Consider the following 101,425-nt stretch of genomic DNA (forward strand, 5'->3'; position numbering starts at 1 on the left):
GCAGTTTGGGATCCGGAAACGAAGACCTTTAATATTTTTGATAAAAGAGACGGATTACAGGGCAATGAGTTTAATGCAGGGGCTGCTTTTACCTCCTCATCGGGAGAAATTTATATGGGAGGCACAAACGGTTTCAATAAATTTTCCCCTTCCGATCTCACGGGCAACCCCCATCCTCCACCTGTGGTAATAACTGATTTTCAATTATATAATGAATCAGTACCTATCAGGGAAAGCATTGAAGAAGATGGGGAAAGTCGGAAACTTTTGGATAAATCCATCACCTATACCGATACACTAACGCTTTCTCATTCTGATAATGTTATTTCATTCGAATTTGCTGCCTTGAACTATACCATTCCGGAAAAAAATCAATATGCCTATAAACTGGTGGGATTTGACGAGGAATGGAATTATATAGGCGATCGAAATTTTATTACATACACAGAGTTGCCGCCCGGAGAGTATACTTTCAGGGTTAAAGCATCAAATAATGACGGGGTCTGGAATGAAGAGGGTACTTCTTTAGCTATGGTAATTACCCCGCCTTTCTGGCGTACTACTTGGTTTTATCTGTTTGCGGCGCTTTTTATTACAGGTGTTATAGTTACCGGTTATCGGATAAGGGTACGCGGGATCAAAGAATACAGCAAACGACTTGAAAAAGAAGTTGCCGATCGAACTGATGAGCTGAACAAGAAAAATAAAGACTTGAAAAGCACATTGAAGGAACTTGAAGAAACTAAGGATGAGCTTGTTGAAAAGGCTCATAAAGCAGGTATGGCCGATATAGCCACAGGAGTATTGCACAATGTGGGAAATATATTGAACAGTGTTAATACATCTGCTACAGTGATTGAGGATACCGTTAGGCAATCCAAAGTGGAAGGACTCTCACAGGCGAATAAATTGTTAAGAGAGAATATCGATCGGATTGAAGAATTTATTGCTGAGAATCCAAAAGGCAAACAGTTGCTTAAGTATTATCTAAAGCTGGAAGAGCCTATTAAGAAGGAACAGCAAAAAATGTTGAAGCAGTCACAACGACTTTCAGAAAAGGTGGATTTGATCAGTGAGGTAATAGCAGCTCAGCAAAGTTACGCCGGGGCCAGCATTGATGCGGATAAGGCTTCTCTTGATGAAATGGTCAACGACGCATTGACTTTACAGTCAGGTTCTATTGAACGTCATGGTTTAACAATTAAAAAAGATTTAGAGCCTATTGATTCCATAACTGCCCATCGGACACAATTAATTCATATTCTGGTCAATATTTTTAAAAATGCAAAAGAAGCAATGGTAGCAAATGAACCGGAAGAGAAGGTTATCCGTATTAAAACTTGGCAGGAAGATGACAAAGTGCATCTGTCCATTTCTGATAATGGTCATGGGATAAAAGAAAAAAATATTGATAAAATATTTACACAGGGTTTTACAACCAAGAATGATGGACATGGCTTCGGTCTTCACAGTAGTGCCAATTATATGCAAAGCATGGGCGGAAAAATACAAGTAGAGAGCAATGGGGAAGGAAAGGGAGCTACTTTTATATTAATTTTCCCGAGTAATTCTAAAAATAATAGCAGTTAAAAAGGAAACTTAAAATTAGGTATTTGAAAGTTAATAGGCTTTTTAGCAAAGCTGATTCTACAACATTTTTAAAGGGTTGTTGTAAAAGAAAATTGCAGATAATACCGGTTGGTAACCGAATCTTCTTTTAAGGTAAACTTTTATAGGTGTTATAGCATGTTGTTAAATTTTAGCCAATTTGAATTGGCCGATCCCCATCGTTTAGCTCGGTCCAACTATGTGCCTCGTATAATCGGGTTTTTATTTTCTTTCTTGGTCATTTCATTGCTCGTTTTTGAAAAAGGTTGGTCATATTGGTACTTCGCTTTTATGATCCCTTACTTTTTGATTTATCCGCACTTAGTTATGCTGGCATCAAAATTAGCACCGGATAAAAAAAGTATCGAAGTAGGGGCAATGATGTTTGATGCATTTGTTCTTGGTATCTGGACAGCCAATATTCATTTTTTCATGTGGTTGTCATTCGCTTTTCTAACTTCCACAGTTCTGAATCATACGATGGTCGGCGGTTACCGAAAACTGTTAAAAGCCATACCTTTGTTTATTATTGGTGCCATTATTGGTGGTTTTATGACGGGTTTCCAATTGGAATTAGAAGCTGCCTATTATATAGAATTCATGGCAATGGCTGCTCTGTTAATCTATATTGTAGGTGCTGCCGGAACTTTTTATAGGCAGGCTCGTCGATTGGCAGAAATTAAAATGGAATTAGAAGAAAAAAACCAACAATTAAATGATGCTATTCAGACACTTCATGATACTAAAGATGAGTTAGTAGAGAAGGCTCACCAAGCAGGGATGGCAGAATTGGCAACAGGGGTATTGCATAATGTAGGAAATATTCTAAACAGCGTGAATATATCTGCAGATATTATTAGGGAAACTGTTCAGGATACCAAATTGGAAAAATTTAAAAAAGCAAATAGACTTCTTGAAGAGCATAAAGATAACTTTGAAGATTTTATAATAAATAACCCTAAGGGAAAGAATCTGCTCAATTATTATTTAAAGCTGGAAGAACCCTTGGACAAAGAATTTGAGAAGCTGGAAGAGCAAACCTCACGCTTAGTGGATAAAGTACAGCTGATAAAAGAAGTGATTGAATCGCAGCAGGATTATGCTAAGGTCGGGCTTGTTAACGAAAAGGTGCAAATTGAGGAAATTGTGGAAGATACCTTAAAGTTGCAATCAGGCAGTATAGAACGACATGGTCTCCATATTGAAAAAGATTTTGATAATACCGAGAGTGTGGTTGTTCAAAAAAGTAAACTTATCCATATCCTGATTAATTTATTTAAAAATGCGAAAGAATCGATGGAAGAATTACCATCGGAGGAGAAAAAACTTACCATTAGTACATGGCAGGATTCAGAAGAGGTATATCTATCTGTTTCGGATAAAGGGGAAGGTATTGCCGAAGAAGAAAAAGGGAAAGTTTTTAAGCATGGTTTTACAACCAAGGAAAAAGGTAATGGCTTTGGCTTGCATACCTGTGCTAATTATATGTCAGAAATGGGTGGCGATATTACTGTCGATAGTGAAGGTACAGGGAAGGGGGCTACATTTACTATTTGTTTACCGAAAGAGGAAGAACATAAGTGACTATAAATGATAGATAGTTTGATATTGCTCGGTAGCGGCTACGGATCAGAGTGGAATACTGTTATCGACCTTTCGAACATCAATTTTTAGCTCTAATAGTCATAGGTCTGATTATCAGCGTCCAGAGATAACAGCTTGATATAGAGAAAAAAGCTCTGTGAAATATTAGGGTTCATCGGAAATGTTGGGAATTTGTTAGATTGTATGCTTGAAATTGCTCATCTTTTTGGATTATTTCTTGCTCGTTTTAATTGGCAGGATTACTGATCACTAAAAACTATAGGAATGAAATTTATTGGAGCCCACGTTAGCGCTGCAGGAGGAGTCGAGAATGCACCCAAACGAGCTCATGATATTGGGGCTAAAGCTTTTTCTTTATTTACGAAGAATCAGCGCAGGTGGGAGGGGCCACCGCTTACCGAAGAAAATATTGATGGTTTTAAGGCTAAGTGTGAAGAGTTTGGGTATTCCATGGATTATGTGATGCCGCATGATAGCTATCTCATTAACCTCGGACATCCCGAACAAGAACAGCTTGAAAAATCGCGCAAAGCCTTTCTCGATGAAATACAGCGCTGCGAGCAGTTAGGTATCAAGCTTCTCAATTTTCATCCCGGGAATCACTTGAACAAAATAAGTGTGGAAGAATGCCTGGATCGGAACGCCGAATCATTGAATTGGGCTTTGGATAAAACCAAAGGCGTAACGGCTGTTATTGAAAATACGGCTGGCCAGGGTACGAGTGTGGGATATAAATTTGAGTATTTGGCTCGGATTATTGATGGAGTTAAAGACAAAAGCAGAATTGGGGTTTGCATCGATACCTGTCATGCTTTTGCGGCCGGATATGATTTATCAACCGAAAAGGGGTTTAAGGCCATGTGCGAAAAGTTTGATAAAACAGTTGGATTTGAATATCTGAAGGGCATACATCTCAATGATTCACAAAAAGAACTCGGCAGCCGCGTAGATCGCCACGATAATATTGGAGGAGGGAATATTGGGCTCAAAGGTTTTGAGCTGTTGATGAATGACGAACGTTTTGATGATATCCCCATGATTCTGGAAACGCCCAATACCGAACGCTGGCCGGAGGAGATTAAACTGCTGTACAGTTTGGTTGATTAATTCTCTTTCTTTTGATTAACCTAACTTACCCAGTCTCATAAAAATAGGGAAGGTTACCTCAAATTTATTCGGATTTGAAAGTAGCTTTTCAAGTTTAATGATTGTTTCATCAGCTGGATTATATCCCTTTTCTGATTTGATACGCTGAATGGCCGACCACGAATTAAAATATCCCTCAAGCTGATCTAATGACCAGATATAGCGGTTTTCGAAAGCGGGTGAGGGAATCTCATCAAAGGGAAAGGGGATATTATGATAGTGATTATCTAAATACTTTCGATTTTCGTTAAAGTATTCGCTGAATGCTGTTTCGTAGAGATCGTCGATAATAGTATTACTTTGCTTATCTATGCGAACCATACCGTAGCCTATTACCGCCAACAGGGCGTTTTTACGAGCAGTTCTGCGCACCTCATTATAAAATTTTTCAAAACCGAGCCAGTGAATGGCTTGTGCTATAGTGATTAGATCAAAGGTATTTTGGGGCAATCCAGAATGTTCTGCAGGTGTATTCAGATAGGTGATATTTGCTTTCTCAGGGGTATTGCTAAGCTGCTCTTCGCTGATATCGTTGGCAAAGACCTGATCAAAATGATTGGCTAAGTAGCCGGCTACCTGACCCGAGCCGGTAGCGCAATCCCAAGCTATTTTCTGTTGATCAAGATGCTTAAAAATAAAATTATATAGTTCATCCGGATAGTCAGGACGATATTTGGCATAGAGATCGGCTTGATTGGAAAAACGTTTTTCTGATTTTGACATATTAATACGTTTGGGCGTCTTCAAACATTTTTTCTCCGGCTGTAATAGCTATGGGTAACCGGTTTTGGGACGGAGGTATTGGGCAGGTGGCAAATTCGGTAAATACGCAGGGAGGATTATATGATTTATTGAAGTCGATATAGGTAATATTATTCTCATTTGGCGTTGGAATATAGATATATCGCCCGCCTCCGTAAGTCGATTCTCCATTGGTTTTATCCCCCAAAATAATGAAAAACTTATCATCTTTCTCAGGATGATTTAGCGGTGCCAGACTGTACTTTTTCCCATCAATAGAAAATTCAAGCATTCCATAAAGCGTATCCGTCATGCCTTCATTTAGGACATCGGGGACAGTGATAGGCTTGGGTTTACCAAACGGCTTAAACTCCGCTTTTATCTTCCACTTTTTGTTGATCGGGAAGCGTGCTATACCGTCAAAAGCTGCAAGATTGGGGTGTTGCTCATCTGCCAGACGGATGTAATAATCCCCTCTGCGATCAAGGAGATACCAAACAAGGGGACCGTGTTTTAATACCGTGCCCGATCTGGCATTGCCGGGAATCATGGCAATTTCTGAGACCGTATCCTGATTATGAGTAACTAAGACATCGTCATTTATTTGCACGGTAATGGAGGTATCGTCTTTGGTAATGGTCCCAATTGTTGGGGGAGCTTTGGGAGGAAATACCATATCATTTGTAGTATCGGAACCGAAGCTCTGTTGTCCTTCTTCCAACTTATATAAACCAGCAAGCTTTAGCCAATCCTCGGGGCCTAACAGGTTGTCGATGCGTACTTGGTGCCAATCGTTTACTTGTTTGGCATATTCGGCCTTAGTTTGCTTTTGATTGGAACTACAACCGATAATTGTCATAGATAAAACAAAAATTGCAATGAGGGATATCTGAGAATATTGCCAGTTGATCATGGTTGAATCAGGTTAAAAGATTAAGTTCAAACCCTAAACAGTAAATGTACCGTTAGCGTTTTATGGATACGGCATCTTTGTCCTGTTTAATCCAACGATAGATCGAGATCTACCTGTTTATGCTTTTGATAAAGTAGGGGGATTGCAAGTGCCATGAGGTAGCAAAGAATCGCAATCACAATAAAAGCAATACCTATGGTAAAATCGTATTCCAGTGCATCCATCCGGACCAGCAAATTATACCAGTCGTGAGATTCTTTTCCCAGTCCGCCGATAAGAGGTAACTGTCGGGCACTGCCATCAGCGGCATAAGTAGCAACATCCAGCGAGCTAAAACCAAGCAGCAGGTAAGAAAATTGTAGTCCAATATATTTTCGATTGATCCAGCAAAAACCGAGAATCGCCAGCGGTATCAGTATCTGAAGAAGGGAGCCTCCGATAATGGTGAGAAAGCGAAAACCAAGCAATCCAAAGAAAGTATGTCCGGCTTCATGGACGATCAGTAGAAAGGTATCAACAAACAGGTAGACAATATCGAGGGGAAAAGGATAGCTGTAATTTACCGCAAAGAAAATGTTGTAGTTAAGGGCCCAATATACCTGGTGGAGGGAGTAGATCAAGAATGGCAGCATTAGGAGAGAGGCCCACCATCTTTTCAAAAAAGCAATAGCTTGTTCTTTGATTTGATTGGAATCCATCACCGGCTAAATATTTCACTGAATTTTTGTTTGCCCTTAATAAAGTACTCCCACACGATTGATTTTTCGAGCATCACAGGTGGATTGTCCTTGATCTTTTGTTGCTGTTGTAAAAGGTAACGCTTTTGATAGGTGTTGTGGAATTCTTTCCAGAAATCGCGATGAGCTTGATATATTGCTTTAAATGATTCCCTGTCTCCATCCACAAGTGTTTTAAAGGCCGCTGCGATATCGAGCAGGTAACGCCCGATAAATTGCCAGGCAATAGAAGGGGCACTGCTGTTTTTCCAGATCATCTTGAGGTTATTGCGGTAATTATAGTAGAGTTTGCGTGGTGAGTCCATAGGCAGTGATCCGCCTCCCAGATGATAAACAGTACTTTTGGGACAGTATCGAACACGGTAGCCCATATTCCAGAAGCGCCAGCAAAGATCTATTTCCTCCATGTGAAACTCAAAGTCCTCATCAAAGGGACCGACCTCCTTAAACAGTTCCTTGCGTACGGCCAAAGCAGCGCCACTGGCCCAGAAGATATCCGATTCATAATCATATTGTCCCTGGTCTTTTTCCAGCGTATCAAAAATGCGTCCGCGGCAAAAAGGATACCCGAACTGATCCAAAAATCCGCCCGCAGCTCCGGCGTACTCAAAATACTCGCGATCCTTATCCCAAAGCATTTTAGGCTGTACCGCGGCAATATCATCATCTTTTTGAAAACAGTCTGCGAGTCCGCTAAGCCAATCTGGCTCTACCTGCACGTCGTTATTGAGAAAAATGAGAATGTCTCCCTCCGCGTGGGATACGGCTCTGTTATTCCCACCACAGTATCCATGATTTTTGTCGAATGCAGCGATTTTGACGTCAGGATAATGCTCTTTTATCCACTGCTTAGATCCATCTGTAGAAGCATTATCGGCCAATATAATTTCGTAATTTGGATAGTCGGTAGCAGCTACGCTCGGAAAATATGTTTTAAGATGATGTAACGCATTCCACGAAACAATAATGATGCTAAAAAAGGGCATATTCGATTTTTAATGACCAAGAAATTGTTTTTCTTAATGTTTTCTTGCAATCATAAAAAGGCAAGAAAAAAGTTATTACGGAGCTGAAGATGATAAAGAATCAACTATGATCAAAGTTGGATTAATTTCGGATACCCATTCGTATCTTGACCCACAGGTGTTGGAATATTTTGAAGATCGGGATGAAATTTGGCACGCGGGTGATTTTGGTACCATTGAGATTGCTGATACCCTAAGCGAAATTGCTCCACTAACCGGTGTGTATGGCAATATCGATGGACAGGATATTCGCCAGGAATATCCGCTGCACCAGCGATTTTCGCGCGATGGGATCGATTTCTGGATAACCCATATCGGGGGTACATTGGGACGGTATTGTATTCCGATTAGGGAGGAGATAGAGAAAAATCCGCCGGATGTTTTTATCTGTGGTCATTCACATATCCTTAAAATCGGTCGTGATCAGGAAAAAGATAAGATGCTTTTTATTAATCCCGGTGCTGCCGGACGTTATGGTTTCCAGGTGTATCGCACCTGTGTTCGCTTTTCTATTGATGAGGGGAAGATCCAGGATGTTGAAGTGATCAATCTTGGTCAGAAGGGAGAAGGGTAGCCTATTTTTCAAATCGATTGATCAGTTCTACGGCGTGAAATGCCGAGAGCGTAACCAGCGGTATTCCACCTCCGGGATGTGTGCTTCCTCCCACCAGATATAAGCCCTCTACCGACCGACTTTTATTTTTGGGACGCATAAAAGCAGCCAGCTTACCGTTCGATGAAGTGCCGTAAATACTACCCTTGTTGCTGCGATATTTGTGATAGAAATCTTTGGGTGTAATTGTATTCGAATATTGGATATGATCACGCAGATCTGTTAATCCGTGCTCCTGCAGCTTTCGGATGATCTGTTCTTTGCACCAGTTTTTCTCGCTTGACCAATCAACATTATCATTCAGATAAGGGGCATTTACTAAAATAAACAGGTTGGATCCTCCCTCAGGAGCGTGATCGGAATTTGTATGCGAGGTATTGGCAATATAGATAGTGGGATCTTCGGGCATTACCTTATCCTCAAAAATTTGCCTGAACTCCCGTTTGTAGTCTTCCGAAAAGAAGATATTATGATGCGATAGCGCATTGTATATTTTATCAATGCCCAACATAAGTACAAAGCCCGAGCATGAGGGCTCTACATTCGTAACCTTTTTTCGTTTTAGTAAGGAAATATCATCTTTGTTTACCAGATCAAGATAGGTCTCGGAGGCATCCGAGTTAGAAACGACGATATCAGCTTTGTGGAAATTGCCCGCAATATCAGTGACGCCTGTAATTCTTTTATCAGCGGTATTTATTTTCGTTATCTCGGTATCATATTGGATCCGTACACCCTTGCTTTCTGCAAGCGAAGTAAGAGCTTTAATAAGAGAGTACATACCTCCATCGAGGTAATATCCGCCCAGGGAAAGTTCAACGTATGGAATAACGTTGAGGGTAGCCGGAGCCTTATAAGGCGAAGAACCGTTGTAAGTTGTAAAGCGCTTAAAAAATTGCTGTAATTCCTCCGATTCAAATTGTTTATCTATACGATCGGCTACCGTTCGAAAAGCATCAATTTTAAAGAAATCTATGAAGTTGAGGTCATCCAGATCTGAAAGCCCATACAAAGGATTATAGAGAAAAGCATCTTTCGTGCGTTCGAAAAGCTTCTCTGCGTACGTTATAAATTGTTTATAAGCATGAACATCATCCGGGGCAAATTGTTGAATCTGGGCGGTATTGAGACACGAATCCTGATAACAATCAAACTGTAAACCATTGGGATAAAAATATCGGCAAATGGGATCTACCGGCTGAATGTCCAGAAAATTATTTATTTCTGTATCACAATACTCAAACAGCTTTTCGAGGATAAATGGCATGGTAAGCAGGGAGGGACCAGTATCAAAACGAAAGCCTTGTGCTGATAGCTGGTTTATTTTCCCGCCCGGTGAGCTGTTCTTTTCTAAGATTGTTACATCATGGCCGTTATGGGCCAACAGACAAGAGGCCGCAAGTCCACCGAGACCAGCACCGATGATTTTAATATCCATATCCCTTGATTATAAGAATTCTATGGGCAATTGTAACTATAGATTCTTTTTTAATTAAATAATTACAGTCTGAAAGGAGATTTAACAATCTTTCACGTTTTAATAAGGTTTAATATTTGAATCTGTTTAATTGAAAACTATTTTATGGACTGATGAATTTAAACCTGTACTAAAATTTTTCAATATGCAACGCATTAATAATATAGACAGCTATTATTCAATACTGATACTTGTTTTCTTATTTATGGGGATAGCTGATTCTACAGAAGGGCAATCTGTAGAGGCTCCTACTGATACCACTATTACTACACAGCACGAGCAAACGATAAGCGGACAAGATGTTCGTTACACAGCTACGGTTGGAAATCAGCCGGTATGGAATGACAACGGCAAGCCGATTGCCACTCTTTTTTATACCTATTACGAACGAACGGATGTAAATGATGACGAACGTCGCCCCCTTGTTATCTCCTTTAATGGTGGGCCGGGTTCTGCATCGGTTTGGATGCATATTGGATATACCGGTCCTAAGAAGGTGAAAATTAGTGATGAGGGATTTCCCGTACAGCCTTATGGGGTAGAGGATAATCCGCATTCTATACTGGATGTAGCCGATATTTTGTATGTAAATCCTGTAAATACGGGCTTTTCGCGGATCTTGGATGAAGAAGTAGAAAGAGAAAAGTTTTTTGGTGTAAATTCAGATGTTGAATACCTGGCCGACTGGATTGATACTTTTATTTCACGAAATGATCGGTGGAAGTCTCCTAAGTTTTTAATTGGGGAAAGTTATGGCACTACGCGTGTTTCCGGATTAGCCAATGAATTGCAATCTTCGCAGTGGATGTTCCTGAATGGGGTTATCTTGGTTTCGCCTACAGGTTTGGGTATTGACCGTGATGGACCGGTAGATGATGCGCTCACACTGCCATATTTTACGGCAACAGCCTGGTATCATAATGCATTACCGGAGAAATTACAGCAGCAAGATTTGAGTGATATTTTGCCAAAGATCGAAAATTATACGGTTGATACCTATATCCCCGCTCTTACCCGTGGCGGAACGTTAAGTGATTCTTTAAAGCAGCGTATAGCTGAGAAAGTATCCTACTATTCCGGGATTGATGAGGAGAAGATTTTGGATCGTAATTTGCGGATGTCTACGTCATTTTTCTGGAAGGAGTTGCTGCGGGATGAGAAAGAGCTTACCGTGGGACGCTTGGATTCAAGATATAGGGGACAAGACCGAAAAAATGCCGGAAATCGCTATGATTATGATCCGGCCCTGACAGCATGGAACCACGCCTTTACGCCTGCAATAAATGATTATTTGCGCAACAGTTTAGGATATGATACCGATCTGCAATACTGGATGTTTGGTCCGGTGCACCCGTGGGATCGCGATAGAAATAATACTGGAGAAAACCTGCGATCAGCCATGGCCGAAAATCCATATCTCAACGTCATGGTGCAGTCAGGTTATTACGATGGTGGTACGCCGTATTTTGATGCAAAATATACGATATGGAATATGGATCCCAGCGGTAAGCTGCAAGACCGTATCTCGTTTAAAGGATACCGCAGTGGACACATGATGTATTTGCGGAAACAAGATCTAAGTACTTCTAACGATGATATCCGGCAGTTTATTCGCGAGTCTATCCCAGAAGAGGGAACTCCTGCCAAATATTAGAAAAGGTCTTTGAGATAAGATTGCAGAAAAGCGTCGAAAGAAGACTTTAGCCCACAGGTTGTTCTGTGGGCTAAATGTTTGGGCTATGCCGTTAATTCTTTAAACGAAGCTTGGCGACGGTTTCGATATGATAGGTTTGGGGAAACATATCGACCGGTTGCACTTGCTGAATATCGTACACTTCATTGAGCTCTTTGAAATCACGAGCCATCGTTGAGCTGTTACAGCTTACGTATACCAGTTTGGGAACCTTTAATTTCTTGAGTCGTTCTACTACGTCGGGATGCATACCGGCACGCGGGGGATCAGTGATAAGACAATCGGGTGTACCGTACTCATTTGTAACTTCTTCAGTAAATACATCCTTCATATCACCTTCAATGAAAGAGACATTCGATACCTCATTCTCTTGAGCGTTTTTCCTGGCATTGTTAATAGTTACTTCTTCTAACTCAATGCCAACAACATACTTACAGTATTCACTTAGAAAAAGACTAAGTGTTCCTACGCCACAGTAAAGGTCATAGAGAATGTCATCTTTATTGATATCGGCAAATGATTTGGCAACTTCATAAAGTTGCTCAGCCTGGGCTGTATTTGTTTGAAAAAAAGCATTCGCATCAATGGTAAAATGATAGGGGCCAATGTGATCGGTGATATAACCTGGGCCATGAAGAACTTTTTCATAGCGCCCCTCGGCTGTAGGGGTGCGGGTGTCATTCACATTGTTGATGATGGTAGTAATTTCTGGGAACTCATTGAGCAGGGCATGGGCAAGAGCTTCAACAACATCCTGATCGTCTTTGTAGGTTACCACATTAACCATAAGATCATCGGTATAATGGGCCTTACGGATAACTAAATTGCGCATAAATCCTTCGCGATCAACGCGATTATAGGGGGCGATATTATGCTCGACACACCAAGAACGAACGAAATCTAAAATCTTGTATGAGATAGGATCTTGCAGATGACACTCGTTGAGATTCAGAATCTTGTCAAAACGTCCGGGCGCATGTAATCCCGCCGCAAAACAGCGGTCATTTACAAACTCATCGCGGTTGATTTCTTCTTGGCTTAACCAGCGTTTATGACCCATTGAATATTCCATCTTGTTGCGATAGTAAAACTCTTGATCACAACCGATTGTGGGGCTTACCTTAATATCTGTCAATCCACCAATACGATGCATATGGTCTTCAACCTGATCCCGCTTAAATTTCAGCTGCTTTTCGTAGGAGACATGCTGCCAGTTGCATCCGCCACAGTTTTTAGCGTGCTGACATTTAGGTTCAATACGATTCGGACCGGGCTCAATAACCTCAAGTAGCTTGGCCTCACGGTAACTCTTTTTCTTTTTGATGATTCGAGCTTTAACCCGGTCTCCGGGAGCCGTATTTGGTACAAAAATCGCTAATCCATCAATTTTGCCAATTCCCTTACCTTTATAAGCTGCCGAGTCGATAGTAAGCTCAACGTCATCACCTTTTTTTATGGCCATGTTATAACACCAACGTAGTCAAAAATTAATTTTTTTCTTGTTTAGATTCCAAATAAGTCTCGAATTGCAGTGAAAATGCATGCTCGGCTGAACTTGCCTTTTTGAGTTCCTTGGTCGTGATTTCAAGCTGTTTCATAGCAATCATTGCAAGTGTTTCCATAAACTTAACGGCGATGGTAGGGTGTCGTTTTTTGAGCGTTTCGAAATCCGGTTTAAAGAATCCAAGAAGGGTACAGTCTGTTAGACATTTAGCACTCGAAATTCGACGTAGCTCATAGCCAATAGAAAGGGCTCCAAAACTTTCAGGCGACTCAATAACATAGCTATGGGGTTCTTCATCCTGAGTGCCGGGTTCTGGTTCAATAATAAGCTCGACTTTACCATCCTCAACAAAGTACATTCCGGTACCGGGATCACCCTGGTAATAAATATATTCGTTCTCCTTGTATTGTCTTCGATGACAATACTGTAAAAACTCCGATCTCTCAAGCATCGTTAGGTTTTTCAAAAAACGAGACTTGAAGATAAGATCACTCTTATTTTTCATATTGTTGAATTGCTTGGAGCCAAACATACGATAAGAATTTGTTTATAGGTTGACCGAACCATAATCTACTAAGCTATACGGATGGTAACAATTGATATTGTTAAAAAGAATGGCCGATCCCAAAGGTAAAATAGGGTGTTTTATCTTTAAACCATCCTCGTTGCAGATCGTGGATTCGGAATGCAAAATCAAACCGGACAATCACATATTCCCAGTCCAATCGCAGCCCTAAGCCCGAACCCACCGCAATTTGTTTATAGAAATTATCAAAATGGAACTTCCCTAATTCTAATAATTGTTCCCTGTCATTTTCAGAGATTTGTTGCTGTTGTCCTCCATTTATAGGATCACGTGAGAATAATTTAGTTCTCGGGCCATACCATACATTACCGGCATCCGTAAACCAGGCCGCAATCCAATCTGCAGATAAAAAGTTCCCAATAATTTGTTGCCGAATTTCCATCTGTGAAAGCAATTTTATTTGCCCTCCGTTGATGGTTACGTCATCCAAGGGGATACTACCCGGACCTAAACTGTAAATATCCCAACCTCTAATATCGTTAGCCCCACCGGCATAAAAACGTTGATTTAACGGAATGCTATTACTTTGTCCATAGGGGAGAGCTAATCCCAAAAACCCTCGATATCCTAAAACGGCATTATTGGATAATGGAATATATCGGCGATAATCGGCTGTACCTTTTACAAACCTGCTGTAGGCCAAACTGTTTTGACTCCCAGGGAAAATAGCTGGCAAATTGCCCTCAAGGGTATCTGGGGTTACAATTAAGCGATCTGTCAGATAGGGGATATTTCCCCCGGAAGCAATGGAGTATTCACTAAAATAGCCGCGATCCCTTTTAATTAAATCGGTTCTTTGGCTACGAAATGTATATCTGAGAATTGAGGAAACTTGGGGGCGAAAATCTTCTTCAATTTGTCGTAGCTGAAAAGAGTTTTCTCCAAAACGATTGCGGAGTGCTGCACTAAATTCTGGTGAGGGATCGGTATCAAGTAAATCAAGTTCGATGAGATCTAAAAAGCTGGAATAGCGCTGATTGTGCTGTACCTCGTAACGAAGGTTAAATCTAATGTCAGAGTTGATATCAAAAAGCAGCTGATTGGAGCGTGAAAAAGAGAGCGAATATCTGGTACGTCCGTTTGAGAAGAATATATTATCATCAAGTGAAGAAAAAGGGAAAAGTAGTCGAGGCAGAGAATACTCTACACGGGTTTCAAAACTTTGAAAGAACCGTCCATCAAATGATTGTGAACTGGTATCCGCCTCCGAGGCAATATCACGCATAGTTTGTGATCGTACATATTCGAAACTACCGTTGACACCAATTTGAAAGTTTTCAGCTTTACCAAAAAGATTGTTATTGGTATATGTTATGCCCGCACCGGAACCAAATCCATATCTTTTCATCCCAAATAGGTTTAAATTCACCGAATGTCTGGGAAGGGTTTGCAGCGAAAACATAACGGGGATTTCATCCTTGGAGTAGTCTGGGAGAGAACCGTCTTCGCTTAACCCAAACTGACGAATATTGAGCATTCCCAGATTCTGAAACTCATTGACTGTACGAATATAAAGTGATTGATTAAAGACATCACCGGGCTTAAATAATATTTGATTGGTTAATAGGTCAAATTTTGTTTGGGCAGACTCTCCCTTTTTAAAAAAAATAGATTTGTTGTTAATAGTAAAAGGGGATTGCTGAAGGGTATCGTGCTGGTTGTAATGCAAGGTATCACCCGGACCACTGAGGCTTATATAGAGATCCCCAAATCGATATTGCTTTCCGGGATTTATTGTGAACAGGGCATCAAGCTGGTTAGGTTTGGTTGTATCCCTTTTAACCAGCAGATTTACCGAATCACGTTGGACGGCAGCATAACCATTATTTTTCAAAAAATTTATAAGCCTATTTCGTTCTATATTGAGCTGATTCTCGGAGTATCGTTGATTAACAGTAAATGTAGAGTCGTTTAACTGTTCATTAGTTAGCGGGCTTTCATGTAAAAATTGGTTTACCTTTTTGGATTCCTCGAATTTAGGTAGTCCGGTATAACCTATTGTTTGAATGGTAAATGCTGGGCCTTCTTCAATCAGAAAAGAAACCTCGACCCTGTCTTTCTTAAATTCAACGATGTTGGTATCTACCGTGGCTTCTAAAAAGCCAACTGTTTTGTAATATTGCTTGATCCGCTCAATATCGTTGGCTACCGTTGCACGATTTAGATACGATGGTGATTCTCCCCAACTATTTGTGAGTTGCCAAATGAAATACCAGGGCGTAAACCGCGGTATCCCTAAAAATTCCCGGTTTGTCTGGGTTCGGATTAATGTTTCAAGGGTATTGTCTTTTATGTTATCGTTGCCGACAAAACGGACAATACGAACAACATTATCGGTAGTGTCACTCTCGATAGTCAGATTCTGAGATATACCTTTCTCTATACAGACCAGTGAAAAACTGCTGAGTAGTAGTAAACCTATTAGAGCGCGCGAGAAAAAAGCTTTCAAGAAATTTCGGGGATTATATCATTCAAAAAAAACGGTTGCATGAGAAAATTCATGCAACCGCAAAAATACGTTCTTATTAGATCAATTTTTTAAACATTATCGTAATCGAAGCCTTCGTCATCTTCATTGTGGAAGAAATCTTCCTTTCCGATATAGTCTGGCCAAATATCTTCTATGCCTTCATATACTACATCTTCACCTTGTTCAATTTCTTCGAGTTCATATAAGTTATCGAGCACTTGCTGAGGACTCCCATTACGTTCGGCCCACTCAATGAGCTCATCACGCGTTGCGGGGAAAGGTGCCTCATCTAAAACGGCTGCTAATTCAACAGTCCAAATCATAAAAATATATTTCAGTTTTGTTTTTTAAAGTTCAAATAGAATCTTACCTATCTATAAAAAGGTTCGACACATTAAATTCAAGTCAATTTTTAAGGAAAATGCAATTATTTTTTCCTTTTTACGACTCAAAGGTCTAATAAATTATTGTTATCTTTTAGAGTCACAATTGTAAACATTTAAAACAGAAAATTATTATGGGAAGTTTCGGCGGAATGGAGGTTTTAATTATTGGCTTGGCTATTCTCCTTTTTTTTGGTGCCAAACGGATTCCAGAACTGGCCCGTGGACTCGGACAGGGGATGAAAGAATTCAAAAAAGCATCCAATGAAATAAAAAAGGAGCTGGAAGAGGGCCAAAAAGAGGGTATGGATTCCGACTCCAACTCTGAAGAAAATACACAGAAAAAGCAGCAAGATTAACCAAATCCATTTCTAATCCATTGAGTTTTACAAATTTTAGCCAGATTCAACGTTCAATTCAGTCTGGTGATATTTTACTTTCTGATATTGTACAGTCTTACATCGATAATATTGAACAGAAAAATGACGAAATTAATGCGGTAATCAGTATTGACAAGGAGGGAGCCCTTGAAAGAGCTGATGAGATACAGCAACGTATTGAAAATGGCTCAGCCGGTAAATTAGCCGGAATGGTTATCGGGATTAAAGATCTCATCTGTGAAAAGGATAAACAAACAACATGTGCATCAAATATACTTTCTGATTTTGAAAGCGTATACGATGCAACGGTTATAGAACGATTACGTAATGAAGATGCTATTATAATGGGGCGCTTGAACATGGATGAATTTGCCATGGGGTCCTCCACGGAAAATTCCATCTATGGTCCCGCCAAAAATCCTTTGGACACTTCCAAGGTTCCGGGGGGGTCTTCGGGGGGTAGTGCAGCAGCAGTAGCGGCCGAATTCTGTACAGCTTCACTTGGTTCCGATACAGGAGGGTCGATCCGTCAGCCGGCTTCCTATTGCGGTGTTGTAGGATTAAAACCTACTTACGGTCGAGTTTCGCGCCATGGATTGGTTGCTTTTGCTTCTTCTTTTGACTGCATCGGGCCGCTTACAAATTCTGTTGCTGATGCCGCACGCATCCTTGAAACTATTGCCGGGCCGGATCCTAATGATAACACCTCGTCAAGCCGAACGGTACCAAATTATACAAAGTTTACTAAAGATCTGGACTCTAATATCAAAATTGGAGTTCCAGAAGAATATTTTGGTGAGGGACTGGACGATGAGATCCGTGAAGGGATCAAAAGTAAGCTCAGTGAGCTCGAAGAATCTGGTGCCGAGCTGGTTCCTATCCACTTGCCGCACATGAAATACAGCATTGCCACGTATTACATATTGGCTACGGCTGAGGCTTCAAGCAACCTGGCTCGTTACGATGGCATCCGCTACGGTCATCGGGCTGATATTGAAGATGTGGAAAAGGATCTTAAAGAAGAACAAGAGGCGTTAGAAAAACAGATTAAGCAAGCTGAGGGAGATGCCAAGCAGGAATTGGTCAATCAGCTTAATGAGATGGATTCGTCACTGATCAGGCTATATAAGAAAAGCCGTACCGAGGGGTTTGGTCCAGAAGTTAAACGTAGAATTATGCTGGGTACGTATGTGCTTAGTGCCGGTTATTATGATGAATACTATGCAAAAGCACAGAAAGTCCGTCGCTTGATTAAACAGGATTTTACTGATGCTTTTGAGGATGTTGATGTCATTGTATCCCCAACAGCACCAACAACAGCATTTGATTTGGGTTCCAACCAAGATAATCCGGTACAGATGTATCTCAATGATATTTACACTACTTCGGCCAATCTGGCTGGTATTTGCGGTATCAACGTTCCGGCGGGCACGCATTCCAATGGCCTGCCGTACGGTATGCAACTGATGGCCAATGCCTTCGAAGAGGGTAAATTGTTTAATGCGGCTAAATTAGTTGAAGATCTTGATTAACTTTTAAGAACATTATTACATGCAGAATCGTATTGAAGGAAAATGGACGTTTATTACAGGTGCCACAGCCGGAATAGGAAAAGCCATAGCGAAAATATTCGCTGAATCGGGCAGTCATCTTGTATTAAATGGGCGCCGTAAAAACCGTCTCGAGAAGTTAAAGGAACAGTTAGAGAAGCATTATGATATTGAAGTTGTTTTGGCCCCTTTTGATGTAAGAGATCGTGAAGCGGCACAACAGTTTTTAAATAGCTTCTCGGAGCCTATTGATATTTTAGTTAATAATGCCGGGCTTGCCAAAGGAGTTGATGCTGTTTTTGATGCTAATCACGATGACTGGGACACGATGGTGGACACCAATATCAAAGGGGTTCTTAATATGACTCGCTTGTTATCACCGCAGATGAAAGAACGCAATCGTGGGTATATTATAAATATTGGATCTATTGCTGGCCACGAAAGCTATCCGGGCGGCTCGGTATATTGTGCTACCAAACACGCTGTTAAGGGATTCACAGAAGCTACAAAAAAAGATCTGCATGGTACCAACGTGCGAGTAAGCATGGTATCTCCGGGACTGGTGGAAACAGAATTCAGTGAAGTGCGTTTCAAGGGAGATAAAGATCGGGCGGATGAAGTCTATGAGGATATAAAGCCGCTTGTCGCTGAAGATATTGCTGAAATCGTCCATTTCATGGCTAATAGACCGCCTCATGTAAATATTATGGATACGATCATTTTTCCCGTTGCCCAATCATCATCAACGATGGTTCATCGCGATAATGATTAATTTTCGTTTTTTATTATTAATTCTTGGTGCTGCATTCATCTTTTTATCGTGTAGTGAAGGGGAAGAGGATCGGTTGAACTTTAAAGAACAAGGACGCGAAGTCCCGGAATTTAATGCCGATAGTGCCTATCATTTTATAGAACGCCAGTTGGATTTTGGGCCCCGGAATCCCAATTCAAAAGGACATCAACAAGCCAAGGAATATCTTTTAAATACCTTACAGCAATATGCCGGGGCTCGATACGTGTATGCTCAAAATTTTACTGCCAAGGGATATGATGGGGATACGCTGTCTCTCTCAAATATCATTGCTTCGTTTAATCCTCAGAGCAGTGATCGAATTATGCTTTGCGCCCACTGGGATACGCGTCCACGTGCTGATAAAGACTCTGTCAACCAAGACAAGCCTATACTTGGAGCTGATGACGGTGCCAGCGGTGTGGCAGTGTTGCTGGAATTTGCGCGTTTGTTTAAAGAAAATCCGCCGCCTATTGGCGTAGATATTGTATTATTTGACGGTGAGGATTATGGTAAAGAAGGAGAGTTGTCAAAATACTTTTTAGGGTCGCGTTATTGGGCTAATAATCCACCTGTTGCAGGATATTCACCTCGATTTAGTATTTTGCTCGATATGGTAGGAGGTCAAAATGCCCGGTTCCCCAAGGAGGGGTATTCAATGCAGTTTGCCCCGGCGCTGGTAAATGAAGTTTGGGCTATTGCTGATGAAAAGGGCTTTGATGAGCTGTTTATACCCGAGATAGGAAATAAAATTTCTGATGATCATGTCGTAATTAATCGCATTCTCGGTATCCCGTCCATTGATATTATTCGTCATAATTCGAGCTCAACCAATTCTCAATTCGCTCCTTACTGGCATACTCACAATGATAACTTGTCTATCATCAGTAAAAACACATTGAATGGAGTAGGGGAAACAGTGCTGGAGTTAATATATAATCGTGTTAATGTTTCTGATTAAATTTCACAGAATCTCATAAAATGAAGTACTTAAAACTGGTCATACAAATTGCTGATGAGTATCAAGAGCCCCTGATTGCCGAGCTTTTTGATATGGGGTTTGACGGATTTGAACAACGAGATGACCAGATTATTACTTATATCCAAAAAGAATATTTTGGGATTAGTGACCGAGAGCGCATTGATATGTTACTTGCTGCTTATCCCGACGGTGGATTTATCGAATCCGAAGAAGTGGTAGCTGATCAAAATTGGAATCAGCAGTGGGAAGAAACGATTAAGGCGCAAACGGTCGGTAACTTTTTTATCAAGCCGACCTGGTCTCAAGAATCAGTTCCTAAACATAAAATTTTGCTTGAGATCGATCCCAAGATGTCATTCGGCACGGGGTATCATGAAACTACACGCCTGATTTTAAATTTGCTACCCAATGTTATTACTGAAAACGACTTTGTGATAGATGCGGGTACGGGAACGGGAATTCTGTCCATTGCAGCTATCAAGCTCGGGGCCCGGCACGCTTTTGCTTTTGATATTGATGAATGGAGTATATCCAACACAAAAGAGAATATTCTACTTAATGGAGTAGATGAAAATATCGACGTAGAGAAAGGTTCTTCTGAAGTCCTTTCAAAACAGAATCAAGCAGATGTGGTTTTAGCAAATATTGAACGGAATACCATTCTTGAGATTTTTTCTGATCTGGATGCTGCGCTTAAAAAAGGAGGGAGGCTGGTGCTTTCAGGTCTGCTTGAAAAGGATAAATCATCTATTCTGTCTGCTCTGGAAGACAATTATCAAATTGTTGATATCCCAAAAGAAAACGAGTGGATCGCCATCCAAGCTAAAAAGACGGTCTCGTGAAAGCCTCAATAGATATTGGTACAAATACGGTGCTACTTTTGGTTGCAGAAACTAATGGAAGTAACCTAATAGTTTTTGAAGAGCAACAGCGAGTTCCGCGTTTGGGGGCCGGTGTTGATGAGAGTAATGAGCTTTCAAAAGAAGCCATGCAGCGAGTTTTAGAAGCACTAAAGGAATTCCTGGAGATCATTAATACCAACTATCCTGAGGTGGATGATATTTTTGTGACCGCAACCAGCGCAGTCCGTGATGCGAGTAACAAAGCTGTTTTCTTAGATCGGGTAGAGCAGGAAACGGGATTGCAAATCCGGGTATTAAGTGGAGTTGAGGAAGCGGAATATACGTTTATGGGGGCGCAAAGCGTGCTGAATAACATTGACGGTCAGCAAATGATTATCGACATAGGCGGTGGAAGTACCGAGATTGCATATGGAGAGAAACAACTGCAAGATCGTTATTCATATGATATGGGATGTGTCCGTTTTACTGATCGATTCTTGAAAAGTAATCCGCCCACAGACTTGCAAATGCAGAACTGTCGGGATGAAATTAAAAAAGTCCTGGCCGAGTACCAATTCAATATGTCAGATCAAACAACACTGGTTGGGGTTGCTGGAACCGTAACTTCGCTGGCTTTTATTGACTTGGAATTAAGCTCTTATGATTCCGAAGTGTTATCGGGACATACTATTACAAAGGATGGGCTTAAAGAGTATATTAAAAGATTTGGGGGCTATACATCTAATACACTTGAACAAAAATATCCGGCAGTAATGAAGGGGAGGGCCGATATTTTCTTAGCGGGTCTTCTTATACTGGATGAATTTATGGACAAGTACGGTTTTGACCGACTTGTTACTTCAACTGGTGGGATACGACACGGCACGATCTTGGTAAACAGAGATGAATAAAAAAAGAGCGTCCCTCATAAGGAACGCCCTTTTAATATAATGAGTGATGAAATCAAACAATTATAGTCCGAATCTTACACCGGCGCCAATAACAAATTGATCGGCATCGCCTCCTAAATTCCCTAATTTTACTTCACCAAAGATAGTTCCAAAATCCATTCCATAGTCCAAGCCGCCACCCAAATTGAGTCCAGCTTCTGAATTTGAATTGGATTGAGAACTTCCACCACCTTCTGATTCTGTTGACAATCCGGTGATGTTTATTCCACCTAATCCATAAATTGACAGATTATCTTCATCGTAAAAAATATAGTGGCCATTTAGATTTAGTTCCCAAACTGTTGATGTAGTTTCTATAGTAGTTCCGCCAAAAGTAGTTTGTTCCACAGATTTAGGAAGGTAAAAGGTGAAATCGCCACCGATTCTTATTTCAGGTGTTATACCATAATATCCATCAACACGTAATCCCAAGTCATTATCTAAGTCACCAGAATAGCCGACTCCAGATCCAAATGCTAAACCAGCTCCAACTTTAAAATCTTGGGCGTGAACACTTGTGCTGTAAGCAAAGATTAATCCGAAAAGTACTAATGCTAATTTAATTGTTCTCTTCATAGTATTATTATTTGATTATTTTGATTTATGATTAAGATCCCTTTTTTGGGTTGCCTATTATATACGTAATCCCTCTGTAATTTGTATCAAAAAAAAATTGAAACAAATTTACTATAGCAAATTTGTTTGTCATATGATGGTATCAAATCCGGTGTTTACCGTGAAAAGTTTTGGATATATAGCTCTGTGTATTTACCGTTTTAATATAGGTGTGTATTAAGCCAACAAGTGTTTATCCTATAACCAGTTCTGATATGTTTAATGTTTACTTATAAAAGTTTACCGTTATTGTAAATAATGAAATCTAAAAAACTTATTTATATGACCATTACTTTCAGTGATCCTTACAACATATATGCGATAAAATATTTTAAATGGGTTCATTTTTTCAAACAAAATTATTTTGGTGCAAATATATATCAAGTTTTACTAAGAGGGATTAATTATGTTTAAAGGAGTTGATCCCAATATTTTATAATTGTCATGTGGTTTACACTTGAATAATTCAATGATAAGAATGGGAATAAAGGAACACTTTTACTAAGTTTGAACCGAAATTAAACAAGCACAAATTTTCCTGTCTTAAGTAGGAATGTCCGATTCAAACGCTTCGAACTCACAAACATCCGATTCGCCTCGAGAAAATGCATCCGAGAGCAGTCTTGAGGACGATGTACTTGTCAAAAAAGCCAAAGGAGGAGATGAAAAAGCCTACAAGAAGCTTGTTGACAAGTACCAACGTGCCCTCTATTTCCATATCCTAAAGATGGTCAAAGATCGTGAACAGGTTGAAGATCTGGTGCAAGAAGCGTTTGTAAAGGCATTTGATAACTTGAATACCTACAGTACCAACTACGCTTTTTCAACGTGGCTATACCGTATTGCTACTAACAATACGATTGATTACCTGCGGAAGAAAAAGCTAAATACGCTTTCCATCGATAAGCCGATGAAAACCAAGGACGGGGAAATGGAGATGCAGCTGCCTGACGAGTCAGCCAGCACCGATCGGGATATCATCAAAAAACAGCGCAAAGAAATTGTACAGAATGCTATTGATGATCTTCCCAAGAAATATCGGAAGGTGATTGAATTACGGCATATGGAGGAGAAGAGCTATAAAGAAATATCAGATATCCTTGATAAGCCATTGGGCACAGTAAAGGCACATATATTCAGAGCCCGTGAACTGTTATATAAGGCTCTTAAAGATAAGCGGCACCGCTTTTAATTATTACTGTTCTTGTTGCAGACTTTGTGCCGCTGCTGCTACATTGTCTTTGTATTTCTCAAATTTAGCACGCCTGATAGCACTTCCTTCAAAAAGAGCATCGTATTGGGGAATATCCAACTCTTCCCAATAATTGATATCATGATCCAATATTTTTTCCCGGGGAAACAGGTCTTCCATCTCACCGTATTTGGCATCACGGTTCCAGGGACAAACATCCTGGCAGATATCACAGCCAAACATCCATCCTTCGAGATCATCGCGATGCTCTTCCGGAATTTCTTCTTTTAGTTCGATGGTCAGATAGGAGATACACTTGGTAGCATCTACTCTGTACGGCTCATATATGGCGTTGGTGGGGCAGGCGTCGATACAGCGGGTGCAACTACCACAGTGGTCGGTTACGGGCGTATCATAGTTGAATTCGGCGTCGACAATCATTTCCCCGATAAAAAAGAAAGAGCCCAGATTCTTGTTAAGGATGTTCGAGTTTTTACCCATCCATCCCAGCCCGGACTTTACTGCCCAGGCCTTGTCTAAAACAGGAGCTGAATCCACAAAAACGCGGCCTTCGAGTCCGCCCAGAAGTTCTCTGGTTTGTGCAAAAAGTTTCTTCAGTTTTTTCTTGTACACTTTGTGATAATCACGCCCCTGGGCATACTTGGCAATTTTTGGCATATCACTTTTTTTCATTTGGCGTTCATGATCGGGATGAAAATAACTGCCAATAACAGAAATAACAGATTTTGATCCCGGAACAAGCTTTGTCGGGTCTACTCTTTTTTCGAAGTGATTTTCTATCCAGCCCATCGTTCCATGCCGACCTTGGTTCAGCCACTCTCTCAGGCGCCGTTCTTCCTTTTCGAGCCGACCGGCTTTGGAAAATCCGCAAGCGTTAAACCCCAATCGAAGGGCATATTCTCGTACTTTTTGTGTCCGCTCACGAAGATTCATTTCGAAAAAAAAGGTTTGATGCAGTTAATCCGCTGAAATGTAACGTATTTACAAAGAAATATTTAACAGTTTTAGCGTAGGATAATGGAAATCTTGGATTTCCGGATCAACAAAATTTATGATTCGTTTTTTGGTATACTCAATTAATAAAACTGCTTATTTCTAATCACTTTCTTAAACTATCAGTAGCATTAACATATTGATAAGCCGTTATTACAGCTTCTCAGTGGATATATCATTGATCTTTCCGTCGTCCAATTTCAATGTACGATAGGGGTATTGTTTAACCGTATCATAGTCGTGGGTTACCATGAGCACAGCCATGCCTCGGTTATTGATCTGCTTGAGAAGCTCCATAATGGAAGCAGATGCTTCGGGATCAAGATTGCCGGTAGGTTCGTCAGCCAGCATAATACGTGGCTCGTTGGCTAAGGCCCGGGCAATAACTACACGTTGTTTTTCACCGCCCGAAAGATCATGGGGCATATTTTTACGCTTGTGGCTTAGTCCCACCATTCCCAACACTTCAACTACTCGTTGTTTAATATAACTTTTCTTTTCCCCGGTTACCTGCAGCGAAAAAGCCACATTATCGTATACCGATCGGTCGGGCAAGAGCTGAAAATCCTGGAATACGATACCAAGCCTGCGCCGTAAATAGGGTACTTTTTTATCGGGAAGGGAAGTGACATCCAGATCGGCCACACGAACGCGGCCGGAATCAGGTAGCAAATCTCGATAAATTAATCGCAAAAATGAGCTTTTACCTGCTCCGGTTTGTCCTATTAAATAGGTGAACGCACCGTTTTCAAGCGAAAAGTTAATATTGTCGAGCACCGGTTGGTGATCGAACGATACTGTTACATTCGAAAATTCAATTACTGATTGCTGGGACATTGTAATACCATTGTGATTCGTAAACTATGATCATCGGCTTCCTCAAAGTCGAAACCGCTGTATTTTGCTCGTATGTTATACGCTGTTTGATCGATAATATCAAGCATTTGTTGCAGGCTGTAAATTCGCTGTTGATGAACTTCGTTGAATTCCTGCAGGACCGTTTCCTGATCGTCGGCAAGTTTTTCTATGCGGAATGTATTCTCGTGTAGCTGGTGGTCGGCATCATAACTACTTTTTCGAAAATAGCGGTAGTTATCTTGGGTGTATCCCTCTTCGTTATTTAGATATTCAATAGCCTGTATAGAGTTTTTGGGCGTAGTAAAATCAAAGATAAGAAGACCGCCGGGTCGCAGGACTGATTTTGCCTCATTTAGAAAGGTAAGTACTTCATCGCCATTTTGCAGATAGTTGACACTGTCAAAAACACTAAATACGACATCAAAGGTACGATCAAGCTGCAGATCAAGGAAATCCATAACCTCGAACTGCACGTTACAGAGCATTTCTTTATTTTTTTGATGGGCTTTTTGTATCATCTGCGATGATTTATCGGTTCCTACCACGTTGTAGCATTCCAACTCATCCAGAAAAAGGGAAACAGAACCCGTGCCACATGCCAGCTCAAGAATATCGACGGGATTGGGATGGTGTTCGAGCATGAGGGCATCGATAAAATCCGCCCATAGCTCGTAATCAACATCCTCCATCACAGCATCATAAATATCGGCCAGCTTAGAGTATTGCGGATGTTGTTCGGTGTTATTGGTGCTCATCCTTTTACTACCTGTTTATTTCGATGTTCAATAAGTTCTACAGCGAGTTTAAAAGCTTCGATAAATGATGAAGGATTTGCCTTGTTTTGTCCGGCAATATCGAAGGCCGTGCCGTGGTCTGGTGAGGTGCGAATAATTGGAAGTCCGGCAGTAAAATTAACGCCCCCGCCAAAAGAAAGGGTTTTAAATGGAATCAGTCCCTGATCGTGATACATCGCTAAGATGCCATCGTATTGTTCATATTTTCTGTTTCCGAAAAAACCGTCAGCGGGATGAGGACCCGAAACCGATAGTCCTTGGGATCGGATATCTTTTATAGCCGGATTAATAATATTTTGTTCTTCGTCGCCGATGATGCCGCCGTCACCGGCATGGGGATTAAGTCCGAGAACTGCGATATTGGGCGATTGAATATCAAAATCATTTTGCAAAGCATTATGCATTACCCGAATATATTTTTTGATCGAATCGGTCGAGAGGGCAGAAGCAACTTTAGAAATAGGGATATGTCCCGTCACAAGTCCCACGCGTAAACCTTTGTGCACCAACATCATCATGAAGTCGGACGTGTCGGTTTTCTCAGCCAGAAATTCGGTATGTCCGGGTATATGATACCCCGCAATATTTACGGCCTCTTTTGATATGGGAGCGGTGACCAAGGCATCGGCTTGTTGCGATTTACACAAATCAATTCCCTTTTCAACCGACAGCATAGCACATTTTCCTGATTTCTTGGAAAAATCACCGGGTGTAACTGAAATATCTTGGTCAGCATAGGTTTGGAGAAGATTAACCTGTTGTTCAGCAATCTCATCAATAGATTGCGCATAATGGTAATCCAGCGATTCGGAAAGATTATTCAGCCAGAAATCCAATACTTCTTTTGAGCTCAGAATTATGGGAGTCCTGTCTGCTAATGATAGTTCACGCAACGATTTTATAACTACTTCTGGCCCAATTCCGTTTATGTCTCCTATACTCATGGCGATACGTTTCTGCATACAATGATTTTGCGCAATTATTTTGATTGTTTGGAAACAAGTTTAAAATCCCCAAAGCCCGTTGTTGCTTTAAAAATAAACTGCCTGTCAGAGTAAGTCCATATTTCAGTGGTGGCTCCGTCTTTGGGAAACTTGCGGGTAACATCTTTTGGTTCACCGTATTTGATATACACTTCACCTCGGTCGCTATTGTAGCCTACGGTGTTTTCGGTCGAGAAATTTTCATAGGCATGATCGATTCGTTGGTAATATTCAGCCATCAGTTCATTAAACTCGGTATCCGGGGTAGGATCGCGCTCTTTCCAGAATGAGTGAAATTTTTTCTCGCGTTCTGCAGGGGTACCACTGTTAATTTTTCTAATAGTTTGCTTGCCGGCAATAAATCGAAGCATCTCTATGGCGGTACCCAGATTTAATAAGCTTGTTGGCATGTCTTTCCATTTGGAACGAAATTTATCCCGGGCAACAATATTTCCCGCACTATTTTTTACGGTAACCTGATATAGTGAATTTTCGAATTCACTGTTAGGTACATCAACGATGGCATAGGTGTACCCATTATCCGTAACGTTGAGATTCAGATAGGGCTTTCCTTCTGCATATAGCAACTGGGGGCGGACATCTGTTTTGATATTTTTATCTGTCAGCGTTTTAGAAAATACCTTACTTTGTTTGGTCGTATCCTCTTCTAAAGCACTGAGTTTAACGATATCCATTGTGTAAGACTCCTCTTTCTGATACTGCGGCAGATAAGCAATAGCATAAAAATCTTTAGCATATTCAACGGTATTTCCCGTTGTGTTTAGGATAAAACGGGAAGATTTGAGCTTTTCATTAAATGTGGGGCTGACAAGAATATCTCCTTCCTTCTTTTCACTGTAAGAAGTTATGTTGATTTTCTGTGCCCGTGAAACCCGGCTATCGGTCTGATCTCCCCGCTTTATTTGCAGTACATAGTTATATGAGCCCGGATTAAGATTCACTTTGATATAACCGCTTAAAAATTTGTCATCGGACTGACTGCTTTCATAATCTTTTGCATAAACGGTATCGGCCCAGAAAGCACGTCCTGCGGGTTCCAAGCCCTCAACAGAAATGTCTTCTTTTTTCATTTTATCGATATCTGCTTCGTCTGATTTGAAAACTTCCAGCATCAAGTCCATAGTGCTGAAATATTTATCACGGGAAGAACGATCTTGGTTTTTCTTAAAAGGCAACGAGCTGTAGGGGATATGAAAGGTAACGACAAATTGTACAGCTCCGTTATTATTTCCGGGCAGGGTCAGGTAGTCGAATGACGCCTGCTGTTGCCGCATAACCAGATCTTGATAGCTGACATTACGCTGTCCGTATAACTCGGCAACCGTTATAATTGAGAATATTATGACGAACAGGGTTGCCAGGAACTTTTTAGAAGTTTTCACAAGGTGATAAGTTTTTTTAATGGGTTATAAATCTCAAAAAATAAACTAAAGAACTTTTAATGGAATAGATAGAATCAATACTTTCGAGATTGCTAAATTTCGTTATTTTTGAAACGCTTTAATGAATCCAACTATTATCCAAAATAATAAATCACATCTATGAGTTCCCAAGATTCAGCTGGTACATCTCCAAAGGATTTAAAATCACTTATTCAAGAGATCAATGAAACCGAGGAGGAGATTAAAAAGGGAGGTGGCGAAAAACGAATAAAAAAACAGCATAACAAAGGAAAGCTTACCGCCCGCGAACGCATAGATATGCTTATTGATGATGAAACGCGCCTCTATGAGCTCGGGTTGTGGGCTGGCTATGAGATGTACGAAGATGAGGGCGGCTGTCCTTCTGGCGGCGTTGTAACAGGTATTGGAACGGTATCCGGACGCGATTGCGTGATTGTAGCCAATGATGCTACCGTGAAAGCGGGGGCTTGGTTTCCCATCACCGCGAAAAAGAATTTGCGAGCCCAGGAAATAGCGCTCGAAAATAACCTGCCCATTCTCTATTTGGTGGATTCCGCTGGTGTTTATCTGCCCATGCAGGACGAAATTTTTCCTGATAAGGAACACTTCGGACGTATTTTTCGAAACAACGCTCGGTTAAGTGCAGAAGGGATTCCCCAGATAGCCGCGATTATGGGTAGCTGTGTTGCCGGTGGGGCTTATCTGCCTATCATGAGTGATGAGGCGCTTATTGTTGATGGAACCGGCAGTGTCTTTTTAGCAGGTAGTTATCTGGTGAAAGCAGCTATTGGTGAAGAGGTGGATAATGAAACTCTGGGCGGTGCAACCACGCATACAGAAATAAGCGGTGTAACGGATTATAAAATGGAAGATGATGAGGAATGCCTTTCCACGGTTCGTGATCTTGTTGATAAGCTGGGACCGTTTGATAAAGCTGGATTTAACCGAAAAGATCCCGTTGAGCCGGCTCGTGATGTGACTGAAATCTTTGATGTTTTCCCGGACGATCGCACCAAGCCGTACGATATGAATAAGGTTCTGGAATGCATTGTGGATGAGGATTCATTTACCGAGTTCAAAAAGGGATATGGGCAAACATTGATTACCGGTTTTGCCCGTGTAGATGGTTGGAGTGTGGGAATTGTAGCGAACCAGCGTAAAGTTACGCGGACTAAACAGGGCGAAATGCAGGTGGGCGGTGTTATCTATTCTGATTCCGCCGATAAAGCAGCCCGGTTTATCATGAATTGCAATCAAAAGAAAATCCCGATTGTCTTTTTGCAGGATGTCTCCGGATTTATGATTGGAAAACGAGCAGAACACGGGGGCATTATTAAAGACGGTGCCAAGATGGTGAATGCCGTATCCAACAGTACGGTGCCTAAAATAACTATTGTGGTTGGCAACAGCTATGGTGCGGGCAACTATGCTATGTGCGGGCGTGCTTATGATCCTCGTTTTATGTACGCCTGGCCGTCGGCACAAATAGCAGTGATGGGAGGGACGCAAGCCGCCAAAGTGTTGACCCAAATTCGTGTTTCAACGCTTAAGAAGAAAGGCAAGGAGATTACTGAAGAGGAGCAACAGGAGATTATGAAAGAGATCAGTGAACGCTATGAAGAACAGACCGATGTTCGTTATGCGGCCGCCCGTCTCTGGGTTGATGGTATTATTAATCCAATTGAGACTCGTGACCGTATTTCACATGCGATAAAATGTGCAGATCATAATCCCGACATCGAAGAATTTAAAACCGGTGTAATGCAGGTTTAGGAAAGCTGAAACATTTGTTCCGTAACCGAGTAGCGGAAACAGATTATTTGCTAAACTATCATAAAAAAGGTGTCATTTTGAACACCGTGAGAAATCTATGTTTGTGATTGGTAATCTAATCAAGAAGGAATACAACACTTATTTCTGAACACTGAGAGCTATTTACCGACCGTAGGCAATAACTTTAAGCGGATCGGTCTTGGCCGCAATACGGGCCGGCAGCCATGAGGCAAGGGCACACAGAAAGAGTGTGACGCCGGTAACAAGTACAAAGTCGAGCATATGGGGCTCAACAGGGGCATAGGCCATATAATAATTTTGTTCGGAAAGCGGAATGATATGATAGGTAGACTGCAGCCACGCAAAGGCCAGTGAGAGGGAAATGCCGATTAATAGGCCCACCACGGCCACGAATAATCCCTCCAGTAAAAAGATGCCTCGAATACTTTTATCACCGGCGCCAATTGTTTTTAGGATACCGATATCGCGCGTTCTTTCGAGCACCATCATCAATACCGTACCAATCAGGTTGAAGGCAGCTACAATAATCATTACCGCTATGACAAAAGGAATGGTCTCTTCCTGCAGATCTACCCATGCAAAGATATTACTATAGCGCTCGTAAATTGTTTCTGAGAAGTAGGGATAACTAAGTTCCCCATCCAGCTTTTCCCCGAAGGATTCTATTTGAGACTGATTTTTGAGGCGAATTTCTATGGCTGAGGCCTCTTCAGGTGATTTCAGAAAAAACTTTTGAACATGGGGACGGGCCGCTAATGCCAGGACATCATCAAATTGACCTATGCCCGTCTGATAAATCCCTGATAGCCGGAACTGCTCAATTTCGGGAGAGCTCAACGGGGAGGGAAGTCCATCAACGGTGTAAACGGTGAGAGTGGAGTTTACATCCACATTAAGCGTTTGCGCCAACTTCGAGCCAACAACTATTCCGGGACGACCGGTACTGTCAGTACTTAGATCGTAGGTACCTTTTGATATATAATTTTTGATGTCTGTTACGTCTCCCTGTTTGTCTACACCTTTTAGTAGTGTGCCTGTGACGTCATCAGCACCTTGAATCATAGTCTGACCATTGACAACAGCTTGTGCTTCGCTAATCTCCGGATAGGTATCCAACTCGCTTAAAAGGGTATCAGCCCGTTCGATAGCCCTGCCACCAAACGAGGTTACGGTTATGTGGGGAGCGAAACCAAGAACTTTGTTATCGATGACGGATTTGAAACCGTGAACCACCGACAAAGCAATAAGCAGTCCGGCCGAACCAACGGCTACACCGGTTATAGCCATGACTTTAATGAAGGATAAAAAACGGGACCCTTTCCGTTTACCCTTGAAATACCGTTTGGCTAAATACCACTCAAAATTCATGGCGTCAATTTAAAAATTCTCATCCCAGAGGTTAGTGAGAGATCTCTTAATGATATAAAAACGAAAACATAGATTTCTCACGGTGTTCGAAATGACTTTGATAGGGGTGTTTATTTTTCGGGTTTCATCTGCGGGAAGAACAGGACGTCCCGTATAGAGTCAGAATCTGTCATAATCATGGCCAGACGGTCGATGCCGATACCGAGTCCTGCGGTAGGAGGCATGCCGTATTCAAGCGCTTGAAGAAAGTCCTCATCAATGGCCATTGCTTCTTCGTCACCTTCTGCACGCAGTCGTGCCTGCTCTTCAAAACGCTCACGCTGGTCCACTGGATCATTAAGCTCAGAGAATGCATTGGCAATTTCTTTACCGTTACAGATACATTCGAATCGTTCAACGAGCCCTTCTTTTTCGCGGTGCTTTTTAGCGAGCGGACTCATTTCAATGGGATAGTCCGTAATAAATGTAGGCTGTATCAGCTTCGGTTCAACATATTCGCCAAAGATTTCATCAATAATTTTACCCTTTCCGAAGCTGTCTTCCAACTCGATATCCAACTCTTTAGCAATTAATCTTAAATCTTCTAAACCTTTGCCATAAAGGTCTTTACCTGTTTCATCTTCAATGGCTTCAAACATGGGAATACGAGGCCAGGGAGCAGAAAAGTCGATCTCATTATCGTCAACTGTAACAGTTGTAGAACCGTGGAGCGCTTTTGCCACTGATTCAACCATATTTTCCACAAACTCCATCATCCAGTTGTAATCCTTATAAGCTACGTAGAGCTCTACCTGGGTGAATTCGGGGTTGTGGAATCGGGAAAGTCCCTCATTGCGGAAGTCTTTCGAAAATTCGTAGACACCATCATATCCGCCTACAATAAGTCGTTTTAGATACAACTCATTGGCAATACGCAGGTATAGTTTCATATCCAGTGCATTGTGATGCGTTACAAAAGGTTCTGCAGAAGCACCACCGTAAATAGGCTGGAGGATAGGCGTCTCAACCTCCATATATCCTTTGTTATTCATATAGTCGCGCATGGCCTGTACCATATCCGTTCGCTGTTGAAATACCTTACGTACCTCCGGATTTACAATCAGGTCGAGATAACGCTGACGATAGCGCTGCTCTTTATCTGTAAATGCATCGTATACTTTGGTTTCACCGTCTTCCTCAACTTCTTTGGGAAGGGGAATTGGGCGGAGGGTTTTGCTGAGCAGCGTAAATTCTTTGGCATAAATGGTTGTTTCTCCGGTTCCGGTTTTAAATACGTGCCCCTTGATACCAACAATATCTCCAATGTCGGTTAGTCGTTTGAAGACTTCATTATATTTTTCCTTGCCGACATCATTTTTGCGGATATATACCTGAATTTCTCCTTCTGAGTCCTGCAAATTGAAGAACGTAGATCCGCCCATGATACGTCGCGTCATCACGCGGCCCGCAACAGCAACTTTCTCAACGTCTTCTTCATCCTGGTCGTCTTGTTTAATGAGCTCGGGTCGATCTAAAATCTGTTTGCTCTTGTGGGTTACTTCAAAATTATAAGGATAGGGATCGTAACCCATTTCCCGGAGTTCCCGTAATTTTTCCAGACGTATTTCGTGTTGTTCGCTTACTGAGGACTCAGTATTGCTCATGAGAAAGTCGTGTTTGTTTCGTTTTTATTATGGTTTATTAAGTCGCTAAAAATAAAGAATTCATGGCAAAAGTGTGATTTTTTTCTCAACCGTAATTAGTTGTTTCAGAAGGGCATTATTTAAATAATTCCAGTTGTGTTTGGTTGAATATCATATACATGAAAGTTATTACTTTGTTTTACACTATTATAAATAGGTTTGGACATAAATTTTGAATAGCCAAACGTTTTTTAAGAGAGATGTGCTACACCTATTATTTACATTCTTTAGAAATATTAGCTGACGTGCATACTTGATTAGTGCGTGAGATAAAGTATTTCTATGGAATTCAGGGACAGCCCAAACGCGAAATTTGTCCTGATAATAGTAACCTATCTAGGCTTTTAAGTGTTAGTTTTATAATTGTTATCAGCTTTTGAGGATTCCCAACCTTGTGCCTAAAGCAGTTCCCATGGGAACCCCGATTGCGATTCCCATTGCCAGATCATCGATGGTAGCGCCAATAGCCGCACCGACTCGGGCACCTATAACAATTCCACTGCCTACATAAGATCGAGTTTGAGACTTTGATTCCTTTTGGTCTTTGGATATAGAAACTAATGTTAAAGCTTAGTATTTGATCTGATTCTTTTATATCAGCATCTCAACTACTATCTATTACATACATATAATACAAAGTGGTCTATAAAATAATTCAAAAATAAACCATAATGTAAACGTATTAAACTACTGTCATTCATGTTTTTATATAGGACAGTTAATTTATTTTATAAACTCTAATCGCATGTAAAAATTTGGTTATAGGAAAAAAGTGATTCTTTATTTCATCGGTTCTGCAGAGAGTGTTGGAAACAGTTATTTAATACGGTCACTTTTCAATTAGGCAGTCTTAGGTTACAATTCAGTAATCTGGATTAAAATCTTTTTATATATTAGTATTTTTTTCGTGTATTTATTAAAATTATGTTCAGAGTCTAAAGAAATGTAGTTGGCTATAAAGAGATCTAATAAGAAGAGAGTAAAATATGGAAGAAGTTATGAATAAGCGTTTGTTTCATTCACTCACTCAACAGCTGAAATACGAAGTCTTTTTCGTGTCCGAGGTTGGTGAACCCTATTATGATGCCCCTAATGAATTAGAAATCGTTGATTTCAGCTACAAGGGACAACAATGTCAATTGGTTCTCAATGGTTCAATAAAGCTTAAAACACAACAAGACAATAAAGATATAGGGTCGTACCAAGAATTGTTGCAGGGACTTATGCGCTCTGCGAGATAAACCGTTTAAGAAGATAAGCTTACTTACCAACTTTCTTATTGCTTAGATTCCTTGCTTGTAAAATTCAGAAAGAGTGGTAAAATAGTTGTAGGCAATGATATTGGCCAATTAAATTTTTGTCTATATGTACTTCTATATCAGTCTGCACATCTATCCCTGAGTACCAATGTATCATCTTTAATTACTTCAACCCATTGATCAGGAATATCTTTCGTACTGTACCTTATTATTAGTTTGCTTCTTTCTTTAGTCAGGAATTTTTTTCTGAGACAACTAATGTATCAGCTCAAATAACTTTTAAAAGAGCAAATGGCCCGGGTACAATACAGTCCTATTTTTTATTTATGTATTTATGAGCCGGAAGCAGATTCGAAATAGAAACCGTTTAACTTATAGGTTACATATAAAATGGGTAGGAGTGAGAGAGCCCGGGGCAAAGCTACTCAAGCCAGTTTGTGAATTTTGATCTCGGCCATGGATTATCCATCCAGGAGGTATCGGGCAACGGCAATTCAGAAGCTTGCTCGACAGTTAGCCACCCTGACGGGAGTTTGAAATAGGACTGTTTTCCTCTTTGTGTTATCCAACTAATGCGTTCGTTTTGTTCACTTGTTTCTGCAATGTCTAAGGTTAACCGGCAATCTTGGGCTACATATTCGAGAACTTCCTGATATTCCTTTTCTTTCCAGAGTCTCGGTGCTACGGCTCCATTAATATTAGCTGGTTTGCTGAGGCCAATGGCTTCTGCTGCGGCATTCAAAGATATGGGAAATCCTTTTCCACAAAAAAAGTGGAACATCATATCTACATGCTGGAGCGCAAGGTTACGGCAAGCTGAGAAATTGCCGGATTCTTCGGCTAAGATATCAAAGTCGAATCCCAGTCCATTATGCGTAATGATGGTATACCCTGACGCAACTTTTTGCTGAAGGCATTTAATAAGGGAAGTTAGATCCTGCTCAGACATTTTTGGAGCGGGAGAACCGTTCGATGTTTCTGAATAAAAAAGCTCAGCTTCGCTTTTATCGGTACACCAAATTGCGGCACAAGAAATTCCCAGTGGTCTGTGACTATTCAAGTCACTTATATTTTCAGGCAGTATCTTGGCTGTTTCAATATCAAAGGCTACGTATTTATGGGACATAACTTTTCAATTTAATGGTCTTGCATATACGGTACTCTCGGTATAAGTATTGATTTGTTAAATAATGAACGGAAAGCTAAGAAGCCAAAACTTAGCAGGTGATAGGGAGGTACGTCCCCTGAATGGGCGGATTATATAAACATATCTTCAAAAATGAAGAAAAGCGTAAAAAACAATATGGATACTATAATTAATGGTAATACAGTGTACCGCATAGTTATTGTAGTGCAATAATATATCATGAAACTGATACGATAGGGGGAATGACCCTTAGCCTTTTGTCCTTTTTTAATCTGTTCGAATTCTCCATCCAGATGTGAGGTAAGTAATAGAACATCACGGGTTGTTTCAGGATCGAAAAGCAGCTCTCCATAAAGTTTATAATGAAGATAATCTGACACGAAATAACAGATAAATTTGCAAAAGAACGATAGCCAAACTACAAGGAAAAAAATTAGGAATAGAACCCCAATATTGCTATAAGAAGTGTCATCTGTTACTGATAAAATTTTATGTTTATATAACCCATTTTTATACATCTAAATTTATGGCAGATACTTAAACCCTAACATACAAAGGGATTACTTTTGCCGTTTTCGAAGCGGAGCGACGGAAATAGATATAATCGATAATACTTATTCCGGTGTTTTGCTCCAGTAGTTGTGATGTACCTTTTGTCTTGACACAAAAGGTACTAAAAAATCAAGGCTTTGAATTGTATAATCACTTCAGCCTGCAGGATATATGTATTTTAATGGTCCTTTGCATTCTTATAGTAGTATAAATTAGAGGAACCGGTACAAAATACATATACAATATCCTTTGGCTTTAGCACACAATTCATAAGCCCAAATTGTAAACCGCAAACCAATAATTACCTTTTGCCTGTACCACAGTTCTCATGCTTGGGATTAAACTGAAAAGATAGTAATAGTATATTCTCCCTTTAAAAGTCGCCGACGCTTTATAGCACGGCCTTCGCAGCTTGTGCCTTGGCGTAGACGAGGCAGAGTAGCAGTCGTAGGCGGGAGAGATGTGTTAATCTTAAATCCGAGCTCCGGAATGGATATATTACTTTTCATTTCAGCACAATTAATAGTTTCAGAAGAGCGTAAAATTAAAGATTTTCAGTTGTTTTAGATAGAATGACAGAATACAATGAATAATCCCTTTTCAGAAATTAAAGAGCTTCTGCCATTTGAAGCAGCGTTTTCGCTGTCAGAGATTGTTTCAGTCTCTTCTGAATCCATTAGCCGACTTAGCACAGAAGAAAAGCGCGAGTTAGAACTTTGTAAAAGCCACAAGCGTCAGCGCGAGTTTGTAACCTCTCGGATTACCTTGAAAGAGATGGCCCGGAAAATAGGGGATAGACAGGAATTTCAAATTTTGAAAGATGAACTCGGCCAGCCTTTCGGAAAAACGAATTCTCAAGAGTTCTTTGTCAGCATTGCCCATACGGATGACTATGTACTTTGTGGGTTATCTCGTGACCATCCTCTCGGAGTTGATTTAGAACCGGTTGATCGAACAGTCCCCAGCAGGCTCAAACATCGAATCACCCACTCCAAAGAAACCGATGTCGCCAGTGAGATACCACTTATTCGTTTGTGGACGATCAAGGAGGCCTATATAAAACTTCGTGGACAGGGGTTGCGCATGAATATGAACCAAGTGCAAATAACACGAGAATCGGACCGGATGTTTGCCAAAATAAATAATGACAAAAGAGCTAAAATTTGTAGTTTCCGATTGAAAAATAACTGGTTAGCAGTCGCATATTATCATTAATTAAAAATCAGCAGAACCGTTTTTATGAATATCACTTCGTATTCCCGCAAACAGATTCAGGAAGGACTTGATAAAGCGCGGGAGGACCATGGAGGAGTCAACGATCATATCCGTGTACTTTTTGCTCCAGAAGAGATTAATGAGGATAATTTTGAACGAGCATGCGACATTTACAGTCGGCTGGATATGTCGAATTATGAAACCGTGGTAATCGTGGAGTCATATGACGAAAAGCTGGATAAAAAGCTTCCAATGGCGTCTAATTCTTTCTTTGAAACGCCGCTTGGCGAGGTGCCGGTTGATGATTATATGCGCAATGAGTTTTGTGATGAAGATGACGATTTCTTCATCCACGATGAGGCTTTTACCAAGAATATCAGCCTCTTTCAACAGTTAATGTTTTTGCAGACGCTTTCGGATGATTTTGAGGCCCTGAGCGTACAAATTGCTGATCCCGATCCCGCTATTGTAAAAGAAATAGGGTATGTACTCGAAGAGGTGCTTGCTTCACGCAGTGCACTCCTGATATTTAGTTGTGAGCTCGATAATGATCGAAAGAAGGAATTCGAAAAGGTTGTTGAGATGATTGAGTCTCAAAATGAATCAAGACTTATGAATTATTTAAATAGCGGAGAATCCAAAATTAAGGGGACGACCGCTTTTATTGCGGGCATCATTGTTGCTAATAAGTGGGGGCTCGATCTTCACTTTTTGCGAGGTAAGTATGAGGATTACAGTGGCAGTCTGTTAACAGGATATGCTGATCGTCAAAAAGTAATCTTTTCTTAATCCATTATGCCATCGCCTGAGATCACAATAATTGGTGTAGGCGGATTGGGCAATTCTATGGCTAAGGCATTGTCCACGGCAGGGATTCCCATCAAAAGTATTTTTAACCGTACTGCTGTTAAAGCCCAAAAACTTGCTGACGATCTCAATGTCGAAATATCGGGTTGCTTTCCGTCGGATGGCTCCGAATTGGGAAATCTTATCTTCATAACCGTTTCAGATTCGGCTATTGAACCTGTAGCCGGTTGTCTGGCCGGTATTGCGGATGATTTCAGTACGAAAACGGTTGTTCATTGTTCGGGAAACGAATCGGCAAATCTTCTTAAGGATATAAAGTCAAAAGGAGGGAGCATTGCTTCTTTTCATCCGTTGCAGACTTTTACCAGGCAATCAGAATTATCAGATTTTGAGGATATCTATTTTAGTCTGCAGGGGGATAAATCTGCTTTTCCTCAGCTTAAACAGATTGCAAAAAAGCTTGGAGCAAATACCTTGAAGGTTACTGAGGGTCAGAAAGCCCATTTACACGCCGCAGCGGTTATGGCATCAAATTATTTGAATACGCTGTTGGACGTAGCAGTAGAAACGGCTTCAGTCAGTGATCTTGCACCGGATGAAGCTAAAAAAGCGCTCATGCCGTTGGTAAAAACGACCCTTGAAAATATCGAAGAACAATCTTTTGGAGAAGCTCTGAGCGGTCCCATTAAACGGGGAGACATACAAACAATAAGGCATCATCTGGATTTGCTAAAAGATCAGCCGGAGCTGTTAGTGTTGTACCGAATATTAGGGCAGCGGACGGTTAAGCTGGCAAGGAAATCCCAGAGTATAGACCAAAGCACTGCTCAAAAGATGGTTAACATATTGGAATGATGCACCATGGATGATTATTATCAGCGTGTTTACAGGATTGTGGAACAGATTCCCATGGGTAGGGTAACAACTTATGGCAGCATTGCTCGCTACCTGGGAATTGCGTCTGGTGCGCGCATGGTAGGATATGCGCTCAATAAAGCTGCGGAAACGAACATCCCTGCTCACCGTGTTGTTAACAGAAATGGTGAGCTGACAGGACGTGCATATTTTCCCGATGATACCATGCGTGAACGCTTAAAGCAGGAAAACATTAGATTTGTGGATGAATATCAGGTAGATATCGACCAATACTTGTGGGATCCTAACGAAGAAATGGAATAAGTAATATTGAATATGATCAAACCTAAGCACGTAATACTTTTTCTCAGTTTTTTTGTACTGATTTCCTTTGGACTTGTAAGTGAATCAATGGGACAGGATGTATCAGGTGAAGAGCTACTAAAAGATGCCTCCGGTGATAAGCTAAAAGCAGTCATCAATTCTTATGAAGGCGACAAGGCTGTGTTGGTTAATGTGTGGGCTACCTGGTGTGCTCCCTGTATCGAAGAGTTTCCATATATTGTAGATCTGCAGCAAAAGTATGAGGATGATCTCCATGTTGTTTTTATCTCGGCCGATTTTCCCGCTCAGCGTGATAAAGCCCTCGAGTTTTTACAAGAGCAAAATGTAAACTGGACAACCTATTTTAAAACGGGTAAAGATCAGCCTTTTATTGAGGCGTTGTCGGATGATTGGAGTGGGGCACTGCCATTTACGAAAATCCTAAACAAGAATGGAGAAGTGGTTGCCAGTTGGGAACAAGGAGCCGAATACAAAAAGTTTGAACGTTTCACTAAAAAAGCAATAAACAACTGACAATCATGAAATTACATAAATTATTTTATGTGTTACTTATGCTATTAGCTGTTGGCCTATTGGCATTTTTGCCGGTAGAGGATAAGCCTGCCGATCGGTTAGAAATTGGCGCCAAAGCTCCGCTTGCAAATGTTGAGGTGACGGATGTATCGGGAGAAAAACTGACGCTCGCTGAAGTGGCCGGTGAAAACGGTTTGCTGGTGAACTTTTCGTGCAATACCTGTCCGTGGGTTAAAGCTTGGGAAGACCGATATAATCCTATTGCTAACTTGGCCGAGGAAAACGATATAGGGGTTATTATGCTCAATCCCAACGCAGCTATTCGCAACGACGGAGAATCGATGGAGGATATGCAAGCCCGGGCAAAATCCAGCAATTACGATTTCTATTATGCTCTTGACGAGCAGGCAAAACTGGCTGAAGCTTTCGGAGCAACCCGTACACCCGATATATTTCTCTTTAACAGCGATATGGAGTTGGTATATACTGGTGCCATTGATGATAATGCTAAGTCAGCCCAAGATGTAGAACAGCAATTCCTGAAGGATGCGATACAAAACCTGGTAGCGGGCAAAGAGATCAATCCCCAAACAACCAAAGCGCTGGGATGTACGATTAAGTGGCCCAAGTAATTCCTAATTGTCTCAATATTTCCTTATTTTTTGAGGCTTGTCAGTAACGGCAAGCCCTTTCTTATAGAACCAATGAAACAACAATAAATGCCTACTTGGACCTTACATACGGAATTTAAATTTGATGCCGCTCATTTAATTGAGGGCTACGACGGCAAATGCGGACGTATGCACGGACACAGTTACAAAGTGCATATCTCTGCAAAATCACACAAGCTAAATCCATCGAAATATCTTGATACGGATGATATGGTCTGTGATTTCAAGGAATTAAAATGGGCTTCCAAAGGTTCAGAAAAGGGCGGGTTGGACCACTCGGTACTTAATGAAGAGATGCCGGTAAATCCCACAGCAGAACGAATAGCAGAATTTATTTATAAGGAAACTCAGCAGCGTATTCCCGAGGGTATTGACTTGCATGTCACTGTTTGGGAAACTGAAAACAGCTGGGTGGAATACACAGAGGACAATGTTTAACGAATTTGATCAGAAAAAATTGGAAGAGCTCATCAACCAAGATGAAATGCGGGCGGTAGAATATCCGCTGGTGGAAGATTTCTATACTATCCAGGGAGAGGGAGCTCACAGCGGACGTCCGGCGTATTTTATTCGTACGGCGGGATGTGATGTGAACTGTTGGTGGTGCGATGTAAAAGAGAGCTGGGATGAAGATCAACATCCCCCAAAGACTGTTGCAGAAATAGTACGGGGAGCCAAAGATAGCGGCGCTGAATTTGCTGTTATCACCGGCGGAGAACCGCTTTTGCACGATCTTGATCCGCTTACCTTCCAATTAAAACAGGCCGGTATTCAGGTGCATATCGAAACAAGCGGATCGTCACCTATTTCAGGTTATTTAGATTGGATTACGCTTTCGCCCAAGCGTTTTAAAGAGCCACTGGATGATATCTTTCCCTATGTAGATGAATTAAAAGTGGTTGTGTTAACTAATAAAGATCTGGAGTGGGCGGAGAAAAATGCGGACAAGTGTCCCGATAGCACACAGCTGCTTTTACAGCCCGAATGGGAAAAGGAGGGAGCCGTGGATTTAATTATAGATTACGTAAAAGAAAACCCACAGTGGGGCATAAGCCTGCAGACACATAAGTTTATGGAGGTCAGGTAGTGACCGACCAGATAAATCATTCCGTGGTTATTACCGGTGCCAGTAGGGGGATTGGTCGCCGCATTGCCCAGGCTTTTGCCCGTGAAACAGATTACGCTCTTCTGCTCATTGCCCGAACGAAATCAGATCTAAAAGATACCCAAACTATTTGCCATAATATCGGGGATAATTACTTTATCACCGCCGCTTTGGATGCGGCAGATCCCAAGGCTGTGCAAAAGCTTAAACTACCGGAGGATTTCCCACCTCCGAAGATTATCATCAATAATGCCGGCTCATTTCTGCTAAAGCCGTTACAAAAAACTACCCACGAAGAATTTACGCAACAAATACAGGCAAACTTGTATTCTGCAGTTAATATCACAAAGTTTTTTTTGGATAATCTTAAAAGCAAACCCAATGCGTTGGTCGTCAATATTTGTTCGGCGGGAGCAGTTGAGGGACTCAAAGACAGCGGAGCTTATTCAGCCTCTAAGCATGCATTATTAGGATATACGCGCTCGCTTCGTCAGGAACTGATGGAAACGGAAGTAGGAGTAACAGCTATCAACTTGGGACAAACGCAATCCACATCCTGGGAAGGCTCGCTTATTGATCGTGATTTATTGATCGATCCCGATGACGTAGCTAATATCGTTCTGAATTTGACTCAGTTATCCTCCCGAACGGTCGTTGAAGAGATACTGGTTAAGCCCCAACACGGACGTGTGCCGCCGATGTAAACAAAAATGATTAAACCGGTTTGTAGGGTCCATCACGACCAGTAAAAGATTTATACAGATCGTTTATCCGTTTCGCACCAGAGGCAGGAAACGAGTAAGAAGACCCAAGAAATAGATTTTTATGGCTGTGGACGTTGGGCAACACCGCTGTCATAGGCAGCATTTTTGACCTCTTCTGATACTCTGCGTACAACTTCTTTGTTAAACACGCTGGGCACAATGTATTCTTCGCTAAGTCCTTCTTCATCGATACATTCTGCGATAGCGTGCGCAGCAGCCAGTTTCATTTCCTCATTAATGTCGGTGGCACGAGCATCCAAAGCACCACGGAAAAGTCCCGGAAATGCCAACACGTTGTTTATCTGGTTGGGATAATCGCTTCGTCCCGTAGCAATAATCCGGGCAATCCCCTGTATTTTTTCGGGCATAATTTCAGGAACTGGGTTTGCCAGCGCAAATACGATCGGATCATCAGCCATCTGCTCAATTGCTTCGATGGGAACGGTTCCCGGTCCGCTAACGCCAATAAGGAGATCAGCATTTTTGGTAGCATCCAAGAGAGAACCCGAAAGGTTTTTGGGATTAGTATTCTCAGCCACCCATTGTTTGCTGGAATTGAGTTCATCTATTTTATCCCGGTTAATAATACCGTTTCTATCGCAACATAAAATTTCTTCAGCACCGGCTTCTAATAGTATTTTTGTGATGGCTACACCGGCCGCACCGACGCCAACGATCACCGTACGGAGATCAGATAGATCCTTCTCAACAACTTTTAAGCCGTTAATGGTAGCAGCCAGCGCTACAACGGCTGTACCGTGCTGATCATCGTGAAAAACAGGAATATCCAGCTCTTCTTTTAGTTTTTCTTCAATCTCAAAGCAGCGTGGAGCACCGATATCTTCCAGGTTGATCCCTCCAAAACCGGGAGACATCCATTTAACAGCATTGACAATTTCATCGACCTCTTGGGTCTGTAGACAGATAGGATAGGCGTCAACATCAGCAAATTCTTTAAACAGCATAGCCTTTCCTTCCATCACCGGCATGGCAGCTTCAGGGCCAATATCACCTAATCCTAACACGGCCGATCCATCACTGACCACCGCTACAGAATTTTCTTTGATCGTCAGTGAGTGAACTTTTTCTTTTTCTTTAGCAATAGCTTCACAGACACGTCCCACGCCCGGAGTATAGGCCATCGATAGGGCATCACGGGTATCGACAGGTACTTTGTTTTCAATTCGGATTTTACCTCCGAGATGCAGCAAGAATACGCGATCAGAAACATTTCTAACTTTGACGCCATCAAGTGCTTTAACAGCTTTAACAATAGCTTTGGAGTGTTCTTCATCACGGGCACTTACCGTCAGATCCCGAACTTTATATTCTCCTTCAACCTCGACGACATCAACTGCACCGGGATCTGCTTTATGATCTGCTATTACATTTAAAATCTTGGCCAGCATACCTGGTTTATTTTTGATATATAAACGCATGGTAAAACTATAGCTGACACTGGGTTGTACTTCACTCATTGGGTATTTCTTTTCCGTTATAAATAGGTTCTAAACTCTAAATTTGAAACAGCAAAGTTACAATCCTTAGAACTGTCCAACAAATTCTATTCTATCGATTTTATCTACTTCTATGAATAATACTGAATAATCTCTAATACAGCAGTATAGATTGTTCCTAATATTTAAAGATGTAGAACAGCAGATATAAACCAAACGGTCGTCCACCTGATCTCATAGTGCTTTACATCTTTTTTCTTTTCTCAACTTTCAAATTAAATTCATAATGATATATTCAGAATGGTTTTAATTTGCACTAAGACAAACTTTTATGAAGAAAATAGCTCGTATAACTGTTTTTTGTTTTGCTTTTCTGATGGTGTGTTCGTTACAGGGATGGTCGCAGTCATCGCCGGCTGAAGCTTTTAAAAATGTAACGATACATACTGCTAATGGAAACACGATCAAAAGTGGAACCATCGTTTGGAGAAATGGAATAATTACGGATGTTGGTAAAAAAGTCACCATTCCTTTTGACGCCTATGTTCTTAATGGTGGGGATAGTCTGCATGTGTATCCGGGATTTATTGATGGACATGCGCTCTGGGGAAGTCCCGATGTGGATGAAGATGTAGAAACTCCCGACGAACCCGGTAATCCTGGTTATGGACGTGCGGGAATTCAGCCTGAGCGAAAACCCTCAGAGTTATTACAAGCAGACAGCGAGTCTCTTTCTGAAGCTCCTAAAGAGGGATTTACAACTGCAGCATTAGGATTAAAAGGACAGATGCTTCCCGGTCAGGTTGACCTATATTTTATCAATGGAGAAGAGACTGCTAATTTACTTTTAAAACAGGGAGTCGGAATAACGGCCCAGTTTGAAGAGGCGCAGGGGCAAGCATATCCTTCAACAACGATGGGGGTAATGAGTCAGTTGCGACAGCTCTTTAATGATGCTAAAGCACTACAGCAACAGGAGCACTATTTTGCTTCGGTTTCGTCCAATTATCCTGCTCCAAAAAAGAACAAGGTGCTTGAAGCGCTGTATCCGGTGATGGATAACCAACAGCCGTTCTATTTTGTCGTGGATACCAAAGAAAATATTGAGCGCGTATTTAAACTCCAAGATCAACTCGGTTTTGATGTAGTTATTGTATCCGGAAAGGAAGCGTATAAAAAAGCCGATGAGTTGAAGAAGCGTAGTATCCCGGTATTGGCAAGTATTGATCTGCCCAAAGAACCCGAGTGGCGATCAGAAGACGAGGATGAAGATTATCCCGAGATAACCGAGGAAATGCGAATTTTCAGAGATCGACAGGAAGAAGCTTATAAAGCAGATATTCAAAATATCGCAAAATTAATCGATAGCGGGATAAAGGTTGGGTTTGCTTCGAACGGACTTGAGCTTTCTGATATCGGTAAAAATCTTACGGTCTTGCAAGAGGAGAGCGATCTTGAAGATGAAGAAATATTGCGAATGTTGACACAGTCCACGGCCGATATTCTGGGATACAGCAACCAGCTTGGAAATATTGAGCAAGGTCGTATCGCCAGCTTCACCGTATTTAGTAAGCCATTTATGGAAGAAAAAGCTCAGGCACTTTACTCAATTACAGATGGAAATATTACAGAATTTGAACACGAATCTTCCGAGGAATAGGATTATGAAGAAGTTACTTTTATTAATATTAACATTTTGTTTTAGTCTAACGGGCTTTGCCCAGGAGAAGGGGTCGGTACTTATCGAAGATGGAACCCTGATCACTATTACCAATGGTAATATGCCCAATACCGATCTCTTGATAGAAGAGGGTATAATTACCGAAATTGGGAAAAATATTTCTGCTCCACGAGGTGTAAAAACCGTTGATGCTTCGGGAAAATATGTAATGCCGGGTATCATTGATGCTCACTCGCATATAGCAAGCGTCGATGTTAACGAATGGACGAATCCCGTTACGGCCGAAGTATCGATGGAGGAATCTATTGATCCCAACGATATTAATATCTATTGGGCACTGGCCGGCGGTGTAACGTCTATTCATTTGATGCACGGCTCTGCCAATGTTATAGGCGGACAAAATGAAACGCTCAAGCTTCGCTATGGGGCGAATATGGATGATATGCGTTTAGATGATGCGCCTCGAACGATTAAGTTTGCGCTCGGAGAAAATCCGACTCGCGTACACGGACAGGGATTTGACGTGCAGCCGAGAACTCGTATGGGCGTTGAGCAGGTCATTCGCGATCATTTTGATGCCGCAATCGATTACAAGCGGAATCGCCAGGAATATTTAGATGCGAAACAGGCTTATGAAAATGGCAATCGTTCTACACCGCCTGTTCCTGTTGCCGAGAATGAACGGCTTGACGTGCTGGTCGACATCTTAGAAGGAGAAGTGCTTGTCCACACCCACTCGTACCGAGCGGATGAAATTACGATGTTGATGCGTGTTTTTAATGATTATGGAATCGAAGACTATACCTTCCAGCACGCCAATGAGGCCTTTAAGGTAGCCCCGGAACTCAAGAAAAACGGGGCTTATACTTCGGTCTTTGCCGATTGGTGGGCCTATAAATTTGAGGTCTATTATTCAACCGCCTATAACGCATCTATCCTGAACGCCAACGGTGTTAAGAACAGCATCAACTCCGACAGCGGAGAACTGATACGTCATCTCAATCACGAGGCGGCGAAAGCTGTTCACTATGGCAATACATCCAAGCAGGATGCCCTTAAAATGATTACGATAAATCCTGCTGTGCAATTAGGTATTGATGAAAAGGTGGGCAGCATCGAGGAAGGTAAGCATGGAGATGTTGCCATCTGGGACGGCCATCCGTTAAGTATTTATAGCAAAACGCTGAAAACGTACGTAGACGGCAAGAAATATTTTGACCGCGCTGAAGATGCCGATGATATGCGATTGAAGGTAGAGGCTGAAGAGGATTTCGATGAGGCATCAGGTCGTTGGTACAACGAAAACGGCCGCCATTCGGAAACATGTCTGCGAGGAGCAGAAATTCGTTTCAGTAAGCAAGGCATGAAACTTCAAGGCAATTAATTTAAATGATGAAAGACACAGAAATTATTATGAAGTATTTGAAAAGCACAATATCAGCTTGTCTCTTGGTACTCTTTTTGGGGATGAGTGCTGAAGCTCAGATTAATCAAAAAGCAGAGATCGGAAAGTTTGCTATCACTAATGCTACTGTTTATACCGTTACTAATGGCATAATTGAAAATGGGACGGTATTAATTAAGAATGAGCAAATTATTGAGGTCGGTACTGATGTCAACATACCTTCGGAGTATGAGCAGATTAACGCTTCCGGAAAGCACGTGTATCCCGGATTTTTTGACGCGGGTACGCAGCTGGGACTGCAGGAAATCGGAGCCGTAGCGGTAACTAATGATCAGGCAGAACTTGGCGATTTTAATCCCCATGTACGGGCTTTTACCGCCATTAATCCAAGCAGCGTTAATATCCCCGTGACGCGGGTGAATGGCGTTACTCATGTGATCTCCATGCCCGTTTCCGGGCGACTGGCAGGTAAGGCCACACTCATTGATCTCTATGGGTATTCTCCGGACTCTATGGCCGTTGCGCCCAATGCTGGCGTTCATTTAAACTGGCCGACATCCAAAAAAGGTGGCTGGTGGGATGACCGAACCGATGAAGAAGTTGATAAAGAGTATAAGGAAGACCTGAAAAAGCTCACTGACTTCTTTTCCCGAGCTCAATTCTATGATAAAATGATGACTGATTTTGAAAAGAATCCCCGTAATAAAGAGCAGCCTGATGTTGATAAAAAGATGCAGGCGATGAGAGAAGTCGTAAAAGGGGAGATACCGGTTATCGTTTCGGTGGATGCCAAAAGTGATATCTTGAATGTCATCGAGTGGACCAAAAACTATCCCGATATGCAGTTTGTGCTGGCGGGCGTAAGAGACGGTTGGCGTGTGGCTGATGAAATTGCCGAGGCCGGACTTCCGTGCTTGGTTTCTACGCTGTATACTCCCGAACGCGATTACGATAATTATCAGCGTCCGTATCAGAATCCTGGGAAATTGCATGCAGCGGGTGTAAAAGTAGCTATTGCAACCGGTGGAGTAGAGAACGTCAGAAATGCTCCATATCACGCCGGTTTTGCGGCCAGTTATGGTTTAGGCAAACAGGAAGCTCTGAAGGCTATTACGATTAATGCGGCAGAAATATTTGGAGTGGATGATAAGCTTGGCAGCATTGAAGAAGGAAAACAGGCGAACCTGTTTATAGCTGACGGTGATCCCTTTGAACCGATGAATCATATTACGGATGTATTTATCCGGGGAAATAAAATCCCGATGGTAAGTCGCCATATACAACTCTATCAGCAGTATTTGGATAGGGGACCAAAAACAAACTAATATATTGTCGAAGACAATTTCGAAGGTGCGGCATGAATAGTGACGCACCTTTTTTATTTTAGGGGTAGTTATAAACGAACTAAAAAAAATATACCGTTATGTTTTCTGAGTCCTATAAAGCGGCAGTCATACAGATGAACAGCCAAACTGATTTACAGGCTAATCTGGATTCGGCCTATCAGTTCATCAAAGAATCCGTAGAAAAAGGGGCTAAAGTAGTGGGTCTGCCCGAAAACTTTGCCTTTTTGGGTGGACTGTCGATACGGATGAAGAAAGCAGATAAAATTGCCGAAGAAGTACCGAAATTCCTTTCTGAGACCGCAAAAGAGTTTAATGTATACATTATGGGCGGGAGCTATCCCGTACCAGCCGATAATGGAAAAGTCTACAACCATTCTCCGCTTTATACGCCCAGCGGCAAAGAAGTCCAAAGCTATAACAAAATCCATCTTTTTGATGTGGATCTGGACGAGGATGAATCATATCGGGAGTCTGATTATGTGGAAACCGGTGATCTGGAGACGGCCATCTATGAGAGTGATCAGATAGGTAACTGGGGCTTATCGGTCTGTTATGATCTGCGTTTCCCGGAGCTCTACCGAAAGCTGGTTGATGATGGCGCCGACATTTTATCCATCCCATCGGCATTTACATATACAACGGGACAGGATCACTGGCGTTTTTTACTGAGAGCACGTGCAATCGAAAACACGAGCTATGTAATTGCTCCGGCACAAACGGGGCTGCACGGGAAAAACAGAAAGACTTGGGGACATGCTATGATCATCGACCCATGGGGTCGTGTGATAGCCGATGCAGGACAAGAACCGGGTATTGCCATTGCGGAGATTGATCCCACAAAAATACAGGAGGTGCGTAGCCAGATTCCTTCACTCAACCATCGTAGAATGTGAGCTTTTATACTTATCTTATGAGTCTGCAGCGTATTTATAAAGCAGCTGATCCAGGACCAAAAGAACAACAGAGAGACCTGTCAGCACAATAACACTTAACAGCGGCTCCCAGATTACAAATCCACCGATCACCCCTAATATTGCTCCCAGGTATTGAATATAACGCAACTGCTCATTGGTTGCCGATCGTATGATATTTGAGATATGCTGCTCGTCGTAACTTCGCAGGTTTTCTTCCACCAAAGCATGTACATTTAGCTGATTGATAAGCTTATAGAGCAGCGTAGTAACAATATCCTCAATTGTATCACTGTTTTTATCAATTTTTTGCGGGAGCTGATCAAGAAGATCATCCAGCTTATCAAGTCCGCTTTCTACCGAAGTTGGAATTTGCACCAAGGCTTCTTCAATAATGGCCTGCATTTCCTGTCCCTTTACAAAGGTGTATGTTTTGAAAGCGATTTTTTCAAATGATTTATTATGCAACGCCTCCTCGATCTGGGTGAGAATACGTTTAGCAAGGGCTGCCCGAATTTCAGGATCGGCAATCATTTCATCAACATATTGTACTACCCACTGTTTGATATCTTTCCTAAACTCCGGGTCATCAATAATGCTCTTTATATATCGTGTTGAGAGCTGCCGGTAGCGGCCAATGATATTTGACTCTGTTATTTTCCTTTTAATGATTTCGGGATTGATTAAATCCTCGGAAACGGCCTGTGCCAGGCGGTAGGCGATCCGATTTTTCTGTGCTGGAATAAGTCCATGCCCCAAAATAGGGCGTTTTTGGGCTGGCTTAAAAAGCATGGTAATAGCCAGCCAGTTGGTTAAGAACCCGATTAAACCACTGACGCTGAGTATCTTCAAGAGTCCCTCAAATTGGAGTGGCCGTCCCCACACAGTGCTCGTCAATCCATCAAAATCCCAAAAAAAAGAAAGCCCAAAAAGTAGAACTAATAAATAGGGGATAACTGAAAGAGCAGATATAAATGTATTACTGTAGAGCTGTTTGCGTTCCGGCTGTTTATGGGGTTGGCTTGTTGTTGTGACATCCTCAATACGGGTATACCGACTGACGATGTGCCATAAATTCCGAGCATGTTCACGCGTTTTATTTTTGGCAGTATCCAGCGCGCCGTCGGACTTATTATTGGGAAGGTCTACACTCATTACCGTTGGCATTTATTGAACTGTTGACGGAAAGCTTTACGTAAATATGGGTAAGTAGTTTAGGATCTGCAAAACGAAAAATTACTCCGGACGTTTATCAACCAGGTCAAGATAGTATTCTTCCTTTTGGGTCATCTGCTCTTTTTCTTCTGTATATTGATCTTCGTAGCCTGCCAAATGTAATAGGCCATGAATATAGATCCGCAGAAACTCTCTTTCGGGGGATTCGTTAAATTCTTGCGCCTGTTCGATAATTCGAGGAGCACAGCAGAACATCGTACCTTCAATATCTTGATGCCTATCGGAATCGTCGTATCGAAAGGTAATAATATCGGTTATGTAATCCCGGTCAAGGTGCTCGTTGTTGATTTGAACAATCTTTTCTTCATCGACATAGACAACTTCAACAAAGTTGAAACTGCATTCCTCCTTGTCAGATAGCTGTTTAGCTACAGCTTGGCAAAGAGATTGCTCAAGAGGGATGGAAAGATTCGTCTGATTAAAGACTTGAATATCAGGAAGTTCATCAGTCATTGATATCAATCTTCATCAAACGAAAAGTCATCCATATCTACTGATTCGGTAAGTGACAGGGCAATGGCACACATCATCAGATCTTCTGGGAGCTTTGTGAAATCGCTGTTTAAAATAGTTTCGCTTACATTGGCATATAAGCTACAACCGGCCCCGGTTTCTACGATAAGTCCTGATGTACGCTCATTTTGACGTCCAAAAAACGTCACCTGCTGTAGCATATCGCTGGCAATAAAGGCCGTGCAGTTGTGCAGTTGTAAAAACGTATTTTGGGCATACACCGAAACCATATTAGAGTTTTCGCCTTTTACCTCAAGGCCAAGGTGTATCTCCAATGCAAGGCGTCGTTTTTCCTCCTCATTGGTCACTTCAAAGCGAAATACATCATTACCAAGAGGTTTCGCCTTTGTTTCCAGCACATTAGCAATAGCATCAATATTTTCTTTTGTAAACTGATGAACCATTGGTTCGCGATCTTATGCAATCATTATTTTGATTCTATGGAATATACTATTCACAGCTTTAAATTAGAAATTTTGGCTGTGTTGTTCATATCACAACTTAGAATAATTTACAGCTGAAACCTATCGAATTCTTTCTTGTTTTCTTCTTTAGTTGCCGGAACTGAAATACGGTTGCCGGTAATAGCATTTACCCGGTCATGGAGAGCTTTTGCTTCTTCGTCATCACCATTCATAAAGTAAATGCGCTGTATAATAGTTAGATGACTTACAGACCTTGAAATTTCACGGGCTATTTGTTGACGTTCTGAGCTAATACTCTGTATGCGCTGCTTTAAGCGTCGTTGAGCCTTCATATTAGCATTGTTACGTGCCTGTTCAGCCTCTTGGTTAAGTTGTGATAAATCACTTTGGATTTTATCGTACTCAGCAATACTGCCTTCAAGATTTTCCAATACTCCTTCTTCGAGTTTTTGTGCTAACTCGACTGCATTTTGGGTATCTCCAACATCTGCATAACTGTATGCATACAGAATAGTAGAGTTGACATTATTATTGTTGATGTTAAATGGAAGTTTTTCTTCGCCCCATTCCAGCCAATAGCTGGCACTGTCGGGCATACCCATTTCGTTATACTTATTTGCCAGTTCGGTAATACTGAAGCGATAATTACCTAACATGCGACGAATGTTCTCGTCAAAATAATTGTCGGGATCATTCCATTCTCTAAATTGGAAGTTTGAAAGCCGCTTAGCATGGATACTTGGATCCATCCACCCATAACCCTGCGACTGTCGACGTTGGGGTACAACGCGGAAGGCCTTTCCTTCGAAACGGAAATAGGGCTGCAGATTCATCTGACTCTGACTGGAAACTGTATTTGCAAAATATACCGGCCGTACCCAATCATTATTTCGGAGGAGATTTAAAATAACCTCGTCCTGTACTTGGGTGTAATATCGCTTATTTCCCTGGCGATCTTGCCCGGCCGAACGTCCCTCGTAATACCAAGCTACTTCGTTATCCAGAGAATCTATGGGGATTTGGAAATGTATTTTTGATAAATCAAAGCCAAGATCTTTATCAGGGTCAACGCCCATTGCTTGCTTGTAATCTTCCATACTGCTGAATGCATTTGTCAGCATTTTTTTGTCAACCGGTATTCTCAGCGTGTCGGGATTATGCATCGAGAGACCGCTGGTCAACTGTTCAACTTTCTCATCATCAAAAGAGATAGGGAGGGGAGCCGACTCGTGAGACCACTGATCTCTTAGCTGTTTAATATACCAATCCGTATTGAGCAAACTAAGGCAGACGATACGCACATCAGTCCGTATACCTTCAACCTCCTGAAGATACCAGAGGGGGAAGGTGTCGTTATCACCATTCGTAAATAATATGGAGTTAGGGGCTGTTGAGTTAAGTAGATTATACGCATAATCTGGAGCAACGTATCGGTCACCGCGATCGTGGTCATAGAAATTTTCCATGCCCATCCATACAGGAGCCGCTAAAAAGAGTATGCCTAAAATCGCATATGAAACTATCTTACTCGATTTCAAATAGTCCTTAACTAATTCTACTAATCCTATGCCACCCATACCAATCCAAATGGCAAAGGCAAAGAACGATCCCACGTAGGCATAGTCCCGCTCGCGCGGCTGCATGGGGGTTTGATTGAGATAAAAAATGATGGCCAATCCGGTAAATGCAAATAAAGCTAATACCGATAGGGCTCGCTTCCAATCATTTTGGAAGTGAAACAGCATTCCAAATAGTCCAATCAAAAACGGGATATAGAAATAGCTGTTATGTGCGGGGTTATTTTCATGTTCCGTTTCCGTAAAGCCGGCCTGCCATCCCGCATCCTGAATGTCGGCATCACGACCAATAAAATTCCACGCAAAGTACCGCCAGTACATATGATTGACCTGATACCTTAAAAAGAAATCTAAGTCACTCGAATATTGCGCATACTGCCGCATGTGTTGGGGATTAGTAGAGTATCGACGGGGAAAGAAAGTTTCCTCATCACGATTAACAGTTCCCTGGCTGTTATCAAAAGTGTGGCCCGTAAGCAGAGGGGTTTGCCCGTACTGTTCTCGCTCCAGGTAATCGATAAAGGCTTCTACGGTTTCAGGATCATTCTCGTCAATGGGAGGATTAGCTATAGAACGGATAAAAATAAGCGAATACGAGGAGTAACCAATTAAAATCATCGTATAGCAAAGTAATACGATATTTGCCATACGGTATCCATTCTTATGGGTGTAGTAGAGTCCATAGCTCATTGCCAATACAACAAGGATAATAAAGCCTAATGGACCAATGAGTCCATAGCTAGCATTTGTAATCCATTCCAGGAGATTTGGAATGCCTTGAATCGTGCCCGGGTAAATCAACAAAAAAGCACCTGCCGAAGCGGCCATAAGTGCTCCAAAAGACCTATAGCTGAATTCATATTTTTTGAAATAGATAATAAGTGCTACAAAGAAGAGGGCAAGAATATTGAGCAAGTGAATTCCCAGTGCAATTCCAAACAGATAAGAAATAAGGATTATCCAGCGCTCATTGTAAGGCTCGTCATGATTTTCGGCCCAAACCAGTGCCAACCACACAACCATAGCTGTAAACATCATTGAAAGGGCGTAGACCTCGGCTTCAACGGCACTAAACCAGAACGTATCAGTAACAGCAAAAGTGGCGGCTCCGAGAATCGCTCCACCGTACATACCAATTTTGTCGATGGTCAGCATGTTATCAGGAGCTCCTTTCCATTCTCTGACCAATCGTACAATAATTAAATACAACAGCATGACGGAAAGAGCCGAACTGAGCACACTAATAAAATTGATGCTGGCCGCTACGTAAGCTGTAGGCATGAACATTGAAAAGATGCGGCCCAAGAGGGAATAGAATGGAGCTCCGGGAGGATGGTTTACCTGCAGGCCATGGCCAACGGCGATAAATTCGCCGGCATCCCAAAAGCTGGCTGTAGGAGCCATCGTTATGAAGTACAAGACAAGAGAGGCGAAAAACGTAATTAAAGCTAACGTACGGTTGGTAGTCTTATGATTCGAAAACATTCGTACCTAATACTTTAAAATGCTGTTTAAATGGATTTCTTTAGCAGGCAATAATAGCCATAGGCGTGATAGAATCAAAATGATAATACAGCCTATTTGCGTATTAAAAAAGGTTTTTTAACGACTATTTCTTGGCAATATTATTTTAAAAGTAGTAACAATTTTAAGTGTCGGTTGCCACTTCGCAAAAAAATCATTAAAAATAGAAGCTGGAAATTTTGAACCTATTAGAAAATGAGGAATACGCTATATGAGCGGTAAAAATGGATCAGGGGATCTCTTTTCGACAAAATTAGGGCTTATTTTAAGTGTATTGGGTATTGCGGTTGGGACGGGAAACATTTGGCGGTTCCCCCGCATTGCCGCACAAAATGGCGGACAGGAGGGAGCCGGGGCTTTTCTTATTGCATGGATTACTTGCCTGTTTCTGTTTTCGATTCCATTAATTATAGCCGAATACGGCATTGGACGGCATGGTCGTAAAGGCGTTATCGGGTCGTTCATAAACTTAGTGGGTAAAAAATATGCCTGGATGGGAAGCTTTATTGGCTTTGTAGCCACGGCAATTATGTTTTACTACAGCGTAGTGGCAGGCTGGTGCCTCTATTATTTGATAGAATCTATATTTTCGACTTTGCCGGCAAATATGGGGCAGGCCGAAACTATTTGGTACGGCTTCCAGAATTCGATGTGGCCTTCAGTTTTCCACGCAGTAATGATTGGACTCGGTGGACTTATTGTATTTAAGGGAATTTCATCCATCGAGCGGATTAACAAGGTGCTCATTCCATCGTTGCTGTTAGTTGTTGTAATTTCGCTGATACGAGCAGTTACTCTTCCCGGCAGCTTTCAGGGAATTGAATACCTCTTTACGCCCGATTGGGCTACGTTGGCAGAGCCAAGCTTGTGGCTGGAAGCCTTAACACAGAATGCCTGGGATACCGGTGCGGCATGGGGGCTCATCCTGACCTATGGTGCTTATATGCGTACCAAGGATGATATCACCATCAGTGCATTTCAAACAGGTATTGGTAATAACATCGTATCGCTGCTGGCCGCAATGACGATCTTTGCCACTGTATTTGGTACACTTGGCAGCAGCATGAGTAATGGAGAGATTCTGAATATCATGAAGACTTCAGGTCCGGCCTCTACAGGATTAACCTTTATGTGGATGCCTCAGCTTTTTAACGAGATGGCCGGCGGGAAAATATTTGCCATCCTTTTCTTCCTGGGATTAACATTTGCTGCTTTCAGTTCACTTATCTCAATGATTGAATTAGCCAGCCGCGTATTTGTGGATATGGGTTTCCCCCGAAGAAATGCCACTATTGCCATCTGCGTTACCGGTTTTCTATTAGGGATGCCTTCGGCAATTTCAACAGATATCCTTGCCAATCAGGATTTTGTATGGGCGGTTGGGCTAATGGTTTCCGGAGCCTTTATGTCGTTTGCCATCATCAAGTTTGATCCCGATAAATTTCGATCAACCATCGTAAATACCGGTGAGCACAAGTATAAACTGGGAAAATGGTGGGCGGTTATCATCAAATATGTAGTGCCGGTAGAAGTAATTTCACTGCTCATTTGGTGGATATATCTCAGTATTACATCCTACGCTCCCGACAGCTGGTATAATCCGCTAAGCACATTTTCGGTGGCTACCATTGCCGTACAATGGGGCATAGCAATGGGATTATTTTACTTCTATAACGATAGGATCGCTGAAAAAACGGTGCAAGGGTCCGACTAAAACTTATTTGGGATCTATTTTTTGGTCTATTGATTGCAGCAAGTCTCTAATTTCTTTGAGCACTGCTAAAGTAGATTCATCGGTTTCGCTTGTTGAGGATGAATATTTGTTGTCGGTCACCTTATCGCGCTGCTCTAAAACCTGGCTGCGAAAGTCGGAAGCATCTTTGATCCCAATGAGTGTCAGGTCGGCTTGTCCTTGGCCGCTACCACCGGCTGTTTCGACCTTAAGAATGCTTAATCCAAAAAATTTGAGCAGGGGACCTTCTTTAAATGTGAGATCTTGAATTTTATCCAGCGGGATGGTCCGCTCTACATGGAATAGCACTCCTTTCTCGAAACGAAGAGCTCGCGTCGTTAGCTCGGCGCTCAATCGATCAAAGTATTTGCTAATCAAAATAGGCGCAACAATAAAATAAATGGGTAATAGAACAATCCCCACGATAGTAATTATTGAAATAAGCATCCCATAGATCAGTAAATACCTTTTAATACGGGAATTAAATTCTGCTTTTTGTACTATTTTTGTTTCAGCTGTCATAATTAGGCATTTAGTTGATGATTAAAATAGATATCCGGTTTAATAATGTATCTGGTAATCGCTCTTAAAACAATTCTACCCCCAGTGTTGCTCCAATCCAGAAAACATATTGCCGCCCTTTGGCTTCTATATCAAATAACCGATAAGGGGCGTAATCATCACTTTCCTGCAATCGCGAAATGAGCATATTCAGGGTAGGGCCACCGTAAAATTTAAAATCTTTGTTCACTTCTTTTCCGAATAGGAGTCGGTACTTTAGCATTGAATTTAAATCCTTAGTCCAACTACCCTCATTGATTTTAAAATACGAGAAATCAGAATAGAGTTCGTAATTCTCGTATTCGTGTAACCTCCCGATACTCCAACCAATTTGCCAAACATCACGATTGAGCAACGGATTAAATCCAACAGAAAGCATGTTATATACTTCTTGAGTTCCCAGCTTCATTCCAATATTTGTAAAGCCGGTTTCAGTGGTCCATAGATCAATATTTTTTCTACCATCTCTGTAGTAGCTTATAAGTCCGACTGGTACGCCTTCAAACTCATTCCCATAATTTACTAATCCCACTTGTATACCTTGTCCTTGGCCCACAATATTTGCCATGCCCAGTTGAATGCCCTGAAAGTCTTGACTAATATTTACTGAGCTTAAGCTGATTCCCTGAAAGGATTTCGAATAGTTTAATGCACCTGATGCAATGAGTCCTTGCATATCCCGCCGGGCAATATTAGCAACTCCACTGAATAACAATCCTTGGATATTTCCGCCGGAAATGTTGCCAACGCCTGAGGCTAAAAGTCCCTGAATATCATTTTTTGCTATGTTGAATGCTCCGGCATATTGCATTCCCTGAATACTCCCTCCTGACAGGTTAAATATCCCACCCAATTGTAGCCCTTGTATATCTGATGAAGTCCAGTTGCCAATACCCGAAACTTGAACCCCTTGCATGCTATTGCCGCTATAATTTCCTATTCCGGCAATTTGTACTCCCATTGTACGGTCTCCTGTGTAATTAGCAATACCGGCTATTTGGACACCTGAGGCATAATATTTATTGGCATTAATAAGAGTACCAAACTCAAAACCTTCGTGAAGTGCACCGTGGTAGCCTCCTAACAAGTTGAAAGAATATTTTGAGGCATAGTTAACAGCATCAATACCATTAGTACCAAGCCCCGGAATAAGTGTTAGCCGATACGTGCGATATTCAAGATCATATTTTTCCCACTGCTGATGATCGGTACTGTCTTGTGCTTGGATTGAAAGAGAAGAGCTCAATAAGAAGGTTAAAAATATAACTGATAGAAATTTGAGTTTACTCATTGTAATCTGCAATAATGTAATTGTTGTTTGGATTCTATGCTAATGCACATACGAATCCAAGTAAAATTTGTTATAGGAAAGGGGTATTGGGAAAAACTTTTTAAGCAGATTAAAAAATAGTAATCCCGGTGTAAAAAATATTTGAATCTACGCCGGGATTAATTTTACCCAGATGACCGTTGGACATGTGATGATATTTATATCCAACTGAAAGAGAGAGATTATCTAAGACCATAATTTCCATTCCCGCACCAAATTCAAGCGTGAAGTTAAATTGGACGCCGCGATCATCGGGAAAGGGCTTTTTGAAATACATAAAGCCTGTTGAGGACTTAAGGAAGGGTTGTACAGTATTATGATGATTGAAATTGAATTGTAAGCCCAGGGGAGTAATCCCAAATCCACTGTACGAACCTGCTTGATATATTTCCGTATTGGATAACGTATAATTTGCTGCCAAATTGACTTCTGCAGTATATTCAAGCAGATGCTTGGTGTTGTAGGTGACAAGTTTCCGATTGTATCGGAGGGTATAGATACTGAGCGTAGCCTTAGGAATTTTGCCCCAGACTCCCTTGTTAGAAGTAAAAGAATAACCGGCAATAAAATTCATTTCATGGATGTCAGTATTTTTCTCATTTACCCAAGCAAATCGATCACCAAAATTACCATCGGATTCTTGATTATCAGTATGATCTGTAGTTTGTCCAAAACAAATACTATTAGCTGATAATAAAACTAATATTGATATTAGAATATTTTTAATCATTAAGTTAAATAACTGATATATAATGGTATAGAGGTATTACCTTTAATTTTTATAGATTATTTTCTTCCGCTTCTACAAATACTCGTTTTACAAGAGGAAACTCTTTTTTGATCCGAGAGGTTAAGGTTGAAATATTTTCTTCTACATTTGATACATTCATTTTGTCTTTAAAATTCACACTTAGATTTAGGAGCACATAATTTGGCCCCATATGCATGGTTAATACTTCATTAACACCAGATATAAAGTTATAGTTATTTGCCAATTTTGTGATCTCTGTTACAATTTCGGGATCGGCGCTTTCACCGATCAATAGGCCTTTGGTTTCATAAGCAAGCCATGCAGCTGTGAATCCCAAAATTATTCCAATTACGATAGAGGCGATGCCATCAAAAATGTGGAGTCCGGTATATTGGCCTAATGCTATACCGATGAATGCTACAATTAATCCCAGCATGGCAGCTGAGTCTTCAAATAAAACGACGAACAAAGTCGGATTTTTCTCTTTTCGTACGGCTTCGTAATATCCGCGCTTTCCGCGAGCTTTATTAAATTCTTTCCAGGCAAAATACCAGGCAAAACCTTCGAAAATCATAGCAAATCCTAATACGAGATAGTTTATTATAGGATTTTCAACAGGATGGGGATCCATCAGGCTGTGAATGCCTTCATAAATAGAAATACCGGCACCAACACCAAATATCATGATAGCAACGATAAAGCTCCAGAAGTAAATCTCTTTACCGTGACCAAAGGGAAACTGTTTGTCAGCGGGCTTTTTGGCTTTTTTTAATCCCAATAAAAGCAATAGCTGGTTCCCGGTATCAACCGTAGAGTGTATCCCTTCTGACATCATTGCTGAGCTACCTGTTAGCACTGAAGCTATAAATTTGGTGATAGCAATGAGTCCATTACCAATTAATGCAGCATAAATAACTTTTTTCGATGATCCGGCCATAACAAAAGGAATTATTTACTATAAGAGATTTTGCTTGTTTCTATATTGATCAGTCCAATTATAGGTAAATAAATTGTGTTCCTAAAAGGGTATATGATCTACATTTTATAATATCGAAGTATAAAAATTGTAAGGATTTGATTTCTGTGTGGTCTTACTAATAAAAGCAATAAAAAAGGGGAGGCCTATGGGGAAATCAATACTGCTTAGTAAGATTCGTACAGAGATAAGAAGACGGGGAATGAGCTATCGTACCGAACAAACCTATATCGGCTGGATTATCCGTTTTATTTATCATCACAATTTGGAGCATCCTCAAAATATGGGGGAGCAGGAGGTGGTGGGATTTTTAAACCACCTTGTTACTAATAGGAAGGTTTCGGATTCTATCCAAAACCAGGCCCGACAAGCTATACAGTTTTTGTATCGACATATTATTGGAAAACCGTTACCACCATTAAAAGGGCTTGTAAAAGGACAAACACCTTATAATTATCGGTCGCTGAATAGCAATAGGAAACAACAGATTTCGCCGTCATAAGTTAAGGTTGTCCATTTCCTTTTGACCGACGTTCTTGGAAAAACTGCTTTAGAATCCACTCACAGTCTTCCTCCATAAATCCATGAATAACATCAACTTGATGGTTTAGTTTGTCACTTGATGTAAGATTATAGACGCTACCGCAACTTCCTGCTTTAGCATCTAACGCACCAATTACTACCTGATCAATTTTGGACCAGACGAGTGCACCGGCACACATAGGGCAGGGTTCGAGGGTCACGTAAAGTGTGCAATCCTGAAGATATTTTTGTCCTATTGTGGAGCAAGCTGCCGAGATTGCGAGCATCTCGGCATGAGCGGTGGGATCGTTTAGCCGTTCCGTTTGATTATATCCCTTCCCAATGATGCGATCATTTTTTACTACAATAGCGCCAACCGGTACTTCCTTTTCTTCATAGGCCTGTTCAGCCAGAAAAAAAGCCTGTTGCATGAATTGAAGATGTTTTTGAGTACCGGAAATATCAGAGTTCATTTAATTTGCTTCCTTGGAGATCAAATAGCTATTATCAGCACGACAATTTCAATAAGAAAATACGGCAAATGGATGGTGTTAAACAACAAATAATTGCATTACTGAAAGAGAATATCCGCAATATTCCCGATTTCCCTAAACCCGGTATCCAATTTAAGGATATTACGCCGCTGCTACAGAATCCTGATACGCTGGAGCTTACTTCGCAGGCGTTAGCTCGTCCATTTCGTCATATGGATATTGACTATGTGGTGGGATTGGAATCGCGCGGCTTTTTGTTTGGCACTAATCTTGCTCAAGACTTGCATGCCGGCTTTATTCCCATCCGAAAACCGGGAAAACTCCCTGCCGATACGATCTCCGCAACCTATGCGCTCGAATACGGCGAAGAGGCTATTGAAATTCATGAGGATGCATTTTCGAGAGGAGATCGTATTCTTATCCACGACGATTTGATAGCTACAGGAGGATCGGCTAAGACAGCTACTCAATTAGTTGAAGAGCTTGGGGGACACGTAGTGGGCTACTCGTTTATTATTGAATTAGAAGCGCTTCAAGGAAGTGATCAACTTTCCGATGATATTCCAAAAGATATTCTTATCTCTTTATAGACCGTATCTTCTGTTTATATCTGCTCTCTGCAACTCTTTTTACCAATTCATTTATAAAAATCTATTCTGAGACTGCTGGGGTCTTTTAAGGAACATTTGTTTGTGATACCCTCTATAAGTAATTGAGCAAAAATAATAGTTCAATTCTTAATAATAGAATAAACGGTATCATGAAATCATTTATACAAACGGTTACGATGATATCTGTGATTGCAGCGGTGCTTCTGACAGGCTGCAAGCAATCAATGGTTATCAGCAAGGTAGACTATTCTCAATCAATTGAGTCGGTACTGCAACCTGATGAGGATGGCACTGTGGAAGATCCCAAGCATGGGATTTCGTTTAATATAAAGCCCATTCAATATGCTGAGACTCAGGACACTTCTTCGATAACTACTAAACAGGTACGTTATATTCGTGGACAAGAGGGCTACTACTATATAACCGCTCCCGATTATAAGAATGTATACGTTATGGCTCCTGAGAAAGGGAAGTTGGTATTAAAAGAAACCTTGAAAATAACAGATGAAGGCATATCAAAACCTGCATTTAACCAGCGGATGACGCATATTCAGCTTCTTAATCGATCAACAGGAGAGGTATGGCAGGTTAATGCAGAAAGTATTAAAAAGGAAGAATCGCAAATGGCTCAACGAGAGGTGAACTGATTATGAAACTTCGAATAATAATATTAGTAACGGTCGTAATCGGGCTTTTTTCATCGGTGCTTTATGCTCAGGAGGCACAGTCGGATTACGAAATACAGCAAACGTTTAAGGAACAATATGCTGACTACGAACAGCAGGTAGAGAATGTATCATCTCCCGATAGTGCAGAAAAGCTGATCGAATCTATTAAACAATTTGAGAAAAAATATAGCGAACATAAGAAGTTGCTTGATAAAGCCTTATATCCGGATACGTATGAAGAGCAGATGGAAAGTTTGAAGAAGTCTTCTGTTCGTACAGTTAATAAGGTTGAAACCATTGCGGAGCAGCAAAAGCAACTTAAAAAGCTTGAGACTCAGCTGGCATCATACGAACAGGATTTAAACCAACTCGATCAACAGACTGATTCTCTTAAAACAGCCATTCGTAAGTCTACGGAGAGTGAAAAAGAGCTCTCAAAGATGGTGCGTGAGTATCGGCAAAGTTTAGAAAGGCGCGATGAGCTTATTTTGACGTTTATTGATTCAATGCTTGTGACGTATCAGAATATGAACTTAGATGCATTACAGGAGATCGATGATTACAATCAAAAATCACGAATTAAGACCAATGACGCACTGAAATTAATCCACGATATTTCAGAAGAGAATATCCAAATATTGGAGCGCAATGCCTCAAAATTGCAGCTGGATGATTATATGCGCATGGCTGAGGTAAATCACCAGTTTCAGATTATGTGGAATAGACTCGGCGATAAAATTCATGAGGTTTATGAGGGCAACAATGCTGATATGCTTTTAAAAAATATAAATGGACATATAACTAAATGGAATAACCTGCTACAGGTAAATACCATTGATGCAATGAAGAATTATTTTGCGCAGCAGGATATTAAAACTGATGCTTTTGAGTCAGCTGGTGAATTGAACAAGGTCTTACATTCCTATCTGGATCGAAAGATAAAGGATAGCAAGGATAACCCTTCTGAAGCAAATTATAGCGAGCTCCAGAAATTTAAGGAGTTTTGGAATCGCGTAGAAGTGCAATGGACAAGTAATTTAGCTCATGCCAATGTGTTAAGCCGGGAACAGATTTCAAAACTCAATCAAAAAGTAGATGAATGGACCCAAATTGCGCAGCCGCGGTCTAATAATATTCTTGTTTATCTACTCGGTGGTAGCGTATTACTGGCGGTAGCATTAGGCGTGATGTTGATTCGCGAAAAGAAAAACAATGGATCGGCCTAAGGTTTGCCGAAATTAAGAAGTATATTTTTAAAAGGGGATCCGTTGTGCAACGGATCCCCTTATTTAATTAAATGACCATTAGCTCTTATCTGTTTCTTCCTCAGCTAATAATTTGATAAATAAAGTCATTGAGCTGGTTATAGTATAATATTCTTTGCACGCTTTGATTAGGATATAGATGAGTATGGCCCACAGTGATATCCCGATTGTTAGGTCGATCCAATGCCAATCTTGACCAAACTCAATGAGATGCCAGAAAGAATAAAATGAAGCAATAAAAACACTAAATGAAACGGCCCAGAATATGTTTTTTGCTTTATCTATTTGATGTTCAGCAAATTCTTTCAGACGATTTTCTTTTAGTAACTGCTTGTCTTTATAAAGAAATAGATTAGTGTAAAGGGAAAAACCGCTTGTGGTTTGTAATTCCTCTTTGAAAAACTCTTTAATAACTTTTCGACTGGACATGACAGATTAATTTTTCTTGGGATTCAGCCGCGTTTTTTTAATGCTGTCAATTTGAGCAGGAGAGAGGGAGTCATCAAAATTATAGAGCGCATTTTCCCAGGAACCATAAACAGGATTAGGCAATACGTACCAAAATCTTCCCCATTTATCTTCATTATTTTCAACAAGTTCGGCCCGTTCTTGTTGGGAAATACCTTTAGCCGATACAAAATCATTCAGATCATCTCCGAAAATCATAACAATACGATGGTTTTTAGCAACGTACGCACGACGTTCTGTTTTGGCCGAAGTCCAGTTTTCCCGTTCATTATTACTTAGAATACGATCTTCGTTCTCAGCAAGTGGAAACCCAAGTTCTTTTAAGTTTTGGCGGGTTCCTTCTTCAACTTTGGCTTCGCGATTGGTTAGATAAAAGACGGCCACCCCTTGATCGGCCGCTCGTTGCGTAAATTTAACAGCACCAGGAACCGGATTTGCCTTTGCCTCCATCACCCAATCATTCCATTGCTCTATATTAAAGCTATTGTTTTGCTCAATCATCCGAGCCTGAAAAGGTGAATTATCCAGCACTGTTTCATCTACATCCAAAATAACTGCGGGAGGCAGGTTGCGCATTTCTTGATCTTCCTGCTTGGGATAGGCCGTCCAGTATGAATCTTCAATGGCCATTCCCAAATTTGAAAGCGCTGTATTATAAACTGATGTCGTAAGTGCATCATATTCAGCTGCATTTTGTGTCCAGAGCGTAGCCGAAGTAGTTTGATGCTGAAGGGTAGAGGTGCTGCATGAAGTGAAAAGCAATCCAAGGAACAGAAAACTAAAGGGGATTAATTTTTGAAAAGTACGAAGCATAATAAGTCGGTGATTGTGTTAAATTTTGCAGCTGTAAAGTATTAAAAAGTGAGAAATTTAGAAGAAATGAATTTAAAAGTTCGGAGATGATACAAAGCTTAATAACTTGTATACTTGAGTGGGTTCATTAACGATTAATGTGATTGTAAAATGGCTGCTAAAAAAAAGGATCTCAAAATTATTGGCAGATTAGAACCAATCAATTTTCCCGAGTGGGATTTATATGGTATCGATGCAAAAATTGATACCGGAGCTTATACTTCCAGTTTGCATTGTCATCATATAAAGCCTGTTCAAAGGGAGGATGAGGAATATGTGCGGTTCAACTTGTTGGATCCATCACACGAAACCTATAATGACAAGCTTTTTGAGTTGCCGATATATCGTAAAAAGGTGGTCAAAAGTTCTAATGGATCAAGGGAAGAACGGTTTGTTGTAAAAACAAAGGTTCAACTTTTTGATCGGCTTTTAACAGCTGAGTTGTCACTCACGGATCGTTCTGAGATGCGTTATCCCGTCTTGGTTGGACGGAAGCTAATAAATGGACGATTTCTCGTTGATGTATCCCAAAAATATTTATCGGAAAAGGAAATCAAAGAACAGACATAATTTATTCTACATGCACATAGTTGTTTTATCCCGAAATTCTAAACTTTATTCCACCTCTCGTCTTACTGAAGCTATTGAAGACGCCGGTCATGAAGCTACCGTTTTAGATCATCTTAAATGTGATATCGTAAGTGAAAAAGATAATCCTTGCATTTACTATCGCGGTACCAAAGTTGCTGGTGTGGACGCAGTAATACCCCGCATTGGAGCTTCAGTAACGTTTTATGGGTCTGCGGTTGTACGTCAGTTTGAAATGATGAAAGTATTTACGGCTGTTGAATCACAAGCGCTTGTGCGATCGCGTGATAAACTAAGAAGCCTGCAAATTATGGCTCGGGCCGGGGTGGGGATGCCTAAAACTGTGTTTACAAATTATTCCACCGAGGTGAGAAAAATTATTGAATCCGTTGGTGGTCCGCCGCTCATCGTTAAATTGCTGGAAGGTACACAGGGCGTTGGTGTGGTATTGGCACCGACTTTTAAAGCAGCTGAGTCGATTATACAGGCGTTCCACAGTATGAAAGCCCGTGTGATTGTTCAGGAATTTATCGAAGAGGCCAAAGGCGAAGATATCAGAGCTTTTGTTGTGGATGGTAAAGTTGTTGGAGCTATGAAGCGAAAGGGCGTCGAAGGTGAGTTTCGATCGAATATCCATCGCGGCGGTAGCGGAGAGTTGGTTAAGTTAACCAAGGAAGAACGTCGTGCCGCGCTTATTGCCGCTCGTGCAATGGGATTGTCGGTTGCAGGGGTAGACATGCTGCAGTCGGAACGTGGTCCGTTGGTGCTCGAAGTAAACTCCTCTCCGGGATTGGAAGGTATTGAATCGGCGACCGGCAAAAATATTGCCGGACGTATTATCTCATTTGTTGAGCGCAAGGCTACCGAAATAAAGAATAGTCCCCGGAAGAGTCAGAATTTGACCAGAAATGCCTGATACAATTACGATTAACAACTACAAGATTGAACCGGGGGAACATAAAGAGATTCAGTTGAATATAGCCCGGCTACCTACCTATACCAATATTGATCTCCCGGTACATGTTTTCCGGTCTGAAGAGGACGGACCTACATTATTGCTTACCGGCGGGCTACATGGCGATGAATTAAATGGCATAGAAATCATCCGCCGGATGGTTTCCAAAGATCTGCTAATGCCAAAGAAGGGTAGTGTAATTGCGCTTCCCTTGGTTAATGTATATGGATTTATCCAAAATGTACGTGGGTTGCCTGATGGTAAGGATATCAATCGCAGCTTCCCGGGTGTAAAGGGCGGTTCGCTGGCACGTTTATTAGCCCATACGTTGATGAATGAGATCGTCCCACAGATTGATTACGGAATTGATTTTCACACCGGTGGGGCGGCCCGATCTAATTATCCACAAGTACGTTGTACGCTGGATGTAGAGAAGAATAAGGAGCTTGGTGAAGCTTTTGGAGCTCCGTTTGTAATTCATTCTTCGCTTATTGAAAAGTCTTTTCGAAAAGCGGCACATAAAAAAGGGAAACATATTTTGGTGTATGAGGCCGGCGAATCAACGCGTTTTGATGAGTTTGGCATTCAGGAAGGTATCAATGGCACCCTGCGTCTAATGAAATATCTTGAAATGAAAGATGAAGCTCCTGAACCCCTTCAGGAAACTAAGACATATCGAAAAACAACATGGGTTCGGGCTAAATATGCCGGTTTGTTTCGACCTAAAATTGAACTTGGCGATGAGGTAAAAAAGCGTCAGGTATTAGGGCATGTCAATGACCCATACGGCAATGAACAGTTTAAGTTTACTTGTCCGCACGATGGACAGGTAATTGGGTTGAATTACGCTCCTGTAGTTCACAAAGGTGATGCATTATTACATTTAGCTTACGAATAATTTCAAAATTACTTTAATCATATTATGCGCGACGATCTTTTATTTCATATAACTACTAAAGACGATTGGAAACAGTTTAATAATAGTGGAAGTTATGAGCCGGAATCCCTTGAAAGCGAAGGATTTATCCATTGTTCAACAGGGGAACAAGTCGAAGCTACAGCAAACAGAATTTTTGGAGATAAAGATGAAATTCTTCTGCTTGTGATTGATGCTACTACACTTCATGAAGATATTAAATATGAAAAAAATGAGGATACCGGGGAAAAGTTTCCACATCTTTATAGTCCGCTTAATACCAATGCCATTATCGACAAAATTACTATTAAAGCAGAGGACAACGGTAATTTTGATATCGCATTCACCACTAATTAACAATGTTAGATCAGGCGATAACACATATTACCGAAATTGCGCAAATTCCTTCGTTTAGTACCTACGAAGAACGACTCCATCCATACATTCGTCGGGTATTTGAAGATATTTCTTCGTCACATGAAATTGATGTTAAAGGCAACAGCTTAGTTTATAAGGTTGGTAATAGTTCTGAATTCCCAACGATTGCCCTAACGGCCCATCTTGATAAAATTAACCACTATGGCACTGATTATCCCGATCCATTGCCAATTGATATTATCGAAGATCAAATTGAAGGAGCTATGGACGATAGTGCCGGGTTGGGAATGGTAGTAACGTTGGCCGAAATGGCCGAATCCCGTCAATGGCCGAATCTGCTTTTTTTCTTTTCCGAAATGGAGGAGAAAAAGGGGCTTAAAGAGCATCCCGAGCTACTAAAAAATAACGGCAAGGGGTATACAAATGGGATGGGTGCTCAACGCATTGCCCAGCAATGTATAAAATTGGACACCGTGCCTGACCAGGTTATTACCCTGGATACAACCCCGCTATTTAAAGGAGATAAAGGTGTAGCGCTATATGCCAATCACTGGGAGTTGAATGATCTTGATCCCACTGAAAAGCTTATCCAAAAGACAGAAGAAACGGTGAATCGATTTTTAGATATCGATGGAGAAATTAAAGTAGATAATAACACCAATGATTATCTCCATTATGGAGAAGAATTTAATAAAAAAGGTGGTTGTACAACGGTTTCAGTGGCATTAGAGCCTTCTATTTATCCTTATCATCAAAAAGGTGAACGAGTATTTATTGATGATATCCAGCGGTGTTTAACAATTTTAGAATCCCATCTAAATGATTCTATTTCGTGAAACGGCATGCCTTTTTATACAATCCCGAAGCACAAGGTGGAAAGTCGGAAATGAAACTCGAACGCTTACGGGCGTTCATTTCTGAATTTAAAAATGGCTATTTATTTCACTCCCAGAACATTGGTGATATAACCGTCTTTATCGAGCAACATTTTGATAAATTTGACGTATTTGTCGCATGTGGCGGGGATGGAACAGTCCGTGAGGTGGCTGCTACTCTCATTGATACTCCAAAACAGATGGGGATTATTCCTCTTGGAACAGGTAATGATCTTTGTAAAACGCTCAATATCCCCGTTAAGTTGGAGCAATCCATTTCTGTATTAAAACAGGCAAATTCGGTTCCAATAGATGTGGGACAATGCAACGATTTTATCTTTTTAAATTCATTGGGATTCGGGTTTGATGGCTTAACTAACCGTTATGCATTACAGCTGAAGCATTTACATCCATTGTTATCATATTCGATATCGGCACTAAAAGCAGTGATCAATCACTCATCTTTTGAAGTAAGCGTAAATAAAAATGGAAAGATTTCTAAAGAGCGTGCTATTATGTTTTCATTGGCAAATGGAAGGGTAGAAGGAGGTTCTTTCTGGATTGCCCCGAACGCATCGATTACTGATGGAAAATTAAATGCCATTTTGGTAAAACCTGTAGCAAAATGGTTGATTCCTGTTTTACTACCACTTTTTTTATTTAAAAAATCACACCTAATCCCACAAGTAAGATCTGCAGAAGTTGAAAAGCTTTCCCTTTACTTTACTGCTGATGTTGATATTCATGCTGACGGCGAAATAATCGAAGCGGAGTCAAATAAATTTGATATTTCATTGAATGCCAACGCCTTAGAGGTAATTTGCCCTTTATAAAATAGCTATTCAATGACTCCATCAATGATGTGGATGACTCCGTTGCTCGCCTTGATATTGGATGTGCTTATTCTGTTCGACTCAATAGCCAGGTTATTGCCACTTTGATTTTGAATAGAGATTGTTTTGCCGCTTAAACAAGTAATATCTGACATTGCGCGTAAACTACGCTTGGTAGCCATCCCGGTTAAGATATGATTTAGCAAAAGATTAGAATCTGATTTTTGTCCTATACTAAGGTTATTAAAAGCGGCATTTGTTGGTGCAAATACGGTAAAAGGTCCCGATTGATTAAGGCGATCATCAACGCCAGTATTTTCGAGTGCCTGGACAAACTGAGTTGTTTGGCTGTTGGACTTTAGTTTTTCTACAATCGTCTGAGCTTGTAAGTCAGAAAGAGTAACCAAAAAAGACAGTGCTAAAGCTAACCGGAATATCTTTTGGGAAAACTTCATATATTAATTTTTAATTAAAGATAATCTTGATGAATGTAGGTGATTTTTTTGCATGCCTATCTTATTATAATGCGTTTTCTTTGAGATCCAAATATTAATGTCGTAAAAGACTCCAGATTAAATTGTACCCAATAATAAAATATTGAGTTGTTGTTTTACTTAAAACATCTGTAATGCGTAATTATGTTCCTATAATACATATTTCGACATATCAAACCATGATAAATATATTTAAACCGCTTAGAATTGAAATTTGATCAATGTCTTTGTCTGGATCATTTAAACAGGGATTTTATGATCAAATGATAATAATTGAAGTAAATATTATTAAAAGGAGTGTTTGATAACGGAAGATCAGTTAATATTTAATGCATCTATAGAGAATTATTGATGATAATTTATTTATAAATAAAGAGAGTGAGCCGGTAGTAATTGAGATCATAGATACTAATTAGAACTAACTTATAGTTTAAAAATATCACGTTGGAATATTGGTTCTCATTAAATTCCATACTTATCAGTATAAAATATTCTTTATATAGAATTGTCGAATAAATTAAATGCAAGATGAAGCATTGTTTTAAGTAAATTGTATTATATGTCGCATAATTTATATTATGTAAAGTAAGAAAGGTTTTAATATGATAGGTCTTTTTTTATTAATGGTCCCTACCTAATTTAATATCCCAGTTAGCTTTATTTGTTATTTAATTCAGATCCGAAAGTGTTTCTTGGGTTGCTTTGAAGTTTGGTAATTCGCTGGCATCATCTAATATCTCCTGAAACCTTATGGTGCCCTGTTTGTCTATCACAAATGATGCCCGCTTGGAAACCCCTTTCATACCATAAAAATCATCATACAAAGCATTATATTTTGCTGATACTTTTTTGTTGAAATCACTTAGGAGAGTAAAATTCAAATTCTCGCTCTGTTTAAATTCCCGCAGACAGAAAAAGCTGTCTACACTTATCCCAATAACTTTGGCATCCAGCGAATCATATAACTTCATGTTATTTCTTGTGGTACAAAGTTCTTTAGTACAAGTGCTGGAAAATGCTAAGGGAAAAAATAACAGAAGTACGTTTGCCATTCCCTCAAAATCAGAAAGTGTTATATCCTCTCCTTTTGTATTCTTCAGAGTAAAATCCGGGGCCTTAGAATCAATTTTCGATGTCATAATAGATTATGCTGTATTTGTAACAACTTCTTTTTCCGTCTGCTCATATCCTAAAATACTTATAACCATGGCAAGACCTACCAATAATTTCCATACCCACTGGTAGGAATCCTGTATCTCTGAAATACTCCAGAAAAGGATATAAGAAATCAGAAAAACGATCACTCCACCCAGTATAAGTGCGTATTCGGTGCGACGATAGGTATAAACAGAATACATAAGGAGTGCTATAGTGATTGCTCCACCCTGGTATATTACTAATAGCCACGTTTTAATAGCGTATGTGTCCTGAACCAGTAAATAAGAGAGGATAATTAAGAGTGGAAAGGCTGTATAAATCATCGGAAATTGAGCAAACACAGGTTTCGATTCCCGAATAAAGATAGCCAACGAGCTAAGTACAAACGCCAGACTTGTTACATGTCCCCATTCAACTATAAATTCAGCAGCAGCGGTTACACTGGGATCCGTCATTAAATGATCTAATAAAACGGAAAACTGCATTATCGTAAATATTCCGGATGCAACCGTAAGCCCAAGAAATTTAAGTCGTCCTCTTTTATTTGTGAGACTAAAAAACTTAGCAGCAACATAACCACTAATAAGTATAAGTACTAATGTTGCCCAGATCATAGAACTTAATATTATCAGTCTTGGTTTTCGCTGGGATGTTGACCTTGTTGTTGTGAGCGGCGCTGCTGTATGTCACGTTGCTGCTTCTTTTCTTGGTTGTAGATCCGTACTTGATCAGCAATATCTTTTAGTATTCCCCTTTCAAAGCGAATCATTTCTTGCATAAAATCAAAAAGTAACAATTGGGTATTATTTCTGTAAACAACTGTTTCCCAATCAATTAGCGAAATGTTTTTAATAGCATTTACAAGTCCTGCCCTATGTTTCGCTATTTTTTTAAGGATCTTATGCACATTCTCCAATTTCTCCTCATCTTTCTCGAAACTTTCTTTAAAGTGGGTAAAGTTATCGAGATGTGTGGGACGAGGATTCTCAATGGCCTCTTCCATAATCGGTCGATAATAGGAAAGTTGGGCGTGATCAATAAGCAACAACATTTCTGCTATTGAGCGTCCTTCAGGAGGTGTTTTTGAGTAAGGTACGTCATCAATAACGTACTGCATTGCCTCTGCCTCATCCTGCAGATATGAGGCGTCATCAATTAAGCGGTCAAGTTCTTCCTGTGAGATTTCCCGATCAGCCATGGTTCGATTATCTCACCCATTCAGATTCAGGCTCTACATCGTCATTATGTCGTTGCTGTTCAAGCATTTCAACAAGAGAAAGCCCGGAATGGAATTCTTCATCTCGATCACGGACAGAGTGAATATTATTTTCTTCCTGAAAATCCCAAAACTGTCCAAATTGACGATTTTTGTATTCACGAAGAAACTCTAAACGCTCTTGGAGATCTTCTTTGGGAACCAGCAGTCGCTGTTTATCATAAATAGCCTCTTCCCTGGATTCAAAGACTATATCATAGTCCTTACTCATTACGATCGCCTCTTCCGGACATACCTCTTCACAATATCCGCAGTAAATGCACCGCAGCATATTAATTTCGAAAAAGTCAGGATAGCGTTCTTTGGGATCGTCAGAGTCCTCATTGGCTTGCATACTAATAGCCAATGGCGGACAAGCTCGTGCACACAACCCGCAGGCTACACAGCGTTCCTTGCCATTGTCTTCAACCAACACCGGTCGTCCTCGAAATATAGACGGTGGGTCCCATTTTTCTTCGGGATATTGCAGCGTTACACTGGGTTGGAACATCTGCTTAAGCGTATACCACAACGCTTTAAAAATTTCAGGCAGATACAAATTTTCCATAAAGGAAAAAGAGCGCTCTCGGTCAAACTGTTCATTGAGCGCGTTCGCTCTGGGTTGCTCTAAATTTTGAGGTGTTGGCATGAGTATGCAATTAAAAATTAGTTGTTGCTCAACGTAATATCGCTGGAAAAATAACTGATTCAATGATTCACGTCAAAAGGAATATCAATTATTTCTGAACAAATCTCATTGTTATGGGAACCCCAGTAAATTCAAACTCTTCTCTAATTTTATTTTCAATATACCGTCGATAGCTGGCCGGTAGTTCCTCAGGCTTATTCATGAAAAATTTGAAGACAGGTGGATTCGATTTTACTTGGGTGCCATATTTTATTTTTAGTTTAACTCCCCGCCGAACCGGCAATGATTTTTCTTTTAAGATGCGTTCGATAAAATCGTTTAAATCTGACGTTTTTATCGTCTTTTTTCGTTCCTGCAATACCTTGTCGGCAACATCTATCACCTTGTGGATACGCTTCCTGTGTATGGCTGAAATAGACACAATAGGAATATATTTCATCATCGGCACGCGACTGTATACATACTCCTCGAACTCTTTGTGGACGTTTGTATCTTTGTCGGGCACCAAATCCCACTTGTTGAGAATAATCACGATACCCTTGTTATACTTTGCCGCATTTCGAAGAATGCGTTTGTCTTGCTCTTCAAAGCCGCGCATAGCATCGAGCATAATCAAGGCAACATCACATTCCTTGAGAGCCCTGTCGGTTCTTACAGTGCTGTAAAACTCTACATTTTCTTTAACTTTTGCTTTCTTTCTAAGCCCTGCGGTATCAACGAGAATATATTCTTTCTCGTTATAAATAAGTTTACTGTTGATGGAATCGCGGGTCGTCCCGGGAATGTCAGTCACAATACAGCGCTCATCATCCAAAAGCGCATTAATAAAGCTACTTTTACCCACATTGGGACGTCCTACCACGGTTAATTTCGGAATGGAGGTTTCGGGTTCATGCTTTTCCGCGGGCAGTAATTTAACTACTTCATCAAGCAGGTCACCCGTACCCCGGCCACTTAATGCCGATATGGGATACAATTGCTCAAATCCCAGGGAGTAAAATTCGGTGGCGTTTAGTTCGCGCTCCTCATTATCAGCTTTGTTGGCCACCAGCAATACGGGCTTTTCTTCCTGCCTAAGCAGTTGTGCTACCGACTGATCGAGGCTGGTAATACCGGCCTCGGTATCAACGACAAACAGGATAACATCCGATTCTTCAATGGCAATATGAATCTGCTCCCGGATACCCTGGATCATTACATCCGTTTCATTTGGCAGGTATCCGCCGGTATCAATAACATTAAATTCACGGCCATTCCAGAACGATTCTCCGTAATGGCGATCACGGGTAACACCGTATTGATCATCAACAATTGCTTTACGGCCGCCGATAAGTCGATTAAAGATAGTAGATTTGCCTACATTAGGCCGCCCTACGATTGAAACTACAGGGAGCATGTGGTATTTATTATTTATATTTTATTTTCAATGACAAGCTACAAAAATAACGAATTTAACTGTTAAAGTAGAGTATAAACTCAATGCTTGAAACCTTTTATAATAGCTTCGGATTTCTCGGTTCTATCACCGTCGCATTCACAATTTTTCTTGCTTTTATTTTCTGGATGGCCGGTATAGCGGGCCTCTCTCAGCTTTCGGAATCACGTAATAAAAATATAAAGCTTATCTGTTCTATATTTTTTCCTCCCTACCCTATCATCTGGGTTTTTGTTGATATGTATCGACAGAGCCAACTTATGAAGGAAAATGAAGTTAAATAACTATGCCTTCTCATAAACTATTTTCCCGACAGTGGCAATCGGACCTCTTTTTAGGAAGCCTTCGATATAAGGTCTGCCAATGATGTGTTTAAAGCCACCTTTCAGGAACTGAGGCTGGTTTAGTGGGACGATCCTATACCTATGCACTTGCCATTGCCGTTAAACAAAGTGTGCAAGAAATTATCCAAAATTACCGCACAGACTTCGAATCAACGAGGGCCCTATTGGGATGCAGGTCGGGGGGGGATCAATACTCATCGATTGCAATCGCCATAATATTCAATTTGAATTCATCTTTTTATTTTTACCCGTACAAAGATATATTCAATGCTTTAACAGCGGTACCCAGAATCATTTATATAAAAAGTATATATGCTTAACGAACCGTCATTTGTACCACAGAAAGTTGGCTGGATTGAGGTTATATGTGGTGGGATGTTTAGCGGTAAAACCGAAGAACTGATCAGACGTGCTAAACGTGCACATATCGCCGGACAACATGTTGTGGTGGTTAAACCGAAGGTTGATGACCGTTATGATGAGGAAGACGTGGTTTCGCACAACAAAAATGTGTTGCCCGGTTTGGTAGTTGATACTGCTGATCAAATTGTATTACTTACCGGCGAAGCTGAAGTTGTTTGTATTGATGAAGCCCAGTTTTTTGACAAGCAATTGATGAATGTGGCCAACACGTTGGCAAATGATGGCAAAAGAGTGATTGTAGCCGGCCTTGATATGGATTTTGAGGGCCAACCTTTTGAACCTATGCCCCAAATGCTGGCCATCGCAGAATATGTTACTAAACTTCATGCTGTTTGTGCAGAAAGCGGAACGATGGCCCATTATTCACAACGGGTTGTAGAAAGTAAGGATCGGGTACTTGTTGGAGAAACAGATGCCTATGAACCCCGTTCCAGACATTGTTATCGCCCTCCTGTTGACAAACGAAGAGGTAAGCCCATTCAGCCTATGCAGAAACAAGATAATATGAAAGAAGAAGACGAATCATGATTGACATACTTCGTGGTATGATCGGAATGGCGGTTATTGTCGGCATTTCTGTATTATTTAGTAAAAATAAAAAACACATTAATTGGCGCTTAGTTGGTACCGGTCTCGGCATACAGTTTATTTTGGCTGTGTTCATTTTAAAAGGTCGCCAAATGCAAGAATACTGGTCACCCTTGGGATGGCCCAAAGATTTTTTCAGCTGGGTGTCTTCTTTCTTTGTAATCGTCTTAGACTTTACCACCGAAGGAGCTAAATTTATTTTTGGTGATTTAGCGAAAAGTCCCGGCATGGAAGGCAGCATGGGTAACTTTTTTGCTTTCCAGGTTTTGCCAACTATCATCTTTTTCGCTTCACTAACTGCTATATTATATCATTATGGGATTCTGCAGCGTATAGTAAAATATATGGCCAAAGGAATGCAGAAAGTAATGGGGACTTCAGGAGCTGAGTCATTAGCAGTTATATCAAATATCTTTGTGGGTCAAACCGAATCACCTTTGGTAATTGAGCCCTATATCAAAAAGCTGACCAAATCTGAGCTACTGGCTGTAATGACCGGCGGAATGGCTACTATTGCAGGTGGGGTTATGGCCGCATACGTGCAGATGTTAGGCAATTCCTACGCCCAGGCACACGACGTGGCATTAGATGTAGGTCGCCTGATGTTTGCCGAACAATTGCTTGGAGCAAGTTTGATGGCCGCCCCCGCTGCCCTTGTTATTGCGAAGATAATGTATCCCGAAGTGGATGAGCCGGTAACCAAAGGCGAAGTCAAAATGAGTGTGGAAAAAACCGATGCCAATGGTATAGATGCTGCTGCTACCGGTGCTGCTACGGGCCTAAAATTAGCTGCAAATGTTGGAGCTATGTTGTTGGCGTTTATAGCATTATTGGCTATGGGAAATTATTTTTTGGAGAGTTTTGGAAATATGACCGGTATTAATGCAATGATTACAGACGGGAAGTTAACGATCGAAAGAGTTCTTGGCTGGATTATTGCCCCAATTGCATTTGTGGTGGGTGTCCCTTGGGCGGATGCTATTAATATGGGATCCTTACTGGGTACGAAAGTGGTATTAAATGAGTTCGTTGCTTATCTACAGTTATCAGAGATGGTAAGTGCCTCAGAGATTAGTGACAAAACAATTAGAATGGCTACCTTTGCCCTGTGTGGGTTTGCGAACTTTTCATCTATTGCTATTCAAATTGGAGGTATTGGGGGATTAGCTCCAAGTAGAAAATCTGAATTGGCAGAGTTCGGCCTTAAAGCGGTGTTAGCCGGTACCCTTGCGAATCTAATGACGGCAACAATTGCCGGAATGTTATTCTAACTGAGTATGGAAATACGTAAATCATATATATTGTATCTGTTGTTCATCATTGGGGCAATATTATCTTTTGCCTCTTGTCAGCAAACGACCCATCAGAATACCGAAGATGCGCTTGCACGGGTTGGTAATGAATACTTAACAGTAGATCAGGCCGTTTCAGATGTTCCTGAAGCTGTTTTATCAGAAGATAGTGTTAAGGCTTTAACACAGTACCGGGACAACTGGATTCGCCAGCAATTGCTGGTCCAGGAAGCAAGGCGACTTGGCTTAGAACAAAAACCCGAAATACAACAAAAAATTGAGCGAGCAAGGCAGGAAATACTACGTCAGGCGCTTAAAGATTATGTATTGACTTCTAGTGAAAGGGATATGCAGATAACGGATGAGGAAGCCCGAACTTATTATCAGGCTAATAAAGAACAGTTTGTGCTCGAAGAGGATTTTGTAAAATTCCGGCATATGCGTACAAAAACAATTAAGGAAGCCCGTAACGCGCGACAAGATCTGTTAGGTGGTGTGCCCTGGCCCGAAGTCGCCCGAACTTATGCTATCAATCCTTCAACCGTTATCAGTGAATCTGATCAGTACTGGCCTGTTTCGATGGCTGCACAGGATGTTGATATTATGAATCGATATTTGGAGGTCATCGGACAAAGTGAAATTTCTCCTATTCAGCGTGTAAATGGCGTATACCATTTTGTGCAATTAATTGAAACCCGATCTGAGGGCGACCACCCCAACTTAGAATGGCTTATAGAACAAATTAAAGATTGGATGACTTTAAATAATCGGCAACGAAATTTCAGTTCCTTTGTTAAGAATCTTTATCTTAAGGCTGAGTCGAACAATGAAATAGAGACTTTTAACGTTTTACCTTCTAAACCTAACCAAAATTCAACGCTTGACGATACCCTTGAAAACAACTCAACGAATGAATAAAGCATATTTACTGCTCTTTTTTATAGTTTCATTAATTTTAACTCCCCTCTTATCACAAGCACAAAACCAACAATCTGATAAAAAATTGGATCAGATTGTTGCTGTTGTAAATGATCATATTATTCTTAAATCGGATGTTGATCAGGAAGTACAACAATATATGATGCAGCTTCAGCAACAGCGAAATCAACAAATCTCATTTAGCAAAGAGATTTGGTACACGGTTTTAGAAAATATTATTGATCGCCATGTAATGCTTGATCAGGCTAAGCGCGATTCTATTACGGTTTCCGACGAAAGAGTGGATCAGCAAATAAATCAACAGATAAACTCTTACGTTGAACAAGTGGGTAGCGAGCAAGCCCTGGAAGAAGAAATGGGACAGAGTATTGTTCAAATTAGGGCTGATTTACGCGATAATTATCGCGAACAGATGATTGTGCAACAGTTTCAGCAACAAAAGCGAAGTAATGTTTCTATAACTCGACCAGAGGTTGAAGAATATTTTAATAAAATCCCGCAGGATTCACTTCCAATGATTCCGGAGCGGGTGGCCGTATCACAAATTGTTTCCGTTCCTCCTCCATTGAAAAATGCCAGATCCGAAGCTCGAAAATTGGCAAAACAGTTGCGTGATTCGGTGCTAAATCATGGTAAAACCATTGAAGAGATGGCCAGAAAATACAGCGACGGCCCTTCTGCTTCGTCGGATGGAAAACTGCCGATGATGTCTATGGATGATTTTGTTGCGGAGTATTCGGCTGCAGCCTCATCACTTGAACCGGGAGATATTTCTCAAGTAGTAGAAACAAGCTTTGGTTTTCATGTTATCCGGCTTAACAAGCGTCAAGGCGAACAAATTGATACTAATCATATCCTTATCGAGGTCGATGATAAAAGTTATGACGATGAGGCAGCAAAAGAGGAATTGAGACAAATTCGCGACTCTGTACTTACTAACGAAGACATAACCTTTGCTGAAATGGCCAGACGTCATTCTGATGATCCGAATACAGCACCTCAGGGTGGCCGGGTCTTGAATCCACAAACTGGTGAGCGACTTATTGCACTCGAACAACTCGATCCTGCCCTCTATAGAATTGTGCTCTTACTGGATGAGGTCGGTGATATCTCAGAGCCAAAATCCTTTACGATGGGCGAAGAAAATAACTCACAGCGTGCCTTTCGCATTGTTCGACTTGATAGACGAATTGAAGAACACAGAGCGAACTTAAAGAAGGACTATACCCGCATTAAACAGGCTGCACTGCAAGAGAAGCAGGCAGAATATATGAATAACCTGTTGGCTGATTTGCGCGAAAATATGTATGTGGAGTACAAGATTACGATTCCTGAGCGCTACAAAAATATCAACTTTTAACCGATATGAGTACTATACCTGAGGAATCGGTTGAGGCGGTAGATTTTTTTCAGGAATCTTTTCAAAAGATTCGAAAAGAAGTAGGCAAAATTATTGTTGGTCAACAAGAAATTCTTGACCAGCTTCTTATTTGCCTGTTTTCCCGGGGACACTGTCTACTTATCGGGGTTCCGGGTCTTGCCAAAACGCTTCTTATCCGCACGGTATCCCAAACCCTGAATCTCAGGTTTAGCCGCATCCAGTTTACCCCCGATCTAATGCCTGGTGATATTACGGGGACGGAAGTTATTGAAGATGATCGAGAAACAGGAAAGAAAAGTTTTAAATTCGTTAAGGGACCTATTTTCGCCAATATTGTGTTGGCTGATGAGATCAATCGCACTCCGCCCAAAACACAAGCTGCCCTCCTTGAAGGGATGCAGGAATTTCATATTACGACGGCGGGACACACCTATCCCCTTGACCCGCCGTTCTTTGTATTGGCTACACAAAATCCTATTGAACAGGAAGGAACTTATCCGTTACCGGAAGCTCAGCTTGATCGTTTTATGTTTAATCTGTGGCTGGATTATCCCTCTCTTGATGAGGAACAAGATATTGTAAGCCAAACGACCTCCCTTGGTGAAGCAGAGATTAATGCGGTTTTAAATGCTGAACAAATTGTTGAACTGCAGGATCTGGTTCGTGAAGTACCTGTTCCCGATAGGGTCTTAAAATCAGCAGTTGAACTTGTAACGAAAACCCGCCCGCAATCCGAAATAGCTCCGGAATTTATCCAAAAGTACATGAGCTGGGGTGCTGGTCCGCGTGCTTCTCAATATTTAGTATTGGGAGGAAAGGCCCGGGCTCTTTCGCGAGGAAGATATAACGTTTCTGAGGATGATATCAGAGCTCTTGCAAAACCTGTTTTACGTCATCGGATTGTTAACAATTATGCGGCGGAAGCAGAGGGATTAACGGCGGACAAGCTCATTGAAATGCTGCTTGACGAAATGTAAATATCATCATCGTGGACTTCATCTTTCAAGGATTCCAGTCTTCTCTCCCCTTTTGGGTTTATATACTGATGTTTGCCTGCACTTTTCTTATTGCGTGGTGGTCGTATTCCAACATTAAAAAAATTGGTACCCTCTATAATTATACCCTCATAGCCCTGCGTAGTTGTGTGTATTTTATCCTGCTCCTACTTCTCGTAAATCCATTTTTTAAAACAGAAGAAACCTATTTCGAACCCGCCAATATCTTAGTACTGCTTGACAATTCGGCAAGTACACAAATCGATAAAAAGATCTACCAAGGCAGCAAAAGTTATACTAAGCTTTTAGAGGAATTGGGCTTAAGCGATGATACCAACGTTAATTATCAGATTTATAAAGTGGGTAGTAAGGTAGAACAGACGGAAATCGACAGTCTTACCTTCGATGATGACCAAACTAATATAACATCCGGAATTGAAGCAATCAGGGCAAGCCAAAACGAGGCAAGTGCGGCCCTGCTAATAAGTGATGGAATCTATACAACGGGAAAAAATCCTATTTATGAAACTTCGGATATTGACATCCCTATTTTTTCAATTGGTTTGGGAGATACGACATTTCAGAAAGATGTGTTGGTTTCATCTATCTCAACAAATTCCAGCGGCTATCTTAACAGTACACAGAGTGTAAATACAACCATAAACAGTAAAGGCTTTGAAGGGAGCACAATTCCTGTACATCTCAAAAAAGGAAATGAAGTACTATCTGAAAAAGTAATTATTCCTGAAATTAGAAATAGCAGTCAGCAGGTAAGTTTTGATCTTCTGCTGGAACAGGAAGGGTTACAACAATACGAAATACATATTCCCACCCTCAGTGATGAATGGACTTCAGCTAATAATACGCAGCGTTTTACGGTAGATGTTCAAGATGCTAAACAGCAAATACTATCGCTTGCCCTGGAAATACATCCGGATGTAAGATTTGTGCGATCACTTTTGTCAACAGATGAAAATACCGAACTCGTCAATCGAACCTGGCTAAAAGGAGATAATTTTATAGAAGGAGACTTTTCTTCTGTGACAGATTCGCTGGATCTTGCTGTCATACACGGTTATCCAATTACAGGCGTGCCTGCAAAGATAAAAGAAAAGTTAGAAATGATTGGGGATGAAGTTCCTCTGCTTATAATAGCTTCTCCCCGTTTTAGCCCACAGCAGTTTGAGCAGGATGTTACTGCCCTTCCTGTTGATATTACAGGGAATTTGAATTACGGGCAAATCGATCTTCGTTTAGAGCCCCAAAAGTCCGGACATCCTATTACCGAATTGCCGGCCGTGACCTATGATCAACTTCCCAACCTAATGGCTCCGTTAGAACATATTAGCACTGCAAGCTATGCTGATATGCTGTTTAGTAGTACTTATCGAGGAGAATCTATCCAAAAGCCCGTGGTTGTAGCTCATGAATTGGGAAACAAACGTCATCTATTTGTTACGGCTTACAATTGGTATCGTTTTCAGCAGGATCAAAATCAGGAGATACAAGCTTTTGTAAAACAGCTTTGGCAAAATATGATAAGCTGGACGGCTACCGATCCTGATAACGAACTACTTGATATTCAACCTCAGCAAGATGCTTTTTCAGGTTCCAATCCGATAATTATTGACGCCTATCTTAAAAATGAACGAGGGCAAAACGAGTCGGATGCAAATATTACGATTTCTATCAGCTCCGATACGTTAGATGGGCGAATGTATTCCATGGAAAATAGAGACAACGGAAATTACCGTTTAAGCATACCTCCTATGCCCGAAGGAGTTTATTCTTTTAAAGCAATAGCTCAGAAAGGGGAGCGAACATTAGACACCGAGCGTGGCGAATTTTCTGTAGATGCCTCAAATGCAGAATATATTGATATCAATAGGAATGAACAGCTGCTTCGTCAAATTGCCCAGAATACAGGCGGCCAATATGTTCCTTTTGATTCGGTGAATGGGTTCTGGAATAAGTTAAAAGAAAAGGGACTCTTGGATCGTCAAGAGCAAGTTGAGACGAATTTCTTTTATTTATATCAGCATGTTGGCTGGTTTATTCTCGTGATAATCCTTTTATGCAGTGAGTGGATATTGCGAAAATACCTGTCTCTTCCCTAATATCTTGAATTACCTTACAGCTGATTCTTTTAGCTTGATTGTTCCATTTTTCGTATTCATTTCAGCCGACAAACCTACGGGTAAGGTTATCATGTTATCGATGTGGCCAATCATGGCTCCCGAAAACGCCGGAATGCCAAGTGGCTTGATATGATCATCAAAAACCTGATTGAGGGTCAGACTTTGAGAACTCGACATTTCGCAAGAGACACATTGACCAAAAACAAATCCTGAAATTTTCTCCAAAACACCATTTAATTTAAGCTGTGTTAACATACGATCGAGGCGATACACGTCTTCCCCGACATCTTCCAAAAAGAGAATGCTGTTATTCCAGTTAGGAAGATAGTCAGATCCCATCATAGCGGATAAGACGCTTAGATTGCCGCCCAGAAGCGTGCCCGTTGCTTTGCCCGGGGTTATCACCTCTAATTCGTTACCTTCCTTGCATAGATCGTTGTTGGGAATATTAAATAATTTTTGTTGTCCGGTAAGAACATCTTTGAAATGTTGCCTTGTGTAGTCTGTCCATTCTGACTTCCCCACCGGACCGTGAAACGTTATCAGACCTGTTTTAGCAAAAATGGATAGCAGTAGAGTCGTAATATCACTATAGCCGACAAGGATTTTGGGATTACTCCGGATAGTATCAAAATCGATGAGTGGTAAAATACGATTGCAGCCCCATCCACCTCGAAATGGCATGATGGCATCCACAGAATTATCCGCGAACATAGCGTTGAGGTCGGCTGCCCGCTCTTCGTCTGTTCCCGCTAAATAGCCATACTGGTTGCGTGCATTAGGACCTTCCTTCACTTTGTATCCCAACTGCTGTATTTGATCAATAATTTCATCATATTTATTGGAATCAGGCAAAATAAATCCCGGGCTAATAAGTCCAATAGTATCACCCTGCTGTAATTTTTTTGGCTTGATTAAGCTCTTATTATGAGAGTAATCACCGATATTTGCCAGAAATGTTCCCAATCCTCCTGTTGATAAAAGCTTTAAAAATCCCTTTCTATTCATTGTTCTTTCTCCCTGTAAAGTTGTTTGTTATCAATAATGTTTTTTACGGATAAAGGAACCAGATCGGAAATATCATCTCCATTGGCAACAGCATTCCTGATTACTGTTGATGAGATCTGAATGGGTTCATGATTAATAAAATGGACATGATCCTTCAGGAATTTATCGATTTTTTGGGTATCCGAAGATGGTCTTTGAGCTACCAAAAGATCGGTATGATCGAGAATCTTTTGCCAATCTTTCCAGTTTTTGAAATCCCGCAGCGAATCGCCTCCAATACATAAATAAAAGGCATAGTCGGGATGTTGGTCTTTTAAATACTCAAGAGTCTGAATAGTATAAGACGGTTGAGGCAACTTTTTTTCAAGGTTGCTGACTTTTACATCATCAAAATCCTCAAAGGCTGCTTGCAGCATTTCTAACCGTAATTGATAATCAGCTTGTGCCTGATCTGTTTTATGAGGTGGATCGGGTGTCAAAAGCACCCAGAGCTCATCAAGTAAATCAGAATCTAAAAATGATTCCGCAATGGATAAATGCCCGTTATGAACGGGATCAAAGCTACCACCTAATAACCCTATGCTCTTCTGCTGGGCTGACATTAGTTTGAATTGGGATCTTCATCAAGATCAGCCTGGGTATTCTCCCCATCACCTTCAACAACAGGCGCATCATCAGGGAGTTCTGCCAGCGCAGTCCGAGCTTCGTCGACAAGCTCTTCTGCATCTTGGCGATATTCTCCGTTGGGATAAAGCTGAATAAATTTTTCGTACGCTTCTACTGCTTTTTGATAGCGCTCACGTTGTTTAGACGGAACACTCCGATCAGCATAAATATTGTAGGTTTCTATTTTATCAACCAAAGCACGTTGTGCCCATTTTGTTTCAGGATACTTATCAATGGTTAAATCATAGTAGATAACGGCTGCTTCATATCGATCAGTACGCAAATATAAATCAGCGGAATGGTATAGCTTTCTGGCAAGCTTTGTTCTCATTTCTGAGATATACTGTCCGGCTTCATCGGCTTTTTCTGAATTTGGAAAACGAGAATTATACAGCTGAAATTTTTCTATTGCGGTACGTGTATACTTTTGATCTAACTTATAACGAGGGCTTAATTTGTAATAACAGTATGCTTCCTTGAATTGGGCTTCCTGTCGTCTTTCTACCCGGGGAAAAAGCGAAATAAACCGCTGGTATTCCGAAGCTGCCAACAGATAACGCCCATCGTTAAAATAAGATTCTGCCAAGTAAAATTGGGCATCTTGTCCATATTCAGTGCCTCGAGCAATTTGCACAACTGTTTCAAAAGCTTCGGACGCTTCGGTATAGTCTTCCTTCTCATATAGCGCCATGGCTTTGTCAAACGCCACCTCCAGAGAATCCCCTCTCTGGATCAAATCACTATTTTTACAGGATACAAATACCAATGCAGCAAGTAATAAACAAGAAAATTTAAATGTTAAAGGAGAAAGCTTATGCATTATTTTTATTTCTGATTTAATATTCACGAGAGATCAAGTGATTAAAAAAATTGATAATTTCTTTTTTGTACTCCGAATCGTCAAACCGCTCAAGATGGTCCATTGCTTCCTGATAATGATATTGAACGGCATTTTTAGTGTCTTCAATTATATTTAAATCCTGATACATTCCAATAACCGTATCGACATCTGAGGCATTGCTTTTATCATCAGCCAGTATCTTTTGTAACTGTTTTTGTTGCTGAATATTACATCGCTCCAAGGCAAGTAGCGTCAGATACGTTTTCTTGCCTTCAATGATATCTCCACCTCTCTTTTTGCCAAACTTTTCGGGATCAGCAATAGCATCCAACAAGTCATCCTGAATTTGAAAAGCGATTCCGGCTTTTTTACCAACAAATCGCAATTCATCAAGAGTAGCCTCTTCTGCTCCCGCTACCGCACCTCCTATTGCCAACGCTCCACTGATCAGAGCCGCCGTTTTACCCTCGATCATCTGGATGTATTCTTCAATACGTACATCAGACTGGCTTTCAAACATAAGATCATAGGCCTGACCTTCACAAACCCTTTCAGCACTATTCAAAAAAATATCAAGAATCGTTCTATACTCATTCTTGCCATAGAAATCTGAGTGCCCGTAATATTGCAACTGTTTAAATGCTTTGGCGTACATGGCATCGCCGGATAAAATAGCGGTATTAGAATTCCATTTTTTAAAGACACTGGGTGCCCCCCTCCTTGTATCGGCTCTATCCATAATGTCATCATGTAGTAGTGTAAAATTGTGGAGCAGTTCTATGGATAGTGCTGCCGGTAATGCTTCTTCGACTTTTCTGTTACAAATTCCACAGCCTATCAATGTTAAATACGGGCGGACGCGTTTTCCGGCCAACCCCAGTGTGTAACGTACGGGATCATAAAGTAGGGATGGTTCGTCGGGCAGATTCAGTTCTGCCAGCTTTTCATCTATGAGATCAGAAAGTTTTTGCTGTCGTTCTGTAATTTTCAAATTCTTTCAGGCTGTATTTGTAAAAGGCCAAATATAAGTAATTTACAACAACATATTGTTGCTGTTATTGCTTCAATTTAATGTGCTTGGGAGCTAATTTAGAAGGTACTTTACATCCCAATAGCGTAAGAATGGTGACCAGTTGTTTATTCCACTTTTGATATAATTGTTCTAATCCGTCGTAACCGTTTTCCATAACAGCTTTAATCACAGGCTGAGCAGAAGCGGCAAAATCAGCTCCTAAACAAAATGATTTTGCGATATCATGACTCGATCGAATCCCTCCCGAAGCAATAAGTTCGAAATCATACTCTTGTTTAAGATCTGTCAATTGTGTAACACACTCCAGAGTGGGTATCCCCCAGTCATTGAAATTATTATTGGGATTCTGGTTGGAAGCCCGCTCGTTTTCAACTTTTGCCCAGCTGGTGCCTCCTGCCCCGGCCACGTCAATTACTTCTACACCCGCATCCAAAAGACGTTTTCCAACCTCTGCTGAGATGCCCGCCCCGGTTTCTTTCACGATAATCGGAAGCGACGTATCATGGCAAAGCTTTTTAATACCCTTTTCAATACCCTTGAAAGTGCGATCACCTTCGGGCTGCATAAGTTCCTGAAGCGGATTGAGGTGCACAATCACGGAATCAGCTTCAATAGAATCAATAAGTAAATTCAACTTTTCTTTTGACAATCCACCTACTAATTGAGCACCACCGATGTTTGAAGCAATAAAGGCGTTCGGTGCTTTTTCTCTAACAATGGAAAAGGAAGACGTCGTCTCCGGGTCTTCAAGCATCACGCGCTGACTTCCAACCCCGAATGGTAAATTATACTCTTCGCAAAACTCTGCGATAATGGCATTAACAGCCCCGGCATCGGTATATCCACCGGTCATCGAAGAAATAAAGAGTGGAAATGAAAAAGTTCTATCCAGTAAGCTTGCTTCTGTTGAAACCTCATCAACATTGATCTCAGGAAGTGCGTTATGAGCAAAATAATACTGCTCAAATCCGGTAGGAACCTGATAATTCACTTCACCGGAAGTCGTCAAGTCTACATGATCTTTTTTACGGTCTTTTATACTCATGGCTAAATCATATAGCTTCCACCGTTAATATGGAAGGTCGAACCTGTCATGTGTGGCACTTTACCACTTGCGAGAAATGCGACCAGTTCTCCCACTTCATCGGGGGATGTTATTTCATCAAAAGCCATACCTTCGGTCAAATATTCTTCGCCATAAACATCAATAGACTCCATCGCCATATCCGTTTTGATGAATCCCGGTGCTATAGAGTATGCGGAAATACCGTGCTCACCAAAATCTCGAGCTACACTTTTGGTAAATGCTACAAGTCCGCCTTTAGAGGCCGCATAAGCCGAATATTCCTGTGTATCACCCCGATAAGCTGCCCTCGAAGAGATGTTGATAAGATATCCTCCCTCCTCTTTGACCCAGCGATTTAATGCCCATTTAGACAATAAAGCTGGAGCACGAAGATTTACCTGCATAGTTTTATCCCATTTTTCAAGCCAGGACTCATCATCTTTCTCAAACCCGGACTCCATAAAAATACCGGCATTGTTTATGAGTACATTGGGCACTTGTTCCCTATCAAAAATAGGCTTTACCTTTGTTTCAACTGCTACGGGGTCGGCTAAATCAACATAAATGCCTTCAAAGTTATCGTTTTGAGAAAATTCTTTGGGAAATTCGGAAGAACGGGCAGTACCGATTACGGTAAAATCCCCTTTTAGTAGAGATTTTGTGATACTCTTGCCGATACCGCGAGAAGCGCCTGTTACTAATGCGTACACAGTAATTTAAGTTCGTTATTATTGCTTTCTGTGAAGGTAATAATCGGATTGAGCGCATCCAAAGATTTGGCAAATTTCCTATGCCCTGTAGACCGGCACATTAGAGCAAGCTTCACCGTACATCAGCTTCTTAACGTGTGGAACGAGTCGTTGCGTAGCATATAAATAAACACTTTCCGGTACCGGCTTTTCTTTACTCGAACATCCTTTAAGGATTACAAACTTTTCTTCATAACTGTTCCAATCGACCTCATCCAACTTACGCCGATAGAGTTCGAAAAGCATATCATCTTTTTGGCCTTGGAATACCTCTTTGGCATAGCCGACAAGATATTGTGCTACAAGCATATAAGCCCACTTGGATATGATGGCATCAGTCGAACAGTAAACAGCCACGTACTGGTCCTCAAACTGGCTCCAATCAAACTCTTCAAGTTGATCTCTAAAATCCTGCTCTTTCAGGATCATCCCCTTAAAAAGGAATTGTTTTAGATCAAGTTCAGCCTTGGCAGTGTCATCAAAAAACTTCTGGAGATCGATGGTCACCAGCTTATCAGACTGCTTTACTTTATTGACAATTTCACCTTTGGTATCAGTAGCCATAACTTAAATTGAGAATGATTCTCCGCACGAGCATGTGCGATTCGCATTCGGATTATGAAAATGAAATCCTTCCCCGTTTAGACCATCGGTATAATCAAGTTCCGTTCCTGAAAGGTATAAGAAGCTCCGCATGTCTACGACCAATTTTATGCCTTTATCCTCAAACTGCTGATCTTCTTCCTCACTATTTTCGGGATTGGAATCAAATTCCAGATCATAGGTCAAACCGGAACATCCACCGCTTTCAACGCCCACACGCAGTAAGGCATCATCGGCAATCTTCTGCTCTTCCCGAATCTGTTTGATACGTTGTGCCGCACGATCTGTAATAGAAATGGACATAAACCTGCTCTCAAATTATACAGAGACTACCTGAATTTCAGGATCAATGCGTTTAACCATGCTTTCAATGGCGTAAAGCGTTCCGCTTGTTGCTGTTGGACAAGTTCCACAAGCGCCCTGGTAGTGAACCTTGAGGCGATTACCGTCAAGACCTAAGATCTTCAATCCCCCACCGTCAGCTAAAAGATATGGGCGAACTTGTTCGTCCAGCATTTGATTTATCTCCTGTAAACGAGGATCGTCGGTCTCCTGAACCTCTTTGGTAGCATGAACTTCTTCATCCTCAATGGCATCCGTTTGAGGCGTGGCCTCACGAATAGGCGGTGCTAATTGACGAAGGAGCTCAGACCATACTGCATCACCGTCTTGAGTTACCGTCACGTATTTATCTACATAATAGACATTGATTACGTGATCGATCGAGAAAAGCGCTGATGCGAGTTCATCATTCTCAGCATCGGAGGCTTTTTCGAATGATTTTGTAACTCCGTTAGTCAATGGTTCTCCCAATACAAACCGCATGGCATCGGGATTTGGCGTACGTTCAATTTCTTTAATCTTAGGCATAATAGTTTGGTCTAATAGCTTTTATTATTTCACTATTTAGAACGAATATAAATATAAAATAATTCAATTCACAGCTTCAAATGAAAGCTATTCAAAGATTGAAATAGCTTTCTTAATTCCCTCTGTAAGCCGATCAATATCTTCTTTATTATTGTAGAACGAGAGAGAAGCTCGAGCCGTTGCAGACACACCAAACCGCCGCATTGTAGGTTGTGCGCAGTGATGTCCGGTGCGTATCGCTATCCCCTGTTGATCCAGAATAGTACCGATATCGGTGGCATGAATATCTTCATGGACAAAGGACAATACCGAAGCCTTTTCTTTGGCTGTGCCAATGATGCGAATTCCATCGATATTTTGCAGCTGCTCAGTACCGTATTCCAATAATTCGTGCTCGTACTGAGCAATATTTTCCATTCTGATCTCATTCAGAAACGAAATGGTTTCTCCAAAACCTATACCGGCTGCAATGGGTGGAGTTCCGGCTTCGAATTTATGGGGAGTAATATTATAAGTGGTTTCTTCGAAGGAGACCTTGTCGATCATATCTCCACCTCCACGATATGGCGGCATTTGGTCAAGATATTTTTTCTTGCCGTAAAGAATACCAAATCCCGTAGGCCCGCACATTTTGTGGCCCGAGAATGCATAAAAATCTGCATCTAAATCTTGGATATTAACAGGAGTATGCGGCACTGCCTGGGCTCCATCTATCAGAACTGGAATATCTCGCTTATGGGCCTCTGCTATCATCTTTTTAACGGGATGAACAGTTCCCAGAGCATTGGAAACATGGCCTACAGCCAGAATTGCCGTATTATCAGTCAGCAGATCCACGTATTTATCCCAAATAATATCACCATTATTGTCAACGGGAATCACACGGATGTGCGCCCCTTTTTGTTCGGCGATCATCTGCCATGGGACGATATTGGCATGATGTTCAATCTCTGAGAGCAGGATCTCATCTCCTTCATCAATAAATCGATCGCCAAAGCTGTTAGCTACGAGATTAATCGAATCAGTTGTGCCGGTTGTAAAGATAATTTCGTCTTTATGCTCGGCATTTATGAATTTCTGGACTTTTTCTCTTGTCAACTCATAAGCATCGGTAGCCTTTTGGCTGAGCGTATGAATGCCCCGGTGAACATTAGCGTGCTCATTGCGATGGTAGGAATGAATGCAATCAGCAACACGAGCAGGCATTTGACTAGAAGCTGCGTTATCAAGATAAACCAACGGCTGTCCCTTTACCTTCTGTGAAAGGACAGGAAATTGTTCCCGAACGCGGTCAAAATCCACATCCGCCTTTGATTTTGTTGCAGCTTCAGCCATAAACTACCTTAAACTGTTAATGTTGAATCAAGTTGATTTTCCGTGAATCGGTGTACTTCATCAACAAGCAGCTCTTGAACTGAATCAACGGTAATATTTTCGATTGTTTCAAGCGCAAAAGCGTAAATCAGCATTTCACGAGCTTGCTGTTCATTAAGGCCTCGACTCATCAGGTAGAAAAGTTCGTCTTGCTCCAGCTGTCCCACGGTAGCGCCGTGCGTACAAACGACATCATCCGCAAAAATCTCAAGCTGAGGTTTGGTGTTTACCAATCCTTTGCGAGAAAGAAGCAGATTTCGGTTTTCCTGGAAAGAATCAATTTTCTGTGCATCCTTTCGGACAAAAATCTTTCCATTGAATACCGAGTGCGCCTTGCCGGTAATCACGCACTTGTGCAGCTGGTGACTTTCGCAGTGCGAAAACCGGTGATCCATCACAGAATGCGTATCAGAAACTTGATCGCCGTCGATGAGTACGAGTCCGTCAACGGTGAATTCAACCTCTTCATCCCGCTGAGAAATCCGTGGCTCGTTCCGTGAGAGCTTGGCACCACGGGTGATAGTATACGACTCATAATTTGCATGGTGATGTACAAAGGCTGCCGTACGAGCGATATGAATTGCTTCACGGCTGTCGCGCTGAATTTTCGTGTGTTTAACATACGATTCTTCCTCAGCATTAACCTCAACAACCGGTAGATTGAAATACTTGTTATCGCCTAAACCAATATGATCTTCAACAATGGTTACCTCTGAATTTTTCTCAGCGACAACTACACTACGTGAAGTTGTAAAGTAGTTAGTATCCGCATCCGTTTGCACAAATAATAAATGCAAAGGAACATCAACGGTAAGTCCCTCGGGCACATAGACAAACACGCCATCTGTCAAGAAAGCCTTATTGAAAGAAGAAAATACATCTTCCTCGAAATTGTTCTCAACGTATTTGTTCAGATGTTCCTTGAGAAGATCATTATCCGCTTCGGCCAGCTTGGCGATATTGCCGATCAGTACTTCTTCCGGAATATCTTCAGTGGAAGAGTGTTCGGCAGAAAAAGAACCGTTGACAAATGTCAATCGAGCTCCCTTGCTTTCAGGAAGATAATGTTCGCTTATATCCGGAACCTCCACTTCGAGATCAGAAGCCAGCTCATAGGAATCTTTATAAAGATCCCGAAGGCTGATAAACTTCCAGTCCTCAAGTTTTTTGGTCGGGAAAGGAATATTACGGACTTCCTCGGCCCCTTTGAGGCGAACCTCATCCAAAAACTTTGATTTCCCGTTCAGTGAACCTTGAAAATTAAGTAAGTCTTGTAAAAACGTGCGTTCTTTTTGTTGCTTCACTTTACCCATTTGATTATGATAATTCTCCGTTTACAGTACCGATGCGTCTTCGCTCAACCAGTCGTATCCTTGTTCTTCGAGTTTAATAGCAAGGTCTTTATCACCTGATTTGGCAATCTTGCCATCAATCATGACATGTACATGATCGGGCTGCACATAATCAAGAATACGCTGATAGTGTGTTACCAATACGACAGCATTATCTTCTCCGGATAATTCATTAATACCATTAGCTACAATTTTTAGCGCATCAATATCTAATCCGGAATCAGTTTCGTCCAGAACAGCCAATTTCGGCTGCAATACGGCCATCTGGAAAATTTCGTTCCGCTTCTTCTCACCGCCACTGAATCCGGCGTTAACACTTCGCTCAAGAAATTCTTCTTTCATATCAACGAGCTTTAGCTGCTCACGAGCGTGATCTTCAAATTGCAGGGGGTCGAGCTCTTCACGTCCCTGTTCTTCGGCAATCGTATTGTAGGCCTGACGAAGCAGATTCTTATTCGTTACTCCGGGAACTTCAACGGGATATTGGAAAGCAAGAAAAATTCCCAAGTGAGCACGTTCATCGGCCTCAAGCTCAAGAATACTTTCGCCATTGTACAGGATATCGCCTTGAGTAACTTCATAGGCTTCGTGTCCTGCAATAACTTTCGAAAGCGTACTCTTTCCACTTCCGTTGGGACCCATGATCGCATGGATCTCACCTTCATTAATTGTCAAGTTAACTCCTTTAAGGATCTTTTCTGATGGATCCTCTTCTACGCAAACATGTAAATCTTTTATTTCTAACACTTTAACTTATTCCTCTAATATTTTTGATTAAAAAGTTTTCCTGATCTGTTAGCCTACGCTGCCTTCGAGCTTAATGCCGAGCAATTTGTCAGCTTCAACGGCAAACTCCATCGGCAACTCTTGTAATACTTCTTTGGCAAAACCATTAACGATGAGTGAAATAGCATCATCCTCATCCATTCCGCGCTGCTGTAGATAAAAGATCTGCTCCTCACCAACACGGCTGGTAGAAGCCTCGTGCTCAACCTTTGCTGTCGGATTAGCCGATTCAATATACGGAAAGGTATGAGCTCCGCAGGTTTGACCAATCAGCATTGAGTCACAAACCGAGTAATTCTGTGCTCCATCGGCACGGGGACTAATTTTCACCAATCCGCGATAACTATTGTTGGATTCACCCGCAGAGATACCTTTCGAAATAATGGTACTCTTGGTGTTTTTACCAACATGGATCATTTTCGTGCCTGTGTCGGCTTGCTGACGCTGATTTGTTACGGCTACGGAATAAAATTCTCCGACGGAATTGTCCCCCTGCATGATTACACTTGGATATTTCCAAGTAATGGCAGATCCAGTTTCGACCTGTGTCCAAGAAATTTTTGAGTTATCTCCACGGCAGTGTCCGCGCTTGGTAACAAAGTTAAAAATACCGCCCTGCCCTTTTTCATCACCGGAATACCAGTTCTGAATAGTAGAGTATTTGATTTCGGCATCTTCGAGCGCTACCAGTTCAACAACAGCTGCGTGCAGCTGGTTTTCTTGATACTGTGGTGCTGTACAACCTTCAAGATAACTGACATGGCTGTTATCCTCACAGATGATGAGCGTGCGCTCAAACTGTCCCGATTGCATATTGTTAATGCGAAAATAGGTAGAAAGCTCCATCGGGCAAACCGTATCTTCCGGAACGTACACAAACGAGCCGTCAGAAAAGACTGCCGAGTTCAATGCGGCATAAAAATTGTCACCTTTAGGTACTACCGTTCCCAAATATTCCTTGACAATCTCGGGATGGTCCTGAATAGCTTCCGAAATAGAACAAAAAATGACGCCCGCCTCAGCAAGCTTCTCTTTAAAGGTGGTAAAAATAGATTCACTGTCAAAAACTGCATCCACAGCAATACCTTGCAGCTGTTTCTGCTCTTGCAGAGGAATACCCAGTTTTTCATAGGTTTCCAGAATTTGAGGGTCGACGTCATCCAGGCTTTCTGCTTTTTTATCGTCTTTCTTCTTTGGGGAAGAATAGTACTGGATATTATCAAAATCCGGCTTATCATATTCAACATTGGGCCAGTCGGGTTCTTCCATCTGTTTCCACTTTTCAAAAGCTTCCAGACGGAATTCCAAGACCCATTCGGGCTCATCTTTACGACGAGAAATTTCCCGAATAATATCCTCGTTTATGCCATTAGGAAAATCTTCATATTCCACATCGGTGGTAAACCCATATTTATACTCACCACCAACCATGGATTCAAGCGCTTCAGTTTCACTCATAAGAAATTATTACGGTAATTTTACGATTTCAGCAGTTCGATTACTTAACAGTAGAATAAAATACTACGTTCGGAAATTAAATTTGGATTAATTCTAAGTTGTCTCAGTCGAACCAATAATTCAGCTTCCCGATCGAAGCCTCAAATATAAGGATAATTGCATGTAACTTAAACTTAATTCAACCACCTTTATTTGTCGCCTCAACTCATTTATTGATCAAGATAAAATCGCATAGTCTCAGCTTGATTACCAATTGAAAGTCGCTATATATCTGATAAATACCATTTATCACTCTCATCATTTCCAATCATACAAGCTTCTACCCTCCCTTTAGAATAGCAACACAAGCGGCATTCACAATATCCTGCCAGCTACATCCCCGGGAAAGATCCATCATAGGTTCGGCAAGCCCCTGTAGTATTGGTCCCGTGGCCGATGCCCCGGCCAGTCGTTCGGTGATTTTATAGGCAATATTCCCGGCATCGATATTGGGAAAGATAAAAACATTAGCATTTCCGGCAATAGGTGAATCAGGAGCTTTGCGTTGTGCCACTTCGGGGATAAAGGCGGCATCAAATTGGAGTTCACCATCTACTAATAAATCCGGTTTTTTATGCTTGATAATATTCGTCGCATTGACCACTAACTCAGTGCGTTCGTGTTTGGCACTTCCCTTGGTGGAAAACGAAAGCATGGCTACTTTAGGCGTTTCTTGGGTTAACAGCTGGTGTGTTCGAGCTGATTCAATGGCAATATCGGCAAGCTGTTCGGCATCGGGATATGGAACTACTCCGCAGTCGGCATATGTCAGCGCTGGCTGATTTTTAAGAGCCATCAAAAAAGTGCTCGAAACGGTTTCATTTCCTTTTCGAAGTCCGATACTGGGGATAGCAGCTCGAATTACATCGCCCGTCGTAGCTATTGACCCTGCCACACATCCATCTGCTCTTCCTGTAGCTACCAATGTAGCTCCAAGATAAAGAGGATCTTCCAGTTTTGTTTCAGCTTCCTTTCGAGAGATCCCTTTGTGCTTTCTTCTTTTGTATAGGTGATTTACAAGATGATTTTTATTTTCAGATTCATCAACAAAGTAGCTTGACAAATCTTTTGCGATACCTCTGCCCTCTTTTTGATCATTAGAAATAATTTCTTCTCTATTGCCCAGGAGCTTTATATCGCAAATATTCTTCTCTACTAAATACGAAGCTGCTCTTAGTACTCTCTTATCCCGAGCTTCCGGAAATACTATGGTTTTATGTTGTTTAGAAGCCCTTTCGCGTATCTGATGAATAATTTCTACATCCATAATTTCAATATTATATCAAAAGTAAAATTGCAATTACGGCCGTTGCTATACCAATCCATTGTTTTGTTGATACCTGGTCATTCCAAATAATTAATCCGAGAAAGGTACCTCCCAAGACATTTAAAATATTAACAATCGGATAAGCTATAGAACCACTAATACCGCCCAGTGCATAAATTAAAAAGATTGAAGAATATAAATTAGGAATTCCGATAGCTGCCCCCAGTAATGCTTCTTTTTTTGTGATAAGCGGCCCCTTTCGAAAGAGCGCTATAATCAATCCAATAAGAAAAGCTCCCAGGAAAACCAGTCCCATAAAGGTGAGTTCATTGAGATTGGTACTAAACTCTTCTTCGTATATTTTGAGGGAAGCATCTGTAAATCCGGATAGTACAAAGATTAAAATCAACAGCCAAGATGCACTGATAGAACCAATTTTAATATTGTTCTTTTTTGGGATGAGTAACAGCATAGCTCCAAACACACCAAGAATCCCCACCATTTTAAGTCCATTCAAATACTCGGCATACCAATAGATTGAGATTACTACTGGGATCAGCAAAGATAATCGCATGGCGGCAATGGTGATACCCACTCCATTTGTGTGAACTGATTTACTGTATGCCACAAAATTACCAATGAAGAAGGCTCCAACGATAATACAAAACACAAGAAGAATCGCTGAATGGCTCACAAAAGTAGTCCCCAAATTGCCCTCAAATCCCACATATAAAGCAAAGATGGCTGCAACTATATAATTTATTGTAAGTGTATTAAGGGTACGCAAGTTTTTTGTTTCGGTAACTTTTAGCAGGTGGGCAATGGTGAGCGAGCATACCGAACTTAAAACTAAGAATATGTACGCCATTATTGTCCGGCTAAATTCAATTGTGTATTACCAAGAAGCAAAGGATCTTGGGGACGATCAAAAAGCCGACGGGACGTGTACGATACATTGCGTTCAAGAAATTGATAAATATCCGAGAGTAAAGTTCTTCGTTCTTGCAGTGCTTTGGCAAAAAAGTACGGGAAAATATGGTGTTTTTTATCCTCTCGCCCCCCCGACATATATAAACGAGATGGGTTATTTAGCTGCGATCCCAGCAATACAGAACTATTAGGATTTTGTGAGAGCAATGGTGAAACATTGCCTTCGATTATATCCCGCATTTCGTTTTCAGAAAAGGATTTCTCACTGGTACCGCTTGCAAAATCAATATCACTTAATACTATTGTTTTTGCAGATGAAATTCTCCCAATTCTACTAAATATATTCGATAGCCCTATCTTGGCATACGATTGAGTATCGGAAGGCGTCATCAAAAGTTGCAACTGTGATTCTTCTTTGTCGACTGTACCATATCCGCTGAGATATACAAACAGTTCGGTACTGTCATTGGCAGTTGACTCCAGTGAGGAAAGCAGTGTATTGAGGCTGTCGCTATTGGTAATATCAGCCAATTGATAAATATTATCTTCGGAGTAGCCCAATGCATTTTGCAAATAGGTCCGCATCAAGCGTCCGTCCCGCAGTGCATAATTGCGTTCTCCAAGCGTATCAGCATAGTTTTGATTTATTACCAATAGTGCCTTGGCATTGGGATTTTCATCACGCAGGATAGGGATATTACTTTCGACATCAATCTCACCAAAGGGAACTCGAGGAACGGTGACCACCTGATCTTCGACTTCATAATCTTCTGATCGCCATATTATATCGGCATCCGATTTCTTGATATACGTTTCTGATATCCCATACATTACCTGATACCAGTCATCGTTAATACTGCTAATTTTGAGTTGGCTTCCATCAACAAGATCTGCAAGCACATTGTCGGTATTCTCCTCTGGACTATTGCGCAATGCTGTAAGTTGCTCGTTAACGACGGCATAGGGTTGTAAAACAGAATCTATAGCATAATTATAGCGATACAGCGAGTCTGCAAATAGTACTTCGACCGTAGCATTTCCAGGATTTGGGCCCGACAACTTGAAATCATTTAGCGCATTACCAATCGGAATTTTAAGCAGTCCATTACTAATATTCTGATTGGTCTCCTCAAAGATAATAAGATCGTTATATAGCATATATACCGATGCAGAAGTATCAACTTTAGCATCGGCTTTAACAGTATCAACTTTAATCGTAGTGCCGGTAGTTCTCTTGTAACGCTCCTCTCCCGTTGGACGAGGTTCGCCTACAGGTTTCATGTTTAAAAATCCTGATGCAAGCATTAATGCTCCTACCCCGTTTAGCGTCCACCTTTTTGTAGATGATTGGCTGCCAAAATCGGCAATATTAGCCAAATAAAATGCCATTGCTGCACCTCCAATACCCAGTGCCGTTGTACCTGGTCGCAACCTATAATCCTGGATATTACGCTGCATTAATACGCGCTGCATATACTCGTATTGGATTTCAGAAAAAAGTACTAACGACAAGATCGGATTTTCAGGTGTTACGTCATCAGTTTGCTGTAAGAAATAGTTTTCTTCAACAACTTCATACTCAGATCTGTCAATAGATTCTTTCTCTTTAACAGTCCAACGAGCACTGGTACAGGATCCCAAAAAAGAAATAAAAAATGCAGCTAATAATATGTAGTATAACGTTTTCAAATATTTTTAGAGTGAAATTGTAGCTCCTATGCCAAATACCTGCCGAAATTTAAATGCATTTTCTGTCCCGGGATGAGAAAGCCAAAAAGGCATATCGTAACGCAAAATTAATCCCCGTGATTTCCCAAGATAATCAGGAATATCGATTGATAATAAAAAGCCAAGTCCGGCATTAGATAATACATTATTCTGCTCAATACTCGTTAGCCCAAGTGATGTTCCTGAATCCCAAAATAAATATGAACGGAGATCAACGAGTCCACCAATCACCGGGATTTTTTTCAATCCCTTGTCTAACGGATTCGGATAATCCAACTCAAGATTTAGGGCTGATAGTGAAGTATATAGTGGTACATTTCCTTTATTTAATGATTGGATATCGTTTTTTAGGTATCCTCTTAAATTCGGTCCACCAGTAATTTGTATATTTCCAATCTGTATCCATGACGGAGGAATAGTGCCTCGTGCCCTCGTAAGTCCACTCTCCATCCAACTTCGGGCTGATTGAAAACTATGAGTGAACAAGTATTCGGGAGCCGTATTATCAGTAGCAAAACCAGAGTACAATCGCCCGGAGAGCGTAAACTGTTCAGAAAGTTCAACTTTTTGGCGGAGAATGACCTCGCTGCGCAAAAATCGATCGGCTTCTCCTGCAATGTTTGCATCTACCGAAAGAGAAAGAGCATATCGTCCAAGTCCGTTGACATCCGTAAAATCAAAAGTCGCATTTGCCAAGTATAACCACTGCGTTTGCCACAGCTGTCGATACAACAAGTAATCTTCATTAAAACGATGTTCCCCTCTTACTCCTATCGCTAACTCCTTGTAATTCATTTCATTAAAGCCAGTCTGCCAACGTTTGTTAAAGGTCAATCCATGCGATTGAAACCCGGTGCGGTAGGATGTTTCTGCAGAGATGCTTCCTTCGCTCCCAAAATCAGAAATTGCGGGAATTGGTTCGGTGTATTTCAAGTAATACGAAATGGGATTCCCCGGAAAGTTTGTGCCAAGCCAAAGTCCGGCATTCAACCGGTGCGGCCCGTCACCAAAAGTGCCGGAAACCTGCCCACGAAGTCGTATCCCTACTCGAACCCCATCCACACTATTATACCACGCATCAGGAGCCGGCAGAAGTTCATAGGAAGGATCATCGTCTTGGGCATGCAATTCATTGGGAATGGAAATCCCAGCTAAAACAAGGATCAAAAATAATGTTATGTAGCGATAAAACGATTTTAAAATTCTATTATCCACTCGTTTAACATTTGTTTAGATGTTACAATATCAGCTAATAGGTTCATTAGTCGCTTTTGCTCCGGCCATTGAATATAGGTATTGAACTCATTTGGGGAAATCCATTTCCAGCTAACATGCTCATGGTTTAACGTAATGGCCAACTCTTGATTTATTTGGGCACCAAAAGCTGGAATCTGCAAAATGCTATCACTATCGTGGTCATAAAATTGATTTACTGAAGGAATCGTCCAAAAAAGATCAGGCGACAGACCTGTTTCTTCTTCCAATTCCCTTAATGCTGCCTCAAAATGAGTTTCGTCGCGGTTAACTTTTCCACCAATCATTCGCCATTGATGCGCATATGATACATCAGCAGCTCGTTTAAAAATAAGAAATTCCACCCCGTCCTGTTCCTTTCGGTATGGATACACGTCAACGAGGCGTTTCATATACTTATTAATAGTTACAAATCAAGCACTTTTTCTTTGAAATACTCCATCGCTACCGACAGCCCTTCCCTACGGTCATAAGTCGGCTCCCAGTTCAGCACTTCTTTTGCTTTACTGATATCCGGCTGACGAACCTGCGGATCATCTTTGGGTAGCTCTTCAAATGTAATCTCACTGTCAGACCCCGTTAAGTCAATAATCTCTTTGGCAAATTCTAAGATCGTAATCTCTTCGGGATTCCCGATATTTACCGGCTCGACATAATCAGACTGTGAAAGACGCCACACTCCTTCCACCAAGTCATCGACATACATAAACGAACGCGTTTGTGAACCATCTCCATAAACGGTTAGCGGATTTCCGCGCAGGGCCTGCCGCATAAAGGTAGGCAGTGCACGACCATCGTGTAGGCGCATTCGCGATCCGTAGGTATTAAAAATGCGTACAATGCGGGTTTCAATGCCATGATATCGGTGATATGCCATCGTCATTGCCTCGGCAAAACGTTTGGCCTCGTCATATACCCCGCGATGTCCTATAGGATTTACATTGCCCCAATAGTCTTCTTTCTGGGGATGCGTAAGCGGATCGCCGTAAACTTCACTCGTGGATGCCAGCAAAAACCGGGCATCTTTTTCTTTGGCAAGTCCAAGTGCTTTGTGGGTGCCCAGGGAACCTACTTTGAGCGTCTGGATCGGCATCTCCAGGTAATCAACCGGAGAGGCCGGGGATGCAAAATGGAGAATTAAATCCAGCTCACCTTTTACATGAATAAAGTTTGTAACATCATGCTTGATAAACTCGAAGTTCTTATTTCCCATTAAATGAGAAATATTATCGGCACTGCCGGTGAGAAGGTTATCTATGCAGATAACCTTATAGCCTTCACTTAAATAGCGATCACATAAGTGCGATCCAAGGAATCCGGCACCGCCCGTAATGAGAACTCGTTTAGTTGACATTTATAGAGGGCCTCCCCACGCTGATATAGGTTATGCCTGCTTGTTCTGCTCGTTTGAGGTCGTAGAGGTTGCGGCCGTCAAAAATGACGGGATCTTTCATCTCATCGGCAAAATTGTCGACCGTCGGCCGGCGGAACTCGTTCCACTCGGTGCA

100 protein-coding genes (1 of these 100 running past the window's edge) are annotated in these 101,425 nt (G+C 41.2%); 44 read left to right on the forward strand and 56 right to left on the reverse strand.

Features of this window, described 5'->3' with window-relative positions; all coding sequences use genetic code 11:
* The 3 genes from ACQ4LT_RS05195 to nfo form a co-directional block, all read left to right on the forward strand.
* Positions 1-1,590, forward strand: the 3' end of a protein-coding gene (locus ACQ4LT_RS05195; protein WP_445664958.1) for a two-component regulator propeller domain-containing protein. 1,851 nt of this gene lie to the left of the window's left edge; the window shows 1,590 of its 3,441 coding nt (coding positions 1,852-3,441); the start codon falls outside the window, past its left edge; its stop codon occupies positions 1,588-1,590.
* 183 nt (positions 1,591-1,773) lie between these two features.
* Complete coding sequence (locus tag ACQ4LT_RS05200) at positions 1,774-3,192, forward strand: ATP-binding protein (RefSeq protein WP_445664959.1); 1,419 nt, start codon at positions 1,774-1,776, stop codon at positions 3,190-3,192.
* A gap of 285 nt (positions 3,193-3,477) precedes the next feature.
* A complete protein-coding gene (gene nfo, locus ACQ4LT_RS05205; RefSeq protein WP_445664960.1) occupies positions 3,478-4,320 on the forward strand; it encodes a deoxyribonuclease IV in 843 nt (280 codons plus the stop codon).
* A 15-nt stretch (positions 4,321-4,335) separates the two neighbouring features.
* On the opposite strand, the gene ACQ4LT_RS05210 is transcribed toward nfo, so the two are convergent.
* The 4 genes from ACQ4LT_RS05210 to ACQ4LT_RS05225 all read right to left on the reverse strand — a co-directional run bounded on the left by ACQ4LT_RS05210 (position 4,336) and on the right by ACQ4LT_RS05225 (position 7,736).
* Entirely contained in the window at positions 4,336-5,082 is a 747-nt protein-coding gene (locus ACQ4LT_RS05210; protein ID WP_445664961.1) for a class I SAM-dependent methyltransferase, read from the reverse strand.
* Between the two features lies 1 nt (position 5,083).
* Positions 5,084-5,959 carry a DUF1684 domain-containing protein gene (locus tag ACQ4LT_RS05215; RefSeq protein ID WP_445664962.1) on the reverse strand — a complete coding sequence of 292 codons (876 nt, stop codon included), beginning with the start codon at positions 5,957-5,959 and terminating at the stop codon, positions 5,084-5,086.
* A gap of 140 nt (positions 5,960-6,099) precedes the next feature.
* Positions 6,100-6,711, reverse strand: a complete 612-nt coding sequence (locus ACQ4LT_RS05220; protein ID WP_445664963.1) for a hypothetical protein — start codon at positions 6,709-6,711, stop codon at positions 6,100-6,102.
* The gene (locus tag ACQ4LT_RS05225) at positions 6,711-7,736 is read right to left on the reverse strand and encodes a glycosyltransferase family 2 protein (RefSeq protein ID WP_445664964.1); all 1,026 of its coding nucleotides are present in this window, start codon (positions 7,734-7,736) and stop codon (positions 6,711-6,713) included. Before ACQ4LT_RS05225 ends, ACQ4LT_RS05220 begins: the two co-directional genes overlap by 1 nt.
* Positions 7,737-7,842: 106 nt before the next feature.
* On the opposite strand from ACQ4LT_RS05225, the gene ACQ4LT_RS05230 reads away from it, so the two are divergent.
* The gene (locus ACQ4LT_RS05230; RefSeq protein ID WP_445664965.1) at positions 7,843-8,349 is read left to right on the forward strand and encodes a metallophosphoesterase family protein; all 507 of its coding nucleotides are present in this window, start codon (positions 7,843-7,845) and stop codon (positions 8,347-8,349) included.
* Position 8,350: 1 nt separating this feature from the next.
* Here ACQ4LT_RS05230 and ACQ4LT_RS05235 read toward each other — a convergent pair whose 3' ends face one another.
* Positions 8,351-9,826, reverse strand: coding sequence for a phytoene desaturase family protein (locus ACQ4LT_RS05235; RefSeq protein WP_445664966.1), 1,476 nt, complete (start codon positions 9,824-9,826; stop codon positions 8,351-8,353).
* A gap of 184 nt (positions 9,827-10,010) precedes the next feature.
* On the opposite strand from ACQ4LT_RS05235, the gene ACQ4LT_RS05240 reads away from it, so the two are divergent.
* Entirely contained in the window at positions 10,011-11,519 is a 1,509-nt protein-coding gene (locus ACQ4LT_RS05240) for a S10 family peptidase (protein WP_445664967.1), read from the forward strand.
* A gap of 91 nt (positions 11,520-11,610) precedes the next feature.
* Here the strand turns inward: ACQ4LT_RS05240 and rlmD are convergent, their stop codons facing one another.
* From rlmD to ACQ4LT_RS05260, 4 genes are all read right to left on the reverse strand, one after another.
* Entirely contained in the window at positions 11,611-13,020 is a 1,410-nt protein-coding gene (rlmD, locus tag ACQ4LT_RS05245; protein ID WP_445664968.1) for a 23S rRNA (uracil(1939)-C(5))-methyltransferase RlmD, read from the reverse strand.
* 25 nt (positions 13,021-13,045) lie between these two features.
* The gene (locus tag ACQ4LT_RS05250; RefSeq protein WP_445664969.1) at positions 13,046-13,567 is read right to left on the reverse strand and encodes a cyclic nucleotide-binding domain-containing protein; all 522 of its coding nucleotides are present in this window, start codon (positions 13,565-13,567) and stop codon (positions 13,046-13,048) included.
* 100 nt (positions 13,568-13,667) lie between these two features.
* The gene (locus ACQ4LT_RS05255; protein ID WP_445664970.1) at positions 13,668-16,097 is read right to left on the reverse strand and encodes a BamA/TamA family outer membrane protein; all 2,430 of its coding nucleotides are present in this window, start codon (positions 16,095-16,097) and stop codon (positions 13,668-13,670) included.
* An 89-nt stretch (positions 16,098-16,186) separates the two neighbouring features.
* The gene (locus ACQ4LT_RS05260) at positions 16,187-16,441 is read right to left on the reverse strand and encodes a DUF2795 domain-containing protein (protein WP_445664971.1); all 255 of its coding nucleotides are present in this window, start codon (positions 16,439-16,441) and stop codon (positions 16,187-16,189) included.
* Positions 16,442-16,635: 194 nt separating this feature from the next.
* On the opposite strand from ACQ4LT_RS05260, the gene ACQ4LT_RS05265 reads away from it, so the two are divergent.
* Genes ACQ4LT_RS05265 through ACQ4LT_RS05290 form a run of 6 tightly spaced genes read left to right on the forward strand, consistent with a single transcriptional unit; the run spans position 16,636 to position 21,956 of the window.
* Positions 16,636-16,860, forward strand: coding sequence for a Sec-independent protein translocase subunit TatA/TatB (locus ACQ4LT_RS05265; RefSeq protein WP_445664972.1), 225 nt, complete (start codon positions 16,636-16,638; stop codon positions 16,858-16,860).
* A gap of 20 nt (positions 16,861-16,880) precedes the next feature.
* Complete coding sequence (locus ACQ4LT_RS05270) at positions 16,881-18,413, forward strand: amidase family protein (protein WP_445664973.1); 1,533 nt, start codon at positions 16,881-16,883, stop codon at positions 18,411-18,413.
* A gap of 19 nt (positions 18,414-18,432) precedes the next feature.
* Positions 18,433-19,203, forward strand: coding sequence for an SDR family oxidoreductase (locus tag ACQ4LT_RS05275; protein ID WP_445664974.1), 771 nt, complete (start codon positions 18,433-18,435; stop codon positions 19,201-19,203).
* Positions 19,196-20,182, forward strand: coding sequence for a M28 family peptidase (locus ACQ4LT_RS05280; RefSeq protein WP_445664975.1), 987 nt, complete (start codon positions 19,196-19,198; stop codon positions 20,180-20,182). Before ACQ4LT_RS05275 ends, ACQ4LT_RS05280 begins: the two co-directional genes overlap by 8 nt.
* 20 nt (positions 20,183-20,202) lie before the next feature.
* Complete coding sequence (gene prmA, locus ACQ4LT_RS05285; RefSeq protein ID WP_445664976.1) at positions 20,203-21,045, forward strand: 50S ribosomal protein L11 methyltransferase; 843 nt, start codon at positions 20,203-20,205, stop codon at positions 21,043-21,045.
* Entirely contained in the window at positions 21,042-21,956 is a 915-nt protein-coding gene (locus ACQ4LT_RS05290; RefSeq protein WP_445664977.1) for a Ppx/GppA phosphatase family protein, read from the forward strand. The genes prmA and ACQ4LT_RS05290 overlap by 4 nt, the downstream gene beginning before the upstream one ends.
* 60 nt (positions 21,957-22,016) lie before the next feature.
* Here ACQ4LT_RS05290 and ACQ4LT_RS05295 read toward each other — a convergent pair whose 3' ends face one another.
* Entirely contained in the window at positions 22,017-22,571 is a 555-nt protein-coding gene (locus ACQ4LT_RS05295; protein WP_445664978.1) for an outer membrane beta-barrel protein, read from the reverse strand.
* A gap of 592 nt (positions 22,572-23,163) precedes the next feature.
* On the opposite strand from ACQ4LT_RS05295, the gene ACQ4LT_RS05300 reads away from it, so the two are divergent.
* A complete protein-coding gene (locus ACQ4LT_RS05300) occupies positions 23,164-23,802 on the forward strand; it encodes an RNA polymerase sigma factor (RefSeq protein ID WP_445664979.1) in 639 nt (212 codons plus the stop codon).
* A 3-nt stretch (positions 23,803-23,805) separates the two neighbouring features.
* On the opposite strand, the gene queG is transcribed toward ACQ4LT_RS05300, so the two are convergent.
* From queG to ACQ4LT_RS05325, 5 genes are all read right to left on the reverse strand, one after another.
* The gene (gene queG, locus ACQ4LT_RS05305) at positions 23,806-24,756 is read right to left on the reverse strand and encodes a tRNA epoxyqueuosine(34) reductase QueG (RefSeq protein WP_445664980.1); all 951 of its coding nucleotides are present in this window, start codon (positions 24,754-24,756) and stop codon (positions 23,806-23,808) included.
* Between the two features lie 213 nt (positions 24,757-24,969).
* Positions 24,970-25,653 carry a cell division ATP-binding protein FtsE gene (ftsE, locus tag ACQ4LT_RS05310; protein WP_445664981.1) on the reverse strand — a complete coding sequence of 228 codons (684 nt, stop codon included), beginning with the start codon at positions 25,651-25,653 and terminating at the stop codon, positions 24,970-24,972.
* The gene (locus tag ACQ4LT_RS05315; RefSeq protein ID WP_445664982.1) at positions 25,635-26,429 is read right to left on the reverse strand and encodes a methyltransferase domain-containing protein; all 795 of its coding nucleotides are present in this window, start codon (positions 26,427-26,429) and stop codon (positions 25,635-25,637) included. Before ACQ4LT_RS05315 ends, ftsE begins: the two co-directional genes overlap by 19 nt.
* A complete protein-coding gene (pdxA, locus tag ACQ4LT_RS05320) occupies positions 26,426-27,430 on the reverse strand; it encodes a 4-hydroxythreonine-4-phosphate dehydrogenase PdxA (RefSeq protein ID WP_445664983.1) in 1,005 nt (334 codons plus the stop codon). The genes ACQ4LT_RS05315 and pdxA overlap by 4 nt, the downstream gene beginning before the upstream one ends.
* A gap of 17 nt (positions 27,431-27,447) precedes the next feature.
* Positions 27,448-28,854, reverse strand: coding sequence for a GWxTD domain-containing protein (locus tag ACQ4LT_RS05325; RefSeq protein ID WP_445664984.1), 1,407 nt, complete (start codon positions 28,852-28,854; stop codon positions 27,448-27,450).
* A gap of 159 nt (positions 28,855-29,013) precedes the next feature.
* Here ACQ4LT_RS05325 and ACQ4LT_RS05330 point away from each other — a divergent pair, with 159 nt between their 5' ends.
* On the forward strand, positions 29,014-30,648 hold the full coding sequence (locus tag ACQ4LT_RS05330) for an acyl-CoA carboxylase subunit beta (RefSeq protein ID WP_445664985.1): 1,635 nt from the start codon (positions 29,014-29,016) through the stop codon (positions 30,646-30,648).
* Positions 30,649-30,810: 162 nt separating this feature from the next.
* Here ACQ4LT_RS05330 and ACQ4LT_RS05335 read toward each other — a convergent pair whose 3' ends face one another.
* Together ACQ4LT_RS05335 and lysS are read right to left on the reverse strand one after the other, a co-directional pair.
* Positions 30,811-32,037: an FtsX-like permease family protein gene (locus ACQ4LT_RS05335; RefSeq protein ID WP_445664986.1), complete on the reverse strand. Its 1,227-nt coding sequence runs from the start codon at positions 32,035-32,037 to the stop codon at positions 30,811-30,813.
* A gap of 110 nt (positions 32,038-32,147) precedes the next feature.
* Positions 32,148-33,680: a lysine--tRNA ligase gene (lysS, locus tag ACQ4LT_RS05340; protein WP_445664987.1), complete on the reverse strand. Its 1,533-nt coding sequence runs from the start codon at positions 33,678-33,680 to the stop codon at positions 32,148-32,150.
* 1,037 nt (positions 33,681-34,717) lie between these two features.
* Between lysS and ACQ4LT_RS05345 the strand changes: the two genes are divergently transcribed.
* Entirely contained in the window at positions 34,718-34,960 is a 243-nt protein-coding gene (locus ACQ4LT_RS05345; protein WP_445664988.1) for a hypothetical protein, read from the forward strand.
* 439 nt (positions 34,961-35,399) lie between these two features.
* Here ACQ4LT_RS05345 and ACQ4LT_RS05350 read toward each other — a convergent pair whose 3' ends face one another.
* Positions 35,400-36,104 carry a ribonuclease H-like domain-containing protein gene (locus ACQ4LT_RS05350; RefSeq protein ID WP_445664989.1) on the reverse strand — a complete coding sequence of 235 codons (705 nt, stop codon included), beginning with the start codon at positions 36,102-36,104 and terminating at the stop codon, positions 35,400-35,402.
* A 911-nt stretch (positions 36,105-37,015) separates the two neighbouring features.
* Complete coding sequence (locus ACQ4LT_RS05355; protein ID WP_445664990.1) at positions 37,016-37,186, reverse strand: hypothetical protein; 171 nt, start codon at positions 37,184-37,186, stop codon at positions 37,016-37,018.
* A 76-nt stretch (positions 37,187-37,262) separates the two neighbouring features.
* Between ACQ4LT_RS05355 and ACQ4LT_RS05360 the strand changes: the two genes are divergently transcribed.
* The 9 genes from ACQ4LT_RS05360 to ACQ4LT_RS05400 all read left to right on the forward strand — a co-directional run bounded on the left by ACQ4LT_RS05360 (position 37,263) and on the right by ACQ4LT_RS05400 (position 42,892).
* A complete protein-coding gene (locus ACQ4LT_RS05360; protein ID WP_445664991.1) occupies positions 37,263-37,892 on the forward strand; it encodes a 4'-phosphopantetheinyl transferase family protein in 630 nt (209 codons plus the stop codon).
* A gap of 24 nt (positions 37,893-37,916) precedes the next feature.
* Positions 37,917-38,681 (forward strand): AmmeMemoRadiSam system protein B, encoded by a 765-nt coding sequence (gene amrB / locus ACQ4LT_RS05365; protein WP_445664992.1) that lies wholly within the window; start codon positions 37,917-37,919, stop codon positions 38,679-38,681.
* A 6-nt stretch (positions 38,682-38,687) separates the two neighbouring features.
* Positions 38,688-39,554, forward strand: a complete 867-nt coding sequence (locus tag ACQ4LT_RS05370) for a Rossmann-like and DUF2520 domain-containing protein (RefSeq protein ID WP_445664993.1) — start codon at positions 38,688-38,690, stop codon at positions 39,552-39,554.
* Between the two features lie 6 nt (positions 39,555-39,560).
* Entirely contained in the window at positions 39,561-39,878 is a 318-nt protein-coding gene (locus tag ACQ4LT_RS05375; protein WP_445664994.1) for an MGMT family protein, read from the forward strand.
* Positions 39,879-39,890: 12 nt separating this feature from the next.
* Positions 39,891-40,412 (forward strand): TlpA family protein disulfide reductase, encoded by a 522-nt coding sequence (locus ACQ4LT_RS05380; RefSeq protein WP_445664995.1) that lies wholly within the window; start codon positions 39,891-39,893, stop codon positions 40,410-40,412.
* Positions 40,413-40,417: 5 nt separating this feature from the next.
* On the forward strand, positions 40,418-41,044 hold the full coding sequence (locus ACQ4LT_RS05385) for a redoxin family protein (protein ID WP_445664996.1): 627 nt from the start codon (positions 40,418-40,420) through the stop codon (positions 41,042-41,044).
* 87 nt (positions 41,045-41,131) lie between these two features.
* Positions 41,132-41,521, forward strand: a complete 390-nt coding sequence (locus tag ACQ4LT_RS05390) for a 6-pyruvoyl trahydropterin synthase family protein (RefSeq protein ID WP_445664997.1) — start codon at positions 41,132-41,134, stop codon at positions 41,519-41,521.
* The gene (locus tag ACQ4LT_RS05395) at positions 41,514-42,170 is read left to right on the forward strand and encodes a 7-carboxy-7-deazaguanine synthase QueE (RefSeq protein WP_445664998.1); all 657 of its coding nucleotides are present in this window, start codon (positions 41,514-41,516) and stop codon (positions 42,168-42,170) included. The genes ACQ4LT_RS05390 and ACQ4LT_RS05395 overlap by 8 nt, the downstream gene beginning before the upstream one ends.
* Positions 42,170-42,892 carry an SDR family oxidoreductase gene (locus tag ACQ4LT_RS05400; protein WP_445664999.1) on the forward strand — a complete coding sequence of 241 codons (723 nt, stop codon included), beginning with the start codon at positions 42,170-42,172 and terminating at the stop codon, positions 42,890-42,892. The genes ACQ4LT_RS05395 and ACQ4LT_RS05400 overlap by 1 nt, the downstream gene beginning before the upstream one ends.
* Before the next feature lie 119 nt (positions 42,893-43,011).
* Here the strand turns inward: ACQ4LT_RS05400 and ACQ4LT_RS05405 are convergent, their stop codons facing one another.
* On the reverse strand, positions 43,012-44,430 hold the full coding sequence (locus ACQ4LT_RS05405) for an NAD-dependent malic enzyme (protein WP_445665000.1): 1,419 nt from the start codon (positions 44,428-44,430) through the stop codon (positions 43,012-43,014).
* Positions 44,431-44,740: 310 nt separating this feature from the next.
* Here ACQ4LT_RS05405 and ACQ4LT_RS05410 point away from each other — a divergent pair, with 310 nt between their 5' ends.
* From ACQ4LT_RS05410 to ACQ4LT_RS05425, 4 genes are all read left to right on the forward strand, one after another.
* Positions 44,741-46,069: an amidohydrolase family protein gene (locus ACQ4LT_RS05410; RefSeq protein ID WP_445665001.1), complete on the forward strand. Its 1,329-nt coding sequence runs from the start codon at positions 44,741-44,743 to the stop codon at positions 46,067-46,069.
* 4 nt (positions 46,070-46,073) lie between these two features.
* Complete coding sequence (locus ACQ4LT_RS05415) at positions 46,074-47,474, forward strand: amidohydrolase family protein (protein WP_445665002.1); 1,401 nt, start codon at positions 46,074-46,076, stop codon at positions 47,472-47,474.
* 5 nt (positions 47,475-47,479) lie between these two features.
* Complete coding sequence (locus tag ACQ4LT_RS05420) at positions 47,480-48,820, forward strand: amidohydrolase family protein (RefSeq protein WP_445665003.1); 1,341 nt, start codon at positions 47,480-47,482, stop codon at positions 48,818-48,820.
* A gap of 98 nt (positions 48,821-48,918) precedes the next feature.
* Entirely contained in the window at positions 48,919-49,734 is an 816-nt protein-coding gene (locus ACQ4LT_RS05425; protein ID WP_445665004.1) for a carbon-nitrogen hydrolase family protein, read from the forward strand.
* A 15-nt stretch (positions 49,735-49,749) separates the two neighbouring features.
* On the opposite strand, the gene ACQ4LT_RS05430 is transcribed toward ACQ4LT_RS05425, so the two are convergent.
* From ACQ4LT_RS05430 to ACQ4LT_RS05445, 4 genes are all read right to left on the reverse strand, one after another.
* Positions 49,750-50,907, reverse strand: coding sequence for a DUF445 domain-containing protein (locus tag ACQ4LT_RS05430; protein ID WP_445665005.1), 1,158 nt, complete (start codon positions 50,905-50,907; stop codon positions 49,750-49,752).
* 81 nt (positions 50,908-50,988) lie between these two features.
* A complete protein-coding gene (gene ybeY / locus ACQ4LT_RS05435) occupies positions 50,989-51,441 on the reverse strand; it encodes an rRNA maturation RNase YbeY (RefSeq protein WP_445665006.1) in 453 nt (150 codons plus the stop codon).
* A gap of 5 nt (positions 51,442-51,446) precedes the next feature.
* Positions 51,447-51,905 (reverse strand): hypothetical protein, encoded by a 459-nt coding sequence (locus ACQ4LT_RS05440; protein ID WP_445665007.1) that lies wholly within the window; start codon positions 51,903-51,905, stop codon positions 51,447-51,449.
* Positions 51,906-52,012: 107 nt separating this feature from the next.
* Positions 52,013-54,988, reverse strand: a complete 2,976-nt coding sequence (locus ACQ4LT_RS05445) for a protein O-mannosyl-transferase family (protein ID WP_445665008.1) — start codon at positions 54,986-54,988, stop codon at positions 52,013-52,015.
* 250 nt (positions 54,989-55,238) lie between these two features.
* Between ACQ4LT_RS05445 and ACQ4LT_RS05450 the strand changes: the two genes are divergently transcribed.
* The gene (locus ACQ4LT_RS05450) at positions 55,239-56,741 is read left to right on the forward strand and encodes a sodium-dependent transporter (protein WP_445665009.1); all 1,503 of its coding nucleotides are present in this window, start codon (positions 55,239-55,241) and stop codon (positions 56,739-56,741) included.
* Positions 56,742-56,744: 3 nt separating this feature from the next.
* On the opposite strand, the gene ACQ4LT_RS05455 is transcribed toward ACQ4LT_RS05450, so the two are convergent.
* The 4 genes from ACQ4LT_RS05455 to ACQ4LT_RS05470 all read right to left on the reverse strand — a co-directional run bounded on the left by ACQ4LT_RS05455 (position 56,745) and on the right by ACQ4LT_RS05470 (position 60,338).
* Positions 56,745-57,281: a PH domain-containing protein gene (locus ACQ4LT_RS05455; RefSeq protein WP_445665010.1), complete on the reverse strand. Its 537-nt coding sequence runs from the start codon at positions 57,279-57,281 to the stop codon at positions 56,745-56,747.
* Between the two features lie 64 nt (positions 57,282-57,345).
* Entirely contained in the window at positions 57,346-58,611 is a 1,266-nt protein-coding gene (locus ACQ4LT_RS05460) for a hypothetical protein (protein WP_445665011.1), read from the reverse strand.
* 109 nt (positions 58,612-58,720) lie between these two features.
* On the reverse strand, positions 58,721-59,380 hold the full coding sequence (locus ACQ4LT_RS05465) for an acyloxyacyl hydrolase (protein WP_445665012.1): 660 nt from the start codon (positions 59,378-59,380) through the stop codon (positions 58,721-58,723).
* A 49-nt stretch (positions 59,381-59,429) separates the two neighbouring features.
* Positions 59,430-60,338 (reverse strand): cation diffusion facilitator family transporter, encoded by a 909-nt coding sequence (locus tag ACQ4LT_RS05470; protein ID WP_445665013.1) that lies wholly within the window; start codon positions 60,336-60,338, stop codon positions 59,430-59,432.
* Between the two features lie 187 nt (positions 60,339-60,525).
* Here ACQ4LT_RS05470 and ACQ4LT_RS05475 point away from each other — a divergent pair, with 187 nt between their 5' ends.
* A complete protein-coding gene (locus tag ACQ4LT_RS05475; RefSeq protein ID WP_445665014.1) occupies positions 60,526-60,879 on the forward strand; it encodes a site-specific integrase in 354 nt (117 codons plus the stop codon).
* Position 60,880: 1 nt separating this feature from the next.
* Here ACQ4LT_RS05475 and tadA read toward each other — a convergent pair whose 3' ends face one another.
* Positions 60,881-61,372 carry a tRNA adenosine(34) deaminase TadA gene (tadA, locus tag ACQ4LT_RS05480; RefSeq protein ID WP_445665015.1) on the reverse strand — a complete coding sequence of 164 codons (492 nt, stop codon included), beginning with the start codon at positions 61,370-61,372 and terminating at the stop codon, positions 60,881-60,883.
* Positions 61,373-61,440: 68 nt separating this feature from the next.
* On the opposite strand from tadA, the gene ACQ4LT_RS05485 reads away from it, so the two are divergent.
* The 3 genes from ACQ4LT_RS05485 to ACQ4LT_RS05495 all read left to right on the forward strand — a co-directional run bounded on the left by ACQ4LT_RS05485 (position 61,441) and on the right by ACQ4LT_RS05495 (position 63,898).
* Positions 61,441-61,983: an adenine phosphoribosyltransferase gene (locus ACQ4LT_RS05485; RefSeq protein ID WP_445665016.1), complete on the forward strand. Its 543-nt coding sequence runs from the start codon at positions 61,441-61,443 to the stop codon at positions 61,981-61,983.
* A 170-nt stretch (positions 61,984-62,153) separates the two neighbouring features.
* Positions 62,154-62,651, forward strand: coding sequence for a hypothetical protein (locus ACQ4LT_RS05490; protein ID WP_445665017.1), 498 nt, complete (start codon positions 62,154-62,156; stop codon positions 62,649-62,651).
* 2 nt (positions 62,652-62,653) lie between these two features.
* Positions 62,654-63,898 (forward strand): hypothetical protein, encoded by a 1,245-nt coding sequence (locus tag ACQ4LT_RS05495; protein WP_445665018.1) that lies wholly within the window; start codon positions 62,654-62,656, stop codon positions 63,896-63,898.
* A gap of 78 nt (positions 63,899-63,976) precedes the next feature.
* On the opposite strand, the gene ACQ4LT_RS05500 is transcribed toward ACQ4LT_RS05495, so the two are convergent.
* Positions 63,977-64,366 carry a hypothetical protein gene (locus ACQ4LT_RS05500; protein WP_445665019.1) on the reverse strand — a complete coding sequence of 130 codons (390 nt, stop codon included), beginning with the start codon at positions 64,364-64,366 and terminating at the stop codon, positions 63,977-63,979.
* 6 nt (positions 64,367-64,372) lie between these two features.
* Positions 64,373-65,218, reverse strand: a complete 846-nt coding sequence (locus ACQ4LT_RS05505; protein ID WP_445665020.1) for a 5'-nucleotidase, lipoprotein e(P4) family — start codon at positions 65,216-65,218, stop codon at positions 64,373-64,375.
* 150 nt (positions 65,219-65,368) lie between these two features.
* Here ACQ4LT_RS05505 and ACQ4LT_RS05510 point away from each other — a divergent pair, with 150 nt between their 5' ends.
* Genes ACQ4LT_RS05510 through ACQ4LT_RS05535 form a run of 6 tightly spaced genes read left to right on the forward strand, consistent with a single transcriptional unit; the run spans position 65,369 to position 69,802 of the window.
* Positions 65,369-65,827 carry an ATP-dependent zinc protease family protein gene (locus ACQ4LT_RS05510; RefSeq protein ID WP_445665021.1) on the forward strand — a complete coding sequence of 153 codons (459 nt, stop codon included), beginning with the start codon at positions 65,369-65,371 and terminating at the stop codon, positions 65,825-65,827.
* A gap of 10 nt (positions 65,828-65,837) precedes the next feature.
* Positions 65,838-66,761 (forward strand): 30S ribosomal protein S6--L-glutamate ligase, encoded by a 924-nt coding sequence (gene rimK / locus ACQ4LT_RS05515; RefSeq protein ID WP_445665022.1) that lies wholly within the window; start codon positions 65,838-65,840, stop codon positions 66,759-66,761.
* The gene (locus ACQ4LT_RS05520; protein ID WP_445665023.1) at positions 66,754-67,698 is read left to right on the forward strand and encodes a succinylglutamate desuccinylase/aspartoacylase family protein; all 945 of its coding nucleotides are present in this window, start codon (positions 66,754-66,756) and stop codon (positions 67,696-67,698) included. Before rimK ends, ACQ4LT_RS05520 begins: the two co-directional genes overlap by 8 nt.
* A gap of 24 nt (positions 67,699-67,722) precedes the next feature.
* Positions 67,723-68,073, forward strand: a complete 351-nt coding sequence (locus tag ACQ4LT_RS05525; RefSeq protein WP_445665024.1) for a DUF952 domain-containing protein — start codon at positions 67,723-67,725, stop codon at positions 68,071-68,073.
* A gap of 2 nt (positions 68,074-68,075) precedes the next feature.
* Positions 68,076-68,930 (forward strand): hypothetical protein, encoded by an 855-nt coding sequence (locus tag ACQ4LT_RS05530; protein WP_445665025.1) that lies wholly within the window; start codon positions 68,076-68,078, stop codon positions 68,928-68,930.
* Complete coding sequence (locus ACQ4LT_RS05535; protein ID WP_445665026.1) at positions 68,927-69,802, forward strand: diacylglycerol/lipid kinase family protein; 876 nt, start codon at positions 68,927-68,929, stop codon at positions 69,800-69,802. Before ACQ4LT_RS05530 ends, ACQ4LT_RS05535 begins: the two co-directional genes overlap by 4 nt.
* A gap of 5 nt (positions 69,803-69,807) precedes the next feature.
* Here ACQ4LT_RS05535 and ACQ4LT_RS05540 read toward each other — a convergent pair whose 3' ends face one another.
* From ACQ4LT_RS05540 to der, 6 genes are all read right to left on the reverse strand, one after another.
* Positions 69,808-70,257: a fasciclin domain-containing protein gene (locus tag ACQ4LT_RS05540; RefSeq protein ID WP_445665027.1), complete on the reverse strand. Its 450-nt coding sequence runs from the start codon at positions 70,255-70,257 to the stop codon at positions 69,808-69,810.
* Between the two features lie 707 nt (positions 70,258-70,964).
* Positions 70,965-71,435 (reverse strand): redoxin domain-containing protein, encoded by a 471-nt coding sequence (locus tag ACQ4LT_RS05545; RefSeq protein WP_445665028.1) that lies wholly within the window; start codon positions 71,433-71,435, stop codon positions 70,965-70,967.
* A 6-nt stretch (positions 71,436-71,441) separates the two neighbouring features.
* A complete protein-coding gene (locus tag ACQ4LT_RS05550) occupies positions 71,442-72,068 on the reverse strand; it encodes a hypothetical protein (RefSeq protein WP_445665029.1) in 627 nt (208 codons plus the stop codon).
* 14 nt (positions 72,069-72,082) lie between these two features.
* Positions 72,083-72,652, reverse strand: a complete 570-nt coding sequence (locus tag ACQ4LT_RS05555; protein ID WP_445665030.1) for a hypothetical protein — start codon at positions 72,650-72,652, stop codon at positions 72,083-72,085.
* A 7-nt stretch (positions 72,653-72,659) separates the two neighbouring features.
* A complete protein-coding gene (locus tag ACQ4LT_RS05560; RefSeq protein ID WP_445665031.1) occupies positions 72,660-73,358 on the reverse strand; it encodes a NuoI/complex I 23 kDa subunit family protein in 699 nt (232 codons plus the stop codon).
* A gap of 88 nt (positions 73,359-73,446) precedes the next feature.
* A complete protein-coding gene (der, locus tag ACQ4LT_RS05565; RefSeq protein ID WP_445665032.1) occupies positions 73,447-74,754 on the reverse strand; it encodes a ribosome biogenesis GTPase Der in 1,308 nt (435 codons plus the stop codon).
* Between the two features lie 695 nt (positions 74,755-75,449).
* Here der and ACQ4LT_RS05570 point away from each other — a divergent pair.
* The 6 genes from ACQ4LT_RS05570 to ACQ4LT_RS05595 all read left to right on the forward strand — a co-directional run bounded on the left by ACQ4LT_RS05570 (position 75,450) and on the right by ACQ4LT_RS05595 (position 82,872).
* The gene (locus tag ACQ4LT_RS05570) at positions 75,450-76,088 is read left to right on the forward strand and encodes a thymidine kinase (RefSeq protein WP_445665033.1); all 639 of its coding nucleotides are present in this window, start codon (positions 75,450-75,452) and stop codon (positions 76,086-76,088) included.
* A complete protein-coding gene (locus ACQ4LT_RS05575; RefSeq protein WP_445665034.1) occupies positions 76,085-77,419 on the forward strand; it encodes a NupC/NupG family nucleoside CNT transporter in 1,335 nt (444 codons plus the stop codon). Before ACQ4LT_RS05570 ends, ACQ4LT_RS05575 begins: the two co-directional genes overlap by 4 nt.
* Positions 77,420-77,425: 6 nt before the next feature.
* Positions 77,426-78,358, forward strand: coding sequence for a peptidyl-prolyl cis-trans isomerase (locus ACQ4LT_RS05580; protein WP_445665035.1), 933 nt, complete (start codon positions 77,426-77,428; stop codon positions 78,356-78,358).
* On the forward strand, positions 78,351-79,739 hold the full coding sequence (locus ACQ4LT_RS05585; RefSeq protein ID WP_445665036.1) for a peptidylprolyl isomerase: 1,389 nt from the start codon (positions 78,351-78,353) through the stop codon (positions 79,737-79,739). The genes ACQ4LT_RS05580 and ACQ4LT_RS05585 overlap by 8 nt, the downstream gene beginning before the upstream one ends.
* 5 nt (positions 79,740-79,744) lie before the next feature.
* The gene (locus ACQ4LT_RS05590; protein WP_445665037.1) at positions 79,745-80,737 is read left to right on the forward strand and encodes an AAA family ATPase; all 993 of its coding nucleotides are present in this window, start codon (positions 79,745-79,747) and stop codon (positions 80,735-80,737) included.
* A 68-nt stretch (positions 80,738-80,805) separates the two neighbouring features.
* Positions 80,806-82,872 (forward strand): hypothetical protein, encoded by a 2,067-nt coding sequence (locus tag ACQ4LT_RS05595; protein ID WP_445665038.1) that lies wholly within the window; start codon positions 80,806-80,808, stop codon positions 82,870-82,872.
* 9 nt (positions 82,873-82,881) lie between these two features.
* Here the strand turns inward: ACQ4LT_RS05595 and ACQ4LT_RS05600 are convergent, their stop codons facing one another.
* From ACQ4LT_RS05600 to ACQ4LT_RS05690, 19 genes are all read right to left on the reverse strand, one after another.
* On the reverse strand, positions 82,882-83,901 hold the full coding sequence (locus ACQ4LT_RS05600) for a S66 peptidase family protein (RefSeq protein ID WP_445665039.1): 1,020 nt from the start codon (positions 83,899-83,901) through the stop codon (positions 82,882-82,884).
* Positions 83,898-84,503 carry a nicotinate (nicotinamide) nucleotide adenylyltransferase gene (nadD, locus tag ACQ4LT_RS05605; protein WP_445665040.1) on the reverse strand — a complete coding sequence of 202 codons (606 nt, stop codon included), beginning with the start codon at positions 84,501-84,503 and terminating at the stop codon, positions 83,898-83,900. Before nadD ends, ACQ4LT_RS05600 begins: the two co-directional genes overlap by 4 nt.
* Positions 84,503-85,387 (reverse strand): outer membrane protein assembly factor BamD, encoded by an 885-nt coding sequence (locus ACQ4LT_RS05610; protein ID WP_445665041.1) that lies wholly within the window; start codon positions 85,385-85,387, stop codon positions 84,503-84,505. The genes nadD and ACQ4LT_RS05610 overlap by 1 nt, the downstream gene beginning before the upstream one ends.
* Before the next feature lie 16 nt (positions 85,388-85,403).
* A complete protein-coding gene (locus ACQ4LT_RS05615) occupies positions 85,404-86,399 on the reverse strand; it encodes a polyprenyl synthetase family protein (RefSeq protein ID WP_445665042.1) in 996 nt (331 codons plus the stop codon).
* Between the two features lie 64 nt (positions 86,400-86,463).
* Positions 86,464-87,486: a type 2 isopentenyl-diphosphate Delta-isomerase gene (fni, locus tag ACQ4LT_RS05620; protein ID WP_445665043.1), complete on the reverse strand. Its 1,023-nt coding sequence runs from the start codon at positions 87,484-87,486 to the stop codon at positions 86,464-86,466.
* A gap of 2 nt (positions 87,487-87,488) precedes the next feature.
* On the reverse strand, positions 87,489-88,217 hold the full coding sequence (locus ACQ4LT_RS05625; RefSeq protein ID WP_445665044.1) for an SDR family NAD(P)-dependent oxidoreductase: 729 nt from the start codon (positions 88,215-88,217) through the stop codon (positions 87,489-87,491).
* Between the two features lie 78 nt (positions 88,218-88,295).
* Entirely contained in the window at positions 88,296-88,820 is a 525-nt protein-coding gene (locus ACQ4LT_RS05630; RefSeq protein WP_445665045.1) for a DUF2480 family protein, read from the reverse strand.
* A 3-nt stretch (positions 88,821-88,823) separates the two neighbouring features.
* Positions 88,824-89,162: a HesB/IscA family protein gene (locus ACQ4LT_RS05635; RefSeq protein WP_445665046.1), complete on the reverse strand. Its 339-nt coding sequence runs from the start codon at positions 89,160-89,162 to the stop codon at positions 88,824-88,826.
* Positions 89,163-89,177: 15 nt separating this feature from the next.
* Positions 89,178-89,729: a NifU family protein gene (locus tag ACQ4LT_RS05640; RefSeq protein WP_445665047.1), complete on the reverse strand. Its 552-nt coding sequence runs from the start codon at positions 89,727-89,729 to the stop codon at positions 89,178-89,180.
* Between the two features lie 87 nt (positions 89,730-89,816).
* Entirely contained in the window at positions 89,817-91,064 is a 1,248-nt protein-coding gene (locus ACQ4LT_RS05645) for an aminotransferase class V-fold PLP-dependent enzyme (protein ID WP_445665048.1), read from the reverse strand.
* Between the two features lie 8 nt (positions 91,065-91,072).
* Positions 91,073-92,407 (reverse strand): Fe-S cluster assembly protein SufD, encoded by a 1,335-nt coding sequence (gene sufD / locus ACQ4LT_RS05650; protein ID WP_445665049.1) that lies wholly within the window; start codon positions 92,405-92,407, stop codon positions 91,073-91,075.
* A 30-nt stretch (positions 92,408-92,437) separates the two neighbouring features.
* Entirely contained in the window at positions 92,438-93,202 is a 765-nt protein-coding gene (gene sufC, locus ACQ4LT_RS05655; RefSeq protein ID WP_445665050.1) for a Fe-S cluster assembly ATPase SufC, read from the reverse strand.
* A 48-nt stretch (positions 93,203-93,250) separates the two neighbouring features.
* The gene (sufB, locus tag ACQ4LT_RS05660) at positions 93,251-94,699 is read right to left on the reverse strand and encodes a Fe-S cluster assembly protein SufB (RefSeq protein ID WP_445665051.1); all 1,449 of its coding nucleotides are present in this window, start codon (positions 94,697-94,699) and stop codon (positions 93,251-93,253) included.
* Between the two features lie 319 nt (positions 94,700-95,018).
* Positions 95,019-96,005: a phosphate acetyltransferase gene (gene pta, locus ACQ4LT_RS05665; protein ID WP_445665052.1), complete on the reverse strand. Its 987-nt coding sequence runs from the start codon at positions 96,003-96,005 to the stop codon at positions 95,019-95,021.
* Positions 96,006-96,015: 10 nt separating this feature from the next.
* Positions 96,016-96,873: an EamA family transporter gene (locus ACQ4LT_RS05670; protein WP_445665053.1), complete on the reverse strand. Its 858-nt coding sequence runs from the start codon at positions 96,871-96,873 to the stop codon at positions 96,016-96,018.
* Positions 96,873-98,624, reverse strand: a complete 1,752-nt coding sequence (locus ACQ4LT_RS05675) for a caspase family protein (protein WP_445665054.1) — start codon at positions 98,622-98,624, stop codon at positions 96,873-96,875. Before ACQ4LT_RS05675 ends, ACQ4LT_RS05670 begins: the two co-directional genes overlap by 1 nt.
* Before the next feature lie 6 nt (positions 98,625-98,630).
* Entirely contained in the window at positions 98,631-99,830 is a 1,200-nt protein-coding gene (locus tag ACQ4LT_RS05680; protein WP_445665055.1) for a hypothetical protein, read from the reverse strand.
* A gap of 29 nt (positions 99,831-99,859) precedes the next feature.
* A complete protein-coding gene (locus tag ACQ4LT_RS05685) occupies positions 99,860-100,309 on the reverse strand; it encodes an NUDIX domain-containing protein (RefSeq protein WP_445665056.1) in 450 nt (149 codons plus the stop codon).
* A gap of 14 nt (positions 100,310-100,323) precedes the next feature.
* Positions 100,324-101,271 (reverse strand): UDP-glucuronic acid decarboxylase family protein, encoded by a 948-nt coding sequence (locus ACQ4LT_RS05690; protein WP_445665057.1) that lies wholly within the window; start codon positions 101,269-101,271, stop codon positions 100,324-100,326.
* Positions 101,272-101,425: the final 154 nt, after the last annotated feature.

It is taken from the genome of Fodinibius sp. AD559 (assembly GCF_052712805.1).

Bases quoted from the DNA above. Each gene is read 5' to 3' on its own strand.
- nfo (WP_445664960.1), top strand. From the start codon at position 3,478: ATGAAATTTATTGGAGCCCACGTTAGCGCTGCAGGAGGAGTCGAGAAT.
- ACQ4LT_RS05210 (WP_445664961.1), bottom strand. From the start codon at position 5,082: ATGTCAAAATCAGAAAAACGTTTTTCCAATCAAGCCGATCTCTATGCC.
- ACQ4LT_RS05215 (WP_445664962.1), bottom strand. From the start codon at position 5,959: ATGACAATTATCGGTTGTAGTTCCAATCAAAAGCAAACTAAGGCCGAA.
- ACQ4LT_RS05220 (WP_445664963.1), bottom strand. From the start codon at position 6,711: ATGGATTCCAATCAAATCAAAGAACAAGCTATTGCTTTTTTGAAAAGA.
- ACQ4LT_RS05225 (WP_445664964.1), bottom strand. From the start codon at position 7,736: ATGCCCTTTTTTAGCATCATTATTGTTTCGTGGAATGCGTTACATCAT.
- ACQ4LT_RS05230 (WP_445664965.1), top strand. From the start codon at position 7,843: ATGATCAAAGTTGGATTAATTTCGGATACCCATTCGTATCTTGACCCA.
- ACQ4LT_RS05235 (WP_445664966.1), bottom strand. From the start codon at position 9,826: ATGGATATTAAAATCATCGGTGCTGGTCTCGGTGGACTTGCGGCCTCT.
- ACQ4LT_RS05240 (WP_445664967.1), top strand. From the start codon at position 10,011: ATGCAACGCATTAATAATATAGACAGCTATTATTCAATACTGATACTT.
- rlmD (WP_445664968.1), bottom strand. From the start codon at position 13,020: ATGGCCATAAAAAAAGGTGATGACGTTGAGCTTACTATCGACTCGGCA.
- ACQ4LT_RS05250 (WP_445664969.1), bottom strand. From the start codon at position 13,567: ATGAAAAATAAGAGTGATCTTATCTTCAAGTCTCGTTTTTTGAAAAAC.
- ACQ4LT_RS05260 (WP_445664971.1), bottom strand. From the start codon at position 16,441: ATGATTTGGACTGTTGAATTAGCAGCCGTTTTAGATGAGGCACCTTTC.
- ACQ4LT_RS05265 (WP_445664972.1), top strand. From the start codon at position 16,636: ATGGGAAGTTTCGGCGGAATGGAGGTTTTAATTATTGGCTTGGCTATT.
- ACQ4LT_RS05275 (WP_445664974.1), top strand. From the start codon at position 18,433: ATGCAGAATCGTATTGAAGGAAAATGGACGTTTATTACAGGTGCCACA.
- ACQ4LT_RS05280 (WP_445664975.1), top strand. From the start codon at position 19,196: ATGATTAATTTTCGTTTTTTATTATTAATTCTTGGTGCTGCATTCATC.
- prmA (WP_445664976.1), top strand. From the start codon at position 20,203: ATGAAGTACTTAAAACTGGTCATACAAATTGCTGATGAGTATCAAGAG.
- ACQ4LT_RS05295 (WP_445664978.1), bottom strand. From the start codon at position 22,571: ATGAAGAGAACAATTAAATTAGCATTAGTACTTTTCGGATTAATCTTT.
- ACQ4LT_RS05300 (WP_445664979.1), top strand. From the start codon at position 23,164: ATGTCCGATTCAAACGCTTCGAACTCACAAACATCCGATTCGCCTCGA.
- queG (WP_445664980.1), bottom strand. From the start codon at position 24,756: ATGAATCTTCGTGAGCGGACACAAAAAGTACGAGAATATGCCCTTCGA.
- ftsE (WP_445664981.1), bottom strand. From the start codon at position 25,653: ATGTCCCAGCAATCAGTAATTGAATTTTCGAATGTAACAGTATCGTTC.
- ACQ4LT_RS05315 (WP_445664982.1), bottom strand. From the start codon at position 26,429: ATGAGCACCAATAACACCGAACAACATCCGCAATACTCTAAGCTGGCC.
- pdxA (WP_445664983.1), bottom strand. From the start codon at position 27,430: ATGCAGAAACGTATCGCCATGAGTATAGGAGACATAAACGGAATTGGG.
- ACQ4LT_RS05330 (WP_445664985.1), top strand. From the start codon at position 29,014: ATGAGTTCCCAAGATTCAGCTGGTACATCTCCAAAGGATTTAAAATCA.
- ACQ4LT_RS05335 (WP_445664986.1), bottom strand. From the start codon at position 32,037: ATGAATTTTGAGTGGTATTTAGCCAAACGGTATTTCAAGGGTAAACGG.
- lysS (WP_445664987.1), bottom strand. From the start codon at position 33,680: ATGAGCAATACTGAGTCCTCAGTAAGCGAACAACACGAAATACGTCTG.
- ACQ4LT_RS05345 (WP_445664988.1), top strand. From the start codon at position 34,718: ATGAATAAGCGTTTGTTTCATTCACTCACTCAACAGCTGAAATACGAA.
- ACQ4LT_RS05350 (WP_445664989.1), bottom strand. From the start codon at position 36,104: ATGTCCCATAAATACGTAGCCTTTGATATTGAAACAGCCAAGATACTG.
- ACQ4LT_RS05355 (WP_445664990.1), bottom strand. From the start codon at position 37,186: ATGAAAAGTAATATATCCATTCCGGAGCTCGGATTTAAGATTAACACA.
- ACQ4LT_RS05360 (WP_445664991.1), top strand. From the start codon at position 37,263: ATGAATAATCCCTTTTCAGAAATTAAAGAGCTTCTGCCATTTGAAGCA.
- amrB (WP_445664992.1), top strand. From the start codon at position 37,917: ATGAATATCACTTCGTATTCCCGCAAACAGATTCAGGAAGGACTTGAT.
- ACQ4LT_RS05370 (WP_445664993.1), top strand. From the start codon at position 38,688: ATGCCATCGCCTGAGATCACAATAATTGGTGTAGGCGGATTGGGCAAT.
- ACQ4LT_RS05375 (WP_445664994.1), top strand. From the start codon at position 39,561: ATGGATGATTATTATCAGCGTGTTTACAGGATTGTGGAACAGATTCCC.
- ACQ4LT_RS05380 (WP_445664995.1), top strand. From the start codon at position 39,891: ATGATCAAACCTAAGCACGTAATACTTTTTCTCAGTTTTTTTGTACTG.
- ACQ4LT_RS05385 (WP_445664996.1), top strand. From the start codon at position 40,418: ATGAAATTACATAAATTATTTTATGTGTTACTTATGCTATTAGCTGTT.
- ACQ4LT_RS05390 (WP_445664997.1), top strand. From the start codon at position 41,132: ATGCCTACTTGGACCTTACATACGGAATTTAAATTTGATGCCGCTCAT.
- ACQ4LT_RS05395 (WP_445664998.1), top strand. From the start codon at position 41,514: ATGTTTAACGAATTTGATCAGAAAAAATTGGAAGAGCTCATCAACCAA.
- ACQ4LT_RS05405 (WP_445665000.1), bottom strand. From the start codon at position 44,430: ATGAGTGAAGTACAACCCAGTGTCAGCTATAGTTTTACCATGCGTTTA.
- ACQ4LT_RS05410 (WP_445665001.1), top strand. From the start codon at position 44,741: ATGAAGAAAATAGCTCGTATAACTGTTTTTTGTTTTGCTTTTCTGATG.
- ACQ4LT_RS05415 (WP_445665002.1), top strand. From the start codon at position 46,074: ATGAAGAAGTTACTTTTATTAATATTAACATTTTGTTTTAGTCTAACG.
- ACQ4LT_RS05420 (WP_445665003.1), top strand. From the start codon at position 47,480: ATGATGAAAGACACAGAAATTATTATGAAGTATTTGAAAAGCACAATA.
- ACQ4LT_RS05425 (WP_445665004.1), top strand. From the start codon at position 48,919: ATGTTTTCTGAGTCCTATAAAGCGGCAGTCATACAGATGAACAGCCAA.
- ACQ4LT_RS05430 (WP_445665005.1), bottom strand. From the start codon at position 50,907: ATGAGTGTAGACCTTCCCAATAATAAGTCCGACGGCGCGCTGGATACT.
- ybeY (WP_445665006.1), bottom strand. From the start codon at position 51,441: ATGACTGATGAACTTCCTGATATTCAAGTCTTTAATCAGACGAATCTT.
- ACQ4LT_RS05440 (WP_445665007.1), bottom strand. From the start codon at position 51,905: ATGGTTCATCAGTTTACAAAAGAAAATATTGATGCTATTGCTAATGTG.
- ACQ4LT_RS05445 (WP_445665008.1), bottom strand. From the start codon at position 54,988: ATGTTTTCGAATCATAAGACTACCAACCGTACGTTAGCTTTAATTACG.
- ACQ4LT_RS05450 (WP_445665009.1), top strand. From the start codon at position 55,239: ATGAGCGGTAAAAATGGATCAGGGGATCTCTTTTCGACAAAATTAGGG.
- ACQ4LT_RS05455 (WP_445665010.1), bottom strand. From the start codon at position 57,281: ATGACAGCTGAAACAAAAATAGTACAAAAAGCAGAATTTAATTCCCGT.
- ACQ4LT_RS05460 (WP_445665011.1), bottom strand. From the start codon at position 58,611: ATGAGTAAACTCAAATTTCTATCAGTTATATTTTTAACCTTCTTATTG.
- ACQ4LT_RS05465 (WP_445665012.1), bottom strand. From the start codon at position 59,380: ATGATTAAAAATATTCTAATATCAATATTAGTTTTATTATCAGCTAAT.
- ACQ4LT_RS05470 (WP_445665013.1), bottom strand. From the start codon at position 60,338: ATGGCCGGATCATCGAAAAAAGTTATTTATGCTGCATTAATTGGTAAT.
- ACQ4LT_RS05475 (WP_445665014.1), top strand. From the start codon at position 60,526: ATGGGGAAATCAATACTGCTTAGTAAGATTCGTACAGAGATAAGAAGA.
- tadA (WP_445665015.1), bottom strand. From the start codon at position 61,372: ATGAACTCTGATATTTCCGGTACTCAAAAACATCTTCAATTCATGCAA.
- ACQ4LT_RS05485 (WP_445665016.1), top strand. From the start codon at position 61,441: ATGGATGGTGTTAAACAACAAATAATTGCATTACTGAAAGAGAATATC.
- ACQ4LT_RS05490 (WP_445665017.1), top strand. From the start codon at position 62,154: ATGAAATCATTTATACAAACGGTTACGATGATATCTGTGATTGCAGCG.
- ACQ4LT_RS05495 (WP_445665018.1), top strand. From the start codon at position 62,654: ATGAAACTTCGAATAATAATATTAGTAACGGTCGTAATCGGGCTTTTT.
- ACQ4LT_RS05500 (WP_445665019.1), bottom strand. From the start codon at position 64,366: ATGTCCAGTCGAAAAGTTATTAAAGAGTTTTTCAAAGAGGAATTACAA.
- ACQ4LT_RS05505 (WP_445665020.1), bottom strand. From the start codon at position 65,218: ATGCTTCGTACTTTTCAAAAATTAATCCCCTTTAGTTTTCTGTTCCTT.
- ACQ4LT_RS05510 (WP_445665021.1), top strand. From the start codon at position 65,369: ATGGCTGCTAAAAAAAAGGATCTCAAAATTATTGGCAGATTAGAACCA.
- rimK (WP_445665022.1), top strand. From the start codon at position 65,838: ATGCACATAGTTGTTTTATCCCGAAATTCTAAACTTTATTCCACCTCT.
- ACQ4LT_RS05520 (WP_445665023.1), top strand. From the start codon at position 66,754: ATGCCTGATACAATTACGATTAACAACTACAAGATTGAACCGGGGGAA.
- ACQ4LT_RS05525 (WP_445665024.1), top strand. From the start codon at position 67,723: ATGCGCGACGATCTTTTATTTCATATAACTACTAAAGACGATTGGAAA.
- ACQ4LT_RS05530 (WP_445665025.1), top strand. From the start codon at position 68,076: ATGTTAGATCAGGCGATAACACATATTACCGAAATTGCGCAAATTCCT.
- ACQ4LT_RS05540 (WP_445665027.1), bottom strand. From the start codon at position 70,257: ATGAAGTTTTCCCAAAAGATATTCCGGTTAGCTTTAGCACTGTCTTTT.
- ACQ4LT_RS05545 (WP_445665028.1), bottom strand. From the start codon at position 71,435: ATGACATCGAAAATTGATTCTAAGGCCCCGGATTTTACTCTGAAGAAT.
- ACQ4LT_RS05550 (WP_445665029.1), bottom strand. From the start codon at position 72,068: ATGATCTGGGCAACATTAGTACTTATACTTATTAGTGGTTATGTTGCT.
- ACQ4LT_RS05555 (WP_445665030.1), bottom strand. From the start codon at position 72,652: ATGGCTGATCGGGAAATCTCACAGGAAGAACTTGACCGCTTAATTGAT.
- ACQ4LT_RS05560 (WP_445665031.1), bottom strand. From the start codon at position 73,358: ATGCCAACACCTCAAAATTTAGAGCAACCCAGAGCGAACGCGCTCAAT.
- der (WP_445665032.1), bottom strand. From the start codon at position 74,754: ATGCTCCCTGTAGTTTCAATCGTAGGGCGGCCTAATGTAGGCAAATCT.
- ACQ4LT_RS05570 (WP_445665033.1), top strand. From the start codon at position 75,450: ATGCTTAACGAACCGTCATTTGTACCACAGAAAGTTGGCTGGATTGAG.
- ACQ4LT_RS05575 (WP_445665034.1), top strand. From the start codon at position 76,085: ATGATTGACATACTTCGTGGTATGATCGGAATGGCGGTTATTGTCGGC.
- ACQ4LT_RS05580 (WP_445665035.1), top strand. From the start codon at position 77,426: ATGGAAATACGTAAATCATATATATTGTATCTGTTGTTCATCATTGGG.
- ACQ4LT_RS05585 (WP_445665036.1), top strand. From the start codon at position 78,351: ATGAATAAAGCATATTTACTGCTCTTTTTTATAGTTTCATTAATTTTA.
- ACQ4LT_RS05590 (WP_445665037.1), top strand. From the start codon at position 79,745: ATGAGTACTATACCTGAGGAATCGGTTGAGGCGGTAGATTTTTTTCAG.
- ACQ4LT_RS05595 (WP_445665038.1), top strand. From the start codon at position 80,806: ATGTTTGCCTGCACTTTTCTTATTGCGTGGTGGTCGTATTCCAACATT.
- ACQ4LT_RS05600 (WP_445665039.1), bottom strand. From the start codon at position 83,901: ATGAATAGAAAGGGATTTTTAAAGCTTTTATCAACAGGAGGATTGGGA.
- nadD (WP_445665040.1), bottom strand. From the start codon at position 84,503: ATGTCAGCCCAGCAGAAGAGCATAGGGTTATTAGGTGGTAGCTTTGAT.
- ACQ4LT_RS05610 (WP_445665041.1), bottom strand. From the start codon at position 85,387: ATGCATAAGCTTTCTCCTTTAACATTTAAATTTTCTTGTTTATTACTT.
- fni (WP_445665043.1), bottom strand. From the start codon at position 87,486: ATGAGTATAAAAGACCGTAAAAAAGATCATGTAGACTTGACGACTTCC.
- ACQ4LT_RS05630 (WP_445665045.1), bottom strand. From the start codon at position 88,820: ATGGCTACTGATACCAAAGGTGAAATTGTCAATAAAGTAAAGCAGTCT.
- ACQ4LT_RS05635 (WP_445665046.1), bottom strand. From the start codon at position 89,162: ATGTCCATTTCTATTACAGATCGTGCGGCACAACGTATCAAACAGATT.
- ACQ4LT_RS05640 (WP_445665047.1), bottom strand. From the start codon at position 89,729: ATGCCTAAGATTAAAGAAATTGAACGTACGCCAAATCCCGATGCCATG.
- ACQ4LT_RS05645 (WP_445665048.1), bottom strand. From the start codon at position 91,064: ATGGCTGAAGCTGCAACAAAATCAAAGGCGGATGTGGATTTTGACCGC.
- sufB (WP_445665051.1), bottom strand. From the start codon at position 94,699: ATGAGTGAAACTGAAGCGCTTGAATCCATGGTTGGTGGTGAGTATAAA.
- pta (WP_445665052.1), bottom strand. From the start codon at position 96,005: ATGGATGTAGAAATTATTCATCAGATACGCGAAAGGGCTTCTAAACAA.
- ACQ4LT_RS05670 (WP_445665053.1), bottom strand. From the start codon at position 96,873: ATGGCGTACATATTCTTAGTTTTAAGTTCGGTATGCTCGCTCACCATT.
- ACQ4LT_RS05685 (WP_445665056.1), bottom strand. From the start codon at position 100,309: ATGAAACGCCTCGTTGACGTGTATCCATACCGAAAGGAACAGGACGGG.
- ACQ4LT_RS05690 (WP_445665057.1), bottom strand. From the start codon at position 101,271: ATGTCAACTAAACGAGTTCTCATTACGGGCGGTGCCGGATTCCTTGGA.